Source organism: Paenibacillus glycanilyticus (genome assembly GCF_023715145.1).
GTDB lineage: Bacteria > Bacillota > Bacilli > Paenibacillales > Paenibacillaceae > Pristimantibacillus > Pristimantibacillus glycanilyticus_A.
In genome coordinates this window covers 574741-690083 of sequence record NZ_JAMBNP010000001.1, presented here as the reverse complement: position 1 = coordinate 690083, position 115343 = coordinate 574741, and the positions used below count along the sequence as shown (strand labels likewise).

Sequence of the window (115343 nt, the reverse complement as noted above, 5' to 3'; positions counted from 1 at the left end):
AAATTCAGAGACGAGAAACGCCCGCGTTACGGACTTCTCCGGGGAAGAGAATTTATGATGAAAGACGCCTATTCCTTTGATGCGGATTGGGAAGGGCTCGATCGCAGCTATCAGAGGATGTATGAAGCCTATCACCGCATCTTCACGCGCTGCGGGCTGAATTTCCGTCCGGTAGAAGCGGATGCGGGCACAATTGGAGGAGAAGGCGGCACCCACGAGTTTATGGCGCTGGCGGATATCGGAGAGGACACGATTGCGGCTTGCGATCACTGCCAGTATGCCGCGAATCTGGAGAAGGCGGGCTACAGGCTGGCAGGGGATACGCCGAATGCGGAAGGCTCGAGCAGTCATCCTGAGCCGGAGAAGCTTCACACTCCCAAGGTGAGGAAGATCGACGAGCTTGTTCAAGCGCTGGGCATTCCGGCTGATCAGATCCTCAAGACGCTGCTGTTTCTGGCTGACGGCAAACCCGTGGCTGTCATCGTCCGCGGCGATCATGAAGTCAACGAGATTAAGCTTGCCGGCTTGTTGCAGGCTGATCAGCTGGAACTGGCCGACCAAGCGACGACCGAGAAGCTCACGGGCGCAGCGGTTGGTTTTGCGGGTCCAATCGGTTTGTCCATCCCGATCCTTGCCGATTACTCCGCGGCCGCGGTAATCTCTGCTGTAGCTGGCGCAAACGATCACTGGAAGCATGTTCGGCCGGGGATCCATTTTGAGATCGCGCAGCTTGGCGATTTGCGGAACGCCGTATCGGGAGACGGCTGCCCGAATTGTGCCGACGGCCATCTTAGGATGTTCCGGGGAATTGAGGTCGGGCAAGTATTCAAACTGGGGACCAAGTACAGCGAAGGGATGCAAGCCAATTATTTGGATGCCTCAGGGAGCGAGAAGCCGGTGATCATGGGCTGTTACGGAATTGGCATTTCAAGAGTCATGTCCGCCGTGGTGGAGCAGCATCACGATGAAGAGGGAATTCTGTGGCCGCGGGAGATAGCTCCTTATCAAGTGCATGTCGTACCCGTATCGGCAAAAGACGAGAAGCAAATGAAGGCTGCGGAGGAGCTCTACGCGAAGCTTGCTTCCGCGGGACTCGAGGTCTTGCTGGATGATCGCGAAGAACGTCCGGGCGTGAAATTCAAGGACTCGGATCTGATCGGAATTCCCGTGCGGATTGTCGTCGGGAGACAAGCGGCCGAAGGCATAGTGGAGCTGAAATACAGGAGCGAAAAGGCAGCCATTCAAGCTGAAATACAGGAAGCCGTGACGCTTGTAAAAGATTTTTATCGTTCTTAAATTATCAAAGGGCGGTCAGGCCGGTATTTTGGACGGCTTGACTGCCCTTTTTTTGATTTAGACGGCGAATAAGCGAAAATTAGTCAATAATCCAAGTTGCCAGAACATAAGATGGAGTATAAGATAGAAGTAAGAACAAATTGTCAGACTATTTCGTCAAATGCTTGAAAGGAGGGATTGCCGTGAATAAGAGCTACGAAGTCGAATATTGTAATTTGGAGCTGCGTTTTGACCGCCGGCAAATCCAGAACCTCATCCGTGATCTCATTCAGGAAGGGTACTCCTTGTATTGGAGCGAGACGGAGGGGCAGTTCCTCATTTCAATTCGAACTGGTCGTAAGCTCGTGAAGTTGAGGTTTCAGCGGATGAAAAACCGTTACAAGATCGTTGGAGATTACACCATTAAGGACGAGAAGCTGTCGGAGTTGCTTGAAAAGCTTATTAATGACACACGTGGACATGCGATAGTCAAGCGGATCAAAGATCGTCAAATCGTCATTGAGAACATTATGTTTGGTGAAATAATACGACTTGTGGAGGTGTCCGGAATGGAACATCGGATTATTTATCAAAAGAAGCCATTCGTAACTATAGAGGAAATGATCAAAGCGTTTCAATCCAAGCGCGCAGAAGAACGTGCTGCGGTATTGCGGTATGAGCTTGATTACGAGCTGACGGTGCTGTTTGACGCTCTCCAGGAGAACAATGAAGAAGTAATAGCCGAATCGAAGGAAAAGCTCGCTCTGCTCCGTTCCGAGATGCTTCAACTGGAGCTTTGAGACAATTTATAAATAAAATTCTGCAAAAAACGAATCAATTGATGGTTCTTAGCGAATCATTTGATTGATTCGTTTTTTTCATTTTCTGGTTAGCATTTCTTCGCAATATAAGGTAAACTTTCTAATGCGGTCAGGAAAACTAATGGACGAATGGCGACAAATTCCGCGCAAATGGTTTTCATCTCCTTGCAAAAGGAGTAATATAACACTATTGAAGACCACCATATTATAAAAAAAGGATGGAAGAAACCAAATGGCAAAACAGCAAATTGGCGTTATCGGTCTCGCAGTAATGGGTAAAAACCTGGCTCTGAACATTGAGAGCAGAGGTTTCACTGTTTCGGTGTACAACCGTTCCCGCGAGAAAACAGATGAACTGATCAAAGAATCCGCAGGCAAAAATCTTGTTCCTGCCTATACGGTTGAAGAGTTCGTGCAATCGCTCGAATCTCCTCGCAAAATCCTGATCATGGTACAGGCTGGCGCTGGTACTGACGCAACAATCGACGCACTGGTTCCTCACCTGGATAAAGGCGACATCATCATCGATGGCGGCAACGCTTATTTCCCTGACACGGTTCGCCGCAGCAAAGCTCTTGAAGAGCAAGGCATCCGCTTCATCGGTACCGGCGTATCCGGCGGTGAAGAAGGCGCGCTCAAAGGTCCTTCGATCATGCCAGGCGGCCAAGAATCCGCGTACAAACTGGTTGAACCTATCCTTACAGCTATCTCCGCAAAAGTCGGCGACGACGCTTGCTGCACATACATCGGTCCAGACGGTGCCGGCCACTATGTAAAAATGGTTCACAACGGTATCGAATACGGCGACATGCAGCTCATCTGCGAAGCATATGACCTGCTGAAAAACACGCTTGACCTTAACGCTGAAGAGCTTCACAGCATCTTCACGGAGTGGAACAAAGGCGAGCTGGACAGCTACCTGATCGAGATCACGGCTGACATCTTCTCCAAATACGATCCTGAGACCGGCAAACCTATGGTAGACGTAATCCTTGACTCCGCTGGTCAAAAAGGCACTGGTAAATGGACAAGCCAAAGCTCCCTCGACCTTGGCGTGCCACTGTCGATCATCACCGAATCCGTATTTACGCGCTTCCTGTCCGCTATGAAAGAAGAGCGCATTGCGGCAAGCAAAGTATTGAACGGTCCTGAGAAAAAACCTTTCCAAGGCGACAAAGCGGCATTCATCGAATCCGTTCGCAAAGCATTGTTCGCAAGTAAAATTTGCTCGTACGCACAAGGCTTTGCTCAAATGCGTGCAGCTTCCGAAGAATATGACTGGAACCTTCGTTATGGCGACATCGCGATGATCTTCCGCGGCGGCTGCATCATCCGCGCGCGCTTCCTGCAAAACATCAAGGACGCTTATGACCGCGATGCTAACCTGCGCAACCTGCTTCTTGACCCTTACTTCCAAGGTATTGTTGATTCGTACCAAGGCGCATGGCGCGAAGTGGTTGGCACGGCAGTAGCAAACGGCGTGCCGGTGCCTGCATTCGCAAGCGCATTGTCGTACTTCGACAGCTACCGTACAGAGCGTCTGCCTGCTAACCTGCTGCAAGCACAACGCGACTACTTCGGCGCTCATACGTTCAAACGCCTGGACAAAGAAGGTTCGTTCCACCACAACTGGATGAACTCCTAATCCGGCTTGATTATTTTAGCCCGTGTGAGGCTTCTATGAGGCAATTCCGCAGGCGGGTAGCCTCCTGCTCGGAGTAATGCTTGCGGCGGATAAGCAGCATGGAAGCTTCGGCGAAATAATGAAAGTTCTTCAATAAGCGTGGCTGCGAAAGGTCCCTGAGTGCAGGGTCCCCGTCAGCCACCTTTTTTTTAATATATTCAAGCATCCAAACCACATCCTCGCGGCATAACGGGTGATCGGGACTCAAGATACGATCAATTCGGGCAATCGTTAGGCGGGTATCAGGCAAATTAGATTCAGTAGTCATGCCTTCTTCACTCCTATTAATGAAATATGCATCGTTATCATCCATACGGCATATGCAACATTTTTATACCCTATTCCAGATAAAAAATGATATGATGTTGTGGAAAAGCATGTTAACAGGGGAATCGACACGAACAGGGGAGTTCTTGCATTGGAGCAACGCACAAGCAAAATTGTATTGGTAGGCTTTATGGGAACGGGCAAATCAACCGTCAGCCGATTGCTTGCAGAGCAGCTTGGCTGGTCCCGTTATGATTCGGATGAAGTTATTGAAGAAACAGAAGGAACCATCTCGACGCTCTTCGAAACCCTAGGCGAAGCCGGTTTCCGCGAGATCGAGAGCAGAGTGCTTGTCTCGCTTCTGGAGGCTGAGGAAAGCTCCATTATCGCGACAGGCGGCGGATGCGTTCTGATGGAGCAGAACCGTGAAACCATGCTGAAGCATGGATTTGTGGTAGCACTTACAGCAGATGCGGAGCATATTATCGAGCGGGTGAAATCCGATACAGCCCGTCCGCTGCTGCAGGGCGACATTGCGGCCAACGTTCACCGGATTATGGAGCAGCGCAAGAACGCGTATGATTTCGCGCATCTTCGTTTGGATACAACCTCATTAACGCCGCAGGAAGCGGCCGACATGATTATGAGAGCTTTGCAGGAGAAATAACGCCTAAGGACGGCTCAACCGTTTACTTTTGGTTCAATCACTCTAATAAAAGGAGAATTGCTGCACAATGGACGTTATCGTTACACCTACTCCAACACTACAAGGGGAAATTCAAGCGCTTTCCTCTAAAAACTATACGACTCGCTACCTGCTTGTCGCTGCGCTTGCGGAAGGGACCAGCACGATCTACTATCCTGCTCACAGCGAAGACAGCGATGCCATGCGCCGTTGTATCCGCGATCTAGGTGCGATAGTAGAAGAGGACGACGAGAAAATCGTTATTACGGGCTTTGGCAAAAATCCGAAGGACGTAGACCAGCTGGATGTTGGCAATGCAGGCGCCGTTCTTCGTTTCCTGATGGCGATTGCTTCGCTTGCCCCGGATGTGACGTTCATTAACCGTTATCCGGATTCGCTGGGCAAACGTCCACATAACGATCTGATCGATGCGCTTGGCCAAATGGGCGTAAAGATTGAACATAATGAAGGAAAGCTGCCGATCCGCATTCAAGGCGTAGCGCCAAAAGGCGGTAAAATTCAGGTGTCCGGCAATGTCAGCTCGCAATTCCTGAGCGCGCTCTTGTTCCTCACACCGCTGCTTGAGGAAGACAGCGAAATCGAAGTGCTGCATGATCTGAAATCGAAGGTTGTTGTTGGACAAACCCTTGAAGTTCTGGAGCAGGCTGGTATCGTCATCCACGCAAGCGAGGACCTGATGCATTACCGCGTACCGGGCAATCAGAAATACGAAGCGAAGAAATATGTCGTGCAAGGAGATTACCCGGGATCCGCGGCCATTCTTGCTGCGGCTGCGGTGACGAACTCGGATGTTATCGTTCACCGTCTGGAAGAGAAAAGCAAGCAAGGCGAGCGTGCGGTTGTTGACGTGCTTCGCATGATGGAAGTCCCTCTTACGCATGAGAACGGAATTGTTCATGTGAAAGGCAACGGCAAGCTGAAAGCGGTCGAGTTCGACGGCGACAAAGCAACGGATGCGGTGCTCGCCATGGTTGCCGCGGCCGTCTTCGCCGAAGGCACTTCGCGCTTCTATGATGTAGAGAACCTCCGTTACAAAGAATGCGACCGGATTACTGATTACTTGAACGAGCTCCGCAAAGCGGGTGCTAATGTCGAAGAGCGCCAGGCGGAAATTATCGTTCACGGCCGTCCGGAAGGCGTAGAAGGCGGCGTGGAGATTAATGCGCACTATGATCACCGCGTTATTATGGCCCTTACCGTTGTTGGCCTGCGTGCCAAAAATCCGATCCGGATCAAAGACGCCCATCATGTAGCGAAGTCTTATCCAATTTATTTCGATCATCTGAAAGCGTTAGGCGCAAACGTAGAATGGGTAGAATAAAGGAAAAAGGATGAAAGCGAGGCGCTGAATATGACATTTGAAAATCCGACCCGTGACGAAATCAAGGAAATTCTGCAGGCGAGCAACACAATCGCCGTAGTTGGCTTATCGGATAAGCCGGACCGTGTGTCCTATATGGTATCGGAAGCGATGCAGAAGAAGGGCTACCGCATTATTCCGGTTAATCCCGGTGCGGAGACGATCCTGGGCGAGCGCAGCTATGCATCGTTAAAGGATATCCCGGAGCCTGTTGATGTCGTTAACGTGTTCCGCCGTCCGGAGCATACGCCTCCTATCGCGGAAGAAGCAGTGGCTATCGGAGCGAAGACGCTTTGGCTGCAGCTTGGCATTGCGAATGAGGAAGCGGCTCAAATTGCAGCAGAGGGTGGACTTCAGGTTATTATGGACCGCTGCATCAAGGTGGAGGATTCTATCCTGCTGCCGCACGGAAAGCAGACGACCTAATTAGCGCCTTAACGTTATACCTTTCATTGGCGGGCCATATGGCCCGTCTTTGCTTTGACAAAAAAGCGTTAACACCGTACCATCGTTATAGAGATTGGATCGGGTAACAGGTTACGAAGCAAGAATTGCTTTGCAATTCTTTTTAGGAGGTGACGAAGTGAATTTTCTAGGAAGGTTTCAGCAGCTCGGACGGGCTTTTATGCTGCCTATGATCGTGCTTCCCGCTGCGGCAATCTTTTTATTTCTTAGCCAGCTGCCATGGGATCTTCTTGGAATTCCGAATGTGGCGGATTACCTGAAGGCTGCAGGACATGCGATCTTTACGTTTCTGCCTTATATCTTTGCCCTTGGCGTGTCGCTGGGCTTGACCGGCAATGCTCTGGCAGCCGGCATGGCTGCGCTTGCGGGCATGGTTATCTATGTCGGGGTAACCGGTACGGCGGATACGCAGATAGAGCCAACCGTTTTTGTAGGATCTATTATCGGCATGATCTCCGGCTTCAGTTATGAACGGTTTAAAAACTTGCGTTTGCCGGAATACATACAGTTTTTCGGGGGGCCGCGGTTTGTTCCTTTGTTCGTCAGCGTGGTTACCGTCGTACTCTCCATGGCGATGATCGGAGTAGCGCCATTAATTCAGCGCATGCTGGAGGGGCTAGGCGACGTGGTTGCCTCCGGCGGCGGCTTTGGCGTGTTTTTATTCGGATTTTTATACCGGATTCTCGTTGTGTTTGGGCTTCATCATCTGCTCAGCCATGTATTCTGGTTCCAGGTCGGAGGTTACGAGACGGCGGAAGGGACAATGGTGTACGGCGATCTGCCGCGGTTTTTCGCAGGCGATCCGACAGCCGGAGCGTTTATGGCCGGCATGTACCCGATTGTCATGTTTGCTTTGCCGGCAATCGCTTTTGCCATTATCCACGAGGCAAGGGAGGATTTGAAGCCAAAAATCCGAAAGACGTTCCTTTACGCCTCGCTTGCATCGTTTTTGACCGGTGTCACGGAGCCTGTTGAGTTTGCTTTTCTGTTTGTTGCGCCGTATCTGTTTGTCGTGCATGCCATATTGTCGGGCATCATCATGTGGGTCACCTTTGAGCTTGGCATACGGCACGGCTTCTCTTTCTCCGGCGGCGTCATTGACTATATTATTAACGAGCATCTGGCTACAAGGGGCTGGCTGCTGATTCCGATCGGAATCGTTGTGGGCCTTGTGTATTATGTAGTGTTCCGCTGGGCGATTAACCGCTTCCGTATTCCGACGCCAGGACGCGAGGAAGGCTCGCAGCTGGATGAATGGGCAGGGGACATTCCTTACCGCGCGCCGCTTATCCTTCAGGCGATTGGCGGCAAGGACAACATTGTGCAGATGGAATCCTGTATTACAAGGCTTCGTCTGAAGGTAGCCAACGAGAAGCTGCTGGACAATAATGCGTTAAGAAACCTCGGCGCTGCGGGAGTGCTTAGGCTGGGAGGCGGTAACGTCCAGGTCGTATTCGGCACTTATTCGGAGCTGATTCGCGCGGAAATGCTGAAGGCCATTCAGCGCGATCAGGAGCAGGTGCTGTTCAGCTCGCCGGTACAAGGCCGCATGATTCCGCTCGAGGATGTACCCGATCCGATATTCGCAGGCAAGCTGGTCGGACAAGGCGTTGCCTTTATTCCTGAGAAAGGCGAGCTTGTATCGCCGGTTAAAGGCACGGTTATCATTGTGTATCCAACGATGCATGCCGTAGGCATACGCACGCTGGAAGGGCTTGAGGTTCTGCTCCACATCGGAATAGATACCTCCAAGCTGACGGGGAAATCGTATTTCAAAGCGGTTGTCGAGGAAGGCCAGGAGGTTATGCCGGGCGATATGCTCGTACGGTTTGATCTTCAGCGTGTCCGCAAGGAAAGCAAATCTCTTGCAACGCCAATGGTCATTACGAATTCGGATCTTGTTCATTCCTGGCGCTTTGCGCCGTTTAAAGCGGTGAAGAAGGGGCAGTCTTCCGTTTTGTCCGTTGTACTTAAAGAGAGAAATGGTGGGGGGGAAAGACCATGATACAAGGAATTGGAGCTTCGGCTGGCATTGCGATCGGCAAATCGTTCGTGCTGCCGAACTGGGAGTGGGAATTTCCCGAGCAGCGTGTTGATGTAGCTGATTTTGCCCGTGAATTCGAGCGGGTCTATGAGGGGATACGCACATCCAAGCATGAGATCGAACAGATCAAGGATGAGCTTAGAGAAGTGGTTGGCTCGGACGAAACGCAAATTTTCGACGCGCATCTGGCGATTTTGGATGATCCGGTCTTTATGAACGAGATTCAAGGCATTATCCAGCGTCAGTACAAAGCGGCAGAGGTTGCGGTGAAGGAAGCCATTGATCATTTTGTAACGATGTTTGATCTGCTGGATGATGAGTACATGAAGGAACGCGCCCTTGATATCAAGGATGTCGGCAATCGTCTCCTCAAGCATCTGCTTGGCGCTCCGGAGATTACGCTTCCATCGGATACCCAGCCCTTTATTCTGATTGCAAGAGAGCTTTCTCCTTCCCAGCTGGCCCATATTAACCCGAATAATGTACTTGGCATTGTCACGCTGGCAGGAAGCTCAACCTCGCATTCCGCCATTATGGCCCGTGCTCTGGGCGTTCCGCTTGTGGTAGGGGTGGAAGCGAAGCTGGAAGAGCCGATACAAACCGGTCAGTCGCTGATTATTGACGGAACGGAAGGGTTTCTGTTCATTGATCCGGAGGATTCGTTAATCGAGCATTACTCCGAGCTTCAAGCCCGTCTGGCAGAAGCCAGACAACAACTTAGCGGCATTGCCGGCCATCAGTCCATTACACCGGATGGCAAGGTGCTTGGCCTCGCGGCCAATATCAGCTCCTTGAAGGAGCTGGAAGTCGCTTTGTCCAGCGGAGCACATGGCGTCGGATTGTTCCGTACGGAGTTTCTGTATATGGATCGGAACCGGTTCCCGAGAGAAGAGGAACAGTTCGAAGTATACAAGAGTGTTGCGGAAAAGCTGGCGGGAGAGCCTCTCATTATCCGAACGCTTGATATCGGCGGCGATAAGCAGCTGGACTACTTCAACATCCCAGAGGAAGACAATCCGTTCCTTGGTTACCGGGCAATCCGGATCTCGCTCGACCGCAAAGACCTGTTCAAGACGCAGCTTCGGGCAATCCTTCGGGCTAGCAGCTATGGTCAAGTTAAAGTGATGTATCCGCTGATATCTTCCGTGGAGGAAGTGAGAGCAGCCAATCAGGTGCTGGAAGAAGCCAAGCAAGAGCTGGCGCGGGAAGGACTGTCTTATGATACTCGTATACAGGTTGGCATTATGATTGAGGTGCCCGCGGCTGTGATGCTGGCAGATCTTCTTGCTCAAGAGGTCGATTTCTTCAGTATTGGAACCAATGATCTTGTTCAGTTTACGCTAGCGGTAGACCGCATGAACGATGAGATCAGTTATCTGTATGAGCCATTCCATCCCGCGGTGCTGCGCATGTTGAAGCAGACGGTTGAGGCGGCTAAGAAAAATCAGATCAAGATAGGCGTCTGCGGCGAGCTTGCGGGTGATCTGCGCGCCTTGCCCATCTGGCTGAGTCTTGACGTGGATGAACTAAGCATGTCTTCCCATTCCATTCTGCAAGTGAAAGAGCGGCTGCTCTGCACAAGGCAGGAGGACAGCCGCTCGCTGCTGCCTCAGCTTATGGAATGCCGCACGAGCGCGGACATTCACGAGAAGCTGAAGCAATTTATGGACTCGGTTGACGAGAGAGGGACAGCCTCCGCTATTTAGCGGACGGCTCCTTTTATTTTCAGCCTATCCCTGCTGCTCCAGCGCATCTACGAATGCTTTGGCATAAGGAGGCAGATCCGGCGGTCTGCGGGCAGAGATCAGGTTGCCATCTACCACTACAGCCTCATCGAACCATTCAGCGCCGGCATTTTCCATGTCATCGCGAATACCCGGCGTTGAAGTCACTTTGCGGCCTTGCAGGATTTTGGCAGAGATCAGCACCCAGCCGGCATGGCAGATTTGTCCGATCGGCTTTCCCGCAGCATCAAGCTCCTGAACGAGCTGCAGCACCTTCGGATAACGGCGAAGCTTGTCCGGCGCCCAGCCGCCCGGAACGAGCAGGCCGGCAATGTCGGCGCTGTTTACTTCATCGAAGGACAAGTCAGCGACAGCGGGAACGCCGTATTTGCCGATATGCTTTTTCCCTTTTTCGGGACCGGCGTACAAGACGGTTGCACCGGCTTCGCGCACGCGGTATACCGGGTACCATAGCTCGAGATCCTCGAATTCGTCATCAAGAAGACAAATAACGGTTTTATTATGTAAGGACATATTTGATTTCCTCCCGTATTTTATTATTTCTTTCTAATTGTAACGAAGGAGAACACATGAATCAAACTAACAGACGCCGTCTGCTCCGATTTATTCCTGCTCTTATATGGATGGGAGTCATTTTCGGCTTTTCCTCCAGGACAGGCGATGAGATGAACACGATGCTGCCGTTTTTCCAAAAGCTTTTCCCGAACATGGCGAGCTTTGACTGGGGACATTTCCTCGCTTACTTCCTGTTAGCGGCGGCCTTGGACTACGGAATTGGAGTGAGGGGAGACCGTTTCCTCTACAAGCTGCTAATTATTATCGGATGCGGACTGTATGGGGTGACGGATGAGTTCCATCAATCCTTTGTAGGCGGTAGGATGCCGGACGTGATGGATATCCGAAATGATATGATCGGCGCAGCGATTTGGGTCATCCTGGTATCGATTCCAATCCTTAAGAAACGCTGGCGGAAAGTCGCACCATAGTAAAAATTACATAGTGCGGATAAGCAGGATTTTTTGCAGAAAAGGTCGAATCCTTTACGCATCTCGAAATAGAAAAATAGGAACGGAAGAGAAGCGCGTGAAGGAGTGGGCCAAAGTGCAGAAAAGGTGTCATTGCGGTGACATCATGAAGATGAAACTGCGTACAGTGATCTATTCGGGTAAGGTCGAAATCGACAATGTCCCGATCTATTCATGCTCGGTATGCAGCCGCAGCGAAGTACTTCCCGATGTGAAGCCGGATCTGACAGGCCTCATCGCAAAGCTGGGACAGGAGCCGCCAAAGCAGACGTTTTTATTTAACGAATGCAACGAATGGGCAGACCTGCTCGTAGAAGCAAGTGAAGCAAAGAATCAGCCAGACCCCTATCATATCGAACGGTTGACGCAGGAACGTATTAATAACTTGTTAGATCTGCATTTGATTGCGCAATCGCTTCATGACGAAGAATGGATTGCTGATATTAACAAAAGGCTATCTCAACTTAGCAGACGGTCATTGCATACATAAGCCGTACGGAATATCACTCTCCATTTTGCTGCAGCATGAAGTCTTGGATTAACGCGATGCATGCGCTAACATTGCGAAAAGTAATATTTTGTCGTATGATTACGTTAATATGCAGCGAACGTAAATAAAATTTGAGATAATGGAGAGAAGTACCGTGACGGTTACCATTTATGATGTAGCAAGAGAAGCAGGAGTATCGATGGCTACGGTTTCCCGGGTTGTAAACAACAATCCCAATGTGAAGCCGGCAACGCGCAAGAAAGTGTACGAGGCTATTGAACGACTCGGGTATCGTCCGAATGCGGTAGCACGTGGATTGGCAAGCAAGAAAACAACAACCGTAGGCGTCGTTATTCCGGATATTTCGAATGCGAATTTCGCCGAGGTTGCGCGTGGTATCGAAGATATCGCGAATATGTATCATTATAATATTATCCTCTGTAATGCGGATAAGAAGAAGGATAAAGAGATCCGCGTTATTAACACGCTGCTTGAGAAGCAGGTGGACGGGCTGCTCTTCATGGGCGGCGCCGTAACAGAGGAACATATGCAGGCTTTCAAGACAGCGAATGTGCCAATCGTATTGTGTGCGACCACCGATGAGAACGGACAAATTCCTTCTGTAGACATTAACCACGAGGAAGCGGCTTTTGACGCTGTCCGCAAGCTGGTTCAGGAAGGTCACAGACGTATTGCCATGATCAGCGGGACTCTGCAGGATCCAGCGAACGGTTATGCCCGTTTCCAAGGCTATAAGCGCGCGCTTGAGGAATCCGGCATTGCTTACGACGAAACGTTGGTTCGCACGGGCAATTACCGTTATGAATCCGGCGTTGAAGCGATGAAATATTTCATTGACCTGTCCGAACGTCCAACGGCTGTTTTCGCAGCAACGGATGAGATGGCCATTGGCGCAATCCACTGCATTCAGGACTCCGGTCTGAAGGTGCCGGGTGATATTTCGGTTATAAGCGTTGACAACACGCGTATGGCTTCGATGGTTCGTCCGCAGCTTACGGCGGTTGCTCAGCCCATGTATGATATCGGTGCCGTATCCATGCGTCTGCTCACCAAGCTGATGAAAAAAGAAGTTGTTGAACACGCAAAAGTGGTTTTGCCGCATGAAATCGTCATTCGACAATCCGTTGGAGGTTTGCAAGCATAATGGGTTTCAATAAGATTGGTATTATCGGTGCTATGGTTGAAGAAATTGAACTGTTGCACAAGAACGTTAATGTAACTAATAGCATTACGAAAGCTGGCATTACGTATTATGAAGGCCAGCTTCATGGCAAGACGGTTGTCTTCTGCAAATCCGGTGTAGGCAAAGTTAACGCGGCAGTGTGCACGCAGATCCTGATTGATCTGGGTGTTGACGGCGTATTGTTCACCGGTGTCGCAGGCGCGCTTGATCCGCGACTCAACATCGGCGATATCGTCGTTTCGTCGAGCTGTGTACAGCATGATATGGACGTAACTCCGTTGGGATTTGCAAAAGGGGTTATTCCTTATCAGGAGCGTTCTGAATTTGCAGCTGACGAGCGCCTTATTAAGCTGGCTTCGGATGCAAGCGAGCGTTTGTTTGAGGGGCATAGCCTGATCGGCAAAGTATTGTCGGGCGATCAATTTATCGCTAGCCGTGACACGGTTCGCGAGCTGTATGAAACGATGCAGGGCGCATGCGCGGAGATGGAAGGGGCATCGGTCGCTCATGTGTGTGATTTGAATGAAGTTCCGTTTGTTGTAATCCGTTCGATGTCGGATAAGGCAGACGGTTCGGCACATGTTAATTTTGCAGAGTTTACGGTAACGGCTGCGAATAATTCGTATGCAATAATCGATGATATGATCCAGCATATCTAAAGAGAAAGGTCTGTACCGGCAGGTATGGACCTTTCTCTTTTTAGCTTTCTCTATTTTATTCATATCCTACACCGCGACCGCGCAACGCATGCTGTCCTTCATTATAAATCTTGTACGGCAATTGCAGCCGTCTGACGGTTCTTGACCTCTATCTCGGCTCTGCGGGGGATGGGCATTACCTGGCTCTGATCATCCATCCAGCTCGCTGGAAGAAGCTCAGGGCTTACGGAGGAGTATTTATCCAGCCATGCTTGGGGCAACGGTACGTCTTCAAGGCGGTTCAGCTGGTCAACGATCTCATGGTCCGTCATCGTCAGCCAGACAAGCGACCACGCCCTTGGCACAACGCGCCACCAATCATAACCGCCGCCTCCCAGAGCAACCCAGCGCCCCTCCGTATGCTTATGGGCAAGCTCATGGATGATGACGGGCATCTCCTGATAGATTCGCATACTGCAATGAATATGGGATAACGGATCATAGGCATGCGCATCGCAGCCGTGCTGGCTAACGATAATATCGGGTTTGAATACTTCGGCAATCTTCGTAATCGAACTACGGAAACATTCCAGCCAGGAATCATCCTCGGTATAAGGCTCCATGGGCACGTTAAAGCAGGCTCCATATCCGGCATCGGCGCCTTTCTCATGAACAAAGCCCGTTCCCGGAAACAAGAATTTGCCGGTCTCGTGAATGGAATAGGTGCAGACGTCGGGATCATCGTAAAAGCTCCATTGCACCCCGTCTCCATGATGGACATCGGTGTCGATATACAGGACGCGTGCTCCATACGTTTTTCGGATATATTGAATCGCTACCGCCGCATCGTTATACACGCAAAATCCGGCGCCGCGGTCAGGAAACGCATGATGAAGCCCGCCTGCCATATGATAGGCATGGGTAGCTGTGCCGCTCATTACAAGCTCAGCCGCATGAACGGAACCAGCTGTTATAGTGGCGGCCGCAGCATGCATGCCTGGAAAAAAAGGCGTGTCCTCGGTATCAAGGCCGTATTTTCCGGCGGCCGCAGCCATTTCCTTGGCAGGCAAGTCCAAACTTAGATGTTGAACCGTATTTATGTAATCCGCCCGGTGTACGAGCGATAACAGTGACTCATCCGCGGATCCGGAAGGGGAGTCTATCTGATTATCTTGCAGAGCGCCTGCTGCCCGCAGCAAATCTAGCGTTAATGTCATACGGACAGGGCTGAACGGGTGCTGCTCTCCAAAATGATAACGGGTACTGTCAGAATGATGAACGAATATAGCGTTTGTCACATCTTAACCTCCCAAATAAAAACGCACTAATACATGAAACGCTGCCGGAAACGGATGCGGTCGAACTGCTCTTCGGACTCCTGCGGGACTTCTTTGCCGATGCGCACCATCAGGCAGTTAGCCGGATGAGAACAAATCTCCGGATCATCGGTTGCATACCAGACCATGCCAACGGATTTCATCAGCTTCTCCATAATGCCCCGGTATTCCCAAACGCTTAGCTTCGTTCCTTCCAAATCCCAATGCCAGTAATATTCGGTCGTGAACACAATCATATTTTCGAGCTGCTCCTCCGCAAAGGCCAGTTGAATCATTTTTTTGCCAAGTCCATAAGAGCGATACTGATCGGCCACCTCAATGGCTCCCAGCTCGATGAGATCCGGCATGCCGGCTTCATACCAGCGTTCCAGCTCATCCGGGTAATGAAAGGTGACATAGCCTACAATCAGCTCGTCTACGCGCGCCAGAATAATACGTCCTTCTTCCAGGCCGGCGATTTCAACTAACGCTTCATGCTGATCCTTTGGACGCCGAAAGGCATCCAAATCTGCGTGCATCGTGAGTAATTGCAAGGACTCCGGGGGGATAGGACCTTCAATAATGCAGATTCGGCCGTCCTGCATATCTATTTGCTGCCGATGAACGATTTTGCGATGCTCCAATAACGGGTATCTCCTTTCCGAGGCCGTGAGCTCCCAAACCTTTTCTATTTATGGTTATAGCAGACATCGCGAGAAATGAAAAGCATAGTCGAATGGAAAGTCATTATGCTATAATTGTTGTGGCGGTTGTGTGACCGAAAAGAATCGATAAGAACTCCGGCTTGTTTGCATGCAAGTATCGGCTAGTTGTTGTAAGCGTATTCTTTGCGGTTAATGTTTAACAGATTTGATGGGAGAGTGATAGAATGATCAACTTGCATCAAGAACGAATTCCAGCTGTGGCAACAAATCCGAATCTTAAGAATTATGAGCAAGCAGCGGTTGACTTTAACTGGGAAGAGATTGAACGCCATTTCAGCTGGCATGAGACAGGGAAAGTAAACATGGCGTACGAAGCCATTGACCGTCACGTGGAGTCCGGCAAGGGAGCGAATATTGCTCTTTATTACAGCGACAACACACGCGATGAATCCTATACGTTTGAACAAATGAGCAAGCAGTCGAACCGATTCGCGAATGTTTTGCGCAAATTCGGCATTGGTAAGGGCGAACGGGTATTTATATTTATGCCGCGTACGCCGGAATTGTATTTCAGCGTACTTGGTGCTTTGAAGGTAGGCGCGGTAGTTGGACCGTTATTTGAAGCGTTTATGGAGACGGCTGTCAAAGACCGTCTGCAGGACAGCGAAGCAACGGCGATTATTACTACACCTGCTTTGCTTGGACGCATCAAACGCGACGAACTGCCTAACTTGAAGCATATTTTTGTTTTTGGCGAGAATGTCGAGACAGGCGATGCCATTGTTGATTTCAGCGCTGAGATGGCGCAATCCTCGGAGGAAGCAGAAATCGAGTGGCTGGGTCGCGAGGATGGGCTGATTCTTCATTACACATCCGGTTCGACCGGTAAGCCAAAAGGCGTCTTTCATGTCCAAAATGCGATGGTTCAGCACTATTACACGGGTAAAATCGTACTTGATTTGAAAGAAGGCGACATCTATTGGTGTACAGCTGACCCGGGATGGGTAACAGGTACATCTTATGGCGTATTTGCGCCTTGGCTGAACGGAGCAACTAACGTTATTCGCGGCGGACGCTTCAGTCCAAGCGACTGGTATGGAACCATTCAGAAATACGGAGTAACCGTATGGTACAGTGCGCCTACCGCGTTCCGCATGCTGATGGGAGCAGGGGACGATCTTGTAAATTCCTTTGATTTGTCGAGCCTGCGCCATGTACTTAGTGTTGGAGAGCCGCTTAATCCCGAGGTTGTACGCTGGGGCATGAAGGTGTACAAACAACGTATCCATGATACGTGGTGGATGACAGAGACAGGCGGACAGCTGATCTGCAACTATCCTTCGATGGATATTAAGCCGGGATCCATGGGTAAGCCGCTGCCAGGTGTTAAAGCAGCAATCATCGACGATCAAGGCAACGAACTGCCTCCTTACCGGATGGGCAATTTGGCAATCCAAACGCCGTGGCCAGCGATGATGCGCAAAATCTGGAACAATCCCGCGAAGTACGAAGAGTATTTCCGCATCCCGGGCTGGTACATTTCCGGCGACTCCGCTTATATGGACGAGGACGGCTATTTCTGGTTCCAGGGCCGGATTGATGATGTTATTAACACGGCTGGCGAACGGGTAGGTCCGTTTGAGGTGGAGAGCAAGCTTGTCGAGCATCCAGCGGTTGCAGAAGCGGGTGTAATCGGTAAGCCGGATCCTATGCGCGGAGAAATCATTAAGGCGTTTATCGCTCTTCGCGAGGGCTATACTGCTTCGGATGAGCTGAAGGCGGAGATTGCTCAGTTCGTAAAAGTCGGCTTGTCTGCCCATGCTGCACCACGCGAAATCGAGTTCAAAGACAAACTTCCGAAGACGCGCAGCGGCAAGATCATGCGCCGTGTACTCAAAGCCTGGGAGCTCAACTTACCAACAGGCGACTTGTCTACAATCGAGGACTAATCCAATATACAAAAGGCGCCACGGGTTACACCGTGGCGCCTTTCTTTGTCTTACTAATTTATTGGAATGTTACTTCCCAACCTTTACTTGCTGCGAAGGAGGGGATTTGCCGGTGTCATTCTCCGCGATGACATAGAATGTGCCGGTTGTTAACGGTGATGCGTACTCGAAGCTTGGGTTATTCGTGTTGCCAACCTCGACATAATTGCCATCGTTATTGGCGCTGAAAAATACGTGATACGTTGTAACATACTCGGCATCCGAATTCGCATTCCAGGTCAGCAGCACACTCAATTCGGTTGGTGTTGCTACCAAGCCGCTTGGCGGAGAAGGAGGAGCTAAATCCGGATGATCGGTTCCCGGTGTACCTTCGTTTCCTGTGCTATCACCCGGTAAACCCGGAATACCAGGCAAGCCCGGACCATTGCCAAACTGCACAACTTGGCTTGCCGCAGATTCTTTGCCGGCTACGTCTACCGCGGTTACATAGAAGCTGTAGCCTTGATTGCCGGAGACGGTAACTTTCGCTTTCAATTCATCTCCAACCAGAATGGAATTTCCAACCTTTTGTGCTGGCTGTCCATTAATGGACTGATAGATCCGATATCCAACAATGTCTTTTTCCGTGCCGCCGGTAAAGGTCAGCATCACTACGCCAGAACCAATGGATTGAAGCTTCACATTGCTTGGCGCATTTGGCGCATTGCCGTCATCTACGCGCGGATCCGTTTTAGACGGGGCGTTCGTGTCGGCATCGGCCGGCAGATACGATTCGATCGGCTTTCTGCTGCTTGCAGGTAGCTTCTCCTGCGCTGCTCTGATTTCATCCATCAATACATCAAGAGGCTTCTTGCGCTTGATGACGATTTGCTCACGGACCATATCTTTTGGAGTCTTGGGATTTGGTACATAGTTGACTCCGTTGTACGGAATATAAGCCATCTTCACTAATGCGTCATCCGTTTCCTTCGGCAAATATTTCTGATTGAACCAGTCCGTTACCAGCATTCCGGCTTCCTTCGTAAGCTGGCTAGGAAGCTTGCCGCTTGCGCTGGACACGGTTGCTTTGACAAGACCGGAAGGACGTTCGAATTCCTTTGTCGTGAAGAGATCAGGTTTTGCTTTGGTAATCTCATTCATCATGAGCGACCAAATGGAACGAGCCCGTTTCTTGCCGTCGGTAGACAGGGAATGAATTTGTTCTTCATAACCCGCCCAGACACCAAGCGTAACGTCAGGGGTAAAGCCCATAAACCAGACGTCGCCATAGCTTTGCGTCGAACCGGTTTTACCTGCAACCGGTATTTTGCCGTATTGCTTGAAGTCCGAAGTCAGGGAATGCGCCGTACCTTGACCGCTCGAAATAACGGTCTTCAGCATATCCGTAACGAGGAACGCGGTTTGCGGCGAGAATACCTGCTTGGGAGCGGCTTTATGCTCGTAGACCGGTTTGCCGTTCGCATCCGTAATTTTTGAAATCATGTAAGCATCGTTAAATACGCCTTTATTCGGGATAGCTCCGTAAGCATTGGTTAGCTCTTCCACCGAAACACCGATGCTTAAGCCGCCGATTACGCCGGTCTGGGCATTGTCATCCTGCGGCTGCAACGTGGTGATGCCAAGCTGGCGGGAGAAATCCCAGGCGCCTTTAATCGTGACGTCATCAAGGAATATCTTGATGGCCGGCAGGTTGAGCGAGCGGTTAAGCGCTTCGCGTACCGTTACCAGACCAAGGTATCTGTTCGTCGAGTTTTTCGGAATATGGAAGCCTTTTTGTCCATCCTTCAGAACAACAGGAGCATCATCGACGATACTTGCCGGCTGGATAAGCCCTTTATCGATAGCAGGCAAATATGCGGCAATTGTCTTCATTGTTGAACCCGGCTGACGCGTCATCTGGGTTGCGAAGTTCATTTGCTCCTCGTAGAAGTCGCGGCCTTCCAGCATGCTGAGAATGGCGCCGGTCTTATGGTCGATCATGACCGCCGCTGTCTGCTCGAGACCCTTCTCTTTGCTGAATGGAGTGAAGTTCTTCGGATTTGCGGCAATATCATGCATAATCTTGTAAATATCTTTGTCAATCGTCGTATAGACATGATACCCGCCGTTGAGCAGACGCTGACGCGCATCTTCAATCAGCGCAGCGTTCTCCTTCTTCTTCAGATCCGCTTGCGTAAGCTTTGGATTCTCCTGAAGAAGTAATATTTCGGCAGCTTGACGTTCTGCTTCGAGCATCAGATAAGGATAAGTTGTATAGGCCTTCTCCGATGGAGGCGCAAGCGAAGAGCGGAGATCAAAGGCCTTCGCCTCATCATATTGCTCTTGCGTGATCCGGCCGAATTTCAGCATCTGCGATAAAACAATGCCTTGGCGCTCGACGGCAAGCAGGAAGCCTTCCTCGTCGAACTGCCCTTTGCTGGTAAATGCGGTATACGCAGAAGGGCGCTGCGGCAGGCCCGCCAGATAAGCGGCCTGTGCAATGTTTAATTGATTAAGATCCGTGATATTGAACAGCCCCCGGGCCGCCGATTTAATACCGTATAGATTATAACCGCTGGAGCCGTTGCCAAATGGCACTTTGTTCAAATAAGCGGCGAGAATCTCGCCTTTGGTTAAATACCGTTCCATCCGAAGCGCAAGGAACATCTCTTTCACTTTGCGGCTGTCGGTTTTGTCCAGGCTGAGGAATACGCGGCGCGCCAGCTGCTGGGTGAGCGTACTGCCGCCGGTCTGGGTGTCTTCATTAAGAAGCTTCTGCTTCACGGCCCGTCCGAGGCCGCTGATGTCGACGCCTTTGTGATGCATGAAGTTATTATCTTCAATGGCAAGAACGGCATCGATAACCTGCTTTGGCAGATCATCGTATTCGATTGGCGTCCGGTCTTCCTCGGTCCGGAGCTGTCCGACAAGCGTGTCGTCATTGAAATACACATAGCCCGTAATCGAATTCTCATTTACTTTTTCCTCAATTAAGGTTCGAGGACGAACTTCCTCGCCTTTCACCAGCGAGGCCACATAACCAGTTAAAGCTCCGCCGGTTAATAAACCAATAAATATGCCGAAATAGATGAGCCATTTGACAGTCATTAATGATATGATTCCGAATGTACGCCATCCGCTCCTGCGGGGCGGCGATTTGCGATCTTCTTCTTGCATATGTACAAATTCCCCCTCTAAATGACAGAATCTATTATAACACAGATCAAGTTTTTGAAGCACTAGCATGATTGACTTCCCATTACCCCTATGGTATGCATGCTATTTAGCGTTGAAGGGTCTTGAGTAAACTTCGAATCATGTCGATCACGCCTGTTATCAAGCTATAATGCAAGAGTCCGTAATGTTATATTGCCCAAATTTTTGATTGTGGCAGCGAGCTAATCCTTCTTGTCCTTAAGGGCATGGAGGATTCTTGTGTTTACTGTAATTTATAGACGTGGAAATTGAGGAAAAGTTGTATGGCGTAACTGGATCAGGTCATGCCGCGACGATCTCTTCCAAGCTGGTAAACGCCGATTTGTTAAAATGCAGCTTTTGTTAATGAGCGAAACAATCAGATTAATGAAGCTTGCGACAAGCAAGGTTCATTTTTTTTCGCAACAAAACAGAGGGTCTATGCGTATGAATTAACAGCATATGGATGCTGTGAGAGGGGGATGGAATTGGAGGCGGTATTTTGGGGATGTTTCGTCGGTGGAGCTTTATATGCCTTGATAAGCGCCCTGCTCGGAGATTTGATTGGTCATGCGCTTGACGGCATCCTTGATTTCTTATCGCTGGATGGTCATCCGTGGCTGAATCCGACCTCGCTGGTAGGAGGGCTCACCGCATTTGGCGGTGCGGGGCTGCTGCTTGCGCATTATACTGCTCTTGGGATTGCTGCAGTACTGCTGCTCGCTATATGTTGTGGTGTGCTGGTTGGGGGCGGCGGTTATTTCCTGTATGTGAAGCCGATGAGCCAAAGCGAGAACTCGATCGCGCTGTCAGAGAAGGATTTGAGCGGCAAGATTGCGGAAGTCATCACGGCTATCCCTTCAAAGGGGTATGGCGAAGTGCTTGTAAAGGCAGGGGCAGGCCATACCAATCAAATTGCAGCAAGCTTTGATGGGGAGTCCATTCCCGGAGGAGTGAGGGTTGTAGTTGTGGAAGTGAAGGACAATACGCTGTACGTTTCCAAGCTGGACCCTTATTAGGTTAAGAAGTGCATAAGCTGAGAGGAGAATATTTCATGCCAGAGTATCTTGTTATTCCTGTGATTGTCGTAGCTGTATTAGTCATTCTCGGTATTGCCTTTTGGGCGCGTTACCGTACAGTTAGTCCGGATGAGGCGATGATTGTGACCGGTTCCTTTCTCGGCAGCCGAAATGTAAGCACCGATGATTCCGGCCGCAAAATTAAAATCGTAAGAGGCGGCGGCGCTTTTATCCTTCCGATCTTCCAGAAGGCGGAATTTCTCTCGCTGCTCTCTCATAAGCTGGATGTCTCCACCCCAGAAGTATATACGGAGCAAGGCGTTCCGGTTATGGCGGACGGCGTCGCGATAATTAAGATCGGCGGGATTGTTGAAGATGTCGCAACAGCAGCCGAGCAATTTATGGGCAAACCAACCGAAGCGCTGAAAAGCGAGGCGCAAGAGGTGCTTGAAGGCCATCTTCGTGCCATATTGGGCTCAATGACGGTAGAGGAAGTGTACCGGAACCGCGACAGATTCGCTCAGGAGGTTCAAGGCGTCGCAGCGAAGGACTTGAAGAAGATGGGATTGCAGATCGTATCCTTCACGATCAAGGACCTGCGCGATAAGCACGGCTATCTGGATGCTTTAGGTAAACCGCGTATCGCGGCCGTTAAGCGTGATGCGGACATAGCGGAAGCGGAAGCTGTAAGAGACTCCCGGATCAAGAAGGCGCTTGCGGAAGAAGAAGGCCAGAAGGCGGAGCTGCTTCGCGATACGAACATAGCTGAAGCAGGGAAAGAGAAGGAGCTGAAGATCGCATCCTTCAAACGCGATCAGGACATGGCGAAAGCGGAAGCCGATCAGGCTTATTTTATCCAGGAAGCCCGCGCGAAGCAAAGTGTGGTTGAGGAGCAAATGAAGGTTGAGCTTGTCCGCAAGGAACGCGAGATCGACCTGGAAGCGAAGGAAATCTTGCGTCGTGAGAAGCAGTATGACGCTGAAGTGAAGAAAAAGGCGGAAGCAGACCGTTATGCGGTTGAGCAGGCAGCGGAAGCGGATAAAACCAAACGCCTGCGCGAAGCGGATGCCTTGCAATATCGCATTGAAGCGGAAGCGAAGGCGAATGCCGAGCAGAAGCGCCTGGAGGGTATGGCGGTTGCCGACGCGGAACGGGCAAAGGGTACTGCGGAAGCCGAGGTTATCCGTCTGCGGGGTCTTGCTGAAGCAGAAGCGAAAGAAAAGCTCGCTCAAGCGTTCGAAAGCTTTGGCGAAGCCGCGATACTCGATATTATCGTCAAAATGCTGCCAGAGCTTGCCGGGAAAGTGGCAGAGCCGATTAAAGGCATCGACAAGCTTACCGTTGTGGATACCGGTCATGGGGAAGGAGCTGCCCGCCTCAGCAATTATGTAACGAGCTTAATGGCGACAGCGCCTGAAATGCTGAAGAACGTATCGGGTATTGATGTCAATTCCTTGATGAAAGGCTTAACTTCACGGGTATCCGGCGCTTTGAACCTGCCGGCGGCAGCGGCGGCCGAGACCCCGGTTCAGATTCCGCAGCCTGCCGAGCCTATTGAGAAGAAAGAATAACGGAACATGCAAAATCCCGGAGCGGACTTAAATCCTCTCCGGGATTTTCTTTGTTACAATTTAACCGCCGCGACGCGAATACGTCTGTAATCGGCTTGGTAGACGCCATTTACAACCTGCAGCTGTTGTCTGGCTGTTTCGTAAACCTCTTGCTTGGCTGCCTGCCTAGCTGCCTCGTCCATGCCCTTGAAGAAAGCATCGCCAAATCCGTCAAGCCAATGCATAACGCCTTTCTCGCCCTCGGGCAGCGGAGTCGGGCGGTCGAAATGCTCGGCGATCCGAACCTCGAAGCCATTCTGCTCAAGCAAGCCCGCATACTCGCCAATGGAAGGGAAGAACCAGGGATCTCTTTCAGCGGGATTAACATCATACCGAGGCATCACTTGATAAAAAGCCCGGACAAAAGTGTCGACGTTGCCTTTGCCGCCAAATTCGGCGACAAATCGCCCTCCGTCCTTTAACGCTTCCCTGACGGACTCGATAACACCCGTTGCATTGGTCATCCAGTGAAGGGCAGCATTTGAGAAAACAGCGTCAAAAGGAGCATCCACCTTGAAATGCTCGCCGTCACCAACAAGGAAAGACATAGCCGGATATTTATTTCTTGCGGTAGCAATCATGGGTTCCGACTGATCCATTCCGGTTACTATTGAACCAAAACCGGCGATTTCCGCGGCCAAGTCACCCGTACCGCAGCCTAAATCCAGAATGCGTTCGCCGGCCTTTGGATCCAGCCATTCCAGAATGCCTTGGCCGAGCTTGGATACAAAGCCAAGCTTCGTATCATAGGTTCCGGGATTCCATTCTTGCGAGCTTTGCTGTTTGTTCATTTTCATCGCCTCCGTTTAGTTCATGCTTTATTTTTACCTCTGATATCCATATAAGTGAAATATATAATATCTATTCACTTTATAGGTAAAACCTATAAATGGAAACAAAAAAACCCCGGAGAGCAAAAGCTCCCGGGGTTTTCCCAGTCAAACAATTAGCGGCTGTAGAACTCGACGATTTGTTTCTCGTCGATATCTTGGGACAGCTCAGCACGTTCTGGAAGACGAACGTATTTGCCTTCAACTGCTTGATCATTGTATTCCAGGTAGTTCGGCAGGTGATGACGGCCTTCAATCGCTTCTTTGATCGATTTCAGAGCACGGCTGCGCTCGCGCAGACCGATTACGTCGCCAGTCGATACCGTGTAGGAAGCGATGTCGACTTTTTTGCCGTTTACTGTTACATGACCGTGCGATACCAACTGACGTGCTCCTGCACGGGAGTTAGCAAAGCCAAGACGGTAAACAAGGTTGTCCAGGCGGCTCTCAAGAAGAACCATGAAGTTTTCACCGGAGATACCTTTCAGTTTAGCCGCTTTGTCGAACAAGTTGCGGAATTGCTTCTCGTTCAAGCCGTACATGTGACGCAGTTTTTGTTTTTCTTGCAATTGAACGCCATAACCGCTCAGCTTTTTGCGTTGGTTAGGACCGTGTTGGCCTGGAGGGAATGGACGTTTCAATTCTTTGCCAGTACCGCTCAGGGAAATGCCAAGACGGCGGCTTAATTTAAATTTAGGACCTGTATAACGTGACATGAGTTGTGTAACTCCTTCAAAATTGTATTTTTGAGGATGGGGTTGTGTTTCGCCGAATACGCTCTATGCTCGAATCTTCGAAGCCTGATAAACAGTTCAGCCGCTGGTATATCAGCGAACGTATTTCTGAGGGTGACACAAAACCGTACGCCCATGCATTCATCTATAGATAATATATGAAATCGATTGGCTTTGTCAAGGCGTCAGCACTTGCCATAATCCGCAGGGAACGCGGTTCTAAAGACCTAAAAGATGGAATATTGAGTAGTGCAAAATTCTCAAAAATAAGATATGATTATAAATAATAGAATAGTTTGATAGACTCGTCTCCTTTAATGCAGGGAAGGGCTGGGTGTTGCCGATGGCGGATCTATATCATAATCGTCAGGCGTTGGATGAAGCTGCCGCGGCAGTTCATCGAGTTGATGAAGATACGCGAACAATATGGTTTGAGAACGAAGATATTCAAGCTGCGGATGAACCGTACTTGCTGCCGCTGCTTCAGGAAAGCTTTGAAGACTGGCGCAGGGAAACCGATGAACAAGTTATGCTTGCGGTCGGACGGTTTGTATTGTTTGATCTGGACAGGAATATGATCGGATCCGCAGGAACGATCGACATAAATGAGCATGCGGAGGTTATCGCCGCTGCACGGCTGGCTGCCGCCGCCGCAATGACATCAGGATCGACAGAAGAAGAGCATAGACTGGAGGCCGTTGCCGTTCCCGTTCTTACTCGTTCGGACCGTCGTCCTTTTTGCGTCTTTGTTTATGTAACAGAGAAGGCCAATGACTTTCAAGCGAAGTCAGTGGCGCAGCTTAGTGCCATGCATTTTCGGACATGCTTTTACCGGAAGTTTGAGCAGCTATTTATTAAGGATTTGCTGTTGTATCAGAAGCGGACGGATAAGGAAGCAAGCAGGAGAGATGCTTTATTCCTGGCGGCGAAGAGGCTCTATGACCAGTTTGATGTCACCTCGGTCTTGTCGGAGATGCTCAGCAGCCTGGAACAGCTATATCCGGACTCGGTGGCGCAGTTATATCTGTCCCAGGACCATGTCAACGGAGATCCCCGCGTAAAGCCGCTTGTGTTCAAGAATGCTGCCCATGATCTGGTGGCGAAGTCCTTTCTGGAGGGCAAGCTGGTTACGGAGCAGGATCGGGAAGGCGCGAAACGGCTTGCGGTGCCGATGACGGGCAAGCAGGCTGCCTACGGCGTATTATGCCTCACGATTAATTCCGGTAACTGGGACGATGCCGACCTGCCTGCGTTTGTGCTACTCGCGGATACAGCGGGTACGGCCTTCGAGAACGCGAAGCTGTACGAGCAGTCCAACCTGCTTATTAATGAGCTGCGATTAATTAATGAGCTTACGAAGCGACTAAATCAATCGCTTAAGCTGAAAGAGATCTTCAAATTTGCATCGTCGGAGCTTCTTAGCGTATTTGATGCGGATTATTGCTGCGTGCTTCAGCTTAACAAGGAACTGAATCAATTTATCGTCACTGCAAGCAACATACCGGCGATGTCTAGCGAGCATTTCTCGCCGGAATATGGCTTCTCCGGGATTGTGTACCGGACGAAGGAGCCGCTTATTATTTCGGATTATTGGCATACGAGAGTCGTAAACTCGAAGCTGATGGATAATACGGGCGCGCGTTCGCTTATCGCCACGCCTATTCTTGTCGACTCGGAAGTTGCTGGCGTTATTATGGTCGCCCATAAGAGCGCGAACTTTTTCTCCTATGACAATTATAAGCTGCTTCAGGTGATGTCTACGCATATAGGACTTGCTATTACCAATGCATCTCTTCATGCCGAAGTGCGCAGGATGGTCATTACGGATAATTTAACGGGCCTTCATGCCCGCCATTACTTGAATGAACAGATTCAAAGCCGCCAACGTAAGGATCCTCTCGGAGCGCTTATTCTGGTTGATATTGATCACTTCAAGCAGATCAATGATACGTTTGGCCATCAGGTGGGGGATCAAATTCTCGTGCAGGTCAGCAGCATTATTCGCAGCTCCATCCGTCAAGGCGATATTGCCGCCAGATGGGGCGGGGAAGAGCTGGCCGTTTATTTGCCGGGTATCCGTTCGGATCAGGCTTACCGGATTGCAGAGCGAATCCGGACGCAAGTTGAAGGCGAGACCAAACCGGTCGTAACGGTATCCTGCGGCGTCTCCGAATGGACATTCGAGAATGAGAAGATCAGCGTTGAATCGTTGTTCTACAGAGCCGATATGGCGTTGTATGAAGCTAAGAATAACGGAAGAAACAGAATCTATGTCGGACAAGCCAATTAAAGAGCATGATAAATCGGGGACACCTCTGCTGGTGTCCTTTTCTTTTTGCTTATATCGGAATAAGCCACTGTCCGTTAAGGGGACGATAAGATCATCTGGAACGATTTGACGAAAGGTGCAGTGTTAAATGAAGACGATCAAACATACGCTTATAGCTGTGCTTCTTGCCGTCTTGCCTCTCACGCTTGCAGGATGCTCGAACGCCAGCCATCCGCCGGAGGAGTGGCTTAATTTATCGATTGCCGGACTAGCTGGAACAGACCAGTATGCTTTCTCCGGTCAAACAACCATTTATACCGCGGAAGGATTCGCCACGGCGCCGCGTACTTTTAAAGGGCATATCGAAGAGCATACAAGGCTTCATGCGCAGGGCGACGATGGGGAAGAGTTGGAGTGGAGTCCGATTGAATTGCTGCAGAAAGTAAAAAACGCAAACAAGAAAGTAAGCTTCAACGAAGCAGCCTCGAGCGCGGACACGGTCGCTCTTCATGTTGTGTTGAACGATAAGGATGCTAACAAGCTGTGGAAAGAGCAGCTTCAACAAGAGATGAATAAGCTGGCAGCCAAGGCTCCGCTCGAGGAGGGGGCGTATAAGACGGCATGGATGAAGGAGTTTAACGATTCGCGCAAACAGATGGACAACATGCTGAAGTCCTTGCAGGTCCAATCCCAATATGATGTGCTGATTGACAGGGGGAGTCTTGTGCCGCTCAAGCTGAAGGAACATACGATTTTTCATTATTCCCTCTCCGGTCAGGATAAACAAGAGAAACGGGACACCAACGTTAGCTTCGATTCCTTTGACGGAACTGGAACTGTTCAATAAGCAGTCAACATGCTAATATGTTCGAAGGCTGTTTTTCCAAAAACAGTGCTTGATAAAATGGAGGTTCGAGAAAGATGCGTGATGCAAGACTGCAAAAGCTGGCGGCTAATCTGGCCGGCTACTCAATTGATGTACAGCCCGGCGACAATGTACTGATCGATTTGATTGGACTTGAGCTTGAGCTGGGGAAATGCCTGATTGAAGAAGTGACCAAACGCGGGGGAAGACCGTTTGTCGAGCTTAGCGACCGTTCTGTCCTGCGAACCATGCTGACGCATGCAACCAAGGAGCAGATCGAGCTCTGGGCGAAGCTTGATCTGGAGCGTATGGAGCAAATGCAAGGCTATATCGGCGTGCGTTCGGGTTCGAATGTAAATGAGCTGTCTGATGTGCCCAAAGAAAAAATACGTTTATACGAGCAATTATACACCCATCCCGTACATATGGAGGAGCGGGTAAAACGGACGAAGTGGGTTGTTCTCCGTTATCCGACTCCCTCGATGGCTCAGCTGGCTAACATGAGCACGGAAGCGTTCGAGGATTTCTACTTTAATGTATGCAACCTGGATTACGCGAAGATGGACCGCGCGCAGGATCCTCTGCAGAAGCTGATGTCGCGTACCGATAAAGTTCGTATCGTATCGCCGGGAACGGATCTGTCGTTCTCGATTAAAGATATCGGGGCGAAAAAATGCTCCGGGCAGCGAAATATTCCGGACGGTGAAGTATTCTCCGCGCCTGTACGGGATTCGGTTAATGGAGTTATTACGTATAATGCACCAAGCGTATATTCCGGAACCACGTTCCAGAATATCTCGTTTATATTTGAGAACGGCAAGATCGTCAAAGCGACCAGCAACGATACGAAGAAGCTGAACGAGATTCTGGACAGCGATGAAGGCGCGCGTTATATCGGCGAATTTGCAATCGGCTTTAACCCGTACATCCTGCATCCGATGAACGATATTTTGTTCGATGAGAAGATTGCGGGCAGCTTGCATTTTACACCAGGTCAAGCATATGAAGAAACGGATAACGGGAACCGTTCTTCCATTCATTGGGATTTAGTGTTGATTCAACGTCCGGAATACGGCGGCGGAGAAATTTATTTTGATGATGTATTAATCCGCAAAGACGGCGTATTTGTGCTTCCCGAGCTGGAAGCATTAAATTCCGAAAATTTGAAATAAATGAAAATGAAGCGTTTTTGAACTTTTCTCTTGATGGATGTTATGTTTCGGGTTATCATGATGTCAAGGAAAGCTTTACTAATTAACTGGAGGGATTCCCCATGTCCAACAATGCAGCTATCGTAGAAATTTCTCAGGCGGCTAGCCAATTCCGCTCTTCCATCGTTCTGCAAGCCGACAACAAATATATCGACGTTAAGAGCATTCTTGGACTGTTTACGACGCTGGTAGGCGGCCACGCTTATGAGCTTCATGTTCATGGTCCGGATGCTGAGGAAGCGAAAGCGAAGATGGCTGAAATTTTTGCTAAACATAATTTGAATGTTGCAGTAATTAGCGAATAGACCGTTTAGGTCACAAACAAAGCGTTTCTTCTTCTGAAAAGAAGAAGCGCTTTTTTGTTTTGTCCTTGTGTATTAGCTCTTTTTCGTCTAATATAAAAGATATAGACGACGGCGGGTACACGCACAGGGGGGAAAACGATGTCTTCACCGGAAGTCACGATTCAATTGCATGAGAAAGCGCTTCGTCTCCTTACGGAAGATGCGAGTAAAATAGAAAAACTTATCGAAGTTCAGATGGAGAACTTGACGACCCGTCAATGTCCGCTGTACGAAGAGGTTTTGGACACGCAAATGTATGGATTCTCGCGGGAGATTGACTTTGCTGTGCGCGCGGGATTGATTGCCGAGCAGAGCGGGAAAGAGATGTTAAGCCGATTGGAACGCAACTTGGCTCAATTGTATGAAGCATTAAATAATAAAGAGTAGACTCCGTTTGGAGCCTACTCTTTTTTTGTTTTATAGATTTATACAAGATAGAAGGCAACGCCCAGGATAACGTAAACCATAAGAAGCAGGAAGCCTTCATACCAGTTCGTTGTCCCGTCCCGCGAAACGGATTTCGCGATAAAGACGGAAACTCCAATGGCGGTTAATTCAATCGGAGTGAAGATGATATCCATCGTATTGCCCATGATTGCACTGATCAGAATCAGCACAGGAGCAACAAACAAGGCGATTTGCAAGCTGCTGCCGATGGCGATCTCGACTGCTGCGCCGATTTTGTTTTTCATCGCCAGCATAACCGCCGCGCTGTGTTCCGCCGCGTTGCCGATAATCGCGATCACAAATGCGCCTACAAACAGCTCGGAGAGGCCAAACTTCTCGGTGAAGCTGTCAAGGGTATGGACAAGCCATTCGCTGACAAAAGCGACCATTACCGTTGCTACTACCAGCAGGATGATGGATAAGCCTTTGGACCAGGCTGGCTCTTCGCCATGATCGGCATTCATATCTTTGTCCGCTAGAACATCCTTGTGGGTGATCATCGAGAAGACCAGCCAGAGCAGATAAGAAACGATCAGAATGCAAGCAACCGTAATGCTTAGGAAATGGTCCTTGTTCAGCGTGAAGTGCTCGGCGCCTACAAAGACGGCCGGTACAAACAAGCCAATAACAGCCATAATCATCAGCGTTGCGTTATGCTCGGCCAATTGATTATTGAAAAATTGCTGTTTGAATTTGATGCCGCCAACAAGGAGGCTAAGACCAAGCACGAGCAGCAGGTTGCCTATGATGGAACCGGTAATACTCGCTTTTACTGTATCGAACAAGCCTTCTTTAACGAGGAAGATCGCGATGATCAGCTCTGCCGCGTTGCCAAACGTGGCGTTAAGAAAGCCGCCAAGCCGCTGCCCTGCGTAATGGGCAACGCTTTCCGTCGCTTTGCCTAGAAAACCCGCTACAAATACGACGGCGATGGCAGAAAGGATAAATTGAAGCGTCATGTCCCAATGGGCGAAATGCCCGATGGCGCTCAGGGCGAAGAATACGATCAGTCCGCCAAAAAACAGTTTCTGTCTCACCAATTCCACCTCTTTGATTATGTAGGTCTAAAAAACATTATTAATCATAACGAAAAAAGACAACCATGTAAACTTTTCCATAAAATATTGCATTAGCCTTGCGCGAGACGAACTTCCTTTCTTGCTTCAAATTGAGCCATCCAGTACAATAATGATATATGGCAAATTGAGGAGTGGAATAACATGAACGAGGACCTTCAAACAGGCATTATCCGTATTTCAGACGATGTAGTGGCAACGATTGCAGGACTCGCTGCGCTTGAGACTCCAGGCATTGCCGGAATGTCAGGCGGGATTTCCGAAGGACTTGCGAAACGCCTTAGCGGTAAAAACGTGCAAAAAGGCGTATCCGTTGAAGTGGGTCAGTTGGAAGCGGCAATCGACCTTCGTGTTATCGTCCATTATGGCATTCCGATTCAAGAGGTCTGCAGACAGCTGCAGCTTAATGTTAGAGAATCGGTAGAAAATATGACCGGTCTTAATGTGGTAGAAGTGAACGTGAAAGTGGAAGGCGTTGCCTTCAAAGAAGAAGAAACAACAGAAGAGTCTCAGGTGCGTCTGAAATAGGGATGCGGGACTTACATAAAAAAGGCTGAACCGTTGTTAACCGGGTTCAGCCTTTTTTATTCTCAATGGTGAAGCGAGCGTTTCGTGCGCTCTGGCTTGTCCTGCTTGTTTGCTTCCCGCGAAATACTAAGAAGTATGCCTATACACATCAGACAGACCAGCAAGGAAGAGCCCCCGTAGCTGACGAACGGCAGCGTTACGCCGGTAAGCGGAATTGCGCCGGTCACACCGCCGACATTAATGAACGCCTGCATGCCGAACAAGCCGACAATTCCGACGCCTATAATCGTTCCGTAGTGATCAGGACAGCGCAGAGCAATGATAAGCGCCCGCCAGAGGAAAAGCAGATAAAATAAGAGGAACAGGCTTGCGCCGATAAATCCCAGCTCCTCGGCAATGACCGAAAAGATAAAGTCGTTATAAGGATAGTCCAGGTAATGCAGCTTTTGTACGCTTTCCCCAAAGCCCGCTCCCGTCACGCCGCCATGCCCTAGTGCCTGCAGAGAAGAGACCAGCTGGAAACCGGAACCCTGTTGATCGGCAAGAGGATCAGAATAAGCGGTAAACCGGGCGATCCGGTATTCCCAACCTGTAGGATTGGTAGCCATCCCGATAGCCGCCAGTATAGCGACTCCAATAGCGGCTACTCCGCCAGAAACGGCTACCTGCTTTAGGTTGGCGCCGCCTGCAATGATCATGATGATCGCGCAAGAGGCAAGAACCATACAAGAGCCCAAATCCGGCTGAGCCATGATAAGCCCGCAAATGATCGCCACAATGACCAAGACCGGAACGAGCCCCTTCTTAAAGTCGCGGAATTTCTCGCCTTTCTTGGAGATCAGAGCTCCCAGGTAGAGAATGATAGCCAGCTTGGCGGGCTCAGTTGGTTGAATGCCAAGGGAGCCAATCTGAAACCAGCTTCGTGCGCCATTGACGGGTTCGGTAAATGGCACAACCATCAGCATAAACAGGACGGGAATAAATAGCAGAAGAAATCCCCGTTTAAAGATCTGGTAAGGGAGATTCATCAGGAAAAGCATGGAAAAGATGCCGAGAACCGCCCATGCCAGCTGCCGCTTCGTGAAATAAAAGGGATCGTTATTGAATTTGGATGAGACAAGGGCGACGTTCGAGCTTGCGCTGAACACCATGACTAGTCCAAATCCAACAAGCAGCAGCGTTAAGATAAGGAGCAGAAAGTCCGGTCTGCCACGACTGCCATTCTGCTGTGTCTTCTTCATATTAGGCAAGCAGTTGTTTCAGTTGCTCAAGACGTTGATTCGCTACCGACATAATGGGCTGAGGAATCGGCGATTCGTATTCAAGTCCGTGCGGGAAGGTAGCTTTTCCGATGTATACGTGTTCAATTACGAGCACGGCATGAGGATTTTCAAGCTTGCCTTCAACCGCGCGAGTGTTAACGCGCACGAAATATTCCGATTTTGTCGCTTGGTCTTCCAGCTTAAGATCGTATGTAGCGCGATAATATTCCCATTGCCAGCGTACAAAACCAAGCTGCTCGGCAGAATCATCGAGATGAGCCAATTCGCTTTGAAGGCCGTCAAGACCCGAATTTTCAATAATCATCGTTATTTCCTCCTATAGTTGCTTATGAAATTTAAGTTAATGCTTAAGAAGCTAAGTTTTGTACACAAAACTCACTTGCATTCTTTTCCCATGATAGTATGTTTCCCCAGTCAGCGCAAGACTTACTCTCTCCTGGAGGGCATGCTTTCTCTTTGCCCCATCGACTGGTTCTGTTAGAATAGAACAAAGACCATGTTTTGTTTTACAAAACCAAGTTAATGCTTACGAAGCAAGTTTTGCTTCGCAAAACGAAGTTAATGCTTACGAAGTAAGTTTTGTTTCTTTAAGCTTTGCGATGCAAAGCTTTCGTTTTCACAAAACCAAGTTAATGCTTACGAAGTAAGTTTTGTTTCAACTTTGCGATGTAAAGCTTTCGTTTTCACAAAACTTTTTAGGAGGTATGCTGCATGAAGACAAGCGGCTACATAAAAGAACAGCTGCAGCGTCTTTATCCGGATATGGTCCGGTGGCGCAGACATCTCCATCAGAACCCGGAGCTGTCATTCCAAGAGGTACATACATCCCGATGGATTGCAGATCAATTAAACGCTTTTGGCTGTGAGGTGCGCAAAGACGTCGGCGGTCACGGTCTTCTGGTTACGATCAAAGGGGATTTGCCTGGACCTGTAGTTGCGCTTCGAGCAGATATTGACGCGCTTCCCATTCAAGACGAGAAGGAATGCGATTACCGCTCCAAAGTACCGGGGGTTATGCACGCCTGCGGTCACGACGGGCATACGGCGGCATTGCTTGCGGTGGCGAGCTATTACCAGCAGCATAAAGCCGAGCTTGCCGGCGAACGGCGCTTAATCTTCCAGCCTGCCGAGGAGCAGACGCCCGGCGGTGCACTCCGGATGATAGAGGACGGTGCGCTCGACGGCGTTGACGCGATCTATGGCGTTCATTTATGGTCGCCGCTCCCTTATGGACAGGCCTCCACAAAGCCCGGGCCGTTTATGGCAGCGGCAGATGAGTTTACATTAGAAATCGTTGGGCTTGGCGGACATGGCGGCATGCCGCATAAGACGGTAGATACAATAGTTATTGGTTCGGCTTTGGTGCAGTCCGTTCAATCGATCGTTGGTCGCAACGTTGATCCGCTGAAGCCTGCAGTCGTTACCATCGGTTCCTTCCAGGCCGGGACGACGAATAATGTCATTGCGGAACGCTGCGTCATGAAAGGGACTGTCCGTACCTTTGATGAAGAGACTCGAAAGCTCACCCATGAGCGGCTTGAGCAGCTGGTTAAGCACACATGCGGCATGTACGGAGCAAAGTACGATTATCATATGCGTATCGGTTATCCGCCCGTTGTGAATGATGAGCAGGAAGCGGGCCGTTTCTTCCGCGTATCGGGAGAACTGTTTGGCGAAGCGAACACCATTCGGTCGGAAGCGATGATGGTTGCGGAAGACTTCTCATATTATCTGGAGAAAGTACCGGGATGCTTTATGTTTATTGGAGCGGGCAATGAAGAGACGGGAGTGGTGCATGCCCATCATCATCCGCGTTTTGACATCGATGAGCGCGCCATGGTGCATTCTGCCCAATTGCTTATTCAGATGGCGGAAGATTTTGCCAAAGCATGACGGAACTGCAGGCTGGATATCCTAACAGCAAGATATTCAGATGAAGGAGGTATCCGCCTTGGGTAAACAGGTCAAAGAGGTTATGTCCTCGCCTTGTATCACGGCAACATTAAAGGATAACGTGTATGAGCTTGCCGTCTTAATGAAGCAGCATGATATTGGATTTATTCCTATTGTAGAGGGTACAAAGTTGATTGGCGCGGTAACCGACCGGGATTTAGTCGTACGGGGATACGCCGAGAAGCATTCCGGTTCAACGGCCGTAGAGACGGTTATGACAAGGGAACTGCTTACGATTTCGCCTGATACGTCAATGGAGGAAGCGGCGGGATTGATGGCGAGGCACAAAATCCGCCGTCTTCCTGTCGTAGAGAATGGCCATTTGGTTGGCGTAGTCGCAATAGGCGATCTGGCTATCCGGGATGGCTTCATTCAGGAGGCCGGTGCAGCTCTGAATGAAATTTCGGAGCATGTGCATTAGATGAAAGAACGGGACTTTTACGGGGTGTAGTACCTTGGAGAAGTCCCGTTTTCCGTATAAAATGCTGGATATTTTTGCATACTGTGAGGTGAGCTAGTTACTGCTGTAAGCATAGGGGGAGAAACGTATTGTTGGAACATCAAGATGGACCTTTAATTGTTCAATCGGATATGACGGTGCTGCTCGATTACGAGCATCCAATGGCGGAGGAAGCGCGCAGGAAGCTGATCTTGTTCGCCGAGCTGGTGAAACGTCCGGGTAATTGGCATACGTATAAAATGTCTTCGCTATCCCTATGGAACGCAGCTTCAACGGGGATGGACGCGGCATCTATTATTGATTCATTGAAACAATACGCAAGGTATGGCCTACCTGGCGTATTGGAGACGAATATTCGCATCCTGATGGAACGGTACGGTAAGCTGCGCCTCGAAATCAGCGAGGGCAAGCTGCTGTTATACGGGGAGGAAAGCCTGCTTCATGAGCTCGCTGGTCATTCTGTCATTGCGGAATGTCTGCAGGAACGGATAAACGGCGGGACCTGGGAGGTTAGCCCGGAACACAGGGGGCAGCTTAAGCAAGAATTGATTAGACTTGGTTTTCCCGTCATCGATCTTGCCGGTTATCATACGGGGGAAGCTTTGTCTGTAGCGCTCAGGCATGTTACGAAGCAGGGCCGGTCATTTATGCTAAGGGATTATCAGCATCAAGCGGTTAATCTCTTTTATAAGGAAGGAACGATTCAGGGGGGCAGCGGAGTTGTAGTGCTTCCGTGCGGAGCGGGCAAGACCATTGTTGGCATCGCCGCGCTGGCTAGGCTGAACAGCGCAACGCTCATACTGACCTCAAACGCCACGAGCGTGCAGCAGTGGAAGGAGGAGCTGCTCGATAAGACCACTCTCCTTCCGTCGGAGGTTGGGGAATATACGGGATCTTCGAAACAGGTCCGTCCCGTTACCATTGCCACCTATCAGATTCTGACCCACCGCAAGTCCAAGAAGGACTCGTTTAGCCATATGAAGCTGTTCTCGGAGCGGGACTGGGGACTCATTATTTATGACGAGGTGCATCTTCTGCCTGCGCCAGTGTTCCGTATGACGGCCGATATTCAAGCTACAAGAAGGCTGGGGCTGACCGCCACCCTGGTGAGGGAAGATGGCTGTGAAGAGGATGTCTTTTCTCTGATCGGGCCTAAGCAATTCGAACTTCAGTGGAAAACGGTTGAAGCGGAAGGTCATATCGCTTCCGTCAAATGCACGGAGATCCGCGTTCCGCTGGATCAGGGGATTTCGGAGCTTTATCACTCCTCGGAAAAGCGGTCAAGGGCCAGGCTCGCGGCAGAGAACCCCGGCAAGGTAACCGTTGTCCGCCAGCTTCTGGAGCGGCATCAAGGTACCCCGACCCTTATTATCGGGCAATATCTGGACCAGCTGCACGCCCTGGCCGATTCGCTCGCGGTGCCCGTCATTACAGGTGAATTGCCGCAGCAGGAGCGTCAAAGCTTATACGAACAGTTTAAGGCGGGCGACGTTCCGGTCCTGGCTGTTTCCAAGGTAGCGAATTTCGCGGTGGATCTGCCGGATGCCGCCGTAGCGATTCAAATTTCGGGAAGCTATGGTTCGAGGCAGGAGGAAGCACAGCGGATCGGCCGTATTTTGCGCCCGAAGGGCGGGCTGAATGAGGCATGGTTTTACACAATCGTAACGGACGATACCAGCGAAACGGAATACGCCGCCAGGCGGCAGATGTTTATGCTGGAGCAGGGCTACCAATATGAGCTTGAGAAACGATAACGGTATAAATAAGGGAGGGTATCTTCATGTTTGTGAAAGAATGGTCGGAGAAGCTGACGAGTGAAACCAAGCAGCAATTCATGGATTCTCCCTTCTGGATAGAAGCCGCAAATCGCGGGCTGTGCTGGGAGAATGCGGTTATTGATAAGCTGTCTATTCAGGAAGCGGTAGAAAGAATGGATGAAGCAAGCGTCGCGGTCTTGCGGACGTTCTATAGCTGCTTTGGAGCCGGTCCTGTTTCGGAGGAGCGGCTTTTTTCATTGCGGGAGGAATTATCCGGAGCAGAGTTCCGGTATGGTCTTATCCAGCTGCAAAACGCCGGAATCGTCTTTGCCCTCCGTCAGGGCTGGGGAGAAAGGCTGTATGCGATGCCAAGTGATTGCTTTATGCTATGGCATCCGTTCTTGTTCGGAATAAACAAGCTGCCCGCAGAAGGTGCTGCTTTCGCGCATTGGGAGCAGAGGCAAGAGGATGCAGCGAGTAAGCCTCTAGGTAGGCAGCTGCTGGCCGCATGGGCAGAGCTGGCCCGCACGGGTACTGATCTGACCGCCAAAGGAATACTGCCCAAGAAAACAACGGCTAAGCTGATGCTTGCTATTTCGTTTACGGATGAAGATATGGCGCAGGCGGGTTGGCAGTCCGCCAATCAAGATCCCTATCGTCCTGCGGCAGCTTTCCTCTTGAAGGTAAGCGAGCACTTAGGCGTGCTTGTCCACGAAAAGAACCGGTTACGCTGGGAGAAGAACAGGCTGGCAGAATGGTTCTCGGAGCCTGAGCTTATGCAAGAAGCTTTATTGCTGCAATGGTGTTTGGAAGATCTGCTGGAGAAGAAACCGGCGATGTGGCATATCATGGCTCTTCTAGCCCGCCTTGACCCGGGGACTTGGTATTCGGAAGCGGCTGTATCAGCGCAGTTCCTTCAACTAGGTTTAAAGGAGGTGGACTGGGAGCAAAGCATGAACAGCTGTTTGAAGCTGCTACGTGTCTTCGGCTGGGTTGAGCTCGCAAGGACCGAGGGCGGGAGGATGCTCCGATGGACGATGATGCCGCTATTCATGCATCAAGAACAGCTTCCGGCCATGCGTCCGGAACCGATCATGAGTGAACCTAACGGCGATCTTCTTGTTCCGCCGGGCTGTACGTATCGCATCCGCTGGGAACTCGAGCTTATCGCTGACAGAAAGAGCGATGACCAGTTATCCGTATGGCAATTAAATCAATCCTCGATAAGAAGAGCGCTGTCGCATGGGCGGACCATCCCTTCAATCCTGAATTTTTTGCAGGCGGCTTCCGGCGGAGCTCCGATTTCTCCAATTCTTCAAACCAGCCTTACCGACTGGGGAAAACAGGATGCCGGTAATGTCGATAAGGCCAAGCTGCTAACGGACGGCTATCCCGTGCTGCCGCAGGAACATCAAGCATCTGGCAGCTTTATTCTTCGCTCTTCCGGGAGGACGCTTGCTGGCAACGAAATCATGAATCATGAAGATTTCAGGATCGAACGGTTTCTGCCAGAGCTCGAACGGGTACCTACTAATTGGATGCAGCAGCTCAGATCCTATCATCATTCCACGCGCTTCGAAATCATGGAGAGGGCATTAAGCTGGCAGGCTCCCGTACAGTTAAGCATGGATGATGCGGTTGTTGCGTTTGTTCCTGCCCGATTGGAAAGAGTGGATGGCGGCTGGACGGTTACCGGCCTGCTCAGGGAGGCCTCGGCGAACCGGGAGGTTTGCTTGACTCCGGAAATGTGGCAGGGGATGAAGTTGGTTGCGCCGGGAGTCAGTGGATTTGTGTAAAATTGTATCAATTCTTTGAATGATTATGATATGATAGGATATAAGCAAGTGTAAAAGAAAAGAGGGTGAACAAATGCCAACGACCACAGTTCTGCCCTACAATGATGCAAGCGGCGTTTCTTCGCTGGATATGGCGTCGCTGCTGCTGTGCGCATACGAGCTGGGTGACTTTATTAATCAATCGGCGGAAGTTGCCGATTATCTATATTGGAAAGAAGCTGTTAACGAGGACGAGCAGGTGAAACAACTGTCCAAGCAATTCGCGAAAGCGAAGGAGCTGTTCTCGGAATGTGAGCGATTCGGAAGATTTCATCCGGATTATCATGCAGCCAAGGATAAAGTTAAGCTAATCGAGCGTGAGCTCGACCAGATCGAAGCCGTGAAGCGCTTCAAGCTGGCCGAGCAGCAAGTCGATACGATGCTGTACGATGTATCGCGCATGATTGCGGAATCGGTATCCGACACGATTAAGGTGCCGGGCAATGAAGGGAAAACGGGCGGCTGCGGAAGCGGCGGTTCATGCAGCTGCGGAAGCGGCGGCTGCGGATAGCCCTTTACTTGATTCGACTCGACGGAGGGAATAGATGTTGTTACCGGAACGGACAGGTTATATCATATGGGTCAGCGATCTGAAAGCGGCAAGAACGCTGGAAAAGTACGGAACCGTTCATTATATGTCACGCAAAATGCATTATGTAGTGATATACATGAACGCAGAGCGTGCAGAGGAAGCAGTTAAAAATATAAGCCGTCTGCCTTTCGTACGCAAGGTTGAACGATCTTACCGCAATGAACTAAAGACGGAATACAGTAAAGACGCCGTTGATAAAACAAGATTTTATAGCATGTGAGCATGTGTATAATTAAATAATAATGCGGGAAGATCGCTGGTACACGAAGAGACCATGTACGGCGATCTTCTTTCTTTTATTTTATTTTACAAATAATTACATTTTTGGGCTGAGTTTATTTTATTGTTGAAATCTCGGACAATCATGGTTAAAATATCCTTATACATAAAAAGTGGTAAAAAAGACCTGGTTCCTAAGACGGAGGTGTGGCGACGATGAAGGACAAAATAACTAGAAGATGGAGTACTTATGAAACATTTTGCGTTGAATTGGGCGATAAGAAAGTGGCGGACATCGTTATTACAAACCATGCCAGGAGCCGGTGGGTGGATCGGGTTGAAAGTGAGAAGACGGGCTACGAGGATATTGCCGAATTCTTATGGGAGTGCCTGAAGCAAGGACGGGTTGAGTCTTATTACCGGAATGAAGAGGATGTTTACCTGATTGACGACGATTTGGTATTTGTTGCGGAATTTGCAACATCGGAAACAGACATGGATCTGCTGGGCAATCCGCTACATAAAATGATCGTTGTTACCTTCCTGGGACGAATGTCGGAAACAATTGAGCTGCGTGACTTGAAATCATACTATTCATGGCTTCGTCATTCCCGAAGAATGACATTGGTGAAGAACAGCCGAAAAAGAAAATAATCGAGGGAATATGGCAGGCGCATCATCCTTATCATGGGATGCTGCGCTTTTTTGCGATCATTTGTAGTATAATAACCGCTATGAGAGGATGGTCGGACAGATGGCGCTTAATTTTCACCAACTACATATTTTTTACACGGTAGCCGAGCGGGGAAGCTTCTCCGCGGCCGCCCAATCCCTGCATATGACGCAGCCGGCTGTTACGATGCAGGTTCAATCGCTGGAGGATTATTTCGGTACAAAGCTGCTGCAGCGTTCAACGAAACGGATTGATTTGACGGAAGCGGGTAAAGCGCTTATGCCCTACGCCCGCAGAAGCATTGAGCTGATCCGCGACACGGATCAGGCGATGTCCGCTTTCACCAAGCAGTTAAAGGGAAGGCTGCAGCTTGGAGCGAGCCTGACCATTGGAGAATATATTCTGCCTCGTCTGCTTGGCCCGTTCGGACAGACGTTTCCCGAGATTTCAATAAGCATGAAGGTCATGAATACCGCTCAGATCATGGAAGAGATCATGAATCATCAGCTGACCTTTGGCTTGATCGAAGCCCCGGTGAATCATCCTGATATGCAGATGGAAGCAGTCATGAGCGATGAGCTGAAGCTGATTGTGCCGAAGGATCATCCGCTGTCTAAGCGGCCTACGGTGATGCTGGATGAAGTGGCGCAATATCCGTTTGTGGTCAGAGAGCAGGGCTCCGGTACTCGCCTTGTCATGGAGGAACAGCTGAAGCGCAAAAATATCGATCCTGCCGATCTGAAAATCGTGATGGAGCTCGGCAGTACGGGAGCGGTCAAGTCGGCCGTCGAAGCCGGACTTGGTTTATCCTTCATCTCGGAATCGTCCGTGAAACATGAAGTAGCGCTGGGACTACTGCATGTGGTGCCGATTGAGGATGTTCGGTTCAAACGGCAGTTCTATTCCATCTATCTGAAATCAACCCTTTTGCCGATTTCGGCAGTGACGTTCCTTACTTTTTTAAGAGAGAAGGATTTGCAGCAATGGTTGTAGGAAAAGCGGATTTACACAATCATACGACGGCTTCAGACGGAACGATGTCTCCGCCTGCTGTTGTTGCCCGCGCAAAGGCAGCGGGCCTTGCCGCCGTAGCCATTACGGATCATGATACGATGGCAGGGATAGAGGAAGCCATTGCGGCAGGCGAACGGCTTGGCATTATCGTCGTTCCCGGCATAGAGCTAAGCACGGTTGCGGGCGGCCGGGACATTCATGTGCTGGGTTACTATCCGGACTGGCATAACGGACTTTGGCAGGAGCGTCTGACAGGGCTTCGGGTGACGCGCGGCAGGCGGAACGAAATGATCATTGAGCGGCTAGTTCAGCTTGGCATTCCGGCCACGATGCAGGAAGTAGAGCGGATTGCTTCTGAGCAGGCAGGTGCAGCAGGCAGCAAAGGCAAAGAGAAGACCATTGGCCGGCCGCATATTGCCGAGCTTCTGATCAGGAAGGGCATTGTGTCTACAATGGCTGAAGCGTTTGACCGATATCTCGCGGATGGCGCTGCGGCATATGCGAATCCACCGAGTCTTCATCCATTTGAAGCAATTGAATGGATCCGCGAGGCAGGAGGAACCAGTGTCATCGCGCATCCGGGCTTATACGGAAGGGATGATCTTGTCGAGCAGCTCATTCAGAAGGGCGTTCAAGGAATCGAAGTCTATCACTCCGATCACGGCCCTGATGAAGAGAAGCGTTATGGAGATTTGGCTAGGCGCCACGGGCTCATAATTACGGGCGGTTCTGACTTCCACGGAGAGCGCCAAGGCGAGGTATTTCATGGCGAGATCGGCAGCAGGACAGTAGATGCAGTAGTGCTCGATCAGTTGAATAAGAAGCAATGCTAAAAGCGGTGCATAGAATGCACCGCTTTTTTGTATGTCTGCCGACTAATTCACAATTCTTTTTGCGTAAACCAGCGATTTGGCAAACCATGTGCCTTCCATTGGTTCGTAGGTTACCTTCGCGCGTCCGCCGCCGGCTTGAAGGATGTAGTGCTTGCCATTAACAACGCCTGCATAAATGCCGACATGACCGCCGCCGCCGCTTGTTGAGCGGTTTAACGATCCATCACCGGGGTCAGCCGAGTTTTTGAAGAACAGCAGGTCTCCGACTTTCAGGTTTTTGTATTTATTTTTGGAGTCAACGATAACTTGTTTGCCGATGCTGCTGCTGTAGCGCTGTGTGCGCGATGCACTGGAAAACTTTATTCCGAGCGTGCTGCTGTAAACCCAGGAAGTGAAATTGGAGCAGTCAAAACCGTAACCGGGCTTCTGAACGCCGCTGCGCCACTTGACGCCGAGCTGGGTTTTGCCTTTTGTAATCAATTTGCTAAGCTGCGTGCTTTGTACGGTAGATGCTGCAGCTGCTTTAGGAGTAGCTATTCCGATTGCAGGGGCTTGTACAACCCCGGATAAAGCAATGACGCCCGCAAGAGTAATGATCCCTTTTTTGAAGATGGTTTTTTTAGTCATGTATGTATTCCTCCCAGTATGTATTTGGTGCGATAGCCAGAACAGGTTTTGTTTGGCACTTTTATACTAATGACATTCTGGTGGGAAAGTAAGCTAATAAAAGTTACCAATTTAATTTTTTAGCATAAAATAAATATTTATTTATTAATCCTTTATTCACCTGTTAAGAAAATATTGTTAATAATCATGAATTTTATCGGACTCGCAAATAGGAATGAAGGTTAATGACAGCTTGTGATTAATGATTTTATGTATTAAACATCATAAAGGGAATATAAGGTTTTATTTTTGTCGCAAGAGGCGTTTTTTCCAAATCGAGGATTTCGTTGAATAACGGCTTGTTAAAGTTTTTTAATTTTCATCGAAGTATAAGCAAAGGGTGGAGAAGCATGAAAAAAAAGCCCACCCTCAGTTGAGGATGGACTGTATTTAGACTCAATTCACGCTGCGAGATGGCATGGCCTTGATCCGTTGCTCATCCGGTGTGATGAACAGCGTCTTCTGATGATCGTAAATAACGAAGCCGGGCTTTGCCCCGCTTGGCTTGCGGACATGGCGGATAAACGTATAATCCACCGGAATCAGGCTGGACTCGCGGGCCTGACTGTAATAGCCGGATAACATAGCGGCTTCCTCGAGAGTGGCATCGCCAAAGTCACCGCCGCGGATCACGACATGAGATCCAGGAATATCCTTGGTATGCAGCCAGACATCGGATGGGGAAGCGAGCCGGTTGGTTAAGTATTCGTTCTGCGTATTGTTCTTGCCGACATAAATGCTGACGCCCTCCGAAGAGGTGTAGCAGATCAAGGTTGGCTTGGCCGTTTTTTTCCGTTTAGGACCTCGTTTTACCCTGCTTCGAAGATAACCCTGCTCCACGAGCTCGTCTCTAATCTCCTCAATATCCGCCAGCGAGGCGTTATCCAGCTGCTGCAGGAGAGTTTCCATGTAGGTAATCTCATCCTGCGCAAGGGCCATTTGTTCCTCAACAACGGCAATACTGTTCTTCTGCTTGGTGTATTTGCGGAAATACCGCTGGGCATTCTCCGATGGCGTTAGCTGCACATCCAGCTCGATGGTGACGGTTGCTTGCTCTTCGTCATAGAAGTTGATTAATTCGACGGACTTGTCCCCCCGGTTAATCTGATGCATATATGCCGTTAGCAATTCGCCGATCACGCGGTATTTGTCCGCGTCCTGCGCTTCCTCAACCGTTTCCCGAAGCTTATCCATCTTCTTCTCGTTCTTGACCTTCTCATTCTGCACGAACCTGATTAGATCCAGTGCGCGCTGCTTGACCGTATCCCGTTCCGCTTTGTCGCCGTAATAGGCTTCCAGACATTCGCTAATAGCGCCATAGGTCTGGGATGGTCCTTGAATATGGGTAATCGGCGTTATCGAGAAGTAAGCTTTGCCGTTTCCATCAACTGCGATATTCGGAGTGTAAGCATGTGCCCGGACGTCGTTCATGAGGGTCTCGAAGCTGTTCCAGAGGCTGATACTTCTTGCCTCGGCGCGATATACGATTTCTTTGGCAAGCAGCGGGCTTAGTCCGCTGAACGCTTGAACAAGCTGGCGCTGGGGTGGCAGCTTTTCATCACCTTCCGACGCACCCGGCTGTTCGAGCGCTGCCAGGAACTGTGCCTCGCCGGCTATGCCAAGCGGATCCGTCTTGCCTTGATCAGGCGGGGCAGAGTACTTGCTGCCGGGCATAACAATCCGGAAGGTACTGATAGCAGGCGTTACATGATGGATGCCATCATGGATGATCCCCGTTGAAGGATCGAGCAAAATAATGTTGCTGTGCCGTCCCATAATTTCAATGACGATCGTCTTCAGCGATACATCGCCAAGCTCGTCCCGGTGCCGGACGTCCATATGGATAATCCGTTCGCGTCCGATCTGCCGTACCGCTTCAATCGTTGCGCCTTCGCAATATTTGCGCATCAGCATGCAGAACATTGGGGCTTCCATCGGGTTAACGTAAGAAGCATTGGTCCAGTGAACGCGCGGATAAGTCGGATTGGCGGACAAGAGCAATTTGCCTTGAGCACCGGCTCCTCGGATGCTGAATACGAGATCATTATCCGTCGGCTGATGGATTTTATGAATGCGAGCGCCGATGCAGCGCTGAAGCTCTTCTACTATTGCGTGAATAACAATGCCGTCTAAGGCCATGAGGTTTGTATCTCCTTTAATATATGTCTTTCTCTATCATGCCATAGTTAAACCAAAAACTTAAGTCTTTAAGTGGGATATTTTGCAGTTTGTCCGAATACATTTAGGCTTGAGAGGCTGTCCGAGAGCGCTCGGCATATACGGGAGGGAGTCGTACAATGGAACAAATGAAATGGCACCAAATGGAAGCGGGCGATCTGGCGAATACGCTGGGCAGCTCACTTGCGCAAGGGCTGTCTGCATCGGAAGCAGAAGACAGGCTGTCGAAGAACGGGCGGAATGAGCTGGCTGAGGGCGAGAGGATCTCTCCGGTCATGCTGCTGCTGAATCAATTCAAGGATTTCATGGTGCTTGTGCTTATGGGCGCAACTCTCATATCGGGGCTCTTGGGCGAATATTTGGATGCCGTTACGATTGTAGCCATTATCGTGCTTAATGCTGTCCTGGGCTTCATTCAGGAGTTCCGCGCGGAGAAGTCGCTTAATGCTCTCAAGGAGCTGTCGGCGCCAACGGCGAAGGTAATTCGCGGCGGCGAACAGCTGATCATCGCGGCCAAAGAGCTTGTTAAAGGGGATATAGTGCTGCTGGAGAGCGGGGACCGCATTCCTGCCGATGTCCGGCTGCTTGAAGCGAACAGCTGTTATGCCGAAGAATCTGCCCTTACAGGGGAGTCCGTGCCGGTTGGCAAGCATGCCGCTGCCATCCACGAAGCCGAACTGCCGCTCGGCGATCAGCGCAACTTGGGCTTTATGGGCACAATGCTTACACGCGGCACCGCAAAAGGCGTTGTCGTGCGGACAGGCATGGAAACGGAAATGGGGAAAATCGCCGGCCTCATTCAACAAACAGAATCGATGGAAACGCCGCTTCAGCACAGACTGGAGCAGCTTGGCAAAATATTGATTGCGGTTGCGATCGGTCTCACCATCATGGTCGTTATTGCCGGCATTCTGCACGGACAGCCTGCCTACGGCATGTTCCTGGCAGGGGTCAGCCTTGCGGTCGCTGCCATTCCGGAAGGGCTTCCGGCTATCGTTACGATTGCACTGGCTCTTGGCGTACAGCGGATGATCAAGCGAAAGGCGATTGTCCGCAAGCTGCCTTCCGTTGAAACGCTGGGCTGCGCCTCCGTCATTTGCTCGGACAAAACCGGGACACTTACCCAAAATAAAATGACGGTCACCAATATCTGGCTTGGCGGCCGCCATCTTCAAGTCACAGGAGAAGGCTACGAGCCAACGGGAGCGGCTTTCGAAGACGGCGCAATGGTCGATATCAAGCATGATATTTCGATGAAACGGCTTCTGCAGATTTCGGCGCTTTGCAATAACGCGATTGTCACCCAGGCCGAGCAGCAGGATTCGAAGAAACGGAAGAGCAAAGAAGTGCAGGAGGAATGGGTGCTTAAGGGCGATCCGACGGAAGGCGCGCTTACGGTTCTGTCCGCTAAGCTTGGAATGTCCGCCAAATCGCTGGAGGGCTTATATAAGAGGGAAAAAGAATACCCGTTTGATTCCGAACGAAAGCGGATGAGCGTTCTTGTGTCCCATCAAGGCGGCCGGGTTGTTTATACAAAAGGGGCTTCTGACGTATTAATGGACCATTGCAGCTATGTGTTGTGGGACGGCAAAGTCGTACCGTTCACCGCGACTTTGAAGAAAAAATGCGCCGATGCCGCAGAAGACATGGCACAGTCCGCCTTGCGCGTACTTGGCCTCGCTTACCGGGATATCCGCAGCGGCGAAGCAACTGAGACGGAAAGTGACGTGGAATGCCACCTTGTATTTGTTGGTTTGACCGGCATGATCGATCCGCCGCGCCGCGAGGTGCGTGAAGCGATTGCGACCTGTCGCCGCGCCGGCATCAAGACGGTCATGATTACGGGTGACCATCAGCTGACGGCTGAAGCCATTGCGGGCCAGCTTGGCATTATGCCCCGCGGCGGCGTTGCGATGAGCGGCCGCCAGCTGGAGAACATGACGGACGAACAGCTCGACCGCCATGTGGATAACATTTACGTATATGCCCGCGTATCCCCGGAGCATAAGCTCCGGATTGTCAAATCTCTTCAAAGGCAAGGGCATGTCGTTGCCATGACCGGCGACGGCGTGAACGACGCTCCTGCCATCAAGGCGGCTGACATCGGCATTGCGATGGGGATAACCGGTACGGATGTATCCAAGGAAGCTTCGGCGCTAGTTCTTAGCGATGACAACTTCGCAACGATCGTGTCTGCTATCGAGGAAGGCAGGAGCATTTACGAGAATATCCGCAAGTTCATCCGTTATCTGCTTGCATCCAATGTCGGCGAAATTCTGACGATGTTCCTGGCGATGATGGCGGGACTGCCGCTTCCGCTTGTGCCCATTCAGATTCTGTGGGTTAACCTCGTAACGGACGGTCTGCCGGCCATGGCGCTTGGCGTCGACCAGGCCGAGAAGGACCTGATGCAGCAGAAGCCGCGCTCGGCTAAGGAAAGCGTCTTTGCCAGAAGGCTTGGCTGGAAAATCATCAGCCGCGGCGTACTCATCGGCGTATGTACGCTAGGCGCCTTCTGGATTACCTTGAAGCTTGCTCCGGGCACAGCGGCAGAGCAGCTGACCAAAGCGCAAACGGTCGCTTTTGCCACACTCGTCATGGCTCAGCTCATTCACGTCTTCGACTGCCGCAGCTCGCGCTCCATCTTCCACCGCAATATCCTGCAGAACCGTTACCTGGTGCTCGCCGTGCTGTCGTCCTTGATTCTGATGATCGGCGTTCTCTACATTCCGATGCTTCAGCCAATCTTCAAGACCGTGCCGCTGAACTTCCGCGAATGGTGCCTGGTGTTCGTGGCGGCAGGCATTCCGACCTTCCTGATGGGCATCGGCAGCGTGCTTGGCACAAGCAAGCCAAAAAACAAGCCGGCCAAAATGGCGTTTAAAAATGTCTGATTTTAAGCGACGAAATGACGCAAAAAGTGCAAATCATGATCGGAATTATGAATAGCGTTTCCCTTTGCTTTGCGGTATGCTAAGAAAAAATGATAGCTTATTTATCTAATAGCTGCAGCAAAGGGGAACCCTATAATGAAATTTACAAAAATGCATGGCTTGGGAAATGATTTTATCGTCGTAGCAGGCGAGCAGCAGCTGCCTGGCAACGTTGCGGAACTGGCTGTTAACCTGTGCAACCGGTTCTTCGGAATCGGCGCTGACGGACTGGTCTACATCCTTCCGTCGGAAGTGGCGGATTTCCGCATGCGCATCATCAACTCCGACGGCTCGGAGGCTGAGCAATGCGGCAATGCCATCCGCTGCGTGGCGAAATACGTATACGATAACGGCCTTACTAATAAAGAAGAGATCAAGATCGAAACGCTTGGCGCAGGCGCGCAAACCGTACAGCTGAATGTTACGGACGGCAAAGTGCAGCAAGTCCGCGTCGACATGGGCGAGCCGATTCTAAACGGTTTGCAGGTTCCTACAACGGTTGATGCAGAGCGCGTAATCGAGCATCCAATCGAAGTGGACGGCCGCGAATTCCGCTTCACGGCGGTATCGATGGGCAACCCGCACTGCGTTATCTACGTTGACGATGCCGCTAACTTTGATCTTGCAACATGGGGACCTAAGCTGGAGACTCATCCGATGTTCCCTCGCAAAATTAACGTTGAGTTCGTAACCGTGAAATCCCGTGAACATACGGAAATGCGCGTTTGGGAACGCGGCGCCGGCCCTACGCTTGCATGCGGCACCGGCGCTTGCGCAACGGTCGTATCTTCCGTCCTGAACGGATTGACGGACCGCACCGCGGTTGTATCGCTTAAAGGCGGCGACCTGAAGATTGAATGGAACGAAGCGGATAATCATGTTTATATGACTGGACCTGCAGCCGAGGTATTCCGCGGCGAATGGTAATAGGGAGAAATGAATATGAAGCCCGATTTAAGAACGAAGCTTAAGCAGCGTATCTTGACCGGGGACGGCGCGATGGGAACCTATCTGTATCAGATGGGGTTCCCTGTCGGCGTTTCTTACGAAGAATTGAATATGACGCGTCCCGATGTCATTGAGAGCGTCCACCGCCGTTATTATGAGGCAGGAGCCCGCGTCATCGAGACCAACACGTTCTCCGCTAACTTGGTTAAGCTGTCCAAATACGGTCTGGAGCCGGATATGGAAGCGATTAACCGCGCCGGCGTACGCATCGCGAAGGCCGCGGCAGGAGCCGATGCCTATGTTGTTGGCGCTGTTGGTTCGATCCGTGCGGGCAAGCTGAAGGATGTGCGGACCTCCGAAGTCTCCGATGCGTTTGAGCGCCAGCTTGAAGCTCTTCTTGCCGAAGACGTGGACGGAATTCTGTTTGAAACGTTTTATGATTTTGACGAAATGCGCCTGGCCTTGGGACTCGTTCGGAAATTGTCCCAGGTGCCTGTTATTTGCCAGTTTGCCGTCGAAGATGTCGGCCGCACGCAGGACGGTACCGGCTTGCTGGATGCCTTCTCCTTGCTGAAGGACGAAGGAGCGGACGTTGTTGGCTTTAACTGCCGAAGCGGTCCAAACGGCATTATGAGGGCGGTAGACGCGATCGGCGGACCGGTTGAGCTGCCGCTTTCGATTTTTCCGAACGCGGGTATTCCGGATTATGTAGACGGGAAATACACTTATACGGCCGGACCGGAGTATTTTGCCGAGACGGCGCTGCGCTTTGCGGACCGGGGTGCCCGTATCATCGGCGGATGCTGCGGAACGACGCCCGAGCATATTGCGGCAATGGCCAAGGCGTTGAACGGCTATGCGCCGCAAAGCGGTACCGCAGCCGCAGCAATCGCCGAAGCTCCGGAGGCTGAGGTTATCGACATCGCTGAGCCGACCGAAGTAGTGAAGGACGCTTCGGAAGAACGCGCGGACACGCCAAGCATTTCGGAACCAACGCTTGTCGATACCGTAAAAGTAAGGCATACCGTCATCGTTGAGCTGGATCCTCCGCGTGATTTGGATATTACGAAGTTTATGGCCGGTGCCGCTGCGATCAAGGCATGCGGTGCGGACGCGATTACGATGGCGGACAACTCGCTTGCGGTGACCCGAATGAGCAATCTGGCGCTTGCTGCGCTTGTGAAGGAGAAGGTCGGGCTTCGGCCGCTTGTTCATATTGCCTGCCGCGACCGTAACCTGATCGGCACGCAGTCGCATCTGATGGGGCTTGATGCGCTTGGCATCGACCATGTGCTGGCGGTTACCGGAGATCCGGCTCGATTTGGGGATTTGCCGGATTCCAGTTCGGTTTATGATCTGACTTCGTTTGAGATGATCCGGATGACCAAGCAATTAAACGAAGGAATTGCCTTTTCGGGCAAGCCGCTGAAGCAGAAGGCGAATTTCGTCGTTGGCGCGGCTTTTAATCCAAACGTCAAGCATCTGGACAAGGCCGTACAGCGGCTGGAGAAGAAAATCGCCTCCGGCGCGGACTATATTATGACCCAGCCGGTCTATGATCCGGTCCTGATCGAGAAGATCGCGGAAGCAACCAAGCATTTGTCTGTTCCTGTATTTATCGGCATTATGCCGCTTGCGAGCGGGCGCAATGCGGAGTACCTGCATAACGAGGTGCCGGGTATCCAGTTATCCGATGAAGTACGGAAGCGGATGGCGGGCCTGGAAGGCGCGGCGGGACGGGCAGAAGGCGTTCGGATTTCCCAGGAGCTGCTTGATGCGGCCCTTCGGCATTTCAACGGCATATACTTCATGACGCCGTTTATGTTCTATGAAATGGCGGTTGAATTGACCCGCTATGTATGGACGAAAACCGGGGTGCAAAGACGCTGAATCTTCTGATTTCGCATTTTCTCTTGTTCGTTTCTCCAAAATCCATTAAAATATATAACAATGGATCGGGCTGCCTGTTTGACTGGCTGCAACTTTCCCGGGACAGGCATTGCCCGGCAGAAGCGGCAACAGGCGTGAAGGCGCGGCGTGGAACGTATGCTCCGGACTTTTTTCGTCAACAATAGTGCAATGGTTCTGTCGTTATTTGGCAGGCCGAGCAACACATCAGGGTCCAATATTTTTATAAATAGATTTGTTTTATACGGGAGTTGCACGAGGAAGACCGGAGGGGGAACCTGACTTGGCTATTAAACTTATTAATATCGGCTTCGGCAATATTGTTTCAGCCAATCGCATTATTTCAATTGTTAGTCCGGAGTCGGCACCAATTAAACGGATTATTCAAGAAGCACGTGACAGACATATGCTGATTGACGCGACTTACGGAAGACGCACGCGTGCTGTCATCATTACGGACAGCGACCATGTCATCTTGTCGGCCGTGCAGCCTGAAACGGTTGCGCATCGATTGTCGACCAAGGATGACGATAACGACGAATAGTACGGGGAGTAATATGGATAAGGGATTGTTGATTGTATTGTCCGGACCTTCAGGCGTTGGAAAAGGAACCGTGTGTTCCGTCCTGCGCCAAAAAGTGGCTGAACTTGTCTATTCCGTATCGGCTACGACGCGGAAGCCTAGACAAGGCGAGATCGATGGCATTAATTATTTCTTCAAGACTAGAGAGCAATTCCAGGAGATGATCGCTAACGATGCGCTTCTGGAGCATGCCGAGTATGTCGGCAATTGCTACGGTACTCCGCGTGATTTCGTTGAGAGTACGCTCGCGAGCGGCAAGGACGTTATTCTGGAAATTGAAGTACAGGGCGCTTTGAAGGTGAAGGAGAAGTTCCCGGAAGGCGTGTTTGTCTTCCTGCTGCCGCCTTCGCTTGATGAGCTGAAATCCCGTATTACGGGCAGAGGAACGGAAACCCAGGATACGATCAATAACCGGATGACGGTAGCAGTTGAAGAAATGAGCCTGATCCGTCATTATGATTATGCGGTTGTTAATGATGAGATTGATGCCGCGTGTCATCGTATTCAAAGTATTATTGTAGCTGAGCATTGCCGCAGAGACCGGTATTATAATCATTTGGCAGAATTGCCGGCTGCTACCGAGAAAGTCTGAGCGAGAGGTGAAGAATAATGTTGTATCCATCGATTGATGAAATGGTAAAGAAAGTTGATAGCAAATATTCGCTCGTTGTAGCGGCTTCCAGACGTGCGCGCATGCTGCGCAACGGTGAGAAATCCGAGCTTCGCAACCCGAAATCCCGCAAATTTGTTGGTGTTGCACTGGAAGAGATCTTCCACGACATCGTACAAGTTGAACAATCGTCAGAAAAACAAGACTAATAAGTATAATGAAGGATAGGATGGAGCGATAAGCTCCGTCCTATTTTTTTTGTCCAAGCCTTCTATGATCATGTCCGTTTTTGTTTGAAATAGTTGTTTTCAAAAATAAACAAACATGTTAACATATAAACAAACAAAAACAAATCTAATTCGGAGGGAAATCAAAATGACTCGCAAGTTATGGGATTCCTGCTAAATCACCCGTCCGAACTTCCTTTTGGTCATAGAGCCTGCGATCCTTCGTTGTATAATAAATAGCTTGGCCTTAAAATATCGATAGGCAATGGAAAAACGAGAAGAATGAGAAAGAGGTAGGCTATGCTGGTTGCGGAACGGTATGAAACGATAGTTCGATTGGTGAATGAGCGGGGCAGCATTCGTGTGTCGGAGCTCAGTGAGCTTTGTCAGGTTACGGAGGAGACGATTCGCCGGGATCTAGACCGTCTGGAGCAAGCCGGACGGCTTCGCCGCTCTCATGGCGGCGCAGTAAGCGTGAAGGATGCGCAGCCGGAAACGCCGGTGGCGGAGCGGGAAATTATGCATGCGGATGAGAAGAGACGCATTGCCGAAGAAGCGGTCAAGCTCATTAAGCCAAATGACCGGATATTGCTGGACGCCAGTTCAACTGCCTGGTACATGGCATCGATCCTGCCGGATATTCCGCTCACTGTTTTGACCAATTCGATCAAGGTCGCTATCGCGCTCAGCAACAAGGAGAAGATCGAAGTGATCTCGACCGGCGGTATTCTGGCTTCGCGTTCTTTGTCTTATGTAGGACCGCTCGCGGAACGGTCACTCGAAACCTATCATGTAAACAAGCTGTTTCTATCCTGCAAAGGCGTGCATTTGGAGCGCGGCATCAGTGAATCCAATGAGCTTCAGGCACGAATTAAACATAAGATGCTCGGTATTGCGGAGCAGGTTATTCTGCTTGCGGATTCCAGCAAGTTTGGCGTTCAGGCATTTACCCATGTAGGCGATCTGGCCGAGGTTGATGCCATCATCACGGACCGCCGGCTTTCCCAGGAAGCTGCTTCGCAATTATCGGAGCGTTCAATACCGGTTACGATGGTTTAACCAATTGACACGTTTGTGAGGTGACGAGGTGAAGGTATCATTATTTATCACCTGTCTTAGCGACACGATATATCCCCGCGTTGGGGAGGCCATGGTCAGACTTCTGGCCAAATACGGTATTCAGCTTCATTTTCCAACGGTTCAGACCTGCTGCGGCCAGCCCGCCTTCAACAGCGGTTATTGGAAGGAAGCACGGGAGAGCGCCAAGACGATTCTTGACGCATTCGAGGACAGCGACTTCGTTATTTCGCCTTCCGGCTCCTGTACGGGCATGATTCATCATTATCCCAAGCTGTTCGAGGGTGAATCGCTGATGTACGAGCGGGCGGTGAAGCTTCAGCGCAAATCCTATGAATTTACGCAGTTTTTGGTTCAAGTGCTTGGCGTCAAGGATATCGGCGCCGTATTTCCTCATAAAGTGACGTATCATCCTTCCTGTCACGGCAGCAGGCTGCTTGGGATTAAGGAAGAGCCGATGGAGCTTATGCGCCATGTGCAGGGTCTTGAGCTGATTCCGCTGCCGTTTGCCGAGGACTGCTGCGGCTTTGGCGGTACCTTTGCCGTGAAGATGGCGGATATATCCGGGGCGATGGTTACCGAGAAGGTGGACCATGTGCTGGAGACGGAGGCAGAGGTGCTTGTCGGGCTTGATCTGGCTTGTCTGATGAATATTGCAGGCAATCTGCGGTACCGCAATCAGCCCGTTAAGGTGATGCATTTGGCAGAGCTGCTGTATGAAGGGGTGAAGTAGGCATGAGTACGGCTGGAGCAGCATCCACGGTGAAAGAACGCGCCGATCTGGCGCTGAACGATGAATTCCTGCGCAAGGCGGTTAAGTTCACGACGGAACGGCTTCGCAACGGGAAAAAACAAGCTTCCGCCGAGCATGGCAATTGGGATGATTGGCGGGAGCGCGGACGGCAGATCCGGCTTCATACGATTGCTCATCTGGACTATTATTTGAATCTTTTTGCAAATCAGGCGCGGGCAAACGGCGTACATGTGCATTTTGCCGAGACGTCGGCAGAAGCGGTGAAGCTGTCGCTGGAAATTGCGCAGCGGAAGCAAGCGAAGTCGGTCGTAAAGTCGAAGTCGATGGTGACGGAAGAGCTGCATTTGAATCATGAGCTTGAGTCCATCGGCGTTGAGGCGATTGAGACGGATCTTGGCGAGTATATTATTCAGCTTGCCGGAGAGACGCCGTCCCATATTATTATCCCGGCCATTCACAAGAACCGTTACCAGGTGGCGGATCTGCTCTCGCAAGAAGCGGGCGAGACACTGGCGCCGGATACATCCGTTCTGGCTGGATTCGTACGCAAGAAGCTCCGCGAGAAGTTTCTCGAAGCGGATATCGGAATGACGGGCTGCAATTTCGCGATCGCCGAGACGGGCTCGATGGTTTTATTCGAGAATGAAGGCAACGCGCGGATGGTCACGACGGTTCCGAAGACGCAGATTACGCTGATGGGGATGGAGCGGATTATTCCTTCCTGGGCGGATCTCGAGGTTATGGCAACGCTTCTGCCGCGTTCGGCAACCGGGCAGAAGCTTACCGTCTATATGTCCGGCATTACCGGACCTAGACGGGAAGAGGATTCGGACGGTCCGGATGAGATGCATATCATTATTGTCGATAACGGACGTTCCCTGCAGCTTGGCGATCCGGAGTTCCAGGAGCTCCTGAACTGTATACGCTGCGGCGCTTGCCTGAACGCTTGTCCGGTATACCGTCACATCGGCGGGCATGCGTATGGCGGCACGTACAGCGGTCCGATTGGAGCGGTTCTAACCCCCGCGCTGAACAAAAATGTAGCGGAGTGGGACGATATCGCGAACGCATCCAGTCTATGCGGTGCCTGCTATGAAGCTTGCCCTGTGAAAATACCCCTGCATGAAATGCTGATCTATTTGCGCCGGCGCAAGCTGGAGCGGGGTCACGGGGATGCGGCGGAGTCGCTTGGCATGAAGGGGTTTGCGGCCGTAATGGGGAATTCGAAGCGTTACGCCGGCATTGTGAAGCTTGGCAAGCTGGGGCAGAAGCTGATTGTACGGGACGGCGGTATTCGTCTGAAGCTTGGCCCTCTCAAAGGCTGGAATACCTACCGCGTAACGCCTAGCCTGCCGAAGAAATCATTCCGCGACCAATGGGGCACGTTGGAACAAGAGCTGCGCCATGGGCTGCAGGAGCTTGATCCCGCTGCACGCAGCCGGATGGAAGCGATTGTGCGGGATAGAGACAGCAAGGGAGGCAGCGGACATGGCTAAGCAGGCAGGTTCACATGAGGAGTGGCTGGAGCAGTTAGCCGAGGAGTCGAAGCGCAAGCAGGAAGCGTTCATGAACGGCATTGCCGGGAAGCTGGGGCATCCCCGGATGACCTCGGCGCCGGAGCATCCATTCCGCGGAGCGCCGGATTTCTGGGAGGCCTTCGAGTGGCCGCTTGAGGAGCGGATAGACCGGTTCGAGGACAACTTCAAGGCAGCTGGCGGGCATGTGGCGCGGCTGCTTGATATGGAGGCGGCCAAGCGGTTTATTGCGGAGAAGGCGGAGGTGCTGAGTGCCAAATATGTCATTCGGCAAAATCAGCCGGAGCTTAATGAGCTTGGTCTGGAGGAAGCGCTTGCCGGATCGGGAGCGGAGGTCCGCGTATGGAACGGCGAAGCGGAAGAGAATTGGCGGGCAAGAGCTGCGGAGTCGGACTTCGGCGTAGTCGTTGCCGATTATGCAGTCGCTTATACCGGCTCCGTGACCGTATTGTCCTCGAAGGATAAAGGACGTTCGGTAAGCCTGCTGCCGACGGCATTGTTTGTGCTTATTCCGCTTGAGCGGCTGAAGACCCGCCTTGGCGAGGTGCTGCGGAACTTTGATGCGGCAGGCCGCGAGCAGCTGCCGGCGGGGATTCACTTCATCTCCGGGCCAAGCCGCTCAGCCGATATCGAGAATGACCTGACAATTGGCGTTCATGGACCCGGCGTGGTCTATGCTTTGCTGATTGGTTAACGGTGCGAGTGAGCCCGTATGCTTGGCTTGGCGTTTCTGGCGCCGGGCTGAGCATGCGGTTTTTTTTGCAACGGGCAGGGATTAGGTAGGGCTAACTTGAAATTGAAATATTCTGGAAACTAATGTCTGAGAAAGGGGAGTTATATGCGTGAAGCTAAAACCGGAGTTGGTTCTTGATGCGGCAGGTGTTATCGCCGCAAATTTTTCGCCGCAGTTTTGGAAGGAGCTTGTGTCGCGGTATGAGCTTCCGCAGGACAGGCTTGCTCAATTCAAACAGGATATTCGCGTGAGATTTTGGACGGGCATGATCACCGAGGATGAATTTTGGGATGACATTTGTACTCGCTTTCCCGCTATCGATAAGGAGGAGGCAAGAAGAGCGCTGCTTGCTCAAATTACTCCTTTGCCCGCAGCCAGCCTTATTCCGGAATGGAGCGAGCATGCCCATATTCATCTGCTTAGCAACCACCGGGAGGAATGGCTGGAATCCATCGTTACTCCTCTGCGCCCCTTCTTGCGGAGCGTGACCATCTCCAGCGCCGCCGGCTGCTGCAAACCGGAGGCTCCAATCTACGAGCGGGTGGAGCAGTATTTTCAGCATTTTGAACGGAAAGCGTCCGTGCTGTTTGTTGACGATCAGGCGAAGAACTTCAGGGAAGCTGAGGCGCGCGGTTGGACAACTCTGCTTGCGGACGAACAAGGCGATTGGATCCATGCTGTGAATCAATTTCTCAAGATATAAATACAGACAAACAAGCAAACAGCAGGCTCATGAAGAGCCTGCTGTTTGCTTGTAACTTATGGTTTTGTCGTAAGGAATTTCTCGATAAACTGAATGGCTTTATCGGTGTTTTTCGAACCCTCGCGAATGCTGGCAATATAGTTATCCTTGGCCTGAAGCGGGATATTCCCGATGATCGAGCTGCCGGAAATTTTGACGCCATACGTGTGCTCGGCCGGGTCCTCTTCGGTCTTCTGCTTAAAGCTGTCATCCGGCTTAAGCAGCTTGGTGAGGTCAGCCTGCGAATCCAGATTCATAAACGCGCCTTGCGGGCCCACCCAGTTGAAGGCGGCCGTATCCGTAATATAGATATCCGGGCGCTCCGTCGCGAGTACAACCATCGCTTTTTGCTGAGAGGCAATGTCCATCTGATCCTTCGCATCAAGCGGCACGTACGTGAAGTTGACCTTGAAGCGCTTAAATTCCGGGAACTGCTTGAGCAGCGCCTCTTCAATATCGGCTTCCGTCGTTTGCTTGCCCGTGCTGTCGCTCATGTAATATTCGCCCAGGTACATAATAGACAGGTCTACCGGCGGAAGCTTGGCCAGCCGCTCCTGCTCCGCGCGATGGTCCAGATAGGTGTTAATCCCAACAATAACAAGAATGAGGGCGATGATGCCGCCAAGCACGTGGAACTTGTAGTAGCGCCAGAAATGGTCTACTTTCTCGGCGGAGCCTGCCATTTTTTTGTACTTGCCGTATTCCTGCTGGTTAAACGCTTCGCTGGCTTTCCGGTCGTCCTCGCCCAGGATATACCGGTAGGCGCGTGTTACTTCTTCAAAATCAGCTTGGTCTGTTCCATTCGGGTTTTCTCTTTGTCTTGCCCGAGCTTGACGCATCAAGGTGGTGTAGCGCTTGTCGACCTCTTCTTTCGAAGCGTTTTCAGGAAGCCCCATCTTTTCGTAGGCTCGTTTCAATTCGTCCATGGAGTTGCTCTCACCTCTGTTAGGATTAGAAAAAATAATAGCTACTCTCTAGTATACGGATTTAAATAGAAGATTTCCATTCCTCCATCTGGGAACCGATCAGGCTACAAATTCGGATGACCTATGGTATGATAGGAAAAAGTGCGAATGGGCTTCACATAAACGGTCAATACATAGATTAACAGCATTGTATCGGGGGAAAAAATATGTTAAGAGGGAAAATGATTCTACTAGGCATTTCCGGCGGCATTGCAGCCTATAAAGGCGCAGCGCTGTGCAGCAAGCTGGTGCAGGCAGGAGCCGAGGTTCACGTTATCATGACGGAGTCCGCCACCAAATTTATTACGCCGCTGACGCTGCAGACCTTGTCCCGCCATCACGTGCATATCGATACATTTGACGAGAAGGATCCTTCCGTTGTTACCCATATTGATTTGGCGGACCGTGCCGATTTGGTCGTAATTGCGCCCGCAACCGCGAATATTATCGGGAAAGTGGCAAACGGCCTGGCTGACGATATGCTGAGCACAACGCTGCTCGCGGCAACGAGCCCCATTCTGGTAGCTCCGGCCATGAACGTACACATGTACGAGCATCCTGCCGTCGTGCGCAATCTGGAGCTGCTGGCATCGCGGGGAGTGATGTTCGTGGAGCCGGGAACCGGTCAGCTTGCATGCGGATACGTCGCCAAAGGACGGCTTGCCGAACCGGAAGATATCCTGATTGCGGTTCATTCGCTGCTTAAAGCGAAGGAGCACGGCACCCTTGCCGGCAAGCGCGTGCTGGTGACGGCGGGGGGCACCGTGGAACGGCTTGATCCGGTCCGGTACTTAACGAATGATTCGTCGGGCAAAATGGGCTTTGCGATCGCGGAAGCTGCCAAGGTTATGGGAGCGGAAGTGACGGTTATAGCAGGGCGGACATCCGTTGATGCGCCGGCCGGCGTTAAGGTTGTGCGAGTGGAATCGGCCCAGCAAATGCTGGATGCGGTGCTTGAGCGGTTCGATGAATCCGACATTGTCGTCAAGTCGGCGGCGGTTGCGGACTATCGCCCGGTGACAAGGCACGGCCAGAAGATCAAGAAGTCCGGCGAGACGTTGACGCTGGAGCTCGAGAAAACAACCGATATTCTGCAGACCTTGGGCGAGCGGAAGACGCATCAGCTTCTGATCGGGTTTGCCGCGGAGACGGAGCAGCTTGAGAAATACGCGATGGATAAGCTGAAGCGCAAAAACGCGGATTTTATCGTCGGCAATGATGTCAGTCTCGACGGAGCGGGCTTCAACGGAGATACGAATATCGTACAGCTGTATGGTCCGAGCGGGTTGATCGAAGCCATGCCGCTGCTGTCCAAACGGGAGACGGCGCAGCGTATTATGACCATTGCGGCGCAGCGGTTATCGGAGGGAGAAGGCCGTAACGGAGGTCGGGGCGCAGAATGATTGCCAAAGTGATTGTCGACGTGCCGAGCCGCCAGACGGACCGGCCGTTTGATTATAAAGTGCCTGCCGAGATGGAGAGCTGGATTGAGGTAGGCTCCCGGGTGGGCGTTCCGTTTGGACCAAGGGTGCTCCAGGGGTTTGTGATCGAGCTCGCGGAGACGGCGGACGTTGATCCTATGAAGCTTAAGCCTTTGGCCGAACTGCTCGATCCCGTACCGCCTTTGCTGCCGGATCTGATCGATCTGGCCAAATGGATGAGCGACAAATATTGCTGCTCCTGGACGACGGCGCTTCAGGCGATGGTTCCTGCTGCATTAAAAGGGAAAGCCGAGCGATACGTCAGCGTAAACGATGACCCGGAATACCTGGCAGAGGAATACAGCCTGACGTCCCTGCTGCCGGAAGAGATGCTGGCGTGGATCGGCAGGCAGAAGCAGCTTAAGCTGGAGACGCTGCAGCAGCGGTATCCGGAGCATTCGGCAGCGATCAAGGAAGCGCTTCGCGAAGGGCTGCTTCAGGAGCAGACTTCGATTCGGGACCGCCTGGCGATACGCAAGGTGCTGACCGTATTTCCGCCGGATGACGAAGCTGCGGCGCGCGATGCGCTGGAGACGTTCCCGGCGAGATCGGCAAAGCAACGCGAGCTTCTGGCCTTCATGCTGGAGCGGGGAGAGGCCATGCCGCTCCAAGCGCTGCTGGCGGAGGCCGGCGGCTCGCCTGCCAGCGTCCGGGCGCTTGCGGATAAAGGCCTGCTCGGGCTCCACGAGGTCGAGCAGGAGCGTGATCCATACGCCGGGCGGAATTTCCAGCGGACCGAGCCTCTGCCGCTTATGCCTGGCCAGCAGGACGTGTATGAGCGAATCGCTGACACGGTTAGCAGAGGCGAACCGCAGGCTTTGCTGCTTCACGGCGTGACGGGCAGCGGCAAAACCGAGGTCTATATGCAATCCATTCAGCATTGCTTAGAATTAGGCAAACAGGCGATTGTGCTTGTTCCGGAAATTTCCCTCACGCCGCAAATGGTGGAGCGGTTCAAAGGCCGCTTCGGCGATGCCGTTGCCGTGCTGCACAGCCGGCTGTCGAACGGTGAGCGTTATGACGAGTGGCGCAAGATCCGAAGCCGCCGCGTGCAGGTGGCAATCGGCGCGCGTTCGGCGATCTTTGCTCCGTTCGAGCGGATCGGTCTTATCATCATCGACGAGGAACACGAATCCTCGTACAAGCAGGAAGAGAGCCCGAAATACCATGCCCGGGACGTTGCCGTAAGACGGGCGCGGCAACATGGCGCGGCGGTGGTGCTTGGTTCAGCAACCCCGTCGCTGGAGTCGTTCGCCGCTGCCAGCCGCCCGCCGGCGCCAGGGAAGGAATCGGCGCTATTGCCGATGCCGGAGCGGGTCGGCAGCCGTCCGCTGCCGCCGGTCCAGGTGATCGACATGCGCTCCGAGCTGCAGGACGGCAACCGGTCGATGTTCAGCCGGCGTCTGCATGCCGCGCTTGCGGAGCGGCTGGAGCGCGGCGAGCAGTCCGTGCTGCTGCTCAACCGGCGAGGTTATTCGACGTTTGTGATGTGCCGCTCCTGCGGGTATACGGCAGCTTGTCCGCATTGCGATATTTCGCTGACCTACCATCAGAAATCGCGGGCGCTGCGCTGCCATTACTGCGGTCATGCGGAGCTGGCTCCAAAGGAATGCCCGTCCTGCAGCAGCGAGCATATCCGCTATTTCGGCACGGGTACGCAGCGGGTAGAGGAAGAGCTGGCGAAGCTGTTCCCGGGAATCCGAGTCATTCGGATGGACGTGGATACGACCTCCGAGAAGCATGCGCACGAGAAGCTGCTGAAGCAGTTCGGCGACCGGAAAGCGGATGTGCTGCTTGGCACGCAGATGGTAGCGAAGGGGCTGGACTTCCCTTACGTTACGCTTGTTGGGGTTATTGCGGCGGATACGTCTCTTAATCTGCCAGACTTCCGCTCGGGGGAGCGTACCTTCCAGCTGCTGACGCAGGTAGCCGGGCGGGCCGGACGCCATCATTTGCCGGGAGAGGTCATTATACAAACCTATTCCCCCGAGCATTATGCCGTCGTAACCGCCCAGCAGCATGATTATGCCGCGTTCGTGCGGGAGGAGCTGAAGCACCGGAGCGTGATGGGCTATCCGCCGTATTGCCGGCTTGTTCTGGTGACGATGTCGCACGAGCAGCTGCCGCTTCTGTCTTCGGTAAGCGAGCAGTTTGCCGAACGTCTCCGCGGGTTAGCGTCCGATGAAGGAGTTCTGGGGCCGCTTGAGGGCGGTTTGCCGAGGGCGATGGATATTCTTGGGCCCGTCGCATCGCCCATTTCTAGAATGAAAGATCGCTACCGTTTTCAATGTGTGATAAAATATCGTGGAAACATCGACGTACCCGCTTTGCTTAAGGGGGCTATGGCACCATTTCTGGAGGGCTCACAGCCTAAGCTGGTGCAGTTTAGCATCGATGTCGACCCACAAGTCATTTTATAAAATAGATAACGATTGTAAAGGAAGGTAACGGCCATGGCCATTCGTATTATTGTGAAAGAACCCGATCCGGTGCTCCGCGAGACGGCAAAGGAAGTAACGAAATTCAACTCCAATCTGCAGAAGCTTATGAAAGATATGGCGGAAACGATGTATGACGCTGACGGCGTTGGACTTGCGGCTCCGCAGATCGGCATCTCAAAGCGCGTCATCGTTGTCGATGTCGGCGACGAAACGGGGCTGATCTCGATGGTTAACCCTGTAATTGCGGAAAAAGAAGGCGAGCAGGTTGGTCCGGAGGGCTGTTTGAGCATTCCGAACCTGAACGGCGATGTCAAACGTTATGAGCGTATCGTAGTGAACGGCCAGGATGGAGAAGGCAATCATTTTACCGTTGAAGCAAGCGGCTTCCTCGCGGTTGCGTTCCAGCACGAGATCGACCATTTGAACGGCATTCTGTTCACGGACATCGCGCAAAACGTGTATGACATCACGGCAAGACAAAGAAAAGGCGGCGAGTAAGGAATGCGTATTGTATTTATGGGAACGCCGGAATTTGCCGTTCCTTCTCTGCGGCTCTTGATCGAGCAGGGCTACAACGTAGTCGCTGCCGTGTCGCAGCCGGACCGCCCGAAAGGCCGTAAACGCGTGCTGACGCCGCCTCCTCTGAAGGAAGCGGCTCTTGCATTTGGACTGCCCGTCCTGCAGCCGGAGCGGATGCGCAGCCCCGAGGCGGTTGCTGCCATTGCCGAGCTTCAGCCGGACTTGATCGTAACAGCTGCTTACGGTCAGATTCTGCCGAAGGCATTGCTCGACATTCCTCGCCTGGGCTGCATTAACGTGCATGGCTCGCTGCTGCCGCGCTATCGCGGCGGTGCTCCGATCCAGCGTTCAATCATTAACGGCGAGTCCGTTACGGGCGTGACCATCATGTACATGGCGGAAGGTCTCGATACCGGAGACATGATCAGCAGGGTGGAGGTGCCGATTACCGATGAGGATACATCGGGTACCTTGTTTGAGAAGCTGAGCACGGCTGGCGCCGAACTTCTCGGCCGTACGCTTCCTGCTCTGATCGCGGGCGAGCTCGAGGCAGAGCCTCAGAATAACGAATTGGCCACGTATGCGCCAAACCTGACGCGCGAGGATGAACGGATTGACTGGAGCAAGCCGGCTCGCAGCATCTATGATCAGGTCCGCGGCCTGTCGCCGATGGCTGGTGCCTTTACATACCTGAACGGCGAAGTGTTTAAGGTGTGGGCGTGCGAGAAGCCAGGCGGGAAGCCGGGCAAAGGCTCCGCAGCGCCGGGCACGGTGGTTGCCGCGAGCACTTCCGGAATTGACGTACAGAGCGGTGAAGGCGTACTTCGACTGCTGGAAATCCAGCCTGCAGGCAAACGGGTGATGTCCGTAGCGGACTGGCTTCCGGGCGCGCGCCTTGCTTCCGATGCGGTATTTGGCGGTGGCGAAGCATGAGCGAACGGGAAAATGTAAAGCACAAGCCGAATCCGTCATCCGCCGGGAAGCCTAAACGCAAGCCCGGCAGACAAGGGCAAGGCCACGGACGGGGCCAGGAGGGGCGCAAGGAACAACGCCCGGCGCGTGTCCGCACTCCGCGCGAGCTTGCTCTTGATACGCTGGTGAAGGTAGCGGAAACCGGCGCCTACAGCAACCTGCAGCTTAACCGTGTTCTTCAGGATGCGCAGCTGCAGCGTGCCGACGCCGCTCTTGTAACCGAGCTTGTATACGGCACGATTCAGCGCCAGTTGACGCTGGATCATTGGCTTGGCAAGTTTGCGGCCAAGGGGCTGCGCAAGCTGGAGCCCTGGGTTCATCAGCTATTGCGCATGAGCGCCTATCAATTACTTTACCTTGACCGTATTCCGGCCCATGCTGCGGTGAACGAAGCGGTAACCATTGCCAAGCGCAGAGGACATCAGGGGATTTCAGGCATGGTGAACGGCATTCTTCGCAGCATTGACCGGAACCGTGCAGAGCTGACGGTGGATTCGATTCAGGATAAGAACCCGGTGGTGCAAATCGCCGTAAGACATTCTTATCCGGAGTGGCTTGTAGAACGCTGGGTCAAAGCTTACGGCGCCGAAACGGCCGAAGCGATCTGTGCTTCAGGCAACGAACCGCCTCATGCCAGCGTGCGGGTCAATCCGCTGCGCGCGACAAGAGACGAAGTGCTGAATCTGCTGACAGAGCAAGGCAGCGATGCCGAGGTGTCCAAGCTGGCTCCTGCCGGCATCGTTGTGCGCCGCGGCGGCAATCTGGCCGATACGGAAAGCTTCCGCGAAGGTCTCTGGACCATGCAGGATGAGAGCTCGATGCTGGTCGCCGAGGTTGTTGCGCCGAAGGCCGGCATGCAGGTGCTAGACTGCTGCGCCGCGCCGGGCGGGAAAACAACCCACATGGCGGAGCTCATGGGCGGCAAAGGCAAAGTTTATGCCAATGACCTTCATCCGCATAAACGCCAGCTCGTAGTAGACCAGGCGGTACGCCTTGGCCTTCAGAATGTGGAAGCTATCACGGAAGATGCCGGCAGGCTGGACGAACGCTTCGCTCCGGCCTCGATGGATGCGGTACTGCTTGATGCGCCTTGCTCGGGCTTTGGCGTAATCCGCCGCAAGCCGGAAATCAAGTGGACGAAGACAGCTGGCGACGTAGCCGAGATTGCGGCCATTCAGCGCAGGCTGCTTCAAGCCGCGGCGGGACTTGTCAAGCCGGGCGGTACTCTTGTATACAGTACATGTACGATCGAAAGCGCGGAGAACGAAGAGCAGGTAGCTGCTTTCCTGAAGGATCATCCCGAGTTCCAGCTGGATCCGGAATGGCCGGAGGAGGCGCTTCAGCCTCTTCGCGCGAAAGGTGTTATTGACAGCTCGTTTGCCGGACAAGCGCAGCTGCTCCCGCATCATTTTGGCAGCGACGGCTTCTTCATTGCCCGTCTCCGCAGACGCCCGTAAGGCGGCTTGTGGCTCGACATGGGCGTTTGTGGTAAAATAAATCATCAGCGCCGGCATAACGGGCGCGCTATTTCAGAGTCAGGTGTGATAATAAGAAGATGAAACCAATAATTTATGACTATAACCTCGATCAGCTTCAAGACTGGATGAAAGAGAACGGCGAGCCCGCGTTCCGCGGCGGCCAGCTGTTTGACTGGCTGTACGTGAAGCGCGTGAGCAGCTTTGAAGACATGTCTAACCTGCCGAAGTCGCTTCGCGACAAGCTGGAGGAGAGCTTCCAGTTCGTGACGCTGACGGAAATTACTAAGTTCGAGTCGAAGGACGGAACCGTGAAGTTCCTGTTCGGCTTGCATGACAATCATGCGATTGAAACGGTTATCATGCGCCATGAGTACGGCAACAGCATTTGTGTAACCACACAAGTTGGCTGCCGGATCGGCTGTACCTTCTGTGCCTCTACCCTTGGCGGTCTGAAACGCAACCTGACCGCAGGCGAGATCGTCGCTCAGGTGGTAACGGCCCAGCAAATGCTGGATGCAACGGGCGAGCGCGTTTCGAGCATCGTTATCATGGGCTCCGGCGAACCTTTTGAAAATTATGACGCTACAATGACCTTCCTGCGTATTATGATTCATGAGAAGGGTCTTAACATCGGTCAGCGCCATATTACCGTATCGACCAGCGGCATTGTTCCAAGCATGTATAAATTCACGGAAGAGAACACGCAGATCAACCTCGCGATCTCCATCCATGCCCCTAACGACAAGCTCAGATCCAAGCTGATGCCGGTTAACCGCCGCTTCCCGTTTGAGGACGTAATGGCTGCCTGCCGCAATCATATTGCGAAGACCGGCCGCCGCATCACGTTTGAGTATGCCTTGATCGGCGGTGTCAACGACCAGGCCGAGCATGCGCAGGAGCTTGCCGATGTGCTGCAGGGCATGCTGTGCCACGTTAACCTGATCCCGGTCAACCACGTACCGGAGCGGAATTATGTCCGTACGCCGCGCAATGACATTTTCGAATTCCAGCGTATTCTGGAGAAGAACAAGATCAATTGCACAATCCGCAGGGAGCAAGGCCATGATATTGCGGCTGCATGTGGCCAATTGAGAGCGAAACACATGGAGTCCACGACGAGGTGATCACGGTTGATTACGGCAAACCGAAGCGATGTCGGACGAATTCGTCATATTAACGAAGATCGTTCGTGGGTAGGACAGCTGGATAACGGCATTACCTTAGCTATAGTCGCCGATGGTATGGGCGGTCATCAAGCCGGTGATGTGGCGAGCCAGCTGGCGGTTAATACGTTCAGAGACATGCTCGAGAAGAGTGCGTCAAAGGCGGATTTATCGATGCAAGAGGGGAAAATGCTTATTCGTCAAGCGCTCGTCATGGCTAATGACGTCGTCTATGACATGGCATCGCGCAACGAGCAGTACTACAATATGGGAACGACAATCGTGGCCGCCTTGTACAAGGAACGGGAATTGATTATCGGGCATATCGGGGACAGCCGCGCCTATCTCATTACCGCAGATGGAATTGCGCAACTGACAGAGGATCATACCCTCGTCAATGAACTGGTGAAGTCCGGCCAGATCAGCTTGGATGAGGCGGCGCATCACCCGCGCCGCAATGTAATTACTCGCGCGGTTGGTACGGACGCGCAAGTCGAGGTAGATATTTATACCGCAGCCTTGTCCGATAACGATGTGCTGCTGCTATGCAGTGACGGACTGACCAATATGGTCAGCGACGAGCTGATGCGGCAGACGCTTCAGGAGGATGGGCCAGGACTAGATGATAAAGCGGATCGCCTCATTCAATTGGCGCTGCATGCTGGAGGAGACGACAACATTACGGTCGTGCTGCTTCAGGAGGACGGCGCTGTTTATGGAGGGGGTGACAACGGATGATCGGACATCAACTAGGTGGACGCTATGAAATTTTAACGAGAATTGGCGGAGGCGGGATGGCGCTTGTCTATAAAGCGCATGATATTCTGCTGAACCGTAATGTCGCAGTAAAGGTGCTGAGGCAGCAATTCGTCCATGACGAGGAATTTATTCGGAGATTCCGCAGGGAAGCGCAGTCGGCTGCATCACTGTCTCATCCGAATGTCGTCAGCATCTACGATGTAGGGCAGGAAGAAGATACTCACTACATCGTAATGGAATATATCGAAGGTCATAATCTTAATGAAATTATCCATGAGCGTGCGCCGCTGCAGGCCGATGAAGCGGTGCGGATTGCCATGCAGATCTGTGATGCGCTTGAACACGCCCATCAGAATCATATTATTCATCGCGATATTAAGCCTCATAATATTCTGATCGGCAAGAACGGCAGAGTGAAAGTCACGGATTTCGGGATTGCCCGTGCCGTGACTTCATCTACCATTACGCAGACGGGCTCGGTTGTCGGGTCTGTCCATTATTTCTCGCCAGAGCATGCCAAAGGAATCAGTACCGGAGAGAAATCCGACCTGTACTCCCTTGGGATCGTTCTGTACCAGATGCTGACGGGCAAGCTTCCGTTCTTCGGAGAAAGCCCGATCAGCGTTGCGCTCAAGCATTTGCAGGAGGAATTCGAGGAGCCGAGAAAGGTGAATCCTCATATTCCGCAAAGCGTTGAGAATGTGATTTTGCGCGCGATGCGCAAAAATCCGAACGAACGTTACCAATCCGCGCGCGAGATGCTGACGGACCTGGATACTTGCCTGAAGCCCAACCGTTTGAGCGAGCAGAAGGTTATGTTCAGCAGCGATCTCGACGAAACCCGCGTTATGCCGGCCATACGTGGGGACATGCGTCCTTCCGTGCCGCAGTCTGAATATGAGCTTACGCCTGTTCCGCCCGCGGCATCTTCCATACCGCCGCTAGAGCGGGGGAGTAAGGCCGCTGCTGCATCCAGCCAGCCGGACGTGGAATGGAAAGACGAGAAATCGAATGGAAAGCCTAAGGGCTGGAAGCGTCCCATTACGATAGTTGGGATCACCCTGGTTGCTCTGGCTTTGATTATATGGGGCTTCCTTGCTCTGGTTAACAAGCTTGACGTGCCGGAAGTGGACGTGCCTTATGTTGTTGGCATGGATGAGGCTGCGGCGCGCGCCAAGATTGAGGACGCCGGATTGAAAGTACAGGAACCGGTTATTCACGAGTTTATGGGCGATGTACCGGCTGGCCAGGTATTTGAGCAGAGCAAGGCTAATATGCGGGTGAAGGAAGGATCATGGATTCAGCTGTCCGTCAGCGACGGGGCCGTCCTTGAGAAGATGTCGGATTACAAAGGCAAACAGCTGCAGGAAGCCAAGGATGATCTGACTGCGCTTGGTGTAGATGAGGAATCGCAGATTACGTCGGAACAAGTATTCAGCGATCAGGATCCCGGCACGATCATCAGCCAGACACCTGAATTTGGTTCCGAATTTGATCCGAAGTCAGCTACCTTTAAGTTTATGGTGAGCAAAGGCCGCGAGACGATTCCGATGCCGAATCTCATTGGCCATACCATTGCCGAAGCGAAGGATATCGTGAAGTCCAACGGATTGGTGCTGCAAGATGACGATATTCTAGAAGAACCTAGCTATACGCAAAGCAAAGGGCTTGTCATTAACCAGGACCAGTTCAAGCCAAACGATCCGGTGCCGAAGGGATCAAAAATCACGATCCGCGTTAGCTCCGGACCGCCTAAAGATGCGAAGAACCATACGTTTAACGTAACGATATCGCCTGCTGAAGCGGGTAAAACAAGCGAAATCCGAATCGTATATTCGGATGCACGCGGACAGGATATTGAGTGGGGCAAACGCCAAATTCAAGATACCCAGTCCTTCCCGGTTCAGGTTATTCTGGCGCCAAATACGGAAGCGAGAGTGACCGTTTACCGGGATGGCCAATTTGTAGATACGCGCACGATCACGTATGAGGAATTAGCGCAAGGATCCGATTCCTCTTCGCTGACGATTCCGGGAACCGGCGGCGGTGAAACGGATCCGGGTAAGGATACCGAAACCGGTACTGAAACAAATGAGAAGACAGATAACCCGGATCAGCCTGTAGATGGGGATCCGGAAGAAAGCAATGACAACGGAGGCAACCAAGATGGGCAGCAATAGTGAATCCAAGGGGAGAATCGTCAAGGCGCTCAGCGGTTACTACTACGTATTGCCGCAAGATGCGGAATCGCCGGGGCAAACGGTGCAATGCCGTGCACGAGGTGTGTTTAAGAAGAGGGGCTTGACGCCGCTTGTTGGCGACGACGTGTTGTACAGCTTAACGGAGAACGGCGAGGGCACAGTAGAAGAACTGCTGCCCCGCAGCTCCGAGCTGATCCGGCCGCCGGTCGCCAATGTAGATCTGGCTATTCTCGTCTTCTCCGTGACGGAGCCTACCTTGAATTTGCAGCTGCTTGACAAATTTCTTGTCCATATCGAACATGCCGGCATTGAACCGGTGCTGTGCTTGAGCAAGCAGGATCTGGAGCAAGACGGCGAGGAGACGGAAGAAGCGATCGCCGCCGCTGCGGCCGTGAATCGCATTTATACCGCTATTGGCTATGAGGTATACGGTACCAGCTCGCGCCGCGGCGTTGGCGTTGAAGAGCTGCATGACCGTCTCAAGGGGCATGTAGCGGTCTTCGCCGGCCAGTCGGGCGTGGGCAAGTCTTCCCTCCTGAACGCGCTTGTTCCGGGCCTAACGCTTGAGACCAATGAGATCAGCAACAGGCTTGGCCGCGGCAAGCATACGACCCGCCATGTCGAACTCGTCGAGATAGGCGGCGGGTATGTGGCGGATACGCCGGGCTTCAGCCAGCTGGATTTCACTGAGCTGGGCATCGAGGATCTGGGATATTGCTTTAAAGAGATGCGCGAGCTTGCACCGGGCTGCAAGTTCCGGGCGTGCACTCATGTGCATGAACCGGGATGCGCGGTACTGAAGGCGGTAGAGGAGGGCGCGGTTGCCCCAAGCCGCCATCAGAACTACTTAACGTTTATGACGGAAATGAAAGAGAGAAAGCGGAGGTACTAAACCATATGGCAATTATCGCACCATCTATCCTGTCGGCGGATTTCGCACGGCTTGGAGACGAGATCAAAGCAGCAGAAGAAGCAGGAGCGGATTGGATTCATGTCGATGTTATGGACGGTCATTTTGTACCGAACCTGACGTTTGGTCCTCCGGTTATTGCAGCTGTACGTTCGGCTACACAGCTTCCATTTGACGTGCATCTGATGATTGAAAAACCGGAATTGTCGATTCCGAGCTATGCGGCTGCCGGCGCGGACCGCATTACGGTACATGCGGAAGCAACGGTACATCTGCACCGCACAATTCAGCAGATCAAGGATCTTGGTTTGCCTGCCGGCGTTGCGCTCAATCCGGGTACGCCGTTGTCGGTTCTTGAGCATATCCTGGGCGACATTGATCTGGTTCTCATTATGACGGTAAACCCTGGTTTTGGCGGACAAGCCTTTATCGAAGAGTCGCTGAACAAGCTTCGCCAGCTGCGCAAGCTGCTTGACGAACGCGGTCTCAGCCATGTTCATGTGCAAGTGGACGGCGGCATTAACAGTGTTACGGCAAAGCAGGTTGTAGAAGCCGGTGCGAATGTGCTTGTTGCAGGCAACGCCGTGTTCGGGGAAAGGGACCGCGCGGCTGCGATTGCTGCGCTTCGGTAACCTAATGGAGGAAGATTTCGAGTTAGAGGAGAGCGTCTGGAAGAAAATATTGTGGATCGCTTTCTACGCGATTACAGCAGGTATTCTGCTTGGTCTTTTTACTGCGATTTCCTCGCCTATCAAGTACGTCTGCTCCCTGGTGGCCTTGTATGTCGCTATAAAGTGCTTCAAGCGTTTTTCAACCTGGGGGCCGCGTATTTCCTTTATCGTCTCTGCCATAATTGTTTATTTTGCTACAGCTCTCGTAATCGCCATTGTCATCTATATGCGTGACAATCCGATGCCTGCGGGCTAATAGAATACGAGCTAGCGGTGTGGAATAGGACAACTCGGCATCGCATAGGATGGTTACATGAACGAAGGTTCGTGTAGCCATTTTTGCGTTTAATAATTGGTACACTTCCAATTTCGATGAGCGTGTCTGAGGAGGGATGGGCATGAAATTTTACACGATCAAACTGCCGAAATTTCTGGGCGGATTCGTAAAAGCAATATTGAATACCTTCCAAAAAAACTAGGTCCGATGCACGGCTTAACGAATGATCGTGGGCAAGGCAGAACGTACCCGCCATCTGATGAAGGCGGGTAAGTTCTGATCCGTAGAATTCTAAGCCAAATTATAAGAGCAAACTTATAAATGCTTAGAATTCAAGGCAGAACGTTCCCGCTATCTGATGAAGGCGGGTAAGTTCTGATCCGTAGAATTCTAAGCCATTTTATAAGATAATAAAAACTTATAATTCTTAGAATTCAAGGTGAACCGGCATCGTCATCCGCTGGCGGCGGGGCGCGTTGAAAAAACCTCTATCCGAGGCTTCTCGAAGATAAGCGTCCGCGTCTAGAGGCAGGTTTTATCGCCCGATAGAATTTCAGTTTGCGACGGACATTGAAACGTATAAATTCTATTGCGGCAAGAAAAAAAAGCACCTGAGCTCAGGTGCTTTTTGTCTAAATATAAGAAAGTATAAACAATTATACGACGCTTATATTTCATAGCCAAACGTTCGCTGCGCCGCCAAGGTGACGGCGTCAGCCGTTTGCGCTAGACCGCTTGGTTGGAATCCGGAATTAAACGCGAGTTACTTTGCCGGATTTCAGTGCACGTGTGCTGACATAAACGCGTTTCGGTTTGCCGTCTACCAAGATGCGAACCTTTTGCACGTTTACACCCCAAGAACGACGGTTTTTGTTGTTTGCGTGGGATACATGGTTGCCTGTACCAGGCGATTTACCAGTAATGAAACATTTGCGGGACATGAGTACACCTCCTTAAGTTTGTGCCGCAAGGAGCAAAGCCTCCCTGCAAGCATGCGCTTAGAGTTTGCTTTGAGCCATTTAGCTGCATTGTTAGCACAAGCCATAATTGAATAACATGGTCAAGCCTGCACAAAAACATACTTGATTATCGTATCACAATTGTCGTGTATCAGCAACTTAAAAGTATGCGAAATGATGGATTTTGTCATCGTTTTTGCCTTGTACCCTTCTATAATGAAGCGGTTTATAGTACAATAATCCTTAGTCCATATTATTTACGGTAAAGGAGTGTATTCCCATACCACTGCAGATTAAGAACGAGCTTGGACAGATAATTGTGAATGATGACTGCATTGCAGTGATTGCAGGCTCTGCAGCCATGGATTGTTATGGGCTTGTCGGGATGGCTTCCCGCAAACAGCTGAAGGATGGCATCGCCGAGCTGCTCGGCAGAGAGAACATGTCGAGGGGCGTCGAGGTGCGCCGGGAGAATGAACAGCTTCATATTGAACTGCATATTGTCGTAAGCTACGGCACGAAAATTTCCGAAGTGGCGCATAATATACAGACTAAGGTTAAATACGTCCTAAATGATGTAATAGGTCTTCAAGTGGATCAGGTCCATATATTTGTTCAAGACGTAAGGGTATCTACGTAGTCAATGCTTACGAAGTTAGAATTGCTTTTGCAATTCTTTTAGGAAGGGGAATTGTCGTTGAGTAAGCGCTCCATTAACGGATCGGATTTTACCGCCATGGCACTGCTCGGTGCGGAATATTTAGAAAGAAATGTAGACCGGGTTAATGCATTAAATGTGTTTCCAGTGCCAGACGGGGATACGGGTACGAACATGAATCTAACGATTGTCTCGGGGGTTCGTGAACTGCGGAACAAGCCGTCCGCCCATTTGGGAAAGGCTGCAGAAGCATTGTCCAAAGGACTTCTAATGGGGGCGCGGGGCAACTCGGGGGTTATTTTGTCCCAGTTATTCCGTGGCTTTGCCAGATCATTGGCTAACCAGGAAGAGGCCGGTACGCTTCAGATTGCTGCTGCATTCCAGAATGGCGTTGACATGGCTTATAAAGCGGTCGTGAAGCCGGTAGAGGGAACGATTCTTACGGTAGCAAGAGAGGCGGCCAAGCATGCCGTTCAGTATGCCCGCAGGACGAGTGATGTCGTAGAACTGATGCAAGAGATTCATGCGAAGGCGAATGAAGCGCTTCAGCGCACGCCTGATCTGCTGCCGGTACTGAAGCAGGTTGGCGTTGTGGATTCCGGCGGACAAGGTCTCGTGTTTATTTACGAGGGCTTTGTTCAGTATTTGACACATAGCGGTACGATTCAAGAGAAGGTATTTACATTTCCGTCCGAAGCGGCAGCACCGGAAGAAGTAGCCGTGGCACAGCCGGCCTCTGCACCGAGATCATCGGCAGTTGTAAAGCCGTCGGCACCCGTATCTGCCCAATCGAAACTCGCAACTGAGGACATTGAGTTCCTGTATGATATGGAATTCTTTATCAATCGCAAAATCAGCGGGAAACCTGCGGCATTTTTTAATGAATACGCTTTCAAGAAGGCGCTCGAAAAAGACGGCGATTCGATTCTCGTCATTGCCGACGATGAGATTATCAAGGTGCATGTCCACTCGCGTAAGCCCGGCGATGTATTAAACCTTGCGATGGCTTACGGCGAGCTGACGGACTTTCACATTCTGAATATGCGCGAGCAGCACCGCGATCTGCTTGAGCATGAAGCAGCGGCTGAGCCATTCGCCCCGTTGCCAGAGTATGCGCTTACCGGCGATATCTCGTCTACAGAGCTGCTTGCAGGACCAGCAGCCCAGGTCGTAGCACCGGAAGAGCTGCATGAGCTCGCGCCGTTTGGCATTGTGGCTGTTGCGCTTGGCGAAGGCATCGCGAATATTTTCCTCAGCAACGAAGTGGATGTCGTCTTGTCCGGCGGACAAACGATGAACCCAAGCACCGAGGATTTCGTGAACGCGATTGAATCTTTGCCCGCGGAGCATATTTATCTGCTGCCAAACAACAGCAATATCATTCTCGCGGCTGAGCAGGCCGCTGAGCTGAGCGGACGCCAGGTAACGGTTATCCCAACGAAAACCATCCCGCAGGGGCTGGCGGCGATTCTTGCCTTCAAGGAAGAGGAATCGGCCGAGCGTAATGCGGCATGGATGAAGAGCGCAGCCGAGCAGGTCGTATCCGGCCAGGTGACGCAGGCAGTGCGGAATACCTCCATTGACGGCGTGGATATCCGAGAAGGCGACTATATGGGGATTAAAGAGAAGACGATTGTCTCGTCGAAGCCAAGTCTGCTTGAAGCCTGCCAGCTGCTGATGGCGGCTATGGTAGAGGATGGCGGCGAGCTGCTTACGGTATTGACCGGCGAAGATGCGAAGGAATCCGACACCGCGGCGTTGCGTGAATGGATTGAGGAAGCATACCCGGAAGTTGAGCTTGAGGTTCATGCCGGCGGCCAGCCTTTATATCCTTATTTATTCGCTTTGGAATAGCCATATTAAGTTTGGGAGGGGACGTATGGGAAACATACGCATCGTGACCGACAGCGCATCAGATATTTCACCGGAGCTAAGACAAGAGCTTGGGATTGAGATGGTTCCTCTGAAGATTCTGTTCGGGGAAGAGACTTACTATGATGCCGTTACGATTAATACGGAGCAGTTCTTCGAGAAAGTATCGGCGTCGCCGCAAATGCCTACTTCGTCCCAGCCATCGCCGATGGAGTACCAAGAAGCATATGAGCGCATTTTGCAGGAAGATCCCGGCGCTACCATTATTTCGATTCATTTATCGAGTGCGGTAAGCGGGACCTACCAATCGGCGGTCATTGGCAGCTCGATGGTAGACGGTGATCCGGATATTACGGTCATCGATTCCAAAACAGCTTCTTACGCTTATGGCATGCGCGTTGTGACGGCTGCCAAAATGGCGCGGGAAGGAGCTTCGAAGGAAGCCATTCTTGCCGAGATCGAACGGATGGAACGTGAAACGCAGCTGTATTTTCTCGTCGATACGCTTGAATATTTGCAAAGAGGAGGACGGATCGGCAAAGCTTCCGCTCTTATCGGATCTATTCTTAATATTAAGCCGATTCTGTCGCTCGACAAAGAAGGCGCGGTGTATGCCGTAGATAAAGTGCGCGGTACAAAAAAAGCAATGGCGCGGATTTTGGATATGCTGGGCGAAGCCTGCGGTCAGGATCCGGTTGTTGCGACAATCGCTTGGAACACAAACAAGGAAGCGGCTTTGGAATTCCTTGAGCTGATCAAGAGCCGGTTCAATGTTCAAGAGGTTGAATACGCAACCGTTGGTGCCGTTATCGGAACCCATGTGGGTCCCGGCACAATGGCTGTGTTCATGCGCAGAGTGTGAGGTAGAGAACAATGACGCTGGAACAGTATTCGGTCCGGCAAATTAAAGGCGTGAGCGCTCCTAAGGAAGAAGAGCTTCACGCCTTTGGCGTTCAGACAGTCGCCGATTTGCTGGATTATTTTCCATTTCGATATGAAGATTACCGCATCCGGGAGCTTGCGGAAATTAAGGACGGCGACAAGGTGACGGTGCAGGGAGTCATCCGCGGCAACGCGGTTCTGCAGCGTTACGGCAGAAACAAATCGCGCCTTACCTGCAAAGTTGAGGTTGACCATATGCTGGTGACAGCCGTTTGGTTCAACCGTCATTTTCTGCAAAACCAGCTGACGCCAGGCAGAGAAATCATGTTAACGGGCAAATGGGAGCAGCAGCGTCTGCAGATGACCGTGTCGGAATCCGAATTCGCGGACAAGTCCACCGGGATGGTCAGATCCGGAACGCTGCAGCCCGTCTATTCCGTTGGCGGAGGCATTACGCAGGCATGGATGCGCAAGACGATCAAGCAGGCTTTGATCCAATACGGATCGATGATTGAAGAAGTGCTGCCGCATGAGCTCGTGGAGCGCCACCAGCTTATGCCAAGGCGTGACGCCGTGCAGCGGATTCATGATCCTGGAGAAGTGAAGGAAGGGCTGGAGGCTCGGCGGCGGATGGTGTACGAGGAGCTGTTCCTCTTCCAGCTGAAGCTGCAGGCTTACCGTTCCTTAACGCGCGGTCGCGGGGACGGTATCGTTCATCAGGTGAACGGGGAGACGATCCGCAACTTTGCGGCTACGCTTCCTTTTGAACTGACGGATGGCCAGAAGAAGGTTGTTAACGAGATTATGTCGGATATGCGGCATCCGGCTGCGATGAACCGATTGCTGCAAGGCGACGTTGGATCGGGTAAAACGGTAGTGGCGGCTATCGCGCTCTATTGCACGATAAAAGCCGGTCATCAAGGAGCGCTCATGGTGCCGACGGAGATACTGGCAGAGCAGCATCTGCGTTCGCTGCAGAAGCTGTTTGCGGACACGGGCATTGAGGTGGGCCTCTTAACCGGCAGCTTGACGGAGAAGAAGCGCCGCGATGTGCTCGCCGGGCTGCAGATGGGCATGATCGATATTATTGTCGGTACGCATGCGCTTATTCAGGACGATGTTTATTTCCGCAGCCTGGGTCTCGTTGTAACCGATGAGCAGCACCGTTTCGGGGTGAACCAGCGGAGTATTCTGCGCCGCAAAGGGATGAATCCCGATGTGCTGACGATGACCGCAACGCCGATTCCGAGGACGCTTGCTATTACGGCCTTCGGTGATATGGATGTGTCCACGATCCGGGAACGTCCGCATGGACGGAAGCCCATCAAGACGTATTGGGTCAAGCACGATATGATGGACCGCGTTCTAGGCTTTATCCGGCGTGAGGTAGGGGAAGGACGTCAGGCCTATGTTATCTGCCCGCTGATCGAGGAATCGGACAAGCTGGATGTGCAAAATGCGATAGATTTGTATGTGCAGATGCAGCAGGCTTTTCCCGATCTGAAGGTGGGTCTCTTGCACGGCAGGCTGTCGGCTTCGGAAAAGGATGAGGTCATGGGCGCTTTTGGCGCTAACGAGACCCACTTGCTTGTCGCGACGACGGTCGTTGAGGTCGGCGTCGACGTACCAAATGCCACGCTAATGATTATTATGGATGCTGAGCGGTTCGGGCTCTCGCAGCTGCATCAGCTTCGCGGACGTGTAGGGCGCGGGGCGCATCAGTCGTTCTGCGTGCTGGTCGCGGATCCGAAGTCGGAGAACGGCCGAGAGCGGATGAAGGTTATGACGGAGACCGATGACGGCTTTGAGGTGTCGCGACGCGACCTGGAGCTGCGGGGGCCGGGGGATTTCTTCGGTACGAAGCAAAGCGGCCTTCCGGAGTTCAAGATCGCCGATATGGCAGCGGATTACGAGATGCTGGAGCTGGCCCGCGATGATGCGGCAGAGCTTGCCGGAAGGGATGATTTCTGGACGAATCCGGTGTTCGAGCGGGCGCGTGTCCAACTGCTGAAGGATCAAATTTTTCAAGGGGAACAGCTCGACTAAGCAACATCTTCCATTTTGCGGCATATAGTTAAACGATCGAATTATCGGAATGCCGGATGGAGGTGTCGGGGCGAGTGAGTTACCAAAAGTACGGCATTCGGCCGCAATTGGTCGAACGCGTCAAATTCAAATTAAAAAATCCGGTCGTCAAGGACCGGATGCGGCTGCTGCTGGGCAACGTGACGAAGTATGATCTGCAGGACCGGGTAAAGGTGAGGAAGCTCGTGAAATCTGCGACTTCTATTTTACAGGAACCGCTGACGGATATTCAGGAAGAACAGATTATCGATTTTGTCCTCGGGCAAAAAATAGATCCAAACAACACCTTTCACTTGCTTAAGCTGTGGGGGATGTTCCGCTGACCGCTTTGCGGTCGGCTTTTTTTTTATTGCGGGAATTGAGGTTCGATACTCTAGAACCGTATCACCAAAGATGCAGCTGGCCTCCCGGATTTATTGGTTCAATGCAGTCTGCGGTGTCGTTCTTGACGCTTCCGACCGCCGAAGACACCGGATACGCTTCGAGTTCCTCGGCCGCGTACGGATGGAAGAGACGCTGCAAGGCCAACGGATCCTGCACGGAACGGTCGAGCCAGAAGAGCTCGTCCTCTTGGCGCAAAATAACCGGCATCCGGTCGTGGATCGGGGCCATCAGCTCGTTGGGCGACGTTGTCAAAATGGTGCAGCTGCTGATCGTTGTTGTACCGTCCGGTGCAAGCCAGGTTTCATACAGTCCGGCCATGCTGAAGAGCGAGCGGTCCTTGAGCACAATTCGCATCGGCTGCTTGCCGCTGCCATCCTTCTTCCACTCGTAAAAGCCGTCTGCCGGGATGAGGCAGCGCTTGCGGCGGAGAGGGGTCTTGAAGGCCGGCTTATCGGCTGCGGTCTCGGAGCGGGCATTCAGCATTTTGCTGCCGATCTTCGGATCATCCGCCCAAGGCGGGATAAGCCCCCACTGCAGCTCTCCGAGCCGGTTGCGCTGCCCGTCATTCACAATGGCAAGCACCTGCTGGCCAGGCGCTACATTATATTTCGGGCGGTGGTAAGGCACCTTCGTCTCGCCGATCATGTAACGAATCATAAGCTCCTCGAGCGATATGGTAATGGTGTATCTTCCGCACATGCTACTCAGTCCTCCTCGGTTCGTTCTTTGTTTTTTATTATGCATGAACAGGCGGTCCGGCGGCAAATACTTGTGTTACCAGGCAAAGAGAAGGAGGGCGGTCGATGCATAGCAGGGGAAGAAGGCGAGGCCGTTCCGGATTTCGATTCGGCAAAATCAAACAGCTCTTCTCACTGCCGGCTGCGGCATGGGAGTATGCAATTGGCAAATGGCATGGCATGGAGGCTTCTCATGAGATGCTCGCAGAAGCCGTTCCGCTGCAGCTCGCGGAGGGAGCCGTTGCCGAGCTGACGGAGGCGTGGCTCAAGCTGGAGGGGCAGCCTGCTCATGCAGGGATGACCGCCGAGGGTGAAACTGATCGTCTGCTGATTGAACGGATTCTTGCGGAGACCTCCCGTCTTAATCGCAATAACGTGACGCGAACGGAGGCTTACCGATTGATGTATCAACGCCATCCGGAGCTGCACTGGGCGATGCTGGCCCATCTCGTATCCCGCAATGGCGGCTGGAATATGACGGATCTGGCCGGGGAATGGCTGCCGCGGCTGCTTCCGGGCGATAAACGCCAGTCGGTCTTTTTGCTCCTGGAGCATGCCAATGCGTTTATTTTCGGCGATGCCTATCCGCAGCTGCTGCTGTACGAAGAAAGCGTCCGCGTACAGCGGCCGCTGTTCCATCTGCTGCCTGCCTTCGGGGTGACGCGGTTCATGAGACCGGTGTGGGAGCAGTTCTGGCAGCGGCGAGACTCTGCGCCTCTTACGGTTGCGCTTATTGTGAACGAGCAGCATTTCATCGAGCAGCGGGTTGTTCAGGATGAATACTTCCGCAAGAACGTGATCGATACGTTCTTCTTCGGCATGCAGTCGCTGCTGCAGCTGAACGCGGTTATGTTTCCGTATCATACCGGTGGAGAGCTGCGGCTGGCAGGGCTGATTATGGAGCATTTCGACGATCTGGCCGAGCGGATAGAGTTTGGCAAGGCCTTGTATGGAATATTGTTTGGCGTACCCCGCATACGCGAAGGGGCGCTGGACTTTGCGGCGAAGGGCCGTCATACCGGCTCACGGGTCGATTATGCGCCGCAGCTGTTTGCCAGGATACGGCATGAAGCGCCGGCCGCGCTCTACAAGGAGCGGCTGCTCGGAGGCAAGCTGCTGCCGGGAGCAGCGCCGCTTTACAGCCCGGAGCTAGGCGCTGCCTGGGCGAACCAGAGCCTCGAGGCAGCGGAGCCCGGTGACTGGTTCCGCTCGGCCGCGGATATTGCGCCGTACTTCCGAAAGCTGAAGCTGCCCCGCAGCTTCGAGCTGACGAATGAGTACGGCTTGCTGCTCAACAAGATTGAGCTGGCCGTACTCGCTGCCCAGCAGCTCCGGGTAGAGGAGCCGGGTGCGCGAGGGGAGTAAAGGACGCGAGCTCATTTACGCAAAAAAACACCGCGCTGCACGCCGGCAGGCGGTGTCGGGATAGTTATTTGAACATCAGCGAGATATACTTCGCGATGCGGACGCTGATCTCGGCGCGGGCGGCATCGCGGATCATCGAGAAGCGGTCCTCGTAGCCGCGGCAGATAAACTTGTAATGGATTGCTCCGTGCTCGCTGTCGCTCTCCTCAAGGAAGACGCGGATATTCCGCTCCTTAAGCGCCTTGCGAACCGCACTTAAGTCATTATGAATATGGCCCATCAGGACACGGGAGGCTTTCATATAGAGCTGCCTCATGGAATAGAAGGACAGCTCGATGTCCTTGCAGTTCTTATCTACAATGGTCAGCATCATAGGGAGCAGCACATAATCGCGAATCAGCTCAAGCTCCTCTTTGCTCGGGACGGGGACAGGCCCGGAAGTTGTTTTTGGCGTCTCGCGCCGCTCCAGATATTGCTCGCGGTGCTCAGGCAGCATCATGCGGCTGGATTCCCATCGGCCGTTGCCCTCCAGTTTCTTGCTCATTTGTAGTGTCCTCCAATTTTGACGCTGCGCTCACGGGCCTGGGCTGATTCGAGCAGCGAGGACGCCCGGAGAATCGAGGTCGTTCCGAATTTATGACGGATCGCATCCGTGATGCGCTCCAGCTTTCTTTCCTTTTCCCTGTTGCCGAACAGGGAAAGCTGATATTGATCGTCGGGCACCAGCTTAGACAAGGTCACGCCGAGCTTGCGGACGGGAAGCCGGTCCCAATGGGCGTAAAATAACGTTCGGGCTGCAGCAAATACTTCCTTCGTAATATTCGTTGGATCGGGCACCGTCATCTGGCGGAAAAACCCGGTCGGATGGTCAAAATCCGCCCCTTGCGCCCCCGCGGCAACAACGCTGCCCATATAGCCCTTGGCGCGGCTGCGGCGGCACACTTCTTCGCTTAATTCCAGCAGAACGACGTCGATTTCATGCGGCTTGCTGTAATCGCGGGGCAGCGTCATTTGATGCCCGACGGCTTGCTGGGCATCATGCGTGCTTGGTTTGACAGGGCTTGGGTCAATGCCGTTCGCCGTCTGCCAGAACAGCTCCGCTTGAATATCGCTGTTGCGGCCCATCCGCGCCTGCAGCCTGCGCTTGAAATCCGGCAGGGGAAGGCTGCCGAGATCGCCAATCGTTGCAATTCCCATCCGCTGAAAATGCGCGGTCATTCGCGAGCCGACGCCAAACATTTTGCTCACCGGGAGCGGCCATAATAAGGATTCTACTTCTGTTTTGGGGAGCGTGAACTGGCCGGTCTCGTTCTTTTTCGCCCAAATATCGGTGGCCATCTTGGCCAGAATCTTGTTGGAGCTCATGCCAACCCGGGCCCACACACCGGTGTAGAGCATGATCTTGGTCTGAATCTGCGTTGCGATCTCTTCGGGCGTGCCGAAGTAAGATATGGAGCCGGTAACGTCCAGGAACTGTTCATCGATGGAGAAGGGCTCCACCAGATCGGTGAACGAACGGAAGATGTCGGTAATCATAAGCGAGACGTCGATATACAGCTGCATGCGTGGTCTAATAATGACGAGATGCGGACATTTGCCCAGCGCTTCGCCAAGGGTCTCGGCGGTCGTGACGCCGTACTGCTTCGCAAGCGGACAAGCTGCCAAAATAATGCCCGAACGCCTCGTAGGATCGCCGGCCACAACGACCGGATCGTTCTTATATTCGGGATGTGCGGCCTTCTCGACGGACGCGTAGAACGACTGGCAGTCAATCAGCATAATGACACGTTCCATAATCCCCACTCCAATACATATGCGAAAGTATGTTCGTATATTATTATATACCGAATGTATGTTCGCTATGCAAGGGATATTTGCAGGTAATTTCAAACAGTTGGGGGGAGTTGCTTCTTGCTTGTAAACCGATTTTGAACGAGCGGTTATTTACTTTTGATCAAATCGAGGATGTTCATCGAGCTATGGGTGAAAAGCAAGTTGGGAAAATTGTAGTGAGTATTGAGTAACGGAATACTTAAGTCGTTTGTACGACGGCACTTTTTTTGTTTGTGCTTGTTCTTATGGCGTGCCATGTGTTAATGGAATACGAGTCGTATTTGAATAATATAGCGAGTTTCTAAAAGTAATCTAACCTCATGAATATTTCGTTTACAAAAAAATCCCGATCGCTGATCGGGATTTTTTTGTGTGTACGCCCAGCATGGGCGTCAACTCTAGGGTGAAAGTCCCGAACGGGGGCTGGCGAACGCATACCGTTAGCCAAGAGCAAGGGTATCCACCGTGAGGCGGAATCTGAAGGAAGCTGGAGGCAAGCACGAGCTAAGGTACATCGAACTGGATTTGAGGCAGGGTTAGTCGGATGAGTCACCACAACATGACGAAATCCAAATTCGCCAAGGGCTAATTTTGTAAACTCCAGTAGCTACGGGCGGAAAGATGACGTTCTTATCTGGGGAGGCATGTGGAACCCGCGAAGTCACTTCGTAACCGCGACTAAGAAGTCGCGCTGAATTCGCAGGGCAGTTGAGCGGCCTAAAGCCGGAGGCTTTAGGCTATTGGCAGCGGATCTACCGCTTGTTGATTGATCGGAACGGAGAGTTCCGCTACTAGCGATCGAAATGGAGCGGGATAAGCTGAGCCCGCGGGAACCCTCTACAGACTTTGCTTACTTCTCGCAGGCAATTCCATCTTTATCACGGTCACTCTTCTTATTCGCTTCGTACAGTTCCTTCGAGACAAAGGGCTTGTGTTTTGTTTTGCCGCCTTTGTTTTTGACCTTGGCGTCCTTGGCCACGCCACCGGGATAGTCCTTGTTTAAAGCGGTACAGTTCTTGTAGGTCTTCACCTTCTCCGCCGCGCTGGCCGAAAGGGAGCCGCCGAATACGAGTGATGCCGTAAGCAGGATTGGAATTACTTTCTTCGTCATCATCTTAAATTTAACCTCCCACAATTCATCCTCAATTATTTAATAATTTTTCCCGCTAGGATATAGGTATTCACCCTGCCAGCGGAAAATCCTCTTTCTCAGAGTTGCTCTCAACAAGGGCTGATACTAGTACTGTTTTCCTGATAACTAGCAGTTGGGTTAAGCGTCCACAGCAACCGCGTGTTTCTGCACTGTCAGTTTTGAATTTCTCCATTATTTTGATAGTACCCTCAAGCTAGGCGAACGATGTCGGGTTTTGATGAATCGAAGGGGAGGAATACGTCCGAAGTTGCAATCGAATCCATACTCAGGGTACATGCGGCTCTCTATATCGTGTGCTATATTCTTCTTGCCAAATGGGCGATAAACCCACGGCGGATCCGATGAAATTCCAATGAATGGAGAATTGCCCCATGACGAACGTGAAACGAATTAACGATCTCATCGAGTATCAGTCCGTGCTGCCGTATGCGAGTGAGCTGTTCGGCGTCCATCAATCGCTGATCGGCTGGAAATCGAAACGCGTACTCGACAAGCTGCAAACGGGCACAAAGCTGGAAAAGAGCGGCTTGCTGCCGCGGCTGCAGCGATATCTGGCGATTCGGACGCCAATCGACATCAATGCCGACTGCTACGTAACAGCGCCGAATCTCGTCCCGGCAGGGTTCGCCGGTCCGACGCTGAAGGAGCAGGATTCTATCCTGCTGCGTACGATCAGAAATAATCTTCGCGAGTATGGAGCCATGCCGAAAAGCGTGGAGGAGTCCCGGCTCGACGGTCGAATTAATCGAAGTCAGCACCCGCAAGACGACCATTGAGAAAACGGTCGAGACCTCCCTCGAGACGACGAAGAAGCTGGAAACAAGCACGACCGATCAAGATGAGATCAGCCAAGCCGTCAAGGAGGACAACAGGGACGACTTGAAGCTTGGCATTACGACGACGGTTAACCAATCCTGGGGAGCGGGCAGTGCATCAGCCACCGCCAGCCTGAACATGGACAACACGCAGCAGGCAGCCAGAACTCGCCAATCTGATCCATATCGGTTCTAGATCTGACCGAAATTCCCGTGCCGGTCGATCAATTCATTCCGCTCAAGACAAATGCGGTCTGGAACTTCGGTGATAAACGGAAAACGGGATTTGTCACGGTAGCGGTCATGGATCCTCCAGCCCCTCCGGAAGAATTTGAAATTGTCAAGGAAGCCGACGTTTTTCAAGCGGCTCAGCTCTCCGCGTCTGGTGAAGATTTTTCGGGCGTCTGGGCGCTTGGCGCGAGGTTCAATGGAAGCGGACAAATCGAGATCGGCGTTATTACGGGATCAAGCGGCATCGAGTGGGACAAACGGATTGATTTCGTGGTTGGCACCGTCGTGAGATGCACCGCGAGTGCGGCTATAACCGAAGGACGGAAGGTTGTCGTGAAGAAGACGAAGGAAGAGGTAAAGCCGGCACGGCTCTTCAAGCAGCGCGTGAATAACGCCGCCAGTTCCAGGTATGTGGGCGAGCATAATCTCGGAGTGGCATCGTTCTACAACAGAACGGTGACGAATTATTTTTATACGACAAACGGCAGGGGAATCGAGCGTACATGGAACTTCGCGAACAGCAGCATATGGGAGTGAAAGCTTTATAGCTGCTGTTCCGTAGGCTGAATGATTAATGCTTTTATGCTGATAATATGACATTTAATTAACGGTTAAAACCATCGTAATCGATTAACGATGGTTTTTGATGTTATAAATAATAACACACATATAACGTAAAATATTAATTTTGACCTATTGACTAGGAATTATAATAGAATATATACTCTTATCAGAATTTGTCTAATGTTTTATGTAAGTTTTCATGACATTAATTCGAATTCTCGTGTTTAATGAGCAGCATGTGTAGAAAAGGGGGGAATCTATGAAATTCTTGGAGGAAGGTTGGTGACGCTGCGCTTTCTTTTATGCTTGCAGCTTTTAAAGCGCTTTCATAGACATGTGGTTTCTTCTTGAAAGCGGTGTAAAGGGGAATGCTCAGAAATAACCTACTAATCAATCGTTCAGTGTAGTGATCTGCCTATCAATCGGATAGCAAAGCGACCTACCTATTAATCGGTTAGTTTTGGTCCATTTTGTCTGTTTCAACTCATTCTGCAGAGGGAAGTGATAAGATTTGACTAAAAGTAGTGAAAAAATTGCCCCTGTTCTTCTTTCAGCGATGCTCCTATTCGGCGCTGCAGCTCCCGCTAATGGCATGCAGTCTCAGTTGAGCGATCTTGATTTAAGCTCCAATGCATCGCAGCAAGTACAGCCCGACTTCATCAGCACGCTCCCTTTAAAGCCGGAATATGCCTCCGACCATGTCATTGTGAAGTATCGGTCGGAATCGGCAGCAGCCTCTATAGCCGCATCTTTGTCTTCGCAAATCGCAGAGACCAGTCCGTTGACGGTACCTCATGCACAGCTGTTAAAGCTTAGAGCTGGAGCTGATGTACAAAGCGTTATTCAAGAGCTTCAAAAAGACCCGAACGTCATTTATGCGGAGCCCGATTACAAGGTATCTTCTGCATTGAATCCGCAAGCATTCCGCCCGGTCGATCGACCAACTTTGTCTTCTGTATCGGCAGCTGGCGTTGAGGGGGCACCGGAGCTTCCAAACGACCCGCTGTTCAACGAGCAATGGGCCCTGCATAACACTGGACAAGATCTCAATGGAGGCGCGGTACCGGGAGGGCCGCCTGATATTGACATGGATCTGCCAGAAGCCTGGGAGATGACCAAGGGCAGCAGAGATGTGACGGTTGCCGTCATTGGCAGCGGAGCAAAGATTGATGCCCCTGATTTGGTAGGGCAAATTTGGATGAACAGCAAGGAAAATCCAGGAAACAACGTAGACGATGACGGCAATGGTCTGGTCGATGATGTGAATGGATGGGACTTCGCGCATGGCGACAACACCTTGTTCGATACGATTGATGGTCTCAATGATGTCTATGGAACGACGATCGCCGGTCAAATTGCAGCTGCAATGAACAATGAGGAAGGCATTGCCGGCGTCGCACCTAATGTGAATGTCATGCCGCTTAAGGTGACTTCCGAGCAAGGCGGTTACTTTACAGATGTCGTAAAAGCGATTCATTACGCCGAGGAGCAAGGGGTTAAGATCGCCATGCTCGGGATGGTGTACACCTACAAAAGCAAGCTGATTCAAGATGCCATCGAAGCCTCCGATATGTTATTCGTGGCACCGGCTGGCGACAGTAACCAAGGCCTGCTGAATACGGATGTTTTACCTGTATATCCGGCGGCCTACCCAAGTTCGAACATGCTCTCCGTTACAGGTGTCAATCTATTCGGCAATCTGTCTTTAGGTGCTGCTCGAGGGCTGGCATCCGTTGACGTTGCCGCCCCGTCCGAACTGATTATCTCAACGGTGCCTGACGTAAATGCCGGCTATACCGCCCAAATCGATAACGGCACATACAAGGCTTACTACAATGGTATCGGCTTCGAGGAAATTCCGATCGATATGCCCGAATATGCCGGTCAACGGCAGGATATGTTTGATCGCGCAATGGAATATCTTAAGCCGTCAGATGGCACATCTCCAAAAATCTTGCTCGTAAACGACAGCCGCCGCAGTCATGATGGAGGCATCGGTCCTTTTTATGAGAGTGATGTGCTTGGTGTCTATAAGAATTTGCTTGATCAAGCCGGATATACCTACGATCTCGTTGAAACGCAGGACGAAAGCTTCGACGGCCCGCCGCTTGAACAGCTGCAGCAATACAATGTCGTTGTATGGTTCACAGGCACAGCTGCGGCCATTAACGATTCGAAGCTGCTGACGGATGTGGATAAAGCCAACTTGACCAGCTATCTTAACGGCGGTGGTCATTTGATGCTGACGGGGCAGGATGCCATCGATCAAAGCTTGAACTCTCCGTTCGTGCTGGATGTTCTAGGACTTAAGCTCGTTAAGGAAGGCGGATATATCTTCAAAGGCTGGGGCGTTCCTGGCACCATCTATGAGGATCAAACCTATAAATTAATGGATGTCTCGCTGTATTACGACACCGTTATTAGCAATAAGCCCGAGATGACCACCATCAACCTGAAGAACAGTGTCGGCAATTATGCCTACTCCCAAGGCACGTTGTACGCAGCTGCCTATGCGGCTGGAGTAGCCGCGCTCGTAGAAAGCCAGAATTCGGACATGAGTGTGCTGGACATCAAGCAGCGCATCATGACGAGCGGCAAAACCCTCAGTGATCTAAAAACAACTACAGTGAGCGGAAAAATGATCAACGCTTACCGCGCACTCTGGAACAAGGATATTCCAGGCATGTCATTGATCGATCCGACCGTTACAGGCCAATTGGATCAGGTGAATGATCCGAATCATGTTTATTCCGTTGAGCTAACTGCTGGAGAAGAAGCGACATTCTCTCTGACAGGTGCAGACGATACGGACTTCGACCTCATTTTATACGATTCTTCCGCTACGACCGTGCAAAGCAAGGACAATGCGATCGCATTCTCCGAAACAGCCGGAAAGTCCAGCGAATCGATCAAGTACCGGGCAGCCAAGACGGGTACGTACTATATCAATGTCCATGCCGTGAGCGGCGCAGGCAGCTATACCTTAAATGTGCATCACAGCAATTCATCCGGCTTGCTCGAAGACAATGATCCTTCTCTCAGCTACGAAGGAAATTGGGCAACCCTTTCAGGCAATTCATATTCCAACGGAACCTTGAAACAGCTTACCGGCGATGGCAGCGTTCAATTCGGTTTTAGAGGCAACGTGTTTGAGTGGATTGGAACGAAGAACGATGCACAGGGCATTGGCGAAATTTGGATTGATGGATCAGTAGCGGGTTATGCCTATTTATACAGCAAGACTCCGCAATCGAAGCAATCGCTGTTCAAAATCGTGCTGCCAAACGGGCATCATGACGTTGTCATTCGATCCACAGGCGGTGGGGAACAGAAGAAAAGCATTAATGTGGACTCCTTCGTCGTCTCAAGCTTGATCTCGCCGCTGCATGCCTCCGCCGACTATGTTGGCCCATGGGCGAACCGATACGGCATGAGATATCCTGACGGCGTTCAGAGCTACACCACGACTCCAGGCAGTTCCGTTGAATTCACGTTCATCGGCACGAAGGTCACCTTATGGTCCACCACGGGCAGCAACCGGGGCAAGGTGAATATTTACATTGACGGCAAATCCGTGACACCGTCTCCGATCGATTTATACAGCGAGGAGCTCCATTATGTAGTGCCTGTTTTCACATCCGGGGAGTTGTCGAACAGCGAGCATAAAATCAGGATCGTGCATGCGGGGGAAGCCAATCCCAAGTCGAGCAACAGCATCGTCTCCATCGACGGTTTGGATGTCCAGAACTTACGCTAGGCTGCGAGGAATTTATTACTCTGATCCGAAAAGGGGTATCTGAACGTGAATCGATTACTAGTTAAAAAATCGCTTATGCTCGGTATGGTCTCGTTGTTGGCAGGGAGCCTGCTCACGACAAGCCTGCCTGACGCATATGCTGCTCCACGAGATAAGACCGCATTCGTGAACAAGGAAAATATCCAGTCGATCATCCGGCAGCTGCAGGAAGCCGAGACGGACACTGGCTTAAATGCGGTACCAAGCGAAGGGTATGTCGCTGAAGACATCGATACCTCATCCGCGGAAAAAATCAACGTTATTGTTCAATTGAGCGGCCAGCCGGCGGCAGTTGGACAATATGCTGCTAGAATGGGCTACAAAGCCTTGGCCTTGCAAGCTAACGATGTTACGGTGCAGTCGGAACAGGACGCCTTTGTCCGCCAAGCGCAGACGAGCAACATCCCGTTTACGATTGATCGTCGCTTCAATACCGTTCTGAACGGCATGGAGATTACGATTCGAGCAAATTTGATTCCGGAGCTGGCGAAGCTGCCGGGAGTGAAGTCCATTCATAAGAACGTCATTTATTATCCGATCGTTGAGAATGACGGCTATCAAGCGGCGGACAGCTCCAATCGCTTCGATACGATACCGCTTGAACAGATCGGCGTAATGGAAGCATGGGAACGCGGGCTGACGGGTGAAGGCCTGAAAGTCGGAGTTCTTGATACCGGTGTCGATTACCTGCATCCTGATCTCGCCGGCGCTTATGAAGAAGGCGGTTACGATGCGATCAATCTAGATGATGATCCGTACGAGGACTTGCCGGTTGAGGGCAGAGGAGGTTCAGAGCATGGCACGCATGTATCCGGAACTATCGTTGGCCAAGCATCCAATCCGAAGTCCGATTTCGTGCAGAAGGGTGTTGCCTACAACGCGAAACTGTATGCTTACAAAGTACTAGGGCCTGATGGAGGAACCTCAGCCCAGGTGATCGACGGAATCGAGCATGCCGTCGAAGACAAGATGGATGTCATCAACCTTTCCTTAGGCAGCGATTTGGAGAAAGACCCGAACTCGCCTGATGCCACTGCGGTGAATAACGCCGTCTTGGCAGGGGTTGTAGCCGTTGTCGCAAACGGGAATGCGGGTGCAAATGGACATTACTATTACTCTATGGGGTCGCCGGCATCCTCGCAATTGGCCATTTCAGTCGGCGCAGCAACCAGCGATGGCAATCGCTATTCGGGATCTGTGTATAGCTCCGTTGGTCCGGCGGAAGGCGGCAGCGGCGATGCTATGGGCTATGATGCCAACCTGAGCCTGATCAGCTGGACAACCGGTCAAGAAAACTTTAATGAAATATTCGGCACGACCCCTATTCAAGGCGTTTATGTCGGAATTGGTGCAGATTCCGATTATGAAGGTCTGGATAAGGATGATCTGGCTGACAAAATCGTGTTTATTTCCAGGGGTATTCTCACCTTCGACGAGAAAGTGAAGCTGGCGGCCAAGCATGGCGCGAAGGCAGCCATTATTTTCAACGGCAACAGCAAGAGCTCAACCATCAGCGAGCCTGACTTGTCCGACGAAATACCGTCCCGCGACGGCCCGATCGGACCGCTCGCTTTCCTTGGCGACAGCTACGAATATATTCCAGCATTCGATATGCCAGGTAAGATGGGACGAGCATTAGCTCGCGAGCTGCTGGCTCATCCGGATCAAACGTTGACGTTTACGATGAAAAACGACTTCGCGTCGCATCTTGTGGACGGGGATCGAATGGCCGATTTCAGCTCCAGAGGACCGAACTCGGACGGTAATTATGGCATTAAGCCTGATGTAGGCGCTCCTGGGGTTCAGATTTTATCTACGGTGCCTGCTTACGGTCAAGCCGATTCGAATGCCAGCTACGATAAAGCTTATGCCAGAATGAGCGGAACCAGCATGGCTTCTCCGCACGTGGCCGGACTTGCTCTTTTGCTGAAGCAGGCGCATCCCGAATGGACGCCTTTCGATATTCGCGCGGCATTGGCGAATACGGCGCAAGAGATCCACGACGAGAATGGCACGCTCTATGATGTCTATTCGCAAGGAGCAGGACGGGTCGATGTCATCAATGCGGTCGATACGCCTGCGATCATCGAATCGCTCGACGAGATTACCATTTACGATGATCAGATGAATCCGACAGTGATCCCGAGTCAAGCAACCAGCGTGAGCTTCGGCAAGCTGTATCCTGGTTCTGAAGCGGTGAAAAAGCCGCTTCGCGTGACGAACTTATCGAATGATTCCGTTGCTTATAAAACAAAAATTGTTATGCATCCTTCGGTCACGTCCGATCCGGCGCATCCTATTCCTACGCCGGACCCGAGCTCGATATCCATGGGGCTGGAGGGAGTTGCCGGCAACCAAATTACAGTGGCTGCGAACGGTCAATTTGATTTCCAACTGATCGGGAAGGTGATTCCGAATGCGCCGGTTGGCGTATACGAGGGTGAGGTTTTATTGGAGAGCGAGGGACATCCTTCTCTGCACCTGCCATTCGTCCTTCATGTAGGCGACCAGTCCGACGGCAACGGATTCCTGATTCAAAATTTGACGCTAAGCAAACCAACGGTATCGCAAAACGCGCCAATCGACATTACGGCATCGCTCCCAACCCGGGAAGTTAATCATCTATTTGCGGCTATCTTGGACATGAATGGCGAGTTGCTTGGAACGGTTGCCGAGATATATGATTTGGATGAAGAAAAGGAAATCTTAAAACCACTTCCGGCCAACGTCATCATTCCTGAATTTGATGGCTCCTATGCCATCGGCATTGATAACTATAATAGTAATAAAGTTACTGCTTATTTACCGAAAGGCACGTACAAACTTGTTCTTGTCGGTTCGGTTTACGACGAGAATTATGAGCTGTTAGACGAAACGGCAGCGTTTAAAACGTTCTATATGAGCGGAGAAGGGGATGGGCCAATCACACCGCCAAATCCGCCAAATCCTCCTTTGTCTGGTTCAGGTCCACAGCTTCCAAGCGAGCCTGCTTATAATAAAGAAATCGCGGCATCAGTGCTGGAAGCTGGACAAACCAGCGTTGCAATTACGGCGCAATCGAGCTTGGAAGGAAACCAATTATCGGTGACCCTTACGGATGGCGAGCTGCAAACAGCGCTTGATCAAGCCAAGCAAACTTCCGTAGCGCTGACCATAGCGGCAGCTTCCGATAAATCCGACGCTGCAAAATTAAAGATAACGGCCAAGCAAGTGATGATGATCAAGGAGGCTAAACTGAAGGGAGTAGTGGCCTTCGCTTGGAACGAGGCAGCGATGGCCTTGCCGCTTTCCGTGCTGGAGCAGCTTCCGGAAGGTGCGGATCTTGTGATCAGCATGAAGAAGGATGCGGGCAGCAAATCCGAATTTGCGAAGCAGGTTCAAGGTGCTTCTATTCTTGGAACGCCTTATAGCTTCGAAGCTGGCAGCTTGAAAGGTGACGCGGCTTCACCGCTTGCGCTGAAGCCGGATCAAGTCGTAAAGAGATCCTTCCTGATTGAGAAGGGCATCGAGGTAAGCTCGGCCGGCGCTCTGTATTTGAGCGAAGGAACCGTTTATCCGATACCTGCCAAAATCACGTCTGCAAGCGGTGGAGGCTCTATTGTAACGATAAGCCGACCAGGCTTCTCCACTTATGCCGCTGCTAAGAGACATGTCACGTTTACGGATATTAATAAGTCCTGGGCAAAGGATAAAATCCAAACGCTCGCCGACAAGTTCCTCTTAAACGGAACGTCGGAACATACCTTCTCGCCTAAGAAAGAGGTAACGCGGGCTCAATTCGCAAGCATGCTCGTCAGGGCGCTTGGCTTACAAGTGCAAGGGGGGGCTAGTCCTTTCCGTGACGTGAAAACCAGCGATTGGTTTGCTCAAGACGTAACGGCAGCCTTTAAGGCTGGGCTTATCACAGGCGTTAATGAGCAGCAGTTTAAACCGAATGATAAAATTACTCGTCAAGATTTGACGGTGATGCTGGCTAGAGCGATCGAACTTATTGGCCTGTCAAACACAATTCAAGCCATCCACCATCCTTATGCCGATGCATCGCAGTTTAGCAGCTATGCGCGGAACAGCATCCAGATCGTAACCGATGCGGGACTAATGGGAGGCTACGAATCGGCAGGCAAGTTCTATTTCCGGCCTACCGAAGCCACAACACGTGAAGCAGCAGCGAAGGTCCTTCATGATCTGCTGCAAGTCGCGGGGCGCATGTAAAATAATTGGTAATATCACAAAGGAACTGCCGAGATTGTTATCGGCAGTTCTTTTGTTGTACGCCCAGCATGGGCGTTATCTCTAGGGTACGTGTACTAAACAACAACACGATGAACATCGATTCTAGTCTGATTCTTGTTTGTGCTAAAACATTGTTGTATCATGCTATACATATCGAAGATTAAAGGAGTGAAAAAATATGCAATCAGTAGTAGGGAAAGTAGCATTAATTACTGGGGCGGGACGCGGCATCGGGCGTGCAACGGCCATTGCGTTTGCGCAAGAGGGCATTCACGTCGGTCTTGTGGGACGTTCGCTTGAAAACTTGCAGAAGGTAGCGGAAGAACTCAAGCCGTATGGTGTGAAGATAGCCATTTCAACAGGCGACGTGGCGGATATTGCTTCCATTACTGCGGCGGTCGAGTCCATTCGGGAGGAACTGGGTGGAATTGACATTCTCGTCAACAATGCCGGAATTAGCAAATTCGGCGGCTTTATGGAGTTAACGCCCGAAGAATGGACGAATATGATCGACGTCAACGTTAAGGGCGTGTATTACACCACCCGCGCGGTATTGCCGGAAATGATGGAGCGCAACTCGGGCGATATTATTAATATTGCGTCCACGGCTGGTCAAAGAGGGGCTCCCCTCACGAGCGCGTATACCGCATCCAAAGCCGCTGTTATCGGGTTAAGCGAGTCTTTAATGCTTGAGGTTCGAAAAAAAAACATTCGAGTAACCACGTTGACTCCGAGCACGGTCGCAACCGATATGGCATTGGAACTCAAGCTGACGGACGGCAACCCTGAGAAGGTCATGCAGCCGGAAGACTTGGCGGACTTAATCGTCGCGCAATTGAAGCTTCATTCTCGAGTTGTATTGAAGCATGCCGGACTTTGGTCGACGAACCCGTAATCGTCCTCTAAAAGCGAACAGAAAAAGTGCAATTTTAAAATGATCTTGCGAGTTAAACGCACGGTCATTTTTTTATTCCAACATTATTGTCCCGAACAGAGCAACGTCTCGTTCAAGCTGTGCAACACCGCAAGTTGCACAATCTCCGATCGGCAATGTAATACAGCACACAGGCAGAGCAAACTAAAGAAGTCTTTCCGCTATTGATCCAATTCAAGATTCCGATCTAACAATATTCCCAGCTGTTTGGCCACAACATCGACCGGTTCCTTCAATTCTTCGGTAAACCACGATTCGACGAGCCCTACGATGGCTGTTCCAAGAAAATGAATCAATACTTCCTTGTTTAAACCTTCATTTACCCCTCTCGATACGTTTACGCAGCGTATTAATCGTTCTTTCACGTATTCAAGAAACCGGGTGCGATAGGAATTCACTTCTTTGCTTCTCAGCATCGTTGAAAAAAAATCGTAATTGCGCTCGAAATAATCGAACCAAATGAGACTTCCATCTGCAAAGCTCATACCGGATGCGGATTCGCAAATGTTTCTCAGTTCGTTAATATGTTCCATCACGATCTGATCCAACAGATCGAATTTATCCAAGTAATGAAGATAAATGGTTCTTCGGCCAACGTTTGCCTTGTCGGAAATATCCTGCATCGTAATTTGGTCGAACTTTTTTTTCGACATTAACGCAAGAAGTGCGGTTTTTATGGCTTCCTGCGACTTAAGTTTTCTTCGATCGACTTTAGACACCCTAACCTCCGCTATCTAATCGCACAATATCAAATGGTTTGTGCACTAATGCACCAAACATCCTCGTTTGGCCATTGAAGAGACTTTGTTAACGTATATAATAACACACAGATGTACCACAATACATCGAGATGCAGGGCACCAGATGACTTACAACAATATTGGGGAGGAGTTCCGATGGATCTTAAACTAAACGGGAAAATCGCGATCGTTACGGGTGCAAGCACGGGGATCGGGTTCGCCTGTTCGAAAGCGTTGTATGAAGAAGGGGTATCCTTAGTTATGGTGGCGAGAGATCAAGATCGTCTACAACAAGCTTCGGATACGATACGTTCAGGCTATTCTAAGGAAGGACCAGCTCGTATTGTACTCGTAGCGGGCGACATGAAGGAATCAGAAACCGTACGGCAAGCGGTAAATGCGGCAATCGAGCATTTTGGCCGTATCGATATATTAATTAATAATGCGGGGAACGCGAGCTTCGGGCCGTTTTTTGAACTTTCCGATGAAGCTTTTCTGGATACGTGGCAATTAAAACTTCTCGGCTACATGAGGATGGTAAAGGAAACGGCGCCTCATATGATTAAGCAGAGGGACGGGCGCATCATTAATATCGTCGGCAAGGCGGGGCGGACGCCGACGCCCGGCTATCTGCCCGGCAGCACTGCGAACGCGGCTATATTGAATTTCACGAGAGGCATATCCAGCGAATTGGCCGCATCGAACGTCAGAATCAACTCCATTTCGCCAGGCGCAACGGAAACGGATCGCGTGATCAGGTACACGAAGGGACTCGCTGAACAGAAGGGGACCAGCGTCGAATCGCAAAGGTCCAGCATGAGCGCTACGATTCCAATCGGACACATGGTGAGTCCGGACGAAATCGCGGCCATGGCCTTGCTGCTTGTGTCTGACCGAGTGCCTTCCGTCACAGGCACGGAAATCATTATTGACGGTGGAGAAACGCCTGGCGTATAGCGCTGAAATGACCAGAAAAAAGAGTTGCCGTATTTGATTTAACTGAACAAGAGTGGAATGCTGCATTTCACTTACTGGCAGAAGGAAAACTATACCTGATCAAAGTTATTCTGTAGAAAATAACACCTGTAAAGAAGCTGCCGGCATTATCGGCGGCTTTATTACGTTAAAGTCAGGGTTTGTTATTTTGCAATTTAATTTTTAGCCCTTTGGGACTTGAGACATTAAGACCGCAGACGACTACAAAGCGAGTCTGGTCTATGAACTGGCAGGCCGTTATCTGAAAGTTACTTATAATCGCCTGCGTTTTGTACCGTCTACTGCTTACGATGAGGAAGACATGGAGGAAGCAGGTATGGAAGATTCCTTTACCTTTAAGAAGGAAGATATTCATAAAATGCACGCGTATAAGGACGGTATTAACAAAGTCCGTGTGGCTAGCATTCTGTTCCGGGGGTTCGGACAGCTAAAGATAATTTTCTTTTCCATTGTTCTTTTTGTTCGGTTGGTCAACATTATAGACTCACACGCAAGAAAAAATAAATGACGATGCAAGTTAGCCCACACCGTCATTGGAAGCTTGTTGATTATCGAACAAGTTATTAATCGTATAAGCAGTAACCTGATCAACTTCACGTAGTACTTTCATGTAGAAGTCTTAGGTGACGGTTGAAGAACGGGCGCCACTATTTTCACGCTTGACGAGTTGAGAGACCTCGCCATCCAGTAACTATAAAGAATCGTTCACCACCTTTCCAGAGGTAGCAGCCTTGAGGTGGTTTTTTGTGATCCCGAACCGCGGCTATAAGTGTTGAACATAAATAATCACTAATCATACTTATGTAATATCTTATCATCAGTTTTGTTAAATCAACGTTAAAATAGTAAAAAACATGGAAATTTAATAATTGACGGGGATTTTGTTCTATTGTATTCTGGCGTAATGTCGATTTTCAGATACTCGAAATTTCGACAATGAGTAACTTTTTGCAGAAGTATTATATTGTAAGATTTTAGCCTAAAGAAGGGAAATTCAATCACTAATATGGAGCTATTTGTTGCAATCGACTTTCATGCACGGGTTCTTAACGAACTCATTCAGATTAAGAATTATCTTATCAAGCATGACAATATGGGCATATTCGAACCAACGGAAAATTATCACCTGACATTGCTATATTTAAACCAACTAGAGGATCATCATTCGGTAATTGATAAGTTGGAGAATATAAAGCATAGCTGTTTTCATTTGCAATTAGATCAGCTAGGCTCTTTCGAAAACGCGGACGGAAACGTCCTTTGGATAAATGTGAAAAACGAGCTCGAAGCGCTACATGAGCTTCAGCAAAAAATTAAGCAAGAATTAGTCAGTCTTTACGTTCCCATTGAACATTCGAGTTTCTACCCGCATATTACCTTGTCCTATGGACACAAGATCGGGAAAGAGACCGAAGAAGTCTTTTTAGCTTGTAAGATTAACGAAGTCGTTATCCAAATATCGGATTTCCATCTTTATGAAGTGTTAAATACGGTTAAAGGCAAGCGTTTCAAGAAAATGGCGACTTTTATGTTGGAACCTATTCCTAAAGGGGGGTAACGGGATGCTGGATACCAAGGTCATTTCGATCCTATGCGTAAACGACTTTCATGCAGAAATTTTCCCGACGGATCGTGTTCTTGGGAGCGCGAAACTCGTATCGGTCATTAATCGATTTAAAGAGAATAATCCCAATACCCTGGTCGTGTTCGGCGGAGATAACTATAAAGGCGATCCTATTTCGGATTATTTCTCGGGGGAGCCCGTCTCTTGTCTTATGAAATCTGTAGGCGCCGTGGCATCCGCTGTGGGTAATCATGAATTCGATTACGGGAGGAACAAGTTCAAGCAGTGGCAACGGCAAGGCAACTTTACCTTTATTGCCGCGAACTTGTTAGACAGATCGACGCAAGCCGCCCCCGATATTGTTAAGCCTTATCTAATGGTTTGCGTGGACGGCGTTAAAATCGCAATGATTGGCCTCGCGACGATGGAGCGGTTAAACAACGCTAATCGATCGACCGATTTGCACTCGCTTGAAATTGCCGATGGGGCGGAAATGACCAGAAAATGGGTAGACTATTTGAATGAAGGAAACGACGAATTAGGCAAGCCGGACGTTATCATAGCCCTTACCCATTACGGACTCAAGTATGGAGCTGATCAGGTCACGCCTGTAGGCAGCGAGGCCATCATGCTTTGCCGGCAAGTCCCGGAACTATCGGGAGTATTTACGGCCCATTGGCATCTATTTATGAGTCTCGAGATCAATCATGTGGCGGTTGCGCAGGGCGGTTCATTCGGTAAGGGATTTGCCGTTTTAACGATTCGCCTATCGCAAGATCATCGTATTCTGAACGTTACTCCAGGATACTTCGACTTCAGCTCTGAACTAAATAAAATATGTCCGGATATCGAAATGCAAAATCAAGTTGAAGCTTATTACAAAAAAGCTTTGGATAATGAGCTTGGAGAGGTAATCGGCGTTGCTAAGACCGACATTGTTCATCGATCGCCATCCGGCAACGAGGTTTATCCCGAAGGAACGCCGCTCTCTCAGCTGGCCATCCGCGTATTGTTAGAGACGACGAATAGCCAGGTTGCGATGTTCTTTTCAGGCAGCATAGGTCAAGGCATCAAGAAAGGCAATATTACGCTATATATGCTTTACAAAATCATGTTTATCGATAGTGGCATCGTAACAATGAAGCTCAGAGGAAAAGAAATCGTCAAGAATATCGAAAATGGCATCAGTACGCTTAAACAAGAGGGAGCATCCCCCTTAGCCTTCGGAGGCTTAAAAGTAACCGCGGATTACGCGAAGCCTTTCGGTCATCGAATCGAAACGATCTGTCTTGAAAACGGACAGCCTTTGGAAGCAGAGCGTTATTACGACATTGCCGTAGATGAGTATATTGCATCCAACGAGATGGGCTACGATTTCTCCAATGGATTGGAACGGATTCATACCGGGAAATCCATTAGGAATGAAATGGTTCAGCTCATTAAGAACATGGGTCATCTAGAAGCGAGCATTCCCGGTCATTTTACGATTAAGAACAAAACCTTTTAATAGGGGGAATAAGCGAATGCAAGTGAGATTAGAGCAGTTGACGAAAGCGTTTGAAAGCCGGAAAAATGATAAGGTTATCGCCGTGAATAAATTAGACTTGACGATCGAATCCGGGAAATTGATCGGACTCTTGGGCCCTTCGGGCTGCGGGAAATCAACGACTTTGTTTATGGTCGCAGGCATTCACGACGTAACCGACGGTAAAATCTATTTCGACGATCAGGATGTTACCGAACTTTCGGCGGATAAAAGGGGAATAGGGCTTGTTTTTCAAAACTATGCGCTCTATCCGCATCTATCGGTATGGGACAACATTGCATTCCCGCTTCTGAATTCGAAAGATATAAAAAAACGTTTGAAAAAGCAATTCGCCGAGCAGCATTCGAATTACAAAAATTATAAGGCCTACATTAGCAAGCTAGTCGAGGATGCGGCCAAGCTGGTCGAAATTACGGCTTATCTAGACCGCAAGCCGGGGGAGCTTTCCGGCGGACAACAGCAACGGGTGGCCATCGCCAGGGCAATCGTTAAAAGTCCGTCCATCTTGCTGATGGACGAGCCGTTGTCCAATCTGGATGCTCGCCTTCGCATTCAAACCCGGGATGAAATCAAACGAATTCAACAGCAAACGGGTATTACGACGATTATGGTAACCCATGATCAGGAAGAAGCGCTAGCGATCAGCGATGAAGTCATTGTCCTAAAGGAAGGGGTATTACAGCAACAGGGATTACCGCAGGACGTATACGATAATCCGGCCAATCAATTCGTCGCCGAATTCATAAGCCGCTCGCAAATCAACATGGTACGCGGGAAAATAGCGGCCAATAAACTTTATCTTGGTGAGGAAGAATGGTTCCCGCTTCCCGCGCCGCTGATGGACCAAGAAGTTATGATCGGACTGCGATATGAGAATATCAAGCCCGCCATGGAAAATATGGAGCACTCGTTCACGGCAAGCGTGACCGCAAGGACAAGAATAGGCGGCATGTCGACCGTTCAAGTTCGGCTGACCGACGGACAGCAAATCACCTTGCATAATAACGAAGAGGAGTCGCTCCGCGAATCGGAACGATTGCAATTCGTCGTAAAACCGCAAACGGTTTTGGTCTTTAACCAAAAAGGGGAGAAGCTTCTGCAATGTTAAAGCCAAAAAGAACTTCGCGGAAAGTTCGTTACGACAACTCGGCCTATTTCTATTTGCTCCCGGCGCTGCTATTGCTTGCCGTATTTATCGTCTATCCGATTACGAATACACTGATTACTTCATTCAAAGGGGAGTATCGATTTCTAACCGGCGATTTTGAGGGATATAGCTGGCAAAATTACATCGAGATTATCAAGGATCCTATCTTCAGGAGAGCGATAATGAATACGCTATTTATAGCTTTTGTGTGCATTCCGGCATCGATGGCTATCGCTTTGTTCCTTTCCTTGATTTTGAATTCCGTTCAAAAATGGCAAGGATTTTTCATGACCTTGTTCTATTTGCCTCAAGTGACGAATGTCATTGCTGCCGGTATCGTGTTCGCTTTTATGTTCAACACGAACTTCGGAGTCATCAATATGATATTAGGATGGTTCGGCATCGAACCCGTTGCTTGGATCAGCGGACAAGGCATAGCTTCCTCGCCGGAGCTTTACCACCAAGCCTATGCACGGTGTTTGTTTATCGTATTCGTTTACACGGTTTGGCAAGGATTATCGCTCAAAATCATTTTGTTTCTAAGCGGACTTCAAAATATTAATAAGCAATATTATCAAGCTGCGAAAGTCGACGGGACAAGCTTTTGGCGCACGATCAGGAAAATTACGCTGCCTCTTTTATCGCCGACGACCCTTTACGTATTTATTACTTCCGTTATCACGGCATTTAAAGCCTATGCGCAAGTCATCGCGTTATTCGGCAAGCAGTATGGACCAGCAGGCGATGGTTCCAAAATGATGATCACGATCGTCGGCTACATGATGGATTCGATGGGAGATTATTTATCGCCGGGTTCGATCAGTAAGGCAAGCTCGGCAGCGATGATCCTCGTTGTGATGGTCATGATCGTTACCGCCGTTCAAATCAAAATTTCCAAGAAGTGGGTGCATTACAATTGAGACAACAATCGATGAGCAGATTGTTCCGGTATCTTCTACTGTCGTTGTCGGCCGCGCTCATACTCGTCCCGTTTTATTGGATGATCAACACTTCGTTAAAAACAAATGCGGAAATATTAAGGATTCCTCCGACGCTCTTTCCAACGGAATTTCGCTTTCAGAACTTTGCTGATGCGATCGTCAAGGCGCCGATTCTCGCGTATCTCTTCAATACGGTTGTCGTCGCTTTATGCGTCGTAACGATTAGCACGGTCGTCAGCGTATTGGCGGCGTTCGCTTTTGCCAGATTAAACTTTCGAGGAAAACCGTTTCTATTTATTGTCATTCTCGGCACAATGATGGTGCCTCAAGAAATGCTGATCATTACGAATTTCATGACCATTGCGAATTTGGGATGGATGAACACCTGGCAAGCGCTTATTGCCCCGTATTGTATTAACGCATTCAATATCTACTTGCTGAGGCAGACGTTCAAACAAGTACCCGATGAATTATATCTTGCCTCCAAAGTGGACGGGGTAAGCAACTTTTGTTTTTTACGGAAAATTATGTTGCCTCTTTCTAAGTCAACGATCGTTACGGTAATGATCCTATCCGTGGTTTGGATATGGGACACGTACGCCTGGCCCAGTCTTGTCACGACAAATGATAGCATGAGGCTTGTTTCCAATGGTTTGCAAAACGCGTTTACGAGCGATAGCGGAAGAATACAATACGAGATCCAGATGGCTGCTTCGACATTAGTCATTTTACCGCTTGTTTTCCTCTTTCTGATGCTCAAAAAAAATATCATTTCGGGAATGGTGAAGGGGGGGATCAAAGGTTAGCCGATGCTGCAAATCGCGGCGTGTTTGAAACCCGGCAAACGGTTTTATTTCACCCTTCATATAGAACAATCATTTATAATTTCGGGAGGAATGACAATGAAAAGGTCAATGAAAATAGGCGCCGCTTTGCTATTAGCGGGAACAATGGTTGCTTGCAGCAATAACGGTAACGTAAATGACGCAAACAGCGGACAGGAACAAACATCGAATCTCGAGAAGGCCATTCAAGCCGTCGTCACGGACAAAAAAGAGGTATCCATCTCATTTTGGACAGGCACCGGAGCGAATAACTTCCCCTTCATGGAGAGTATGGTTAAAGACTTTCAAACGAAATACCCGAATATTAAGGTTGAATTCTCCAATCAAGGGAGAATCGACGAGCTGACGAAAAAACTGACGCAAAATATCGTATCTAAAAGTACTCCGACTTTATCCAATTTGGACGCAAGCAGTTTCCCGGAATATATCAACAGCGATGCGATCGTGGACTTATTGCCGTATTACAATAATAGTTCGATAGGATTTACAAACGAAGAGCAGGGAAACTTCTATCAAAATTACATTAACGAAGCCAAAAGTTTCGGTCCCGAAGGGACAATGTACGGTTTTCCTACCAACAAGAAAACGACGGACGTCTTGGTCTATAATAAAACCTTTTTCGACAAAAAAGGATGGAAGGCGCCGCAAACATGGGATGAGGTGGCGAGATACAGCCAGATAATTAAGGAGGAAACGGGAAAACCGGGGTTCAGCTTCGATAATTCTTACGGAGATGCCGCGTTTAAGCTGATGTCGCAGCAATGGGGAAGTCCCTACATCGCGGCCGATGGAACGATTGACATTAACAATGAGGGAACAAAAGAGGCTATGAAATTCTACAAAGAAAATATGGATAAAGGTACCTTTACGATGCCCGCTCTCATGCCTAGCGCTGGCGGTAAAAACAGCAGCGACGGCTTTGTGATGGAAGAGACCTATATGTTCGTCGGGGCGGCCGCAGGCGTTACGTTCGCCATTCCTAATCCGGCATCGGGCCACAAAGACTTTGAAATAGGAGTAGCGCCCGTTCCGCAAAAGGATCTCGCCAAGCCGATCGCGCTGTCGAAGGGCGAAGACTACGCTATTTTCTCGAATGCGACCGATGAAGAACGTGTTGCCGCGTGGCTGTTGATCAAATTCATGTCCGACCCCGAAGAGAATGCGAATTGGCTAGTGAACACGGGAAATCTTCCTATCAGCAAAGCCATGCTAGATGTTCCGACTTATAAGCAGTTTCTCGACTCGGATAAAACGAACCCGAAGTCCTATTATATGGCAGCCGCCGTTAACGCTGCGATCTCCAACGATTATATGACGTACAATAAGGTGACCGTTAAATCCGGTTCCTTGTCGACGGAGACCGGAAATCTATGGGAAGCGACGATGATTGGCGGAGGCGATATCGACGCATTGCTGCCGCAGACAGCGGAAAAGCTGAAATAAGCAGATCGGATTAAGCGCCATGACCTTCGAATGGCGCTTAACTGTAAATTAATGAGAAAGATGTGTGTGCTTGGATGGAAAAAAAGTTGATATTTTTCGATTTTGACGGCACTTTATTCAGCCATTCAACGAAAAGTGTGCCTTCGGGCAACACGCGCGTATTGAGACGCCTTCAGGAGCTCGGGCATACCATCATCGTGGCAACGGGACGCGGAACGGAATTCGTTCATTTTATTAAAGAAGCCATACCGATCCGATTCGATACGATCATCGTTCTAAACGGACAAATGATCTACGAAAAAGGGAATATTGTTTACGATAATCATATTCGACTTTCTTCCATGGAACATATCATCCGAATTGCAAAAGAAAATAAAATCGTTTATGGCGGTTATGATAAGAACGGCGAGATCGTTAATAATATTAATGATCGAGTGCGGCAAGTTTGGCATAATTTTAATGCTCCCATGCCGGCTTTAAAAAGCAACTTCGAAAACGATACGCCCTTATACCAGGGGCATCTATATATCACTTCAAGTGAAGCTGCGTTCTTTGAACCCCATTTGAACGATTACGTATTGAATTGGTCCGATCCCTTTCTCGTTAATTTGATTCCCAAATCGGCAGGGAAATCGCAGGCGATTCGATGGTGCATGGAGAAATACGGCTTTACGAAAGAGCAAACCTTCGCGTTCGGCGACGGTTTCAACGATCGGGATATGCTTTTGGAAGTGGGACATGGAATCGCAATGGGCAATGCTGATCAGAGCATTAAAGATATTGCAAAATATGTGACAAAATCGGTCGATGAAGACGGGATCGAATACGCGTTAATCCATTATAAATTGATTTGAATTTGGAGAAGAGGTGATTTTCATAGATTATTCGAAAGAAATCGCGATTACTATACTGGAAACTAGCGATCTACACGGACACATTTTGCCGCTCCAATATGTCGACAATAGCTACAGCGAAGTGGGCTTGGCTAAGATTGCCACGTTAATTCATCAAGAACGTCGAGCTTGCGCGAATGTGCTTTTGGTCGACAATGGCGATCTGATTCAAGGATCGCCGCTAGCTTATCACCATGCCAAAATCGACAATTCGCCTCTTAATCCTATGGTTATGTGCTTAAACGAACTCGAATATGATGCAGCCGTCCTCGGAAATCATGAATTTAATTATGCAAAAGCGGTGCTTGACAAGGCTATTCAAGAATCTGAATTCCCTTGGTTATCGGCGAATGTCGTTAGGAAATCCACAAAAAATCCGTATTACGGAAAGCCATATCTCGTCAAAGAGTTGCAGGATGGCGTGAAGGTCGGCCTACTTGGCCTCACGACTTCCTATATTCCGAATTGGGAGCATCCTTCGAATATCGTTGACTTTGATTTTCTTGACGTCATTGAATCAGCGCAAATGGGGGTTCGCCACTTACGAGAGGTGGAGGGCGTAGATGCGGTAGTCGTTGCTTATCACGGGGGATTCGAGTGCGATTTGGAATCCGGACAACCGAGCGAAACGTTAACAGGCGAGAATCTCGCATATCGCCTATGCCACGAGGTAGAAGGCATAGACGTGCTTTTGACCGGTCACCAACATCGTCTGATCGCAGGAGAGGTAAATGGCATAACCGTTATCCAGCCCGGCCAACAAGGAGCTTACTTGGGAAAAGCTACGATCCGGCTGGCATTTTGGGAAGGATGTTGGCATGTAATTGATAAGAAGGCGGAGCTTATTTCTGTGAAGGATGTAACGCCTGATATCGACATTATTGATCTGGTGCGAACCCATGAAACCAAGACGCAGGATTGGCTAGATACTCCCATTGGGCAAACGATAGGAGACATGAGTATTTCCAATCCCATGGAAGCACGAACGCGTGATAATGCCATTATTGAGTTCATTAATAAGGTACAGATGTATTACGGAGGAGTGAGCATATCAAACACGGCCTTATTCGACAATCAAGCAAGAGGCTTTAAACCGATTATTACCGTCCGAGATGTTGTCTCCAACTATATCTATCCGAACACATTAAAGGTAATCCGCGTAACTGGCCAAGATATTAAAGACGCATTAGAGCAATCTGCCCGCTATTTCGCGGAATACGACGGAAATGGCTATAACGTTAGCGATGAATTCTCAGTTCCTAAACCACAGCATTATAATTACGATATGTGGGAAGGGATCGACTATCAGATCAATATTTCACTTCCGATTGGTAGCCGAGTGACGAAGCTTTATTATGAAGGACGCCCAATAGATGTCCAAGTTACATTTGACGTGGCGATGAACAATTACCGGGCAGGCGGCGGAGGTAACTACTCCATGTTTCAAGGAAAACAGGTTGTTCGTGAACTTCCAACCGATATTTCAGAACTGCTGACGACCTATATCCTTGAAAAAAGAACGATCGAAGCAACGGTAAATGCGAATTGGGAAGTCATTCATGATTAGCAATTAACAATGAAGTGACCCCTTAAAGTTAGACAATTAATTATTATGCAACCTGTTGGGCATGGGCTAGGTATTGTGCTCATGCCTTTTAAATCGCAAGACAAACAAAATCAACTCATTGAAAAAATTACCGCTCAGCATCTCGTCATCGGAATCGGCATCGCTCAACAAACGCATTTGGCACGTGCAGTTAACTTCCGTGGATAATTCATGAGATAGATTCAATGCATGGACGAATCAAAACACTCTTTTGATGGCTTTTATATGCCGTTAAAAGAGTTTTTTTATGGCGGTTATCTGGGATTTATTCATCTCGATCAAGTGGCTCTATCCCTGTTGGAATAATGAATTATGGAATATGAAACGGCCAAGAAATTATTTCTCAAGGCTTTTTTTTCGATGTCTAGCTTAACAAATTATTGTTATTTATTTAACGCAAGGAAAATAGTGGGAGGGTAGAATCGTGCTGAGCATTCTATTCTACTAATAGGTGGGGCAAAGCGTGGGGAGCAATAAGAATTTTAAAGGATTCATAAGTTTCATAGCCGTCGGAAGGCTGATTCAGGAACGGATCCTTTTGTTGAAAGTGCAGCTGTTTATCACCGTGTTGATCCTGATACCAATCGCTATACTCGGAACGGTCTATTACCAAGAAGCCAAGCAGATGGTTATTAAGGACTTCGGAGAGTCGAACCAGCAAGCATTGAATCAATTTGCCGCTTCGGTAGAGCTGATCGTCAATAATATCATCGATATATCGAAGCAATCTTATAACGATAGCCGTCTTAACAGCATTATGGCCGGCAACAACTCCGATAATCCATATGCCGATTGGGATTATATTAATCAGAAGATTAATCAAATCAAAGCCTCCAATCGATATGTCCATTCCGTGTATTTGTATTTGGCCAAAAGCGATAAAGTTATCTCAACGGAATACGGCATATCCGACGCAGCTAGTTTTCCGGACGTAGCCTTTATGAATTGGTATAAAAATGACAGTCGAACGCTTATCTTGGCGGATACGCATCCCGTAAAATTCTGGAACAACAGCCCGCAGACATTGGATGTGTTCTCGGTGTATGCGCATTTGCCCCTGGACCGGACGAATAATTACAATGGCGCACTCATTATAAATATCGATCAATCCATGGTCTATCGAGATTTGCATGCCCGAATTCCGGATAACGGCGAGACACCTTTTATGGTGCTTAACAGCAGGAAGGAAGTCATGATCTCGGGGCTAAAGGAAGAATTGTACACGGATATTCGTGCCAAGGATCATTTTCAGAATGCATTCTCCGAGCCGGAAGGCAGCTTTGTCTCAAATATAGAGAATAAGGATCAGCTCGTCGTCTACAACACTGCGGAGAATAGAGACTGGACTTATGTAGCCATGTATCCGTTTGACGGAATCTCCCGCAGTATCCATATGATCCGCAACATTATTCTGCTGATGAGCATTGTTCTACTTGTATTTAGTCTCATTGTTTCGCTGCTGTTTACGATGCGAGCAGTGAAGCCGGTAGACGAGCTTCATAAGCATATACGAGCGAGAACGCGCCGCATGCCAAGGAAGGGCAACGAGCTGGGCGTCCTACGCGATGCAGTGATTGATTTGATCGATAATCACGATCAGCTGGAGGAGAAGTTGGAGCTGACGGTTCCTGTGTTCAGAGAGAAGATACTCAATAATTTAATTGAGGGAGTCTATGCAAGCTGGCAGGAAATCGATCATGATTTGCGTATGTTTGCAATGGATATCCCACGGAAGAATCTGACACTGATGCTGTTTGAATTGGACGGAGAAGAAGATAGCGACGGTTATAAGGCACGCAATAGCAGCTTCCTGCTCTATTCTATCTCGGATACGGTAGAAGAGTATTTCAGCAATTACCATGACATAGGCAGCTTCAGCTTGGTTAACCATCGTAACCAGCTCGTCTTGGCACTGGAGAACCCTTCGTCGGGAGTTGGAGAGCTGATGGTAAGAATAAGAGAATTGCAGCAGAAGTTGCTTAACAGCCTGCATGTATCGTTAACCGCGATTGTGAGTGATGAGCCGACGGACTTGCTGCACATCTCCCGAAATTATCGAGAGGTACGGGAATTGCTAAAGTACAAGATTTTATATAGTCAAATGGATATTATGCTGACCAGCGACATCCGATCCGACAACAATACGGCGTACAATTACCCTTACGATAAAGAAGAGTTGCTCAAGAACAACATTCGAGCTAGCAAAAAGGACGAGGCACTTGGGTTGTTTAGGGAGATGCTGGGCAGCATCAGCAAGGATCGGCGCTATCAGAACATGTACCAATTCGTATTCCATTTAAATAGTACGATTATGGTGTTGATCAACGAACTGGGGTTGTCAGTCGACGAGATTTACGGGGAAGAGTACAGTATAGAGCAACTCAGCAATATGAATAGCAAGGAACGGGTGGACATCTTTTTCTCCGTCTTGATACAAACGATCGTAGACGTAATTGAGGTCAACAAATCCACCCGAACAAACAAGTACTACCAGCGAATCACCAGTTATATTAATGACCATTATATGCAGGAAATTACGCTTGAATCGGTAAGCGAGCAGGTTAACTTGAGCCCGACGTATATCAATCAGATTCTTAAATCTCACTTGGGCATTACCTTCGTTCAATTGCTTAATAAAACCAGAATCGATCAGGCGTGTTCAATGATGCAGAAGGAGGACCTCAAGATTAAGGATATTGCACTCTGGGTCGGCTACAGCAGCTCCAAATATTTCATCAAGATATTCAAAGAGATCAAGGGGATTACGCCTGGCCAATACGTGAGGGGCTATCATACAGATTGGACCGAAAATCCTTGAGCTATCAAGGGTTTTTTTGTTAAAAGGAGCATTCCATTTGCAATTGTGGAGCGCAAATTGCGAGAATTCGGTACGTTTTGTCAGATATTCCGATTTACGTTCGAGACTTTCGGTGGCTACGATAGACGAGGCTAGTCCAATAATCGGAAAGGAGGATAGAAACCGATAATGAACACGATCGCCGCACCAAATACGAAACGTTCGATTGGGTCCGTTCGAAGGAAAACACTGACATGGATATGGAAATACCGGTATTTGCATTTGCTGGCCCTGCCCTGCATGCTATATTTTCTAATCTTCAAATATATACCCATGTACGGCATCATTATTGCCTTCAAGGATTACAAAGGTATAGGCGGCTTTGAGGGCATTATCAGCAGCGACTGGGCAGGATTTAAGAATTTTCATATGTTTTTCGACTCCATTTATTTCTGGCGGCTGATGCGCAATACGCTGATGCTGAGCTTGTATCTACTGATTTTTGCTTTCCCCGCTCCAATTATCCTTGCCTTGCTTATAAACGAAGCACGGGGGATGTGGTTTAAGAAAGCCGTTCAAAGTATTAGTTACATGCCGCATTTTCTGTCATGGGTCGTGTGCGCGGGTCTGGTGCTGCAACTACTGACTCCTACCGGCGGGCCGGTTAATGCGCTCATGGAGATGATGGGGAAAGAACCGATTGCTTTCACGAGCGATCCGGGTTATTTCCGTACCATTCTGGTATTAACTAATATTTGGAAGGAAGTAGGGTGGGGCACTATCATCTACTTGGCGGCTATGGCAAGCATTGATCCTGAGTTATATGAAGCGAGCACAATGGATGGAGCCAAAAAGTGGCACAAAATGCTGTATATTACGCTGCCGGGGATCAAGGAGATTGTAGCGATCATGCTGATTCTTAGCATGGGTAACATACTGGATGGTCATTTCGAGCAGGTGTTTAATCTGTACAGCCCAGCGGTCTATGAGGTAGCGGATAATTTTGACACCTATGTCTATCGAATTGGGTTGGTAGAGGCCAAATTTGCTTATTCGGCCGCTGTGGGTTTATTCAAATCCGTCGTGGCGTTAGTGTTGGTCGTGCTGGCTAATCGAGCTGCCAAGCGACTTGGCTCCGATGGCCTGTGGTAGTCTTCGTTAGGTCTCAGCTTACAGGAGGATTGTTTTGAAGCAAACGTCAAGTGAGAAATGGTTCGATACATGCAATACAATCATGCTGATCCTCGTATGCATCGTCATGCTTTATCCGGTTTTGTTCGTATTTGGCCGCTCGGTGATGACGGATCTAGACAGGGCGGCTCATCCGTTCGCTATTTGGCCAACGGTGCTGGATATGTCCGGTTATAAGTACGTCTTCTCGTCTGGCTCTTATATTGCAAATGCCTACATGATCACGATTCTGAGGACGCTTGCTGGCACGTTTTGCAGCATGCTTTTCACCGCAGCTCTAGCCTTTGCGCTTTCTAACAGGGACTATCCGTTGCGCAATGCCTTCACCTTGCTGATCGCGTTTACGATGTGGTTCGGAGGCGGGTTAATTCCGCTCTTCCTGCTGGTCAAATCCTTGGGGCTGTATAACCATTTCGCCGTGCTCATTCTACCGGGACTAATCAGCGCTTGGAATATGTTGATTCTGCGGAACTTTTTCATGCAGATCCCTACCGGCATTATTGAATCGGCGAGAATGGACGGAGCAAATGATCTGGTCATCTTCCTTCGGATTATTCTGCCTTTGTCTTCCGCGGCACTTGCTACCATCTCTTTGTTCTATGCGGTTGGGCATTGGAATTCTTGGTTCGATGCCATGATTTATATCCATGACCGCGATTTATGGCCCATGCAGGTATTCTTGAGGGAGATCATCCATAACGCGAATTTGAACGACATGATACGGTCCGATGCCGTGGTCGAGATCAGTCCTCCAGCACAGTCGGTCATCATGGCGACGATTGTTGTGACGACGGTACCTATTTTGTGCGTGTACCCCTTTTTGCAACGATACTTTGTCAAAGGAATTACCGTAGGCTCTATTAAAGGTTGAATGCTGACAGGCAGAAACAAAATCGATTTAGGAATGGGAGTAATCATATGAAGGATTACCTGCAAAAGAAAAACGGCATAGCACCGCTGGTCTTAACTTCTGTGGTGGCCATTACCGTATTGGGGGGCTGCAGCAGTTCTAACACTAACAGGAGCAGCGCTGAAGCACCTTCTACGGTGAATGCGTCTACGAATACCGATATCGCTCCAATAGTACAAACAGCACCTCTCAGAATCGTTAGAAGAAGCTTAGGCAACCGGGAGAACGGAACGGACAATCAGAAGGTGCTGGACATTATCCAGGAAAAATCCGGGATTAACATGGAAGCAGAAGTTATTCCACGAGATGTTTATCCGGATAAAATCAATCTGCTGCTCGCTTCCGGAGAGAAATTTGATTTTATCGAAGGGCAGTTGGTCAACTGGACGACGCTGAAGGATAAAGGCTCCATTATGCCGTTGAATGATCTGATCGACCAATACGGTCCTAACATTAAGAAATACATGGCGGATGCACTGGAGGTTATGAAGGATAAAGACGGTGTCATCTGGGGTATTCCTCGTCAAGAGAGCTTCCCCACCGGTTATGCGCCGACGATTCGCAAGGACTGGCTGGAGGCGCTGGGCATGGAGATGCCTCATACGATGGTCGAATTCGAAACCTATATGGACGCGGTAAAGAATACGGATCTGAACAAAAACGGTAAAAAGGATGAAATTCCGCTGTTACATTCCTGGAACCTTAATGGCTTGATTCAGATATTCCAGCCTTACTTCATGGGAGTAGAATCTACCCGATATCTGGATGGAGACCGAGTGATTCCAGCCGTAAGTGCTCCGGGATATAAAGAGATGCTGACTACCTTTCGCAATTGGTATGCCAAAGGCTACATTTTGAAGGATTTCGCGACCATTAATACCAATCAGATCAAAGATCTCGTACTGGCGGATAGAGTCGGCGCTTATTCCGGCTGGTTCAATTCCATGGTCGGGAATCAGATTACAATGAACGAGACCAATCCTAACGTATCTTATGATCCGCTGCCGCCACTGGAAGATGGTCCAGATACAGGAACTCCAGCGTGGGGAAGCAACGCCAAATATTCCTCTACCCTGCTCATTCCGAATACCAGCAAAAACGCGGCTTTCCTCATTAAGTATCTGGATTGGACGCTAGCTTCGCCTGAGAATGTCATGCTGACGTGGAACGGCATTGAAGGGGAGAACTGGGAGTGGGTAGACAAGAGTAAAAATACATTCACGCTTCTGGAGAAAGCCTCGGACCGGTACTCCGGTTATTACAATCTGGCTGAATTCTTCGACCCGGCTATTTGGCCGACTTACGTGCCTGCAGATTATGATAAAGCAGGCCAAATTGAATCCAAAATGAAAGATACTTACAAGAATTACAAATTCGTTGAGCCGTTTGATGCCGCTATTCCATTCACGCTGTCCGGTACGCCTGCGGAAAATCTAACAGGCGACGGAGCAACTAAGATCGCTGAATCGCAAATTCAGTACATTATCGGGGCCATCGACGAGTCAGGATGGGACAAGGCCGTCCAAGACTATATGAAGATCGAAGGTGACCTGCTGACGGAGGTTTGGTCCAAACAGTATCAGGAGTATACCGATAAATAAGCAGGAAGTTTTGTACGCGCACAATGCCGACAGACGATTAAAACCAACCTTTTTAAAGCGAGGGATTATCCGATGAAAAAAGTAATGGTGGTGCTGCTTATGTTAAGCTTCATGTTCGAAAACGCTCAAGCTGTTTTCGCGGCTTCGGTCGTGATTCAAAACGATAGACAATGGCTCGATACCTCAGGCAATCCCATTAAAGCCCAAGGCGGCGGCATTATCAACGTTGGCGGCGTCTATCATTGGTTCGGTCCTGATTTCGGTACTGCGGGAGATTATAAATTCTACGGGATTAACCACTATACCTCGTCTGATCTGAAGTCGTGGACCAAGCAAAGTGGCGGGCGAATTACGGCTGGCATGCCAACGATTCCGTTCCAATCCGGCGATTGGATTGGACGTCCTTACGTCATGTGGAACGCTGCAACAAGCAAGTATGTGATGGTGCTGGAATGGGGAGGGCATGAGACCGGGGTGCGGAATCAGTATGCTTTCCTGACGGCGACGGACCTATCGGCAGGAAACGCATGGACTTACCAGAGCTCCAGCCTAATCAAGAAGCTCCCGGATGCATCGGGCAACTTTTATAGTCTAGGTGATTTAGGGGCTTATCAGGACGGAGCGAACGCCTATCTGATGTATACCTTCGATAAAGGACAAACCAACGGAGGACAAGCGATTTTGAAGCTATCGAATGACTTTCTGAAGCCGATGCCGCCGACTACGGGCAATTACAGCGAGTTTTCCGGCGGTACGTGGGACAACGGCGACATTCGTGAAGCAGCATCCATATTTAAACGCAATGGCAAGTACTATTATTTCACCTCCAATACACGGGGATGGAAATCCAGCGATACCGCATATCGGACTGCAGAAAGCATGGCAGGGCCTTGGTCAGAACGCAAGCCGGTGGTTACCTCGCCTTCCTCGGCTGATTCCTTCAATACGCAGCATGATTTCGTACTGGAAGTTCAGGGCTCGCAAGGAACCACGTATGTCTATGGCGGCGACCGCTGGAGTAATTATTCCGGCGGCGATATGAGCAAGGGCGTATACGCCTGGTACCCGCTCAGCTTCGCGGCGGACGGTACCCCGACGATTAACGGCTATGCCAACTGGACGATCGATCCGCTGCAAGGAACATGGTCAGCTAACAACAGCACATTGCAAAACCCGGGTTTTGAGTCGGATTTGAGCAGTTGGACGTATGCTGGTAATTTGAGCATCGCAACGGATCCAGCTGAAGTTCATTCCGGGTCGAAGTCTGCCAAGTCCTATAGCACGAGCGCCTATACAACCTTGCTGGAGAACACCTCCGCCTCCGCAGTTAGTGGAGGAACGTATACCGCCAAAGTGTGGCACCGGAGCGGAAACACGTTCGCTTCTAAGAAGTTTCAGGTCTACGTAAACGGGGCACTGGCTAAAGAGCTGAATTTGCCGACCACGACAACCTGGACGGAGTACAGCATTGGTGGCATAAACGTGCCGGAGGGCGCAACAATCAAGCTTTCGATCTCGGCTAGCGGCAATGCCAGCGCTTGGGCGCAATACGATGATTTTTCGCTGATTAAAGGCTGAATGTCCACTAGAAATAGAACAATATGGGCCGTAATGTAAACAGGCAAGGAGACGACTTCCATGAAATATCATTGTATCGCGCTCGACATTGACGGCACGCTGCTTAACGAGCGGGGAGAGATCTCCCGTGCAACGCGTGAAGCACTGCACCAAGCGTCGGAGCTCGGATACCTCGTAATTTTGGCTTCCGGCCGACCGGTTAATCAGTTGATCCCCGTTATGAGGGAGCTTGGATTGAATACGCCTATGGTTTGTGCAAACGGTGCACAAAATTGGCTTTCACCAGAGGAGCTTTTAAGCGAATACAAGCTGGAGGCTCACTGGGTCCGCCTCCTCCGCCTAATGGCGGAGGAAAACGCAGTGCCGCACTGGGGCCATGCCAAGGAGGGAAGCATCTACAGCCATACCGGACTGTCGTTTGCTGAATATGAGGATGCAACCTGGTTCTCCTTCGCTGTTGAGTCCCGCGATCCTGACATCATGACGAGCATTCGGCAGAGCGTAAATGAATGGAAGGATCAGGTAGAGATTAGTCGAGCCAACCCTTACCAGTGCGAGATCAACGCTAAAGGTGTGAGTAAAGCAACAGGCATTGCCGAGCTGGCTGCCAGGCACGGCATTTCCATGGAGAAAGTGATTGCTGTCGGTGACGGCATGAACGATGCATCGATGATACAGGCCGCTGGGCTCGGCATTGCTATGGGCAATGCGGAAGATGATCTAAAGCGGTTGGCCAATCTAGTCGGGCCTTCTAATTCGAGGGAAGGCGTTGCATGGATAGTACACAATTATCTATTAACGGATAACGTTAGGGAGGAATTGCTGCGATGAAGATTTCAACATCCATTCATATGTTTGATACGGATTACCCTATGGAACAAGCGATTCAGCGATGCAAGGCTGCGGGCTTTGAGGCATTGGATTTTAACTATACCGATTATATGCCCCAACTACTCCGCAAGTCCTGGCCGGAAGAGGAACGTTGGGCGCATAACATTCGGGAGGCCGCAGAATCTTGGGATGCGGTCTTCACGCAAATGCATGGTCCTATTCATGGGGCTTCCTTTGATAACATGCAGCTGGGACTTGATCTGGATACTTATATAGCATATTCGGAGCGGAGCTTACGCACGGCCGCAATCTTGGGCATTCCTTGGGTGGTCCTTCATCCAGGCAACCTAACGCTCCAAGGCGGGGAACCGACACAGTCACAGCTTGTTTTTAACCGCAATGCATACTTGAGGTTGCTGCCCGTAATGGAGAAGACAGGCGTAGGCGTGACCCTAGAAAATATGTTCGATCGTCCAAGAGGTGGCGGAAGATCGCTGCGCAGTTATTGCGCCACGGCCGAGGAGCTGGCTGAGCTTGTTAGGAGTCTCAACCATCCACTATTCGGCGCTTGCTGGGATACGGGACATGCACATATTCAAGGAGTGGATCAAAGCAGTTCCCTTCGTATTCTGGGTTCTTTGTTGAAGGCCGTCCATATCCAGGATAATCAGGGTGTGAGTGATTCGCACCTGCTTCCATACCAAGGGTCGATCGACTGGGTGGATGTCATGTCGGGTATGGCGGCAGCAGGTTATCAAGGCGACTTCACCTATGAGACGCACGGCTATTTCCGCCCCGTGCCGTTGGAACTGATGGATTCGGCTTTGAGTTTCGCGGTGTCAACAGCTAAGCATCTGACAAAATTATTTCATCTCGAGCCAGCGGCTATTAAGTAACTAATCGGGTATATAGAGCGAGAGCCTATGACATACAAGCATAGCGACGGTCACAGGCTCTCGCTTTATAAAGTATTAAATATGAAGTCTCGTAATGTTAATCAAAAAAAGCTGCACTTATTAACTCAATAATAGGCTTCATACAACCTACGGACATGCTTTTCAACTGCTCCTTGCATACGAACATTAATGGTATTGGGTATTTG

The 115343-nt window shown here is 50.6% G+C and carries 100 protein-coding genes (1 of these 100 running past the window's edge); 81 read left to right on the top strand and 19 right to left on the bottom strand.

From position 1 onward, the window contains the following. The 3 genes from M3194_RS03150 to gndA form a co-directional block, all read left to right on the top strand. A protein-coding gene (locus tag M3194_RS03150; protein WP_251651560.1) for a proline--tRNA ligase crosses the window boundary here: on the top strand, positions 1-1296 show its 3' portion. The gene continues 411 nt to the left of window position 1, outside the view; only the last 1296 of its 1707 coding nucleotides appear in the window; the start codon falls outside the window, past its left edge; it ends in the stop codon at positions 1294-1296. Positions 1297-1478: 182 nt separating this feature from the next. After that, positions 1479-2075, top strand: coding sequence for a hypothetical protein (locus M3194_RS03145; RefSeq protein WP_132306163.1), 597 nt, complete (start codon positions 1479-1481; stop codon positions 2073-2075). A 253-nt stretch (positions 2076-2328) separates the two neighbouring features. Further along, positions 2329-3741, top strand: a complete 1413-nt coding sequence (gene gndA, locus M3194_RS03140; protein ID WP_251651559.1) for an NADP-dependent phosphogluconate dehydrogenase — start codon at positions 2329-2331, stop codon at positions 3739-3741. Positions 3742-3751: 10 nt separating this feature from the next. On the opposite strand, the gene M3194_RS03135 is transcribed toward gndA, so the two are convergent. Beyond that, positions 3752-4048: a hypothetical protein gene (locus M3194_RS03135; RefSeq protein ID WP_251651558.1), complete on the bottom strand. Its 297-nt coding sequence runs from the start codon at positions 4046-4048 to the stop codon at positions 3752-3754. Between the two features lie 150 nt (positions 4049-4198). Between M3194_RS03135 and M3194_RS03130 the strand changes: the two genes are divergently transcribed. The 5 genes from M3194_RS03130 to ptsP all read left to right on the top strand — a co-directional run bounded on the left by M3194_RS03130 (position 4199) and on the right by ptsP (position 10328). Beyond that, on the top strand, positions 4199-4714 hold the full coding sequence (locus M3194_RS03130) for a shikimate kinase (protein WP_251651557.1): 516 nt from the start codon (positions 4199-4201) through the stop codon (positions 4712-4714). 67 nt (positions 4715-4781) lie between these two features. Beyond that, positions 4782-6074: a 3-phosphoshikimate 1-carboxyvinyltransferase gene (gene aroA / locus M3194_RS03125; protein WP_251651556.1), complete on the top strand. Its 1293-nt coding sequence runs from the start codon at positions 4782-4784 to the stop codon at positions 6072-6074. A gap of 30 nt (positions 6075-6104) precedes the next feature. After that, positions 6105-6539, top strand: coding sequence for a CoA-binding protein (locus tag M3194_RS03120; protein ID WP_251651555.1), 435 nt, complete (start codon positions 6105-6107; stop codon positions 6537-6539). Positions 6540-6696: 157 nt separating this feature from the next. Continuing rightward, positions 6697-8583 carry a glucose PTS transporter subunit IIA gene (locus M3194_RS03115; protein ID WP_251651554.1) on the top strand — a complete coding sequence of 629 codons (1887 nt, stop codon included), beginning with the start codon at positions 6697-6699 and terminating at the stop codon, positions 8581-8583. Further along, a complete protein-coding gene (gene ptsP / locus M3194_RS03110; RefSeq protein ID WP_251651553.1) occupies positions 8580-10328 on the top strand; it encodes a phosphoenolpyruvate--protein phosphotransferase in 1749 nt (582 codons plus the stop codon). The genes M3194_RS03115 and ptsP overlap by 4 nt, the downstream gene beginning before the upstream one ends. A 24-nt stretch (positions 10329-10352) precedes the next feature. On the opposite strand, the gene M3194_RS03105 is transcribed toward ptsP, so the two are convergent. After that, entirely contained in the window at positions 10353-10880 is a 528-nt protein-coding gene (locus tag M3194_RS03105; RefSeq protein ID WP_251651552.1) for a type 1 glutamine amidotransferase domain-containing protein, read from the bottom strand. A gap of 56 nt (positions 10881-10936) precedes the next feature. Here M3194_RS03105 and M3194_RS03100 point away from each other — a divergent pair, with 56 nt between their 5' ends. From M3194_RS03100 to M3194_RS03085, 4 genes are all read left to right on the top strand, one after another. Then, the gene (locus M3194_RS03100; RefSeq protein ID WP_251651551.1) at positions 10937-11353 is read left to right on the top strand and encodes a VanZ family protein; all 417 of its coding nucleotides are present in this window, start codon (positions 10937-10939) and stop codon (positions 11351-11353) included. Between the two features lie 115 nt (positions 11354-11468). After that, the gene (locus M3194_RS03095) at positions 11469-11882 is read left to right on the top strand and encodes a hypothetical protein (RefSeq protein ID WP_251651550.1); all 414 of its coding nucleotides are present in this window, start codon (positions 11469-11471) and stop codon (positions 11880-11882) included. A gap of 154 nt (positions 11883-12036) precedes the next feature. Continuing rightward, on the top strand, positions 12037-13047 hold the full coding sequence (gene ccpA, locus M3194_RS03090) for a catabolite control protein A (protein WP_251651549.1): 1011 nt from the start codon (positions 12037-12039) through the stop codon (positions 13045-13047). Next, on the top strand, positions 13047-13745 hold the full coding sequence (locus tag M3194_RS03085) for a 5'-methylthioadenosine/adenosylhomocysteine nucleosidase (protein ID WP_251651548.1): 699 nt from the start codon (positions 13047-13049) through the stop codon (positions 13743-13745). Before ccpA ends, M3194_RS03085 begins: the two co-directional genes overlap by 1 nt. 101 nt (positions 13746-13846) lie before the next feature. Here M3194_RS03085 and M3194_RS03080 read toward each other — a convergent pair whose 3' ends face one another. Both M3194_RS03080 and M3194_RS03075 read right to left on the bottom strand, forming a co-directional pair. Further along, positions 13847-15022, bottom strand: a complete 1176-nt coding sequence (locus tag M3194_RS03080; protein ID WP_251651547.1) for an acetoin utilization protein AcuC — start codon at positions 15020-15022, stop codon at positions 13847-13849. Positions 15023-15048: 26 nt separating this feature from the next. After that, a complete protein-coding gene (locus M3194_RS03075; RefSeq protein WP_285889071.1) occupies positions 15049-15684 on the bottom strand; it encodes a GNAT family N-acetyltransferase in 636 nt (211 codons plus the stop codon). Positions 15685-15929: 245 nt separating this feature from the next. Between M3194_RS03075 and acsA the strand changes: the two genes are divergently transcribed. Next, positions 15930-17654, top strand: coding sequence for an acetate--CoA ligase (gene acsA, locus M3194_RS03070; RefSeq protein ID WP_251651546.1), 1725 nt, complete (start codon positions 15930-15932; stop codon positions 17652-17654). A gap of 69 nt (positions 17655-17723) precedes the next feature. On the opposite strand, the gene M3194_RS03065 is transcribed toward acsA, so the two are convergent. Beyond that, positions 17724-20810 carry a penicillin-binding protein 1A gene (locus tag M3194_RS03065; protein WP_251651545.1) on the bottom strand — a complete coding sequence of 1029 codons (3087 nt, stop codon included), beginning with the start codon at positions 20808-20810 and terminating at the stop codon, positions 17724-17726. A 500-nt stretch (positions 20811-21310) separates the two neighbouring features. Here M3194_RS03065 and M3194_RS03060 point away from each other — a divergent pair, with 500 nt between their 5' ends. Further along, positions 21311-21847, top strand: coding sequence for an NfeD family protein (locus M3194_RS03060; protein ID WP_311289502.1), 537 nt, complete (start codon positions 21311-21313; stop codon positions 21845-21847). Between the two features lie 35 nt (positions 21848-21882). Continuing rightward, positions 21883-23418 (top strand): flotillin family protein, encoded by a 1536-nt coding sequence (locus M3194_RS03055; RefSeq protein WP_251651543.1) that lies wholly within the window; start codon positions 21883-21885, stop codon positions 23416-23418. Between the two features lie 53 nt (positions 23419-23471). Here M3194_RS03055 and M3194_RS03050 read toward each other — a convergent pair whose 3' ends face one another. Continuing rightward, positions 23472-24248: a class I SAM-dependent methyltransferase gene (locus tag M3194_RS03050; RefSeq protein ID WP_251651542.1), complete on the bottom strand. Its 777-nt coding sequence runs from the start codon at positions 24246-24248 to the stop codon at positions 23472-23474. Between the two features lie 155 nt (positions 24249-24403). After that, a complete protein-coding gene (gene rpsD, locus M3194_RS03045; protein ID WP_251651541.1) occupies positions 24404-25003 on the bottom strand; it encodes a 30S ribosomal protein S4 in 600 nt (199 codons plus the stop codon). A gap of 361 nt (positions 25004-25364) precedes the next feature. Here rpsD and M3194_RS03040 point away from each other — a divergent pair, with 361 nt between their 5' ends. The 5 genes from M3194_RS03040 (at position 25365) to M3194_RS03020 (ending at position 30097) form a co-directional block, all read left to right on the top strand. After that, on the top strand, positions 25365-27311 hold the full coding sequence (locus tag M3194_RS03040) for a sensor domain-containing diguanylate cyclase (RefSeq protein WP_251651540.1): 1947 nt from the start codon (positions 25365-25367) through the stop codon (positions 27309-27311). A 127-nt stretch (positions 27312-27438) separates the two neighbouring features. Next, positions 27439-28137, top strand: a complete 699-nt coding sequence (locus M3194_RS03035) for a hypothetical protein (protein WP_251651539.1) — start codon at positions 27439-27441, stop codon at positions 28135-28137. Positions 28138-28211: 74 nt separating this feature from the next. After that, positions 28212-29327 carry an aminopeptidase gene (locus M3194_RS03030; protein WP_251651538.1) on the top strand — a complete coding sequence of 372 codons (1116 nt, stop codon included), beginning with the start codon at positions 28212-28214 and terminating at the stop codon, positions 29325-29327. A 101-nt stretch (positions 29328-29428) separates the two neighbouring features. Further along, the gene (locus M3194_RS03025; protein ID WP_251651537.1) at positions 29429-29671 is read left to right on the top strand and encodes an HPr family phosphocarrier protein; all 243 of its coding nucleotides are present in this window, start codon (positions 29429-29431) and stop codon (positions 29669-29671) included. A gap of 138 nt (positions 29672-29809) precedes the next feature. Further along, positions 29810-30097: an Fpa/YlaN family protein gene (locus M3194_RS03020; RefSeq protein WP_251651536.1), complete on the top strand. Its 288-nt coding sequence runs from the start codon at positions 29810-29812 to the stop codon at positions 30095-30097. Between the two features lie 38 nt (positions 30098-30135). Here the strand turns inward: M3194_RS03020 and cax are convergent, their stop codons facing one another. Next, on the bottom strand, positions 30136-31194 hold the full coding sequence (cax, locus tag M3194_RS03015) for a calcium/proton exchanger (protein WP_251651535.1): 1059 nt from the start codon (positions 31192-31194) through the stop codon (positions 30136-30138). Between the two features lie 183 nt (positions 31195-31377). Here cax and M3194_RS03010 point away from each other — a divergent pair, with 183 nt between their 5' ends. Beyond that, positions 31378-31761, top strand: a complete 384-nt coding sequence (locus M3194_RS03010) for an Asp23/Gls24 family envelope stress response protein (RefSeq protein WP_251651534.1) — start codon at positions 31378-31380, stop codon at positions 31759-31761. A gap of 62 nt (positions 31762-31823) precedes the next feature. Here M3194_RS03010 and ftsW read toward each other — a convergent pair whose 3' ends face one another. Further along, positions 31824-33002, bottom strand: coding sequence for a putative lipid II flippase FtsW (gene ftsW / locus M3194_RS03005; RefSeq protein ID WP_251651533.1), 1179 nt, complete (start codon positions 33000-33002; stop codon positions 31824-31826). 1 nt (position 33003) lies between these two features. Next, a complete protein-coding gene (locus tag M3194_RS03000) occupies positions 33004-33348 on the bottom strand; it encodes a YugN family protein (RefSeq protein WP_251651532.1) in 345 nt (114 codons plus the stop codon). A 407-nt stretch (positions 33349-33755) separates the two neighbouring features. On the opposite strand from M3194_RS03000, the gene M3194_RS02995 reads away from it, so the two are divergent. The 9 genes from M3194_RS02995 to M3194_RS02955 all read left to right on the top strand — a co-directional run bounded on the left by M3194_RS02995 (position 33756) and on the right by M3194_RS02955 (position 42380). After that, on the top strand, positions 33756-34937 hold the full coding sequence (locus M3194_RS02995; RefSeq protein ID WP_251651531.1) for a M20 metallopeptidase family protein: 1182 nt from the start codon (positions 33756-33758) through the stop codon (positions 34935-34937). A gap of 58 nt (positions 34938-34995) precedes the next feature. Beyond that, on the top strand, positions 34996-35418 hold the full coding sequence (locus M3194_RS02990; RefSeq protein ID WP_251651530.1) for a CBS domain-containing protein: 423 nt from the start codon (positions 34996-34998) through the stop codon (positions 35416-35418). A gap of 128 nt (positions 35419-35546) precedes the next feature. Next, positions 35547-37211 (top strand): DNA repair helicase XPB, encoded by a 1665-nt coding sequence (locus tag M3194_RS02985; RefSeq protein ID WP_251651529.1) that lies wholly within the window; start codon positions 35547-35549, stop codon positions 37209-37211. Positions 37212-37237: 26 nt separating this feature from the next. Then, positions 37238-39010, top strand: coding sequence for a helicase-associated domain-containing protein (locus tag M3194_RS02980; RefSeq protein WP_251651528.1), 1773 nt, complete (start codon positions 37238-37240; stop codon positions 39008-39010). 73 nt (positions 39011-39083) lie between these two features. Beyond that, the gene (locus M3194_RS02975) at positions 39084-39560 is read left to right on the top strand and encodes a YlbF/YmcA family competence regulator (protein ID WP_251651527.1); all 477 of its coding nucleotides are present in this window, start codon (positions 39084-39086) and stop codon (positions 39558-39560) included. A gap of 37 nt (positions 39561-39597) precedes the next feature. Continuing rightward, positions 39598-39861, top strand: coding sequence for a YlbG family protein (locus tag M3194_RS02970; protein ID WP_091183438.1), 264 nt, complete (start codon positions 39598-39600; stop codon positions 39859-39861). Positions 39862-40076: 215 nt separating this feature from the next. Then, the gene (locus M3194_RS02965) at positions 40077-40514 is read left to right on the top strand and encodes a hypothetical protein (RefSeq protein ID WP_251651526.1); all 438 of its coding nucleotides are present in this window, start codon (positions 40077-40079) and stop codon (positions 40512-40514) included. Positions 40515-40614: 100 nt separating this feature from the next. After that, a complete protein-coding gene (locus M3194_RS02960; RefSeq protein WP_251651525.1) occupies positions 40615-41526 on the top strand; it encodes a selenium metabolism-associated LysR family transcriptional regulator in 912 nt (303 codons plus the stop codon). Beyond that, positions 41517-42380: a PHP domain-containing protein gene (locus tag M3194_RS02955; protein ID WP_251651524.1), complete on the top strand. Its 864-nt coding sequence runs from the start codon at positions 41517-41519 to the stop codon at positions 42378-42380. The genes M3194_RS02960 and M3194_RS02955 overlap by 10 nt, the downstream gene beginning before the upstream one ends. Before the next feature lie 42 nt (positions 42381-42422). Here M3194_RS02955 and M3194_RS02950 read toward each other — a convergent pair whose 3' ends face one another. Together M3194_RS02950 and M3194_RS02945 are read right to left on the bottom strand one after the other, a co-directional pair. Further along, positions 42423-43007, bottom strand: coding sequence for a C40 family peptidase (locus M3194_RS02950; RefSeq protein ID WP_251651523.1), 585 nt, complete (start codon positions 43005-43007; stop codon positions 42423-42425). A 435-nt stretch (positions 43008-43442) separates the two neighbouring features. Further along, positions 43443-45185: an Rqc2 family fibronectin-binding protein gene (locus tag M3194_RS02945; protein ID WP_251651522.1), complete on the bottom strand. Its 1743-nt coding sequence runs from the start codon at positions 45183-45185 to the stop codon at positions 43443-43445. 158 nt (positions 45186-45343) lie between these two features. Between M3194_RS02945 and M3194_RS02940 the strand changes: the two genes are divergently transcribed. The 11 genes from M3194_RS02940 (at position 45344) to M3194_RS02890 (ending at position 57235) form a co-directional block, all read left to right on the top strand. Then, complete coding sequence (locus M3194_RS02940; protein ID WP_251651521.1) at positions 45344-48118, top strand: calcium-translocating P-type ATPase, SERCA-type; 2775 nt, start codon at positions 45344-45346, stop codon at positions 48116-48118. A 135-nt stretch (positions 48119-48253) separates the two neighbouring features. Then, positions 48254-49084: a diaminopimelate epimerase gene (dapF, locus tag M3194_RS02935; protein WP_251651520.1), complete on the top strand. Its 831-nt coding sequence runs from the start codon at positions 48254-48256 to the stop codon at positions 49082-49084. Between the two features lie 15 nt (positions 49085-49099). Next, positions 49100-50995: a bifunctional homocysteine S-methyltransferase/methylenetetrahydrofolate reductase gene (locus tag M3194_RS02930; protein ID WP_251651519.1), complete on the top strand. Its 1896-nt coding sequence runs from the start codon at positions 49100-49102 to the stop codon at positions 50993-50995. A 301-nt stretch (positions 50996-51296) separates the two neighbouring features. Beyond that, entirely contained in the window at positions 51297-51557 is a 261-nt protein-coding gene (gene remA / locus M3194_RS02925; RefSeq protein ID WP_005548256.1) for an extracellular matrix/biofilm regulator RemA, read from the top strand. A 13-nt stretch (positions 51558-51570) separates the two neighbouring features. After that, on the top strand, positions 51571-52188 hold the full coding sequence (gene gmk / locus M3194_RS02920) for a guanylate kinase (protein WP_251651518.1): 618 nt from the start codon (positions 51571-51573) through the stop codon (positions 52186-52188). Between the two features lie 17 nt (positions 52189-52205). Then, the gene (rpoZ, locus tag M3194_RS02915; RefSeq protein ID WP_251651517.1) at positions 52206-52415 is read left to right on the top strand and encodes a DNA-directed RNA polymerase subunit omega; all 210 of its coding nucleotides are present in this window, start codon (positions 52206-52208) and stop codon (positions 52413-52415) included. Between the two features lie 318 nt (positions 52416-52733). After that, positions 52734-53492: a DeoR/GlpR family DNA-binding transcription regulator gene (locus M3194_RS02910; RefSeq protein ID WP_251651516.1), complete on the top strand. Its 759-nt coding sequence runs from the start codon at positions 52734-52736 to the stop codon at positions 53490-53492. A 28-nt stretch (positions 53493-53520) separates the two neighbouring features. Beyond that, a complete protein-coding gene (locus M3194_RS02905) occupies positions 53521-54243 on the top strand; it encodes a (Fe-S)-binding protein (RefSeq protein WP_251651515.1) in 723 nt (240 codons plus the stop codon). Positions 54244-54245: 2 nt separating this feature from the next. Continuing rightward, a complete protein-coding gene (locus M3194_RS02900) occupies positions 54246-55760 on the top strand; it encodes a LutB/LldF family L-lactate oxidation iron-sulfur protein (RefSeq protein ID WP_251651514.1) in 1515 nt (504 codons plus the stop codon). Further along, a complete protein-coding gene (locus M3194_RS02895; RefSeq protein ID WP_251651513.1) occupies positions 55753-56493 on the top strand; it encodes a LutC/YkgG family protein in 741 nt (246 codons plus the stop codon). Before M3194_RS02900 ends, M3194_RS02895 begins: the two co-directional genes overlap by 8 nt. A 148-nt stretch (positions 56494-56641) precedes the next feature. After that, a complete protein-coding gene (locus M3194_RS02890) occupies positions 56642-57235 on the top strand; it encodes an HAD family hydrolase (RefSeq protein ID WP_251651512.1) in 594 nt (197 codons plus the stop codon). A 56-nt stretch (positions 57236-57291) separates the two neighbouring features. On the opposite strand, the gene M3194_RS02885 is transcribed toward M3194_RS02890, so the two are convergent. Next, positions 57292-58200 carry a J domain-containing protein gene (locus M3194_RS02885; RefSeq protein ID WP_251651511.1) on the bottom strand — a complete coding sequence of 303 codons (909 nt, stop codon included), beginning with the start codon at positions 58198-58200 and terminating at the stop codon, positions 57292-57294. 206 nt (positions 58201-58406) lie between these two features. Between M3194_RS02885 and coaBC the strand changes: the two genes are divergently transcribed. The 12 genes from coaBC (at position 58407) to spoVM (ending at position 71313) form a co-directional block, all read left to right on the top strand. Further along, complete coding sequence (gene coaBC / locus M3194_RS02880; protein ID WP_251651510.1) at positions 58407-59642, top strand: bifunctional phosphopantothenoylcysteine decarboxylase/phosphopantothenate--cysteine ligase CoaBC; 1236 nt, start codon at positions 58407-58409, stop codon at positions 59640-59642. Next, the gene (gene priA, locus M3194_RS02875; protein WP_251651509.1) at positions 59639-62140 is read left to right on the top strand and encodes a primosomal protein N'; all 2502 of its coding nucleotides are present in this window, start codon (positions 59639-59641) and stop codon (positions 62138-62140) included. Before coaBC ends, priA begins: the two co-directional genes overlap by 4 nt. Before the next feature lie 33 nt (positions 62141-62173). Then, positions 62174-62659, top strand: coding sequence for a peptide deformylase (def, locus tag M3194_RS02870; RefSeq protein ID WP_251651508.1), 486 nt, complete (start codon positions 62174-62176; stop codon positions 62657-62659). Between the two features lie 3 nt (positions 62660-62662). After that, positions 62663-63613 (top strand): methionyl-tRNA formyltransferase, encoded by a 951-nt coding sequence (gene fmt, locus M3194_RS02865; RefSeq protein ID WP_251651507.1) that lies wholly within the window; start codon positions 62663-62665, stop codon positions 63611-63613. Then, on the top strand, positions 63610-65109 hold the full coding sequence (rsmB, locus tag M3194_RS02860; protein ID WP_251651506.1) for a 16S rRNA (cytosine(967)-C(5))-methyltransferase RsmB: 1500 nt from the start codon (positions 63610-63612) through the stop codon (positions 65107-65109). Before fmt ends, rsmB begins: the two co-directional genes overlap by 4 nt. Positions 65110-65207: 98 nt before the next feature. Further along, positions 65208-66254, top strand: a complete 1047-nt coding sequence (gene rlmN, locus M3194_RS02855) for a dual-specificity RNA methyltransferase RlmN (RefSeq protein WP_251651505.1) — start codon at positions 65208-65210, stop codon at positions 66252-66254. A 6-nt stretch (positions 66255-66260) separates the two neighbouring features. After that, the gene (locus M3194_RS02850) at positions 66261-67031 is read left to right on the top strand and encodes a Stp1/IreP family PP2C-type Ser/Thr phosphatase (RefSeq protein WP_251651504.1); all 771 of its coding nucleotides are present in this window, start codon (positions 66261-66263) and stop codon (positions 67029-67031) included. Continuing rightward, a complete protein-coding gene (gene pknB / locus M3194_RS02845; RefSeq protein WP_251651503.1) occupies positions 67028-69232 on the top strand; it encodes a Stk1 family PASTA domain-containing Ser/Thr kinase in 2205 nt (734 codons plus the stop codon). The genes M3194_RS02850 and pknB overlap by 4 nt, the downstream gene beginning before the upstream one ends. Continuing rightward, a complete protein-coding gene (rsgA, locus tag M3194_RS02840) occupies positions 69219-70145 on the top strand; it encodes a ribosome small subunit-dependent GTPase A (protein ID WP_251651502.1) in 927 nt (308 codons plus the stop codon). The genes pknB and rsgA overlap by 14 nt, the downstream gene beginning before the upstream one ends. Positions 70146-70150: 5 nt before the next feature. Continuing rightward, positions 70151-70795 (top strand): ribulose-phosphate 3-epimerase, encoded by a 645-nt coding sequence (gene rpe, locus M3194_RS02835; RefSeq protein ID WP_251651501.1) that lies wholly within the window; start codon positions 70151-70153, stop codon positions 70793-70795. Then, positions 70779-71090, top strand: coding sequence for a hypothetical protein (locus tag M3194_RS02830; protein WP_251651500.1), 312 nt, complete (start codon positions 70779-70781; stop codon positions 71088-71090). Before rpe ends, M3194_RS02830 begins: the two co-directional genes overlap by 17 nt. Before the next feature lie 142 nt (positions 71091-71232). Then, on the top strand, positions 71233-71313 hold the full coding sequence (gene spoVM / locus M3194_RS02825) for a stage V sporulation protein SpoVM (protein ID WP_010345573.1): 81 nt from the start codon (positions 71233-71235) through the stop codon (positions 71311-71313). Positions 71314-71863: 550 nt separating this feature from the next. Here the strand turns inward: spoVM and rpmB are convergent. Further along, on the bottom strand, positions 71864-72052 hold the full coding sequence (rpmB, locus tag M3194_RS02820; protein WP_015845317.1) for a 50S ribosomal protein L28: 189 nt from the start codon (positions 72050-72052) through the stop codon (positions 71864-71866). A 298-nt stretch (positions 72053-72350) separates the two neighbouring features. On the opposite strand from rpmB, the gene M3194_RS02815 reads away from it, so the two are divergent. From M3194_RS02815 to M3194_RS02795, 5 genes are all read left to right on the top strand, one after another. Then, positions 72351-72710, top strand: a complete 360-nt coding sequence (locus M3194_RS02815; RefSeq protein WP_251652112.1) for an Asp23/Gls24 family envelope stress response protein — start codon at positions 72351-72353, stop codon at positions 72708-72710. 57 nt (positions 72711-72767) lie between these two features. Next, the gene (locus tag M3194_RS02810; RefSeq protein WP_251651499.1) at positions 72768-74582 is read left to right on the top strand and encodes a DAK2 domain-containing protein; all 1815 of its coding nucleotides are present in this window, start codon (positions 72768-72770) and stop codon (positions 74580-74582) included. A gap of 25 nt (positions 74583-74607) precedes the next feature. Beyond that, on the top strand, positions 74608-75462 hold the full coding sequence (locus M3194_RS02805; protein WP_251651498.1) for a DegV family protein: 855 nt from the start codon (positions 74608-74610) through the stop codon (positions 75460-75462). Positions 75463-75473: 11 nt separating this feature from the next. Next, positions 75474-77528, top strand: a complete 2055-nt coding sequence (gene recG, locus M3194_RS02800) for an ATP-dependent DNA helicase RecG (RefSeq protein WP_251651497.1) — start codon at positions 75474-75476, stop codon at positions 77526-77528. A gap of 74 nt (positions 77529-77602) precedes the next feature. After that, complete coding sequence (locus M3194_RS02795) at positions 77603-77890, top strand: stage VI sporulation protein F (RefSeq protein WP_041613515.1); 288 nt, start codon at positions 77603-77605, stop codon at positions 77888-77890. Positions 77891-77951: 61 nt separating this feature from the next. On the opposite strand, the gene M3194_RS02790 is transcribed toward M3194_RS02795, so the two are convergent. Then, positions 77952-78650, bottom strand: a complete 699-nt coding sequence (locus M3194_RS02790; protein ID WP_251651496.1) for an SOS response-associated peptidase — start codon at positions 78648-78650, stop codon at positions 77952-77954. 104 nt (positions 78651-78754) lie between these two features. On the opposite strand from M3194_RS02790, the gene M3194_RS02785 reads away from it, so the two are divergent. Further along, positions 78755-80053: a DUF2515 domain-containing protein gene (locus M3194_RS02785; protein WP_251651495.1), complete on the top strand. Its 1299-nt coding sequence runs from the start codon at positions 78755-78757 to the stop codon at positions 80051-80053. A 64-nt stretch (positions 80054-80117) separates the two neighbouring features. Here the strand turns inward: M3194_RS02785 and M3194_RS02780 are convergent, their stop codons facing one another. The 3 genes from M3194_RS02780 to M3194_RS02770 all read right to left on the bottom strand — a co-directional run bounded on the left by M3194_RS02780 (position 80118) and on the right by M3194_RS02770 (position 82997). Next, on the bottom strand, positions 80118-80597 hold the full coding sequence (locus tag M3194_RS02780; protein ID WP_251651494.1) for a hypothetical protein: 480 nt from the start codon (positions 80595-80597) through the stop codon (positions 80118-80120). Beyond that, positions 80594-81847 carry a DNA polymerase IV gene (locus tag M3194_RS02775; protein WP_251651493.1) on the bottom strand — a complete coding sequence of 418 codons (1254 nt, stop codon included), beginning with the start codon at positions 81845-81847 and terminating at the stop codon, positions 80594-80596. Before M3194_RS02775 ends, M3194_RS02780 begins: the two co-directional genes overlap by 4 nt. 889 nt (positions 81848-82736) lie before the next feature. Beyond that, entirely contained in the window at positions 82737-82997 is a 261-nt protein-coding gene (locus M3194_RS02770) for an excalibur calcium-binding domain-containing protein (RefSeq protein ID WP_251652110.1), read from the bottom strand. A 413-nt stretch (positions 82998-83410) separates the two neighbouring features. Between M3194_RS02770 and M3194_RS02765 the strand changes: the two genes are divergently transcribed. The 6 genes from M3194_RS02765 to M3194_RS02740 all read left to right on the top strand — a co-directional run bounded on the left by M3194_RS02765 (position 83411) and on the right by M3194_RS02740 (position 93573). Then, the gene (locus M3194_RS02765; RefSeq protein WP_251651492.1) at positions 83411-83815 is read left to right on the top strand and encodes a hypothetical protein; all 405 of its coding nucleotides are present in this window, start codon (positions 83411-83413) and stop codon (positions 83813-83815) included. Continuing rightward, positions 83733-84050, top strand: coding sequence for a hypothetical protein (locus M3194_RS02760; protein WP_251651491.1), 318 nt, complete (start codon positions 83733-83735; stop codon positions 84048-84050). Before M3194_RS02765 ends, M3194_RS02760 begins: the two co-directional genes overlap by 83 nt. Before the next feature lie 17 nt (positions 84051-84067). Further along, the gene (locus M3194_RS02755; protein WP_251651490.1) at positions 84068-84622 is read left to right on the top strand and encodes a hypothetical protein; all 555 of its coding nucleotides are present in this window, start codon (positions 84068-84070) and stop codon (positions 84620-84622) included. Positions 84623-85160: 538 nt separating this feature from the next. Continuing rightward, complete coding sequence (locus M3194_RS02750; protein ID WP_251651489.1) at positions 85161-88406, top strand: S8 family serine peptidase; 3246 nt, start codon at positions 85161-85163, stop codon at positions 88404-88406. A gap of 45 nt (positions 88407-88451) precedes the next feature. Beyond that, a complete protein-coding gene (locus tag M3194_RS02745; protein WP_251651488.1) occupies positions 88452-92657 on the top strand; it encodes a S8 family serine peptidase in 4206 nt (1401 codons plus the stop codon). 199 nt (positions 92658-92856) lie between these two features. Further along, positions 92857-93573 (top strand): 3-ketoacyl-ACP reductase, encoded by a 717-nt coding sequence (locus M3194_RS02740; protein ID WP_251651487.1) that lies wholly within the window; start codon positions 92857-92859, stop codon positions 93571-93573. 200 nt (positions 93574-93773) lie between these two features. Here M3194_RS02740 and M3194_RS02735 read toward each other — a convergent pair whose 3' ends face one another. Then, positions 93774-94331 (bottom strand): TetR/AcrR family transcriptional regulator, encoded by a 558-nt coding sequence (locus tag M3194_RS02735; RefSeq protein ID WP_251651486.1) that lies wholly within the window; start codon positions 94329-94331, stop codon positions 93774-93776. A gap of 177 nt (positions 94332-94508) precedes the next feature. Here M3194_RS02735 and M3194_RS02730 point away from each other — a divergent pair, with 177 nt between their 5' ends. From M3194_RS02730 to M3194_RS02655, 16 genes are all read left to right on the top strand, one after another. Next, positions 94509-95309, top strand: a complete 801-nt coding sequence (locus M3194_RS02730; protein ID WP_251651485.1) for an SDR family NAD(P)-dependent oxidoreductase — start codon at positions 94509-94511, stop codon at positions 95307-95309. A gap of 1045 nt (positions 95310-96354) precedes the next feature. Next, positions 96355-96906: an RNA 2',3'-cyclic phosphodiesterase gene (thpR, locus tag M3194_RS02725; protein ID WP_251651484.1), complete on the top strand. Its 552-nt coding sequence runs from the start codon at positions 96355-96357 to the stop codon at positions 96904-96906. Positions 96907-96910: 4 nt separating this feature from the next. Then, entirely contained in the window at positions 96911-98419 is a 1509-nt protein-coding gene (locus M3194_RS02720) for a bifunctional metallophosphatase/5'-nucleotidase (RefSeq protein ID WP_251651483.1), read from the top strand. Between the two features lie 16 nt (positions 98420-98435). Then, entirely contained in the window at positions 98436-99566 is a 1131-nt protein-coding gene (locus M3194_RS02715; protein ID WP_251651482.1) for an ABC transporter ATP-binding protein, read from the top strand. Beyond that, positions 99560-100525 carry a carbohydrate ABC transporter permease gene (locus M3194_RS02710; RefSeq protein ID WP_251651481.1) on the top strand — a complete coding sequence of 322 codons (966 nt, stop codon included), beginning with the start codon at positions 99560-99562 and terminating at the stop codon, positions 100523-100525. The genes M3194_RS02715 and M3194_RS02710 overlap by 7 nt, the downstream gene beginning before the upstream one ends. Beyond that, positions 100522-101352 (top strand): carbohydrate ABC transporter permease, encoded by an 831-nt coding sequence (locus M3194_RS02705; protein ID WP_251651480.1) that lies wholly within the window; start codon positions 100522-100524, stop codon positions 101350-101352. Before M3194_RS02710 ends, M3194_RS02705 begins: the two co-directional genes overlap by 4 nt. A gap of 96 nt (positions 101353-101448) precedes the next feature. Next, positions 101449-102834, top strand: a complete 1386-nt coding sequence (locus M3194_RS02700) for an extracellular solute-binding protein (protein ID WP_251651479.1) — start codon at positions 101449-101451, stop codon at positions 102832-102834. Positions 102835-102908: 74 nt separating this feature from the next. Continuing rightward, positions 102909-103688, top strand: coding sequence for a Cof-type HAD-IIB family hydrolase (locus M3194_RS02695; RefSeq protein ID WP_251651478.1), 780 nt, complete (start codon positions 102909-102911; stop codon positions 103686-103688). A gap of 22 nt (positions 103689-103710) precedes the next feature. Beyond that, positions 103711-105294, top strand: coding sequence for a bifunctional metallophosphatase/5'-nucleotidase (locus M3194_RS02690; RefSeq protein ID WP_251652108.1), 1584 nt, complete (start codon positions 103711-103713; stop codon positions 105292-105294). Positions 105295-105880: 586 nt separating this feature from the next. Beyond that, complete coding sequence (locus M3194_RS02685; protein WP_251652106.1) at positions 105881-108151, top strand: AraC family transcriptional regulator; 2271 nt, start codon at positions 105881-105883, stop codon at positions 108149-108151. 168 nt (positions 108152-108319) lie between these two features. After that, positions 108320-109282, top strand: coding sequence for an ABC transporter permease (locus M3194_RS02680; RefSeq protein WP_251651477.1), 963 nt, complete (start codon positions 108320-108322; stop codon positions 109280-109282). Between the two features lie 34 nt (positions 109283-109316). After that, positions 109317-110192: a carbohydrate ABC transporter permease gene (locus tag M3194_RS02675; protein WP_251651476.1), complete on the top strand. Its 876-nt coding sequence runs from the start codon at positions 109317-109319 to the stop codon at positions 110190-110192. Between the two features lie 47 nt (positions 110193-110239). Beyond that, positions 110240-111832 carry a type 2 periplasmic-binding domain-containing protein gene (locus tag M3194_RS02670; protein WP_251651475.1) on the top strand — a complete coding sequence of 531 codons (1593 nt, stop codon included), beginning with the start codon at positions 110240-110242 and terminating at the stop codon, positions 111830-111832. 72 nt (positions 111833-111904) lie between these two features. Next, positions 111905-113410 carry a hypothetical protein gene (locus M3194_RS02665; protein WP_251651474.1) on the top strand — a complete coding sequence of 502 codons (1506 nt, stop codon included), beginning with the start codon at positions 111905-111907 and terminating at the stop codon, positions 113408-113410. Positions 113411-113470: 60 nt separating this feature from the next. Continuing rightward, the gene (locus M3194_RS02660; RefSeq protein WP_251651473.1) at positions 113471-114241 is read left to right on the top strand and encodes a Cof-type HAD-IIB family hydrolase; all 771 of its coding nucleotides are present in this window, start codon (positions 113471-113473) and stop codon (positions 114239-114241) included. Beyond that, positions 114238-115137 (top strand): sugar phosphate isomerase/epimerase family protein, encoded by a 900-nt coding sequence (locus M3194_RS02655; protein ID WP_251651472.1) that lies wholly within the window; start codon positions 114238-114240, stop codon positions 115135-115137. Before M3194_RS02660 ends, M3194_RS02655 begins: the two co-directional genes overlap by 4 nt. Positions 115138-115343 lie beyond the last annotated feature (206 nt).

Excerpts from the sequence above, each read along its gene's own strand:
- M3194_RS02785 (WP_251651495.1), top strand. The coding sequence starts at position 78,755 with ATGCATAGCAGGGGAAGAAGGCGAGGCCGTTCCGGATTTCGATTCGGC.
- M3194_RS02885 (WP_251651511.1), bottom strand. The coding sequence starts at position 58,200 with ATGGACGAATTGAAACGAGCCTACGAAAAGATGGGGCTTCCTGAAAAC.
- M3194_RS03085 (WP_251651548.1), top strand. The coding sequence starts at position 13,047 with ATGGGTTTCAATAAGATTGGTATTATCGGTGCTATGGTTGAAGAAATT.
- M3194_RS03020 (WP_251651536.1), top strand. The coding sequence starts at position 29,810 with ATGTCTTCACCGGAAGTCACGATTCAATTGCATGAGAAAGCGCTTCGT.
- pknB (WP_251651503.1), top strand. The coding sequence starts at position 67,028 with ATGATCGGACATCAACTAGGTGGACGCTATGAAATTTTAACGAGAATT.
- M3194_RS02960 (WP_251651525.1), top strand. The coding sequence starts at position 40,615 with ATGGCGCTTAATTTTCACCAACTACATATTTTTTACACGGTAGCCGAG.
- aroA (WP_251651556.1), top strand. The coding sequence starts at position 4,782 with ATGGACGTTATCGTTACACCTACTCCAACACTACAAGGGGAAATTCAA.
- recG (WP_251651497.1), top strand. The coding sequence starts at position 75,474 with ATGACGCTGGAACAGTATTCGGTCCGGCAAATTAAAGGCGTGAGCGCT.
- M3194_RS02710 (WP_251651481.1), top strand. The coding sequence starts at position 99,560 with ATGTTAAAGCCAAAAAGAACTTCGCGGAAAGTTCGTTACGACAACTCG.
- M3194_RS02670 (WP_251651475.1), top strand. The coding sequence starts at position 110,240 with ATGAAGGATTACCTGCAAAAGAAAAACGGCATAGCACCGCTGGTCTTA.
- rpsD (WP_251651541.1), bottom strand. The coding sequence starts at position 25,003 with ATGTCACGTTATACAGGTCCTAAATTTAAATTAAGCCGCCGTCTTGGC.
- M3194_RS02660 (WP_251651473.1), top strand. The coding sequence starts at position 113,471 with ATGAAATATCATTGTATCGCGCTCGACATTGACGGCACGCTGCTTAAC.
- M3194_RS02665 (WP_251651474.1), top strand. The coding sequence starts at position 111,905 with ATGAAAAAAGTAATGGTGGTGCTGCTTATGTTAAGCTTCATGTTCGAA.
- M3194_RS03035 (WP_251651539.1), top strand. The coding sequence starts at position 27,439 with ATGAAGACGATCAAACATACGCTTATAGCTGTGCTTCTTGCCGTCTTG.
- M3194_RS02715 (WP_251651482.1), top strand. The coding sequence starts at position 98,436 with ATGCAAGTGAGATTAGAGCAGTTGACGAAAGCGTTTGAAAGCCGGAAA.
- M3194_RS02655 (WP_251651472.1), top strand. The coding sequence starts at position 114,238 with ATGAAGATTTCAACATCCATTCATATGTTTGATACGGATTACCCTATG.
- rlmN (WP_251651505.1), top strand. The coding sequence starts at position 65,208 with ATGAAACCAATAATTTATGACTATAACCTCGATCAGCTTCAAGACTGG.
- M3194_RS02730 (WP_251651485.1), top strand. The coding sequence starts at position 94,509 with ATGGATCTTAAACTAAACGGGAAAATCGCGATCGTTACGGGTGCAAGC.
- M3194_RS02700 (WP_251651479.1), top strand. The coding sequence starts at position 101,449 with ATGAAAAGGTCAATGAAAATAGGCGCCGCTTTGCTATTAGCGGGAACA.
- priA (WP_251651509.1), top strand. The coding sequence starts at position 59,639 with ATGATTGCCAAAGTGATTGTCGACGTGCCGAGCCGCCAGACGGACCGG.
- M3194_RS03135 (WP_251651558.1), bottom strand. The coding sequence starts at position 4,048 with ATGACTACTGAATCTAATTTGCCTGATACCCGCCTAACGATTGCCCGA.
- fmt (WP_251651507.1), top strand. The coding sequence starts at position 62,663 with ATGCGTATTGTATTTATGGGAACGCCGGAATTTGCCGTTCCTTCTCTG.
- rpe (WP_251651501.1), top strand. The coding sequence starts at position 70,151 with ATGGCAATTATCGCACCATCTATCCTGTCGGCGGATTTCGCACGGCTT.
- M3194_RS03060 (WP_311289502.1), top strand. The coding sequence starts at position 21,311 with ATGGAATTGGAGGCGGTATTTTGGGGATGTTTCGTCGGTGGAGCTTTA.
- rpoZ (WP_251651517.1), top strand. The coding sequence starts at position 52,206 with ATGTTGTATCCATCGATTGATGAAATGGTAAAGAAAGTTGATAGCAAA.
- M3194_RS02720 (WP_251651483.1), top strand. The coding sequence starts at position 96,911 with ATGCTGGATACCAAGGTCATTTCGATCCTATGCGTAAACGACTTTCAT.
- M3194_RS02940 (WP_251651521.1), top strand. The coding sequence starts at position 45,344 with ATGGAACAAATGAAATGGCACCAAATGGAAGCGGGCGATCTGGCGAAT.
- M3194_RS02900 (WP_251651514.1), top strand. The coding sequence starts at position 54,246 with ATGAGTACGGCTGGAGCAGCATCCACGGTGAAAGAACGCGCCGATCTG.
- dapF (WP_251651520.1), top strand. The coding sequence starts at position 48,254 with ATGAAATTTACAAAAATGCATGGCTTGGGAAATGATTTTATCGTCGTA.
- M3194_RS02695 (WP_251651478.1), top strand. The coding sequence starts at position 102,909 with ATGGAAAAAAAGTTGATATTTTTCGATTTTGACGGCACTTTATTCAGC.
- gmk (WP_251651518.1), top strand. The coding sequence starts at position 51,571 with ATGGATAAGGGATTGTTGATTGTATTGTCCGGACCTTCAGGCGTTGGA.
- rsmB (WP_251651506.1), top strand. The coding sequence starts at position 63,610 with ATGAGCGAACGGGAAAATGTAAAGCACAAGCCGAATCCGTCATCCGCC.
- M3194_RS02955 (WP_251651524.1), top strand. The coding sequence starts at position 41,517 with ATGGTTGTAGGAAAAGCGGATTTACACAATCATACGACGGCTTCAGAC.
- M3194_RS02950 (WP_251651523.1), bottom strand. The coding sequence starts at position 43,007 with ATGACTAAAAAAACCATCTTCAAAAAAGGGATCATTACTCTTGCGGGC.
- acsA (WP_251651546.1), top strand. The coding sequence starts at position 15,930 with ATGATCAACTTGCATCAAGAACGAATTCCAGCTGTGGCAACAAATCCG.
- M3194_RS03040 (WP_251651540.1), top strand. The coding sequence starts at position 25,365 with ATGGCGGATCTATATCATAATCGTCAGGCGTTGGATGAAGCTGCCGCG.
- rsgA (WP_251651502.1), top strand. The coding sequence starts at position 69,219 with ATGGGCAGCAATAGTGAATCCAAGGGGAGAATCGTCAAGGCGCTCAGC.
- def (WP_251651508.1), top strand. The coding sequence starts at position 62,174 with ATGGCCATTCGTATTATTGTGAAAGAACCCGATCCGGTGCTCCGCGAG.
- M3194_RS02980 (WP_251651528.1), top strand. The coding sequence starts at position 37,238 with ATGTTTGTGAAAGAATGGTCGGAGAAGCTGACGAGTGAAACCAAGCAG.
- M3194_RS03100 (WP_251651551.1), top strand. The coding sequence starts at position 10,937 with ATGAATCAAACTAACAGACGCCGTCTGCTCCGATTTATTCCTGCTCTT.
- M3194_RS03000 (WP_251651532.1), bottom strand. The coding sequence starts at position 33,348 with ATGATTATTGAAAATTCGGGTCTTGACGGCCTTCAAAGCGAATTGGCT.
- M3194_RS02895 (WP_251651513.1), top strand. The coding sequence starts at position 55,753 with ATGGCTAAGCAGGCAGGTTCACATGAGGAGTGGCTGGAGCAGTTAGCC.
- coaBC (WP_251651510.1), top strand. The coding sequence starts at position 58,407 with ATGTTAAGAGGGAAAATGATTCTACTAGGCATTTCCGGCGGCATTGCA.
- M3194_RS02805 (WP_251651498.1), top strand. The coding sequence starts at position 74,608 with ATGGGAAACATACGCATCGTGACCGACAGCGCATCAGATATTTCACCG.
- M3194_RS03025 (WP_251651537.1), top strand. The coding sequence starts at position 29,429 with ATGTCCAACAATGCAGCTATCGTAGAAATTTCTCAGGCGGCTAGCCAA.
- M3194_RS02760 (WP_251651491.1), top strand. The coding sequence starts at position 83,733 with ATGGAGCCATGCCGAAAAGCGTGGAGGAGTCCCGGCTCGACGGTCGAA.
- M3194_RS02790 (WP_251651496.1), bottom strand. The coding sequence starts at position 78,650 with ATGTGCGGAAGATACACCATTACCATATCGCTCGAGGAGCTTATGATT.
- thpR (WP_251651484.1), top strand. The coding sequence starts at position 96,355 with ATGGAGCTATTTGTTGCAATCGACTTTCATGCACGGGTTCTTAACGAA.
- M3194_RS02740 (WP_251651487.1), top strand. The coding sequence starts at position 92,857 with ATGCAATCAGTAGTAGGGAAAGTAGCATTAATTACTGGGGCGGGACGC.
- M3194_RS03105 (WP_251651552.1), bottom strand. The coding sequence starts at position 10,880 with ATGTCCTTACATAATAAAACCGTTATTTGTCTTCTTGATGACGAATTC.
- M3194_RS02965 (WP_251651526.1), top strand. The coding sequence starts at position 40,077 with ATGAAGGACAAAATAACTAGAAGATGGAGTACTTATGAAACATTTTGC.
- rpmB (WP_015845317.1), bottom strand. The coding sequence starts at position 72,052 with ATGTCCCGCAAATGTTTCATTACTGGTAAATCGCCTGGTACAGGCAAC.
- M3194_RS02765 (WP_251651492.1), top strand. The coding sequence starts at position 83,411 with ATGACGAACGTGAAACGAATTAACGATCTCATCGAGTATCAGTCCGTG.
- M3194_RS02930 (WP_251651519.1), top strand. The coding sequence starts at position 49,100 with ATGAAGCCCGATTTAAGAACGAAGCTTAAGCAGCGTATCTTGACCGGG.
- M3194_RS03120 (WP_251651555.1), top strand. The coding sequence starts at position 6,105 with ATGACATTTGAAAATCCGACCCGTGACGAAATCAAGGAAATTCTGCAG.
- M3194_RS02680 (WP_251651477.1), top strand. The coding sequence starts at position 108,320 with ATGAACACGATCGCCGCACCAAATACGAAACGTTCGATTGGGTCCGTT.
- M3194_RS02770 (WP_251652110.1), bottom strand. The coding sequence starts at position 82,997 with ATGACGAAGAAAGTAATTCCAATCCTGCTTACGGCATCACTCGTATTC.
- M3194_RS02780 (WP_251651494.1), bottom strand. The coding sequence starts at position 80,597 with ATGAGCAAGAAACTGGAGGGCAACGGCCGATGGGAATCCAGCCGCATG.
- M3194_RS02910 (WP_251651516.1), top strand. The coding sequence starts at position 52,734 with ATGCTGGTTGCGGAACGGTATGAAACGATAGTTCGATTGGTGAATGAG.
- M3194_RS03030 (WP_251651538.1), top strand. The coding sequence starts at position 28,212 with ATGCGTGATGCAAGACTGCAAAAGCTGGCGGCTAATCTGGCCGGCTAC.
- gndA (WP_251651559.1), top strand. The coding sequence starts at position 2,329 with ATGGCAAAACAGCAAATTGGCGTTATCGGTCTCGCAGTAATGGGTAAA.
- M3194_RS02945 (WP_251651522.1), bottom strand. The coding sequence starts at position 45,185 with ATGGCCTTAGACGGCATTGTTATTCACGCAATAGTAGAAGAGCTTCAG.
- ptsP (WP_251651553.1), top strand. The coding sequence starts at position 8,580 with ATGATACAAGGAATTGGAGCTTCGGCTGGCATTGCGATCGGCAAATCG.
- M3194_RS03065 (WP_251651545.1), bottom strand. The coding sequence starts at position 20,810 with ATGCAAGAAGAAGATCGCAAATCGCCGCCCCGCAGGAGCGGATGGCGT.
- M3194_RS02975 (WP_251651527.1), top strand. The coding sequence starts at position 39,084 with ATGCCAACGACCACAGTTCTGCCCTACAATGATGCAAGCGGCGTTTCT.
- spoVM (WP_010345573.1), top strand. The coding sequence starts at position 71,233 with ATGAAATTTTACACGATCAAACTGCCGAAATTTCTGGGCGGATTCGTA.
- M3194_RS03010 (WP_251651534.1), top strand. The coding sequence starts at position 31,378 with ATGAACGAGGACCTTCAAACAGGCATTATCCGTATTTCAGACGATGTA.
- ftsW (WP_251651533.1), bottom strand. The coding sequence starts at position 33,002 with ATGAAGAAGACACAGCAGAATGGCAGTCGTGGCAGACCGGACTTTCTG.
- M3194_RS02995 (WP_251651531.1), top strand. The coding sequence starts at position 33,756 with ATGAAGACAAGCGGCTACATAAAAGAACAGCTGCAGCGTCTTTATCCG.
- M3194_RS03050 (WP_251651542.1), bottom strand. The coding sequence starts at position 24,248 with ATGAACAAACAGCAAAGCTCGCAAGAATGGAATCCCGGAACCTATGAT.
- M3194_RS02775 (WP_251651493.1), bottom strand. The coding sequence starts at position 81,847 with ATGGAACGTGTCATTATGCTGATTGACTGCCAGTCGTTCTACGCGTCC.
- M3194_RS03055 (WP_251651543.1), top strand. The coding sequence starts at position 21,883 with ATGCCAGAGTATCTTGTTATTCCTGTGATTGTCGTAGCTGTATTAGTC.